The 115,343-nt window shown below is 62.6% G+C and carries 89 protein-coding genes and 3 tRNA genes (2 of these 92 cut by a window edge); 50 read left to right on the plus strand and 42 right to left on the minus strand.

Annotated features, from left to right (window positions below; genetic code table 11):
- The 15 genes from GBB14_RS07070 to GBB14_RS07140 all read left to right on the plus strand — a co-directional run.
- Positions 1-876, plus strand: partial view of a DNA methyltransferase gene (locus tag GBB14_RS07070; protein WP_151529616.1) — the 3' end only. 3,708 nt of this gene lie to the left of the window's left edge; 876 of the gene's 4,584 nt are visible here — the last part of the coding sequence; its start codon lies off the left edge, out of view; its stop codon occupies positions 874-876.
- 6 nt (positions 877-882) lie between these two features.
- Complete coding sequence (locus GBB14_RS07075) at positions 883-7,212, plus strand: DEAD/DEAH box helicase (protein ID WP_151529617.1); 6,330 nt, start codon at positions 883-885, stop codon at positions 7,210-7,212.
- Between the two features lie 638 nt (positions 7,213-7,850).
- Positions 7,851-8,975, plus strand: coding sequence for an ABC transporter ATP-binding protein (locus GBB14_RS07080; protein ID WP_151529618.1), 1,125 nt, complete (start codon positions 7,851-7,853; stop codon positions 8,973-8,975).
- A 487-nt stretch (positions 8,976-9,462) separates the two neighbouring features.
- On the plus strand, positions 9,463-10,107 hold the full coding sequence (locus tag GBB14_RS07085; RefSeq protein WP_151529619.1) for a hypothetical protein: 645 nt from the start codon (positions 9,463-9,465) through the stop codon (positions 10,105-10,107).
- 273 nt (positions 10,108-10,380) lie between these two features.
- Positions 10,381-11,289: a hypothetical protein gene (locus GBB14_RS07090; RefSeq protein WP_342447798.1), complete on the plus strand. Its 909-nt coding sequence runs from the start codon at positions 10,381-10,383 to the stop codon at positions 11,287-11,289.
- Positions 11,290-11,388: 99 nt separating this feature from the next.
- On the plus strand, positions 11,389-12,351 hold the full coding sequence (locus tag GBB14_RS07095) for an ABC transporter ATP-binding protein (protein ID WP_225976700.1): 963 nt from the start codon (positions 11,389-11,391) through the stop codon (positions 12,349-12,351).
- Between the two features lies 1 nt (position 12,352).
- The gene (locus GBB14_RS07100; RefSeq protein WP_151529621.1) at positions 12,353-13,108 is read left to right on the plus strand and encodes an ABC transporter permease; all 756 of its coding nucleotides are present in this window, start codon (positions 12,353-12,355) and stop codon (positions 13,106-13,108) included.
- Between the two features lie 25 nt (positions 13,109-13,133).
- Complete coding sequence (locus GBB14_RS07105) at positions 13,134-14,222, plus strand: sensor histidine kinase (RefSeq protein ID WP_151529622.1); 1,089 nt, start codon at positions 13,134-13,136, stop codon at positions 14,220-14,222.
- Positions 14,219-14,836, plus strand: a complete 618-nt coding sequence (locus GBB14_RS07110; protein WP_151529623.1) for a response regulator transcription factor — start codon at positions 14,219-14,221, stop codon at positions 14,834-14,836. Before GBB14_RS07105 ends, GBB14_RS07110 begins: the two co-directional genes overlap by 4 nt.
- Positions 14,837-14,948: 112 nt before the next feature.
- The gene (locus tag GBB14_RS07115) at positions 14,949-17,264 is read left to right on the plus strand and encodes a 3'-5' exonuclease (RefSeq protein WP_151529624.1); all 2,316 of its coding nucleotides are present in this window, start codon (positions 14,949-14,951) and stop codon (positions 17,262-17,264) included.
- 114 nt (positions 17,265-17,378) lie between these two features.
- Positions 17,379-18,845: an FAD-binding oxidoreductase gene (locus GBB14_RS07120; RefSeq protein WP_151529625.1), complete on the plus strand. Its 1,467-nt coding sequence runs from the start codon at positions 17,379-17,381 to the stop codon at positions 18,843-18,845.
- Between the two features lie 28 nt (positions 18,846-18,873).
- On the plus strand, positions 18,874-19,635 hold the full coding sequence (locus GBB14_RS07125; RefSeq protein ID WP_151529626.1) for a decaprenylphospho-beta-D-erythro-pentofuranosid-2-ulose 2-reductase: 762 nt from the start codon (positions 18,874-18,876) through the stop codon (positions 19,633-19,635).
- A gap of 205 nt (positions 19,636-19,840) precedes the next feature.
- Positions 19,841-22,045 (plus strand): arabinofuranosyltransferase, encoded by a 2,205-nt coding sequence (locus GBB14_RS07130; protein WP_151529627.1) that lies wholly within the window; start codon positions 19,841-19,843, stop codon positions 22,043-22,045.
- A 75-nt stretch (positions 22,046-22,120) separates the two neighbouring features.
- Entirely contained in the window at positions 22,121-25,591 is a 3,471-nt protein-coding gene (locus GBB14_RS07135; RefSeq protein WP_225976632.1) for an arabinosyltransferase domain-containing protein, read from the plus strand.
- 373 nt (positions 25,592-25,964) lie between these two features.
- Entirely contained in the window at positions 25,965-26,990 is a 1,026-nt protein-coding gene (locus tag GBB14_RS07140; protein ID WP_151529628.1) for an NADP-dependent oxidoreductase, read from the plus strand.
- Positions 26,991-27,051: 61 nt separating this feature from the next.
- Here the strand turns inward: GBB14_RS07140 and GBB14_RS07145 are convergent, their stop codons facing one another.
- The 4 genes from GBB14_RS07145 to GBB14_RS10750 all read right to left on the minus strand — a co-directional run bounded on the left by GBB14_RS07145 (position 27,052) and on the right by GBB14_RS10750 (position 30,966).
- A complete protein-coding gene (locus GBB14_RS07145) occupies positions 27,052-28,665 on the minus strand; it encodes a DUF885 domain-containing protein (protein WP_151529629.1) in 1,614 nt (537 codons plus the stop codon).
- A gap of 208 nt (positions 28,666-28,873) precedes the next feature.
- Positions 28,874-29,287, minus strand: a complete 414-nt coding sequence (locus GBB14_RS07150) for a hypothetical protein (protein ID WP_151547675.1) — start codon at positions 29,285-29,287, stop codon at positions 28,874-28,876.
- Between the two features lie 15 nt (positions 29,288-29,302).
- On the minus strand, positions 29,303-30,211 hold the full coding sequence (locus GBB14_RS07155) for a PrsW family intramembrane metalloprotease (protein WP_151529631.1): 909 nt from the start codon (positions 30,209-30,211) through the stop codon (positions 29,303-29,305).
- Complete coding sequence (locus GBB14_RS10750) at positions 30,208-30,966, minus strand: hypothetical protein (RefSeq protein ID WP_255443793.1); 759 nt, start codon at positions 30,964-30,966, stop codon at positions 30,208-30,210. The genes GBB14_RS07155 and GBB14_RS10750 overlap by 4 nt, the downstream gene beginning before the upstream one ends.
- A gap of 51 nt (positions 30,967-31,017) precedes the next feature.
- Between GBB14_RS10750 and GBB14_RS07165 the strand changes: the two genes are divergently transcribed.
- Positions 31,018-32,988 (plus strand): M13 family metallopeptidase, encoded by a 1,971-nt coding sequence (locus GBB14_RS07165; protein WP_151529632.1) that lies wholly within the window; start codon positions 31,018-31,020, stop codon positions 32,986-32,988.
- Positions 32,989-33,066: 78 nt separating this feature from the next.
- Positions 33,067-33,897, plus strand: coding sequence for an alpha/beta hydrolase fold domain-containing protein (locus GBB14_RS07170; RefSeq protein WP_151529633.1), 831 nt, complete (start codon positions 33,067-33,069; stop codon positions 33,895-33,897).
- Positions 33,898-33,928: 31 nt separating this feature from the next.
- Here GBB14_RS07170 and GBB14_RS07175 read toward each other — a convergent pair whose 3' ends face one another.
- The 6 genes from GBB14_RS07175 to GBB14_RS07200 form a co-directional block, all read right to left on the minus strand.
- Positions 33,929-34,771, minus strand: coding sequence for a VOC family protein (locus GBB14_RS07175; RefSeq protein ID WP_151529634.1), 843 nt, complete (start codon positions 34,769-34,771; stop codon positions 33,929-33,931).
- A 3-nt stretch (positions 34,772-34,774) separates the two neighbouring features.
- Positions 34,775-35,074, minus strand: a complete 300-nt coding sequence (locus tag GBB14_RS07180) for an RNA-binding S4 domain-containing protein (RefSeq protein ID WP_151529635.1) — start codon at positions 35,072-35,074, stop codon at positions 34,775-34,777.
- A 69-nt stretch (positions 35,075-35,143) separates the two neighbouring features.
- Positions 35,144-35,815, minus strand: a complete 672-nt coding sequence (locus tag GBB14_RS07185) for a LysE family translocator (RefSeq protein WP_151529636.1) — start codon at positions 35,813-35,815, stop codon at positions 35,144-35,146.
- Between the two features lie 94 nt (positions 35,816-35,909).
- On the minus strand, positions 35,910-36,674 hold the full coding sequence (locus GBB14_RS07190) for an SDR family oxidoreductase (protein WP_151529637.1): 765 nt from the start codon (positions 36,672-36,674) through the stop codon (positions 35,910-35,912).
- A 64-nt stretch (positions 36,675-36,738) separates the two neighbouring features.
- A complete protein-coding gene (locus GBB14_RS07195) occupies positions 36,739-37,503 on the minus strand; it encodes an alpha/beta hydrolase (RefSeq protein ID WP_151529638.1) in 765 nt (254 codons plus the stop codon).
- Positions 37,497-38,123 (minus strand): DNA-3-methyladenine glycosylase I, encoded by a 627-nt coding sequence (locus GBB14_RS07200; RefSeq protein ID WP_151529639.1) that lies wholly within the window; start codon positions 38,121-38,123, stop codon positions 37,497-37,499. Before GBB14_RS07200 ends, GBB14_RS07195 begins: the two co-directional genes overlap by 7 nt.
- Before the next feature lie 198 nt (positions 38,124-38,321).
- On the opposite strand from GBB14_RS07200, the gene GBB14_RS07205 reads away from it, so the two are divergent.
- Both GBB14_RS07205 and hrpB read left to right on the plus strand, forming a co-directional pair.
- A complete protein-coding gene (locus tag GBB14_RS07205) occupies positions 38,322-38,984 on the plus strand; it encodes a sugar O-acetyltransferase (protein WP_151529640.1) in 663 nt (220 codons plus the stop codon).
- Between the two features lie 252 nt (positions 38,985-39,236).
- Positions 39,237-41,651 (plus strand): ATP-dependent helicase HrpB, encoded by a 2,415-nt coding sequence (gene hrpB, locus GBB14_RS07210; protein ID WP_151529641.1) that lies wholly within the window; start codon positions 39,237-39,239, stop codon positions 41,649-41,651.
- A gap of 26 nt (positions 41,652-41,677) precedes the next feature.
- On the opposite strand, the gene GBB14_RS07215 is transcribed toward hrpB, so the two are convergent.
- Both GBB14_RS07215 and GBB14_RS07220 read right to left on the minus strand, forming a co-directional pair.
- A complete protein-coding gene (locus GBB14_RS07215; RefSeq protein WP_151529642.1) occupies positions 41,678-42,832 on the minus strand; it encodes an ATP-binding protein in 1,155 nt (384 codons plus the stop codon).
- A gap of 382 nt (positions 42,833-43,214) precedes the next feature.
- Positions 43,215-43,496 (minus strand): metal-sensitive transcriptional regulator, encoded by a 282-nt coding sequence (locus GBB14_RS07220; protein WP_151529643.1) that lies wholly within the window; start codon positions 43,494-43,496, stop codon positions 43,215-43,217.
- 41 nt (positions 43,497-43,537) lie between these two features.
- Between GBB14_RS07220 and GBB14_RS07225 the strand changes: the two genes are divergently transcribed.
- The 6 genes from GBB14_RS07225 (at position 43,538) to GBB14_RS07250 (ending at position 50,272) form a co-directional block, all read left to right on the plus strand.
- Positions 43,538-44,635 (plus strand): AbrB family transcriptional regulator, encoded by a 1,098-nt coding sequence (locus tag GBB14_RS07225; RefSeq protein ID WP_225976633.1) that lies wholly within the window; start codon positions 43,538-43,540, stop codon positions 44,633-44,635.
- 117 nt (positions 44,636-44,752) lie between these two features.
- Positions 44,753-46,465 (plus strand): carbon starvation protein A, encoded by a 1,713-nt coding sequence (locus tag GBB14_RS07230; RefSeq protein ID WP_151529645.1) that lies wholly within the window; start codon positions 44,753-44,755, stop codon positions 46,463-46,465.
- Between the two features lie 66 nt (positions 46,466-46,531).
- Positions 46,532-46,756 (plus strand): cory-CC-star protein, encoded by a 225-nt coding sequence (locus GBB14_RS07235; protein ID WP_370451582.1) that lies wholly within the window; start codon positions 46,532-46,534, stop codon positions 46,754-46,756.
- Positions 46,747-47,655, plus strand: coding sequence for an ArsA family ATPase (locus tag GBB14_RS07240; RefSeq protein ID WP_151529647.1), 909 nt, complete (start codon positions 46,747-46,749; stop codon positions 47,653-47,655). Before GBB14_RS07235 ends, GBB14_RS07240 begins: the two co-directional genes overlap by 10 nt.
- 19 nt (positions 47,656-47,674) lie before the next feature.
- Entirely contained in the window at positions 47,675-48,448 is a 774-nt protein-coding gene (locus GBB14_RS07245; protein ID WP_151529734.1) for an NAD-dependent deacylase, read from the plus strand.
- Positions 48,449-48,973: 525 nt separating this feature from the next.
- A complete protein-coding gene (locus GBB14_RS07250; RefSeq protein ID WP_151529648.1) occupies positions 48,974-50,272 on the plus strand; it encodes an ROK family protein in 1,299 nt (432 codons plus the stop codon).
- 115 nt (positions 50,273-50,387) lie between these two features.
- Here the strand turns inward: GBB14_RS07250 and GBB14_RS07255 are convergent, their stop codons facing one another.
- Complete coding sequence (locus GBB14_RS07255; RefSeq protein ID WP_151529649.1) at positions 50,388-50,909, minus strand: gamma carbonic anhydrase family protein; 522 nt, start codon at positions 50,907-50,909, stop codon at positions 50,388-50,390.
- A gap of 23 nt (positions 50,910-50,932) precedes the next feature.
- Positions 50,933-51,406 (minus strand): S-ribosylhomocysteine lyase, encoded by a 474-nt coding sequence (locus GBB14_RS07260; RefSeq protein WP_151529650.1) that lies wholly within the window; start codon positions 51,404-51,406, stop codon positions 50,933-50,935.
- 530 nt (positions 51,407-51,936) lie between these two features.
- On the opposite strand from GBB14_RS07260, the gene GBB14_RS07265 reads away from it, so the two are divergent.
- Positions 51,937-54,549, plus strand: coding sequence for an alpha/beta fold hydrolase (locus tag GBB14_RS07265; RefSeq protein WP_151529651.1), 2,613 nt, complete (start codon positions 51,937-51,939; stop codon positions 54,547-54,549).
- 24 nt (positions 54,550-54,573) lie between these two features.
- On the opposite strand, the gene amn is transcribed toward GBB14_RS07265, so the two are convergent.
- Positions 54,574-56,058 (minus strand): AMP nucleosidase, encoded by a 1,485-nt coding sequence (gene amn / locus GBB14_RS07270; protein ID WP_151529652.1) that lies wholly within the window; start codon positions 56,056-56,058, stop codon positions 54,574-54,576.
- 141 nt (positions 56,059-56,199) lie between these two features.
- Between amn and GBB14_RS07275 the strand changes: the two genes are divergently transcribed.
- Positions 56,200-57,813, plus strand: a complete 1,614-nt coding sequence (locus GBB14_RS07275; protein ID WP_151529653.1) for an alpha/beta fold hydrolase — start codon at positions 56,200-56,202, stop codon at positions 57,811-57,813.
- Between the two features lie 9 nt (positions 57,814-57,822).
- Here GBB14_RS07275 and GBB14_RS07280 read toward each other — a convergent pair whose 3' ends face one another.
- The 3 genes from GBB14_RS07280 to GBB14_RS07290 all read right to left on the minus strand — a co-directional run bounded on the left by GBB14_RS07280 (position 57,823) and on the right by GBB14_RS07290 (position 60,711).
- Positions 57,823-58,335 (minus strand): aspartate/tyrosine/aromatic aminotransferase, encoded by a 513-nt coding sequence (locus GBB14_RS07280; RefSeq protein WP_151529654.1) that lies wholly within the window; start codon positions 58,333-58,335, stop codon positions 57,823-57,825.
- Positions 58,336-59,097: 762 nt separating this feature from the next.
- Positions 59,098-60,183, minus strand: coding sequence for a type I restriction enzyme HsdR N-terminal domain-containing protein (locus GBB14_RS07285; protein WP_151529655.1), 1,086 nt, complete (start codon positions 60,181-60,183; stop codon positions 59,098-59,100).
- Between the two features lie 444 nt (positions 60,184-60,627).
- Positions 60,628-60,711, minus strand: a tRNA-Leu gene (locus GBB14_RS07290).
- A 417-nt stretch (positions 60,712-61,128) separates the two neighbouring features.
- On the opposite strand from GBB14_RS07290, the gene GBB14_RS07295 reads away from it, so the two are divergent.
- The 8 genes from GBB14_RS07295 (at position 61,129) to crgA (ending at position 71,341) form a co-directional block, all read left to right on the plus strand.
- Complete coding sequence (locus GBB14_RS07295; RefSeq protein ID WP_151529735.1) at positions 61,129-62,211, plus strand: DUF3662 and FHA domain-containing protein; 1,083 nt, start codon at positions 61,129-61,131, stop codon at positions 62,209-62,211.
- 349 nt (positions 62,212-62,560) lie between these two features.
- Positions 62,561-63,043: an FHA domain-containing protein gene (locus tag GBB14_RS07300; protein WP_151529656.1), complete on the plus strand. Its 483-nt coding sequence runs from the start codon at positions 62,561-62,563 to the stop codon at positions 63,041-63,043.
- Positions 63,043-64,416: a PP2C family serine/threonine-protein phosphatase gene (locus tag GBB14_RS07305; protein ID WP_151529657.1), complete on the plus strand. Its 1,374-nt coding sequence runs from the start codon at positions 63,043-63,045 to the stop codon at positions 64,414-64,416. The genes GBB14_RS07300 and GBB14_RS07305 overlap by 1 nt, the downstream gene beginning before the upstream one ends.
- Before the next feature lie 3 nt (positions 64,417-64,419).
- Entirely contained in the window at positions 64,420-65,868 is a 1,449-nt protein-coding gene (locus tag GBB14_RS07310) for an FtsW/RodA/SpoVE family cell cycle protein (protein ID WP_225976635.1), read from the plus strand.
- A gap of 10 nt (positions 65,869-65,878) precedes the next feature.
- On the plus strand, positions 65,879-67,330 hold the full coding sequence (locus tag GBB14_RS07315; RefSeq protein WP_151529658.1) for a penicillin-binding transpeptidase domain-containing protein: 1,452 nt from the start codon (positions 65,879-65,881) through the stop codon (positions 67,328-67,330).
- A 27-nt stretch (positions 67,331-67,357) separates the two neighbouring features.
- The gene (locus tag GBB14_RS07320) at positions 67,358-68,785 is read left to right on the plus strand and encodes a serine/threonine-protein kinase (RefSeq protein WP_151529659.1); all 1,428 of its coding nucleotides are present in this window, start codon (positions 67,358-67,360) and stop codon (positions 68,783-68,785) included.
- A gap of 2 nt (positions 68,786-68,787) precedes the next feature.
- Entirely contained in the window at positions 68,788-70,872 is a 2,085-nt protein-coding gene (gene pknB / locus GBB14_RS07325) for a Stk1 family PASTA domain-containing Ser/Thr kinase (protein ID WP_151529737.1), read from the plus strand.
- A 202-nt stretch (positions 70,873-71,074) separates the two neighbouring features.
- The gene (gene crgA / locus GBB14_RS07330; RefSeq protein WP_151529660.1) at positions 71,075-71,341 is read left to right on the plus strand and encodes a cell division protein CrgA; all 267 of its coding nucleotides are present in this window, start codon (positions 71,075-71,077) and stop codon (positions 71,339-71,341) included.
- Positions 71,342-71,923: 582 nt separating this feature from the next.
- Here crgA and GBB14_RS07335 read toward each other — a convergent pair.
- Complete coding sequence (locus tag GBB14_RS07335) at positions 71,924-72,607, minus strand: rhomboid family intramembrane serine protease (RefSeq protein ID WP_151529661.1); 684 nt, start codon at positions 72,605-72,607, stop codon at positions 71,924-71,926.
- Positions 72,608-72,760: 153 nt separating this feature from the next.
- Positions 72,761-73,291 (minus strand): peptidylprolyl isomerase, encoded by a 531-nt coding sequence (locus tag GBB14_RS07340; RefSeq protein ID WP_151529738.1) that lies wholly within the window; start codon positions 73,289-73,291, stop codon positions 72,761-72,763.
- A 101-nt stretch (positions 73,292-73,392) separates the two neighbouring features.
- Here GBB14_RS07340 and GBB14_RS07345 point away from each other — a divergent pair, with 101 nt between their 5' ends.
- The 4 genes from GBB14_RS07345 (at position 73,393) to GBB14_RS07360 (ending at position 76,670) form a co-directional block, all read left to right on the plus strand.
- Positions 73,393-74,190: a hypothetical protein gene (locus GBB14_RS07345; protein ID WP_151529662.1), complete on the plus strand. Its 798-nt coding sequence runs from the start codon at positions 73,393-73,395 to the stop codon at positions 74,188-74,190.
- A gap of 362 nt (positions 74,191-74,552) precedes the next feature.
- The gene (locus tag GBB14_RS07350; protein ID WP_151529663.1) at positions 74,553-75,101 is read left to right on the plus strand and encodes an OsmC family protein; all 549 of its coding nucleotides are present in this window, start codon (positions 74,553-74,555) and stop codon (positions 75,099-75,101) included.
- A 4-nt stretch (positions 75,102-75,105) separates the two neighbouring features.
- Entirely contained in the window at positions 75,106-76,194 is a 1,089-nt protein-coding gene (locus tag GBB14_RS07355; protein ID WP_151529664.1) for an acyl-CoA dehydrogenase family protein, read from the plus strand.
- Positions 76,191-76,670: a flavin reductase family protein gene (locus GBB14_RS07360; RefSeq protein ID WP_151529665.1), complete on the plus strand. Its 480-nt coding sequence runs from the start codon at positions 76,191-76,193 to the stop codon at positions 76,668-76,670. Before GBB14_RS07355 ends, GBB14_RS07360 begins: the two co-directional genes overlap by 4 nt.
- Before the next feature lie 3 nt (positions 76,671-76,673).
- Here the strand turns inward: GBB14_RS07360 and GBB14_RS07365 are convergent, their stop codons facing one another.
- From GBB14_RS07365 to gyrA, 6 genes are all read right to left on the minus strand, one after another.
- Positions 76,674-78,305 carry a bifunctional ADP-dependent NAD(P)H-hydrate dehydratase/NAD(P)H-hydrate epimerase gene (locus GBB14_RS07365; protein WP_151529666.1) on the minus strand — a complete coding sequence of 544 codons (1,632 nt, stop codon included), beginning with the start codon at positions 78,303-78,305 and terminating at the stop codon, positions 76,674-76,676.
- 31 nt (positions 78,306-78,336) lie between these two features.
- A complete protein-coding gene (locus GBB14_RS07370) occupies positions 78,337-78,669 on the minus strand; it encodes a PRC-barrel domain-containing protein (RefSeq protein WP_225976636.1) in 333 nt (110 codons plus the stop codon).
- A 209-nt stretch (positions 78,670-78,878) separates the two neighbouring features.
- Positions 78,879-78,951 (minus strand) — tRNA-Ala (locus GBB14_RS07375).
- A gap of 27 nt (positions 78,952-78,978) precedes the next feature.
- A tRNA-Ile gene (locus GBB14_RS07380) sits at positions 78,979-79,052 on the minus strand.
- Between the two features lie 156 nt (positions 79,053-79,208).
- Positions 79,209-79,553, minus strand: coding sequence for a DUF3566 domain-containing protein (locus tag GBB14_RS07385; RefSeq protein WP_151529668.1), 345 nt, complete (start codon positions 79,551-79,553; stop codon positions 79,209-79,211).
- A complete protein-coding gene (gyrA, locus tag GBB14_RS07390; RefSeq protein WP_151529669.1) occupies positions 79,553-82,165 on the minus strand; it encodes a DNA gyrase subunit A in 2,613 nt (870 codons plus the stop codon). The genes GBB14_RS07385 and gyrA overlap by 1 nt, the downstream gene beginning before the upstream one ends.
- Before the next feature lie 411 nt (positions 82,166-82,576).
- Here gyrA and GBB14_RS07395 point away from each other — a divergent pair, with 411 nt between their 5' ends.
- Entirely contained in the window at positions 82,577-83,026 is a 450-nt protein-coding gene (locus GBB14_RS07395; protein ID WP_151529670.1) for a hypothetical protein, read from the plus strand.
- Between the two features lie 101 nt (positions 83,027-83,127).
- On the opposite strand, the gene gyrB is transcribed toward GBB14_RS07395, so the two are convergent.
- The 5 genes from gyrB to dnaA all read right to left on the minus strand — a co-directional run bounded on the left by gyrB (position 83,128) and on the right by dnaA (position 91,005).
- Entirely contained in the window at positions 83,128-85,197 is a 2,070-nt protein-coding gene (gene gyrB, locus GBB14_RS07400; RefSeq protein ID WP_151529671.1) for a DNA topoisomerase (ATP-hydrolyzing) subunit B, read from the minus strand.
- 166 nt (positions 85,198-85,363) lie between these two features.
- Positions 85,364-86,005, minus strand: coding sequence for a DciA family protein (locus GBB14_RS07405; RefSeq protein ID WP_151529672.1), 642 nt, complete (start codon positions 86,003-86,005; stop codon positions 85,364-85,366).
- Positions 86,002-87,246, minus strand: coding sequence for a DNA replication/repair protein RecF (gene recF / locus GBB14_RS07410; RefSeq protein ID WP_151529673.1), 1,245 nt, complete (start codon positions 87,244-87,246; stop codon positions 86,002-86,004). The genes GBB14_RS07405 and recF overlap by 4 nt, the downstream gene beginning before the upstream one ends.
- Positions 87,247-87,256: 10 nt before the next feature.
- On the minus strand, positions 87,257-88,462 hold the full coding sequence (dnaN, locus tag GBB14_RS07415; RefSeq protein ID WP_151529674.1) for a DNA polymerase III subunit beta: 1,206 nt from the start codon (positions 88,460-88,462) through the stop codon (positions 87,257-87,259).
- A gap of 764 nt (positions 88,463-89,226) precedes the next feature.
- The gene (gene dnaA, locus GBB14_RS07420) at positions 89,227-91,005 is read right to left on the minus strand and encodes a chromosomal replication initiator protein DnaA (protein WP_151529675.1); all 1,779 of its coding nucleotides are present in this window, start codon (positions 91,003-91,005) and stop codon (positions 89,227-89,229) included.
- 1,482 nt (positions 91,006-92,487) lie between these two features.
- Here dnaA and rpmH point away from each other — a divergent pair.
- The 8 genes from rpmH (at position 92,488) to GBB14_RS07460 (ending at position 98,275) form a co-directional block, all read left to right on the plus strand.
- Entirely contained in the window at positions 92,488-92,631 is a 144-nt protein-coding gene (gene rpmH / locus GBB14_RS07425) for a 50S ribosomal protein L34 (protein ID WP_083878205.1), read from the plus strand.
- Positions 92,632-92,714: 83 nt separating this feature from the next.
- Positions 92,715-93,101 carry a ribonuclease P protein component gene (rnpA, locus tag GBB14_RS07430; RefSeq protein WP_151529676.1) on the plus strand — a complete coding sequence of 129 codons (387 nt, stop codon included), beginning with the start codon at positions 92,715-92,717 and terminating at the stop codon, positions 93,099-93,101.
- Complete coding sequence (gene yidD / locus GBB14_RS07435; RefSeq protein WP_151529677.1) at positions 93,037-93,348, plus strand: membrane protein insertion efficiency factor YidD; 312 nt, start codon at positions 93,037-93,039, stop codon at positions 93,346-93,348. The genes rnpA and yidD overlap by 65 nt, the downstream gene beginning before the upstream one ends.
- A 156-nt stretch (positions 93,349-93,504) precedes the next feature.
- Complete coding sequence (gene yidC, locus GBB14_RS07440) at positions 93,505-94,461, plus strand: membrane protein insertase YidC (RefSeq protein WP_151529678.1); 957 nt, start codon at positions 93,505-93,507, stop codon at positions 94,459-94,461.
- 234 nt (positions 94,462-94,695) lie between these two features.
- Complete coding sequence (rsmG, locus tag GBB14_RS07445; RefSeq protein ID WP_225976642.1) at positions 94,696-95,331, plus strand: 16S rRNA (guanine(527)-N(7))-methyltransferase RsmG; 636 nt, start codon at positions 94,696-94,698, stop codon at positions 95,329-95,331.
- Between the two features lie 176 nt (positions 95,332-95,507).
- Positions 95,508-96,440 carry a ParA family protein gene (locus GBB14_RS07450; RefSeq protein WP_151529680.1) on the plus strand — a complete coding sequence of 311 codons (933 nt, stop codon included), beginning with the start codon at positions 95,508-95,510 and terminating at the stop codon, positions 96,438-96,440.
- Between the two features lie 115 nt (positions 96,441-96,555).
- Entirely contained in the window at positions 96,556-97,638 is a 1,083-nt protein-coding gene (locus GBB14_RS07455; RefSeq protein ID WP_151529681.1) for a ParB/RepB/Spo0J family partition protein, read from the plus strand.
- Positions 97,639-97,669: 31 nt separating this feature from the next.
- Positions 97,670-98,275 (plus strand): hypothetical protein, encoded by a 606-nt coding sequence (locus GBB14_RS07460; RefSeq protein ID WP_151529682.1) that lies wholly within the window; start codon positions 97,670-97,672, stop codon positions 98,273-98,275.
- 12 nt (positions 98,276-98,287) lie between these two features.
- Here the strand turns inward: GBB14_RS07460 and GBB14_RS07465 are convergent, their stop codons facing one another.
- From GBB14_RS07465 to GBB14_RS07495, 7 genes are all read right to left on the minus strand, one after another.
- Positions 98,288-99,472, minus strand: a complete 1,185-nt coding sequence (locus GBB14_RS07465; RefSeq protein ID WP_151529683.1) for an N-acetylmuramoyl-L-alanine amidase — start codon at positions 99,470-99,472, stop codon at positions 98,288-98,290.
- A gap of 160 nt (positions 99,473-99,632) precedes the next feature.
- Complete coding sequence (gene trxA / locus GBB14_RS07470; RefSeq protein WP_151529684.1) at positions 99,633-99,956, minus strand: thioredoxin; 324 nt, start codon at positions 99,954-99,956, stop codon at positions 99,633-99,635.
- Positions 99,957-99,991: 35 nt separating this feature from the next.
- Positions 99,992-100,933 carry a thioredoxin-disulfide reductase gene (gene trxB / locus GBB14_RS07475; RefSeq protein WP_151529685.1) on the minus strand — a complete coding sequence of 314 codons (942 nt, stop codon included), beginning with the start codon at positions 100,931-100,933 and terminating at the stop codon, positions 99,992-99,994.
- Positions 100,934-101,171: 238 nt separating this feature from the next.
- Positions 101,172-101,807 (minus strand): sigma-70 family RNA polymerase sigma factor, encoded by a 636-nt coding sequence (locus GBB14_RS07480; protein WP_225976637.1) that lies wholly within the window; start codon positions 101,805-101,807, stop codon positions 101,172-101,174.
- Between the two features lie 210 nt (positions 101,808-102,017).
- Positions 102,018-105,527 (minus strand): murein biosynthesis integral membrane protein MurJ, encoded by a 3,510-nt coding sequence (gene murJ, locus GBB14_RS07485; protein ID WP_151529686.1) that lies wholly within the window; start codon positions 105,525-105,527, stop codon positions 102,018-102,020.
- Between the two features lie 21 nt (positions 105,528-105,548).
- On the minus strand, positions 105,549-108,284 hold the full coding sequence (locus GBB14_RS07490) for a hypothetical protein (RefSeq protein WP_151529687.1): 2,736 nt from the start codon (positions 108,282-108,284) through the stop codon (positions 105,549-105,551).
- Positions 108,281-109,327, minus strand: a complete 1,047-nt coding sequence (locus GBB14_RS07495; protein ID WP_151529688.1) for an NUDIX hydrolase — start codon at positions 109,325-109,327, stop codon at positions 108,281-108,283. The genes GBB14_RS07490 and GBB14_RS07495 overlap by 4 nt, the downstream gene beginning before the upstream one ends.
- Positions 109,328-109,449: 122 nt before the next feature.
- Between GBB14_RS07495 and GBB14_RS07500 the strand changes: the two genes are divergently transcribed.
- On the plus strand, positions 109,450-110,868 hold the full coding sequence (locus GBB14_RS07500) for a CCA tRNA nucleotidyltransferase (protein ID WP_151529689.1): 1,419 nt from the start codon (positions 109,450-109,452) through the stop codon (positions 110,866-110,868).
- Between the two features lie 13 nt (positions 110,869-110,881).
- A complete protein-coding gene (locus GBB14_RS07505) occupies positions 110,882-111,487 on the plus strand; it encodes a YqgE/AlgH family protein (RefSeq protein ID WP_151529690.1) in 606 nt (201 codons plus the stop codon).
- Positions 111,488-111,561: 74 nt separating this feature from the next.
- Here GBB14_RS07505 and GBB14_RS07510 read toward each other — a convergent pair whose 3' ends face one another.
- From GBB14_RS07510 to trpB, 4 genes are all read right to left on the minus strand, one after another.
- Positions 111,562-111,939, minus strand: coding sequence for a hypothetical protein (locus GBB14_RS07510; protein ID WP_151529691.1), 378 nt, complete (start codon positions 111,937-111,939; stop codon positions 111,562-111,564).
- A 40-nt stretch (positions 111,940-111,979) separates the two neighbouring features.
- Complete coding sequence (locus GBB14_RS07515) at positions 111,980-112,990, minus strand: bile acid:sodium symporter family protein (protein ID WP_151529692.1); 1,011 nt, start codon at positions 112,988-112,990, stop codon at positions 111,980-111,982.
- 342 nt (positions 112,991-113,332) lie between these two features.
- A complete protein-coding gene (gene trpA, locus GBB14_RS07520; protein WP_151529693.1) occupies positions 113,333-114,178 on the minus strand; it encodes a tryptophan synthase subunit alpha in 846 nt (281 codons plus the stop codon).
- Between the two features lie 2 nt (positions 114,179-114,180).
- Positions 114,181-115,343: the 3' portion of a tryptophan synthase subunit beta gene (gene trpB / locus GBB14_RS07525; protein WP_151529694.1), read on the minus strand. The gene runs 91 nt beyond the window's last position; 1,163 of the gene's 1,254 nt are visible here — the last part of the coding sequence; its start codon lies beyond the right edge, outside the window; the stop codon is at positions 114,181-114,183.

Genomic DNA, 115,343 nt, shown 5'->3' on the forward strand with positions numbered 1-115,343 from the left:
AATCCCACGATGAAGAGTAACAAGGACTGGTCCGAGATCGACCTCGAGGCCGTAGCCGAAGACTTTATTCCTGCGACATCATATGCATTCGATGATTCCTTGGATCAAGCTGCGATAAATGGCTTGTTTGGCACGTGGACCGTAGACGGGAAAAAGGAGTATGCGTCATCATTTTTCCGCGTCGGATGGCGAAACATGGCTGCGACTACCGGTTTTCGAACGCTCTACCCTTCCCTACTGCCCGCAGAGTCCACGCACTTGTACACCATTACTTCTGCTGGGCCGATGGGAGATGTGAGAACGCTTGCCGCAGCGTTCACGGCCAGCTCGTTCCTTGTAGATTTCTATCTGCGATCAACCGGGACGGGGCATATTATGGCGACTGTTTTCGAAGTGCTCCCCCTCGGCACCGAGAACGCACTGTGGCCCATTGCGGCCCGCCGCTATCTGGAGTTGAACTGCCTTACCCGCGCGTATGCGCCCTTGTGGGAGCAGATCACGGGTGAGGAGTGGACGCCGGAGACGCCGCTGCGGAATGCGAAGAAGCGCTGGCATGCGCAGAATGAGATTGATGCCATTGTGGCCCTGTCCTTGGGTATCAGCGCTGATGAGCTGTGCATGATTTATCGCACCCAATTCCCTGTGATGCGTCGCTACGATCGGGAGGATCTTTATGATGCGCATGGCCGTAAGGTGCCGAAGGAGATTGTGAAGCTTCAGGAGAAGCTGAAGCTCGGCGCGGAGCTGTCCGCGGCGGAGCGCACCTGGACGCACCCGCAGTCTGAGGTGTCCTACACCTTCGACTACCCCTTTGCCCCGCTGGATCGTGAAGCCGATCTGCGGGCCGCCTATGAGGCTTTTTCCAAGGAGCTATAACCCACCATGTCCAGTATCATCCCCACGCATGCCTCGAACCACATTATTGGTGGCTTGAGTGAGTACCTGACCACCAGCTTCTCCCTGGCGGAGCAGGCAACGGCGGCGGGGCTGAAGGAGTTTCTCACCAACTCCGAGGAGGGCATGTTCCATGGGCCCTATGTGCGCACCCGTTTGCCCTATGCCCCGGCGGCGGACTGGTCGAACCTTCTGGGCTGGCTGCCGGAGCATTTTCTTCCCTATCGGCACCAGGCGGAGGCGTTCCGCAGGTTGGCGTCGTCACGCGATGGCGAGGAGCGGCGCCCAGAGCCCACGCTGGTAGTCACGGGAACGGGCTCGGGTAAGACGGAGTCTTTTCTCTATCCGATTCTGGATCACTGCCTGCGCACCACGGGGCGGCGGGGAATTAAGGCGCTCATCCTTTATCCGATGAATGCGCTGGCTAATGACCAAGCGGCGCGTCTGGCGGAGCTGATCACCACCGATCCGCGGTTGGGTGGGATTCGTGCCGGTATCTATACCGGTGAAACGGCTGACTCGCACCGTCGGACCGTGAGCGAGGCGGGGCTGATCACCGATCGGGAGACGATGCGGCTGGCGCCGCCGGAGATCCTGCTGACCAACTACAAGATGCTGGATCAGCTCCTGCTGCGCGATGAAGACCAGCAGCTATGGAAGGAATCGGCCACAAGCCTGCAGTATGTGGTGCTCGATGAGTTCCACACCTACGACGGCGCCCAAGGCACCGATGTGGCGCTGCTGCTGCGGCGCATGGGGTTGAAGATCAAGGCCCTCCAGCCCGAGGGCGATTTAAGCGAGGAAGACAAGACCCGCCCGCTGGGGCGGATCACGCCGGTGGCTACCTCCGCAACACTGGGCGATAAGAATTCCGAGCCCACAGAGATGCTGGAGTTCGCGCACACTATCTTCGGTGAACAGCTGCCACCGAGCTCCGTGGTTCGCGAAACCGTGCTCACCATCGAACAGTGGCAGCGCAGCATTGCCGAGTTCACCGGGATCGAGGCCGAGCCCACGCCCGCGCCGACGGCCGCGGCGATGCAGGAGATGAATCGCGCGATCGAACAGGCCACCGAGGCTGAGGAGCATGTGGAGCACGATCGCATCGTGCGCCGGGTGCTCGGCGAAGAGCTACTCGGCGTGGGCGCGGAGACGTCTGTGGAGCACACGATTGCGGCAGCCTCGCGCAATGAGTGGGTTCTTCAGCTGCTGCAGGCAACGAGCCGGCCGGTGGCGATAACGGAATCCTTCGAAAAGGACGAGACTCCGCTGGATGCCCAGCTCTTCCATACCGAAACGCTGCGCCAACTCGACGCAGACGCGGCCACCTTTATTGCCCACACCCTCACCTTGATCGCGCACCTGCGCGCCGAGTTCGGGGCGCTGCATGGCTGGCACGGCAAGAAATTCCCTGGGGTAGAGACCCACCTATGGGTGCGGGAGGTATCGCGCATCGACCGCGCCGTAGAGCTCAACGCCGCTGGGGCAGCAATGTTTCGCTGGTCCGATAACGGCACCACCGAGGGCAACTGGTTGCCGGCCTGCTACTGCCGCAACTGCGGGCGCTCGGGGTGGATGGTCAGCGTCCAGCCCGGCGATGAGCGCATCGAAACCAACCCTAAAACCATCCGCGGCCACAGCGTGCGCAAACGCACCATGATGCGGCCGCTCATCGACGCCTCCAGTGAGCTGCGCTTGGGACACGATCGCCTGGCCGAGGACCACTCCATGCTGGCCTGGCTGGATCTGCCCAATGCGCAGCTGAGCGTGAGCGAGCCCGAAGAGGAACACTTGGACTTCGGCGGCGTGGTGCGGGTTCTCACCTATGGCGGCGAGGACGTAGACGAGCTTGCCCGCCAGAACGTCTGCCCCTCCTGCGGGGAGCGCGACTCCATCCGCTTCCTCGGCTCCTCCGTGGCCACGCTGCTTTCCGTGGCCGTGTCCAATCTCTTCGGCATGGACGATGTGGACGCCGCAGAGAAGAAATCACTGGTGTTCACCGACTCCGTGCAGGATGCCGCGCACCGCGCCGGGTTCATGCAATCCCGCGCCCGCACCTTCGCCTTCCGTGGCCGCACCAATGCGGCCATCGACGAAGCGACCACCCTAGACACTTTGCCTAAGCAGCTCATTGCCTCCGCCGATGCAGATGAGGTCCCGGCGCGCTCTCGCTTTGAGCTCCTGCCGCCCTGGGTGGCGGAGAATAAACGCTTTGCGCCCTTCTGGGATCCCAGCTATTCCTCGCGGCAGCGCGGCGAGGCCACCAAGCGCCTGACCAAGGTGCTGGAGCTGGATGTGGCTCTCGAATTCGGTGATCGCGCCGATCTCCCCCGCTCTTTGGTCTCCACCGGAACCGTCTCCGTGGGCGTGGACGTAGACGATGCGGTGCTGGAGCCCATCGCTAAAGAGGCTCTGCGTAGCGCCTTCGGCGAGACGCAAATGGCGGCGTTTATCTCCCATGACCCCGCCACCGGCGATGCACTCGATGGTGCCGGCAGCGAGCTGGCTTGGGCCCGCGGCCTGCTGGAATACACCCGCCTCAGCGGCGGTATCTACACCGAGCTACTGCGCGCCTTCATCAAAGACGATGGCAATGAGTACATGCTCTACCGCCGCGAAGCCGCCGCCCAAGGCGTGCCCCGCTTCCCCCAAGGCGGCGCCCCGCACTTTCCCCGTGCGGGCGGAAAACTCGCTGGCGCAAAATCGAAGAACTCGGTGCTGCCGCTCTCGGAAGAGCGCGGCTGGTGTGCCCGCTGGAGCGCCACCCACTTAAGCATCGACACCCGCCACGCCGCTTGGGCCGTCACCGCGCTCTTTCGCCTCTTGGCCGCAGAGGGCATCCTCGGCAGCCTGGAGTCCAACACCGGTGCCACCATGTACTATCTCGAGCCCTCGCGCATTCGCGTGGTGCACGAACCCGATCCAGGCATCCTCGAATGCTCGGTGTGCCACCGCCGTTTCGGCGTGGACGCCCACGGCCGCGAACTCTTGGCCCACACCCCCTGCCACTCGCTCGGCTGTGAGGGCCGATTCGAGGTGGTGGCTAATCCGCACAACTACTACCGCAGCCTGTATAGCTCCCGGGACTCCCGCACGGTCATCAGCCGCGAGCACACGAGCTTGCTCGCGACCGCGGATCGCTTAGAGATCGAGGAACAGTTCAAGGCGGCCGTCGATAAGCAACAACCGGATGCGCCGAATGTGCTGGTGGCTACCCCTACCCTCGAGATGGGTATCGATATCGGGGATCTCTCCACGGTGATGCTGGCCTCCCTGCCGGATTCTGTGGCCTCCTATGTGCAGCGTGTGGGCCGTGCTGGGCGTTTGAGCGGCAACTCGCTGGTGATCGCTGTGACCCGCGGGCGCGGGAAAGCGCTGGCTAGGCTGGAACGGCCGCTGAGCACCATCAATGGTGTGGTGCAGCCGCCGGCGGCCTTTTTGTCTGCGCGAGAGATTCTGCACCGGCAGTTCTTGGCCTATGTGATCGACACCATGGACTTTGCCGAGGTGAACGTATCGGCGACGCGCGCGAAGTCCGTCTTCGGCTATGGCCTGCAGGACTTCGAGGGCACGGTGGTGGCCGCGCTCATCGATCGCATCGAGGCGGGGATCGACGCTGAGCTCGATGCCTTCCTGGACAGCCTGGGCGAGTTTGCGCCCCAAGCCGTGAAGGAGGAGCTGCGGGAGTGGGCCAGCACCCAGGCGGTGGCCGTGCTGCGCGATTGCCGCAGCACCTGGCAATCCCACCGCGCAATGCTCCTCGAGCGCAAAAAGGCGGTGCATGCCACGCTCGATGAACTCAACCGCGTCGCCGAGAGCAATAGCGCCGATGAGGAAACCGAGTTGCAGCTGCGCCAAACCCGGGCGGCGGCGAATTTCATCAACAGCCAGCTGACCTCCGAGTTCGAGGAGGAATATTGGATCGCCGTGATGGAGCGCGCGGGGCTTTTGCCGAACTTCACTCTCTTGGATGAGACCGTGGAGTTTCACCTCTCGATCTCGCGCACCGACGCCGATACCGGGGAGATCGAAACGCATGCCCGCGACTATTCGCGCGGTATCTCCTCCGCGCTCTTCGAGCTCGCTCCGGACGCCACCTTCTATGCCCAGGGCATTGCCGCCACGGTGGACTCGGTGGAGCTCGGGCCGGATAACGCCGCTGTGCAACAGTGGCGGCTCTGCCCCAGCTGCTCCTACTCGCGGGTAGAAGCCCCCGACTCTGATACGCTTCCCTGCCCACACTGCGGCGACGCTCGCTTTGCCGACGCCGCGCAGGTGATCAACGTGGTGGAAATGACGCGCGTCTACGCCAGCGTGGACTATTCGCGCTCCGCGATTACCGACGCCAAAGACGATCGCGCCTCGGTGCGCTTCGAACGCGCCCTGTCCATGGTTGTGCCCGAGGGCGGCTATGGCGAGGGATGGTTCTTGCGTGAAACCGGTTTCGGTATCCGCTACCTGCCCTCGGTGAACATGCGCTGGCTGAATCTGGGCCGCGCCCAAGGCGGAATGCGCCAATCCCTGTGCGGCGCCGAAGTAGAAACTCCCATGTTTCGCGTGTGCCGCGAGTGCGGCCACAAGGATTCCGAGGCGGGGTCGAATCACTGGCGCGACCACAAGCCCTGGTGCTCCCTGCGCAATGCCGCCGACGAGGACACCATCGCCTTCGCCCTGGGACGCACCCTCACCACCCAAGGCGTGCTCATGCACCTGCCGCCCAGCATTGCCGCCGCCGATGAGAACGCCACCCCGAGCCTCATCGCCACGATCCGCATGGGCTTCAAACTGGCCCTCGGCGGCAACCCCGACCACCTCGATGTGGCGCCGGTCCACGCCAGCACCCACGGCAAGGTGAGTCCCATGCTGCTGCTGCACGACACGATCCCGGGCGGTACCGGCTATCTCTCGCAATTCACCTCCTCGGCCGATATTCGCCGCTTGTTGCTAAAAGCCTATGAAAAGCTGGAGCACTGCCCCTGCCAGAACGATCAGCGCCAAGCTTGCCCCGAGTGCCTGCTGCCCTTTAGCGCCGGCAGTGATGTGGATAAGACCTCGCGGGAATCAGCGCTGGCGGCGATCACCAAAATCCTGGTGGACGATCTCCACCCAGATAACAGCGTCGATCCGCTGAGCGAGAAGAACCTCTGGGAGGGCCACATCACCGAGGAGGCCCCGGAGCCGGATAGCCGCTCAGCACTCGAGGTGATGTTCCTCGAGCAGCTGCGCGCCGATCTCAAGGCGAAGGGCGCGCGCGTGCAGGAGCAAACAGTGGGCAACTGTGCCCGCTGGACCATCAGCTTCCCGAACTCGCCCCACCAGTGGACCATGCACGAGCAGAAGGATCTGGTAGAAACCAAACCCGACTTCTACTTTGAAACCGATAACGCCACCGTGAGCACCGTGGCCGCCTATCTCGACGGCTATCAGTATCACGCCAGCCAGCTGCACAACCGAGTGGCTGGGGACATCGCCAAGCGATCACAGCTGGCCCGCCGCGGCATGTACCCGTGGTCCATTACCTACAAGGATCTCGAGGCCCGGCGCGCCACGGCCACCACCGGCGCCACCGAGACGCCCCGCTGGTATGTGGGGCAGCTGCGTGGGGTGCTCAATGAGAAGCTGCGGCTCCAGGATTCCTTCCACGAGCTGCTGCTGCGCGATCCCATGACGCAGCTGCTGGAAATTCTGCATCACCCCACCCATCGCTGGGATAAGCTCGGCGAGGCCGCGGCCTTCCACATCTCCTGGGCCGCCCAAGAACAGGGCCCCCAGCTGCTGGGGCCGGCGGTGGATCTGCGCCGCGTGGACAAGGGCGTGCGCATCAGCTTCATTCCAGACCAAGAGGGCTCGGACAAAGACAGCTGGAACCGCTTCTTGCACATCTCGAACTTGGGCTTCCTCAGCAATAACAGCGTGCTTATTGATGTGCGCGATAACAGCGAGTTCTCGGCGGTGGAGGCGGCAGTGCCCGCAGCAGCCGCTGCGACGAGCCCGGCTGCGGCGGATACCTCGGCTGCGTCTCACACTTCCGAGATCAGCGACGCGTGGGCCGAGGTGCTCGAGGAGTGGGAGGACGATGAGGAGGCGGTGGCCGCGCTGCGTGTTCTCGCACGCGCCGGGGTGGCCGCACCCGAGAATATCGGCGATGAGATCCACGGCGTCTCCACCATTGCGGTGTGGGAGCTCGAAGACACAGAGCAGAAGCTGGCGCTGCTCTTCGACGACAATGAGCTCGCCGCGCCGTGGCTGAGTATCACCATCGCTGAGCTCAGCGATGCGGAGAACCTGCCGGAGGTAGTCCAGCGCCTGCGCGATTAGGCGCACGCGCCGAAGGTGGGCGTCGATAAGCGTGCGCAGGGTGTGGCCACCCCATAGCTATCCCCTTTCCTATCCACTAGGGATGAGGGAGGGGATGGGGTGGTCGGCAACGAGGGGCTTAGCCCTTGGCGGCTCCAGCAGAGAGGCCGGACTGCCAGAAGCGCTGCAGGCCGAGGAAGAGAATGATCATCGGCAGCAGGACGTTATCCCACGCCGCCACGAACACACGGTCTGCAGCCCCGCAAGCATGAGCAAGCCGCCCACACAATCACCCCAGAACTCACCATCGGCGCTCCCACTTACGTCATCCGGGCACTATCCTCATCAACGATCTCGGCGATCTGCTGCTCCAAGTTCGAGTCGCCGCTGAAGGGAATGCCGCGCCCTTAAGAACGACATGTATGGCGATCTGTTTCTTCCCCTCTGGAATAACGATCACTAGGAAAACCCCGCCACACAGAGCTCCTTTGTTGTTTTAACGTCTCATCAGTGTTGGACTGTGCCACAATCGACGAGGAGTGCTTTGTATGGCACGAATCGCTCGGCAGAAATAGCCGGCTGCTTCGCGGCCTGCTCATACCCCCTTCACAACGGATCGTCCGGCACGTACCTGCCGGTGAAGAAAGGTGTGCCAAATCATGGCAACTGTGACTTTTGATAAGGCGACGCGCGTCTATCCCGGCGCGACAAAGCCCTCCGTCGACTCGCTCGACCTGCACATTGAGGACGGCGAGTTCCTCGTTCTCGTCGGCCCCTCCGGCTGCGGTAAATCCACCTCGCTGCGCATGCTCGCAGGCTTGGAGGATGTGAATGCCGGCAGGATCTTGATCGGCGGCAAAGATGTGACCGCGATGCAGCCGAAAAACCGCGATATCGCGATGGTGTTCCAGAACTACGCCCTCTATCCGCACATGAGCGTGCGGGACAATATGGGATTCGCCCTGAAGATCGCCGGGGCCGCCAAAGAAGAGATCAACCGGCGGGTGGGCGAAGCTGCGGACATCCTTGACCTCACCCAGTTCCTCGACCGCAAACCCAAGGCCCTCTCCGGCGGCCAGCGCCAGCGCGTAGCAATGGGCCGCGCCATTGTGCGCCAGCCCCAAGTCTTTTTGATGGACGAGCCGCTCTCCAACCTGGACGCCAAGCTCCGCATCCAAACCCGCACCCAGATCGCGGATCTGCAGCGTCGCTTGGCCACCACCACCGTGTACGTCACCCATGATCAGACTGAGGCGCTGACCATGGGCGATCGCATTGCGGTGCTCAAAGACGGCATTCTCCAGCAGGTCGGAACTCCAGAGGAAATGTATGACAAGCCGGCCAATGAATTCGTCGCCGGCTTCATTGGCTCGCCCTCGATGAACTTCGGGACCTTCACCATTCAGGGTGAGCGCGCGGTGCTCGGAGACACGGAGATCCCCGTGCCCCGCGACGCCATCAGCGCCCTGAAGGAGGAGGACCAGGGCACTCTCACCGTGGGCTTCCGCCCCGAATCCCTCGAGCTGGTGTCCTCCGATACCCCCGGCGCCATTCCGCTGCACGTGAACCTCGTGGAGGAGCTGGGATCCGATGCCTATGTCTATGGCTCCTTGGCCGGCGCCGACCCCGAGAAGGCACCGACGTCGGGCTCCATCGATTCCACTCTCATTGTGCGTGTTCCTCCGCGCACCGTAACCAAGGGCGATGGCACGATCTACGTGCGTATTCTTCCCGATAAGCAGCATCTCTTCTCCCCCTCCACGGGAGAGCGCCTGATCGACTAACCACCCCTCGTCGCCTCCGTTTCATCGCCCCCGCCGCACCGCATTAGCTGCGCTGGGGGCGCTGCTGCGATAGGCGCTAAAAACCTCGCATCAGCAAGCCTGTATGCCAGGGAAATTGTCGAATTTGGCGGCACGTTTGCAGCTCAACGACGGAACCTGCAGGCTCGGCAGCTTCTTTCCGACGTAGCTCCCGTGCTATCGCCGTCACCGCGGCGAGTTTGTACACTGTGGCGCCCTCAGCCAACCAGAGCCCCTCAGTAACCCCCCGCTCCACAAGCGAGCCACTAGCCCACATATTGGCGGCGGAAAACCGCCTTTACTGGACGTTGAGTAAGTAAAATTGGAGATCTATGACGCTCCACCGAGGGACCGAGCAGTGTGTGCACTAGCGCGCCATCGGCGCCGGACGGCGCATCAGACCATCCACGTCACCGACGTGGTGGAGAGCTCGCTTCTTTTTCACGCCTATCTAGTGAAGGTGAATTCATTGAGTACCCGCACCACCTACTCGACAGCCACGAAGGCATCGGCACTAGCCCTCGCCGCGGGGCTGTGTATCGCTGGACTGACAGCGTGCAACGACAATGACACCACAGCAGCCCCATCTAGCAGTGAGGCTACGACCACCACCGTCACCGAAACCTCAACAACGACCATCACCCCAGATGAATCGACCGAGAGCAGCGGGCCGCCGTCTCCTAGCTCTGAGAGCAGTAGCCCTGAGAACTCGGCCGGAGCCTCGACATCGGAAGCCGAAGCACTCGCATTAGCCGCGGCAGAAACAACGTTCGGCAGTGGCAGTTGGGTTGTCTCTGATAGCTCGGAGTACGACCCAGATAGTGATATGTCGTACATCCTGCTTGACAATAATGATCTGCGCGTTGACCTACGGGTTGTACTTTTTCACAAGGGTTCGGTCCAAGGATTCGCAGGTGACAATCGTATAGCAATCGCGGGAGCCGCAGCGGATCCCAACGGCGTTCGCGTGTCTTTTGTGGACAGCGCAGCCTTTCGCGCTTCAGGAGAACCACTAGCGAACATGTACGCCTTCACCAAGGAGGTTGTCTACTACTGGAATGGCGACCACGTGTCTTATGAAGGAGAGATGCCGGAACCGCCTGAGCTTCCGTAGAGGCCACGCCGAAGTGTGGCGGCGGGCGAGCATCACCGGCGCCGATGGAGGCGATCCTGGTTGATCGCTGACTACGAGTGAGATCATTAGCCAGAGGCCCGCGCTAGCAGCACGTATCTACCGTGAAAGCGCGGAAGCACCGCCCTAGCCACCTTGGGGCGAGGAGACGCGTGCACGGTAGCCGCATATAACACTGACTTCCAGCACCTAGCCTCGAGTCATATACTGAACACCATGTCTGGATGTCATCGCGCTCCCTCTCGTCTTCCCCGCGTGTCCCGCCGCGTTGTGGCGGCTGTATCGACGGCGGTGATCGCCTCGGCCGCCACCCCGCTACTGGCCACCTCGGCTGCGGCGGCGCCGGTACCACGCACCAACCACAATGGCACCATCGATGCCCCAGCGCGCACGCAAATCTCTTTTGAACACACCCCCACCGGTATCCATGCAGGTACCGCGAACGAGCATGAGTCCCGCCCCGGGCTGTCGATCGTGAAGATGTACATCGCCGACTACGTCTTTAGACACGGCACCGCCGAAGAAAAAGCGCAGGCCACCCAGATGCTGCGCACCTCGGATGATCGCATCGCCTCCCAGCTCTATGCGAAGTATCCGCAGTCCATCAACGCCACTGCCCGCACCTATGGCCTGCATGACACCCACGGTGCCGCCCACTGGGGTAATTCCACTACCTCCACGGCAGATAGCGTGAAATACCTTGAGGCGAAGAAGCGCGAGAACCCCACCGATCCGGTACTCGTAGCCCTCGCTACCGCCTCCCCCGTGGCGGCCGATGGCTATGCCCAAAACTTTGGCACCTCCACACTGCCTGGGGTGATCGGCACCAAGTGGGGCTGGTCGGATGATCGCCGCTCTTTCCACGCCTCCGCCAGCTATGGCCGTGACTTCTCCGTGGCGGCCGCCACCACTGGATCCGCCGCGCAACTCACCCACGATGTGCAGTCTGCTTTCGGCCCCAGCGAGCACATTCCTGCCCCGCCGAGCCTGCCCAACCCCGTGGGCTCTGCCGGTCTCTCCCTCGTGAACTACCCGGCGCGCCAGGTGCTGGATCAGCGGCTCGGCCATATCGCCCCACCAGTGAGCGATCCGGTGCTGGCAGTGGTTCCGGAGTATGTGCCGCTGCCGCAGCCAGTGGCCGCGGCCCTCCCCCAGCCGCGCTAAACACCCGCGCCCACCTGCGTCATGCTCGCTGGGGCCGCCGTGCCATCACCCATGACAATAATCATGGGTGATGGATGACAATCCCCCTACGCTCCTATCATGGCTGCCCGCTTGGATGAGGGCATGACGCACACATCACCCACCGGCTCTCATGTCGGTACCGGCGCCAGCTTCACCCACGTGAGCAAAGTATTCTCGGGCCGAACGCCGGTTCGGGCGCTTCAGGATGTCTCACTGAAGATCAGCTCTGGTGAGATTATTGCCCTGCTCGGGCCCAATGGCGCAGGTAAAAGCACCCTCATCGATCTCCTACTCGGGCTCACCACCCCGAGTTCGGGCGAGGTGAGTATATGCGGCACCACCCCGCGCCAGGCTGTCTCTCGTGGCCAAATAGGAGCGGTCCTACAAACAGGCGGGCTGCTTCCCGATCTCACTGTCGAGTCCACTGTGCGACTAATCGCCAGCACCTATCCCAGTACCCAGCCTGTAGAGGAGGTACTGGAGCGCGCGAATCTCAGCACCATTCGCCGCCGCAGAGTGCAGGCCTGCTCCGGTGGCGAGCAGCAGCGTCTCCGCTTCGCTCTAGCACTGCTGGGCAGCCCCACGTTTCTCATTCTCGATGAGCCCACCGCCGGCATGGACCCCACCGCTCGCCGCAACTTTTGGGCGTCGATGCGCACCCACGCCAGCCACGGCACCACCATCCTCTTTGCTACCCACTATCTCGAGGAGGCACAGAACTTCGCTGAACGCATCGTGGTGCTCAACGAAGGAAGCATCCTCGCCGATGGCAGTGTCTCCGAGATCAGAAATATGAGCAATGCCCACACGATCGAGGCGGAATTCCCCACCACTTTTTCCCCGGAGGAGTTGCTGCACTCGCCCGTCGCGGAGCTGGTGCAGAACATAGACCACTACGGCACCGGCAGCTGGCATCTCACCACCACTGATTCCGACGCTCTCGCCCGCTACCTGCTCAATCACACCGCGGCACGGAATCTGCAGATCTCCATCGCCTCGCTTGATGCAGCCTTCCTCGCTGTAACCTCCAAGGAGAGCTAATATGACCTTTCTTCTGCTCAATCTCCGCCGTGTACTCACGGATAAGGCAGGACTATTCTTCTCCGTGGCGCTGCCCGTGTTCTTCTATATCATCTTCGGAGCCTCCCAGCCTTACGGGGAGCAGCCGCTCAACCATGGCAATGTCAATGCTTACGTCATGATCGGAATGGCCTTCTACGCCGGTGCGGTGGGCGCCGTTGGTGGCGCTGGGACTACGGTACTCGAAGGGGTATCGGGATGGAATCGTCAGCTCGCGCTCACCCCATTGAAACAGCGCACTCTCATCGCGGCTCAAGCTGCGCCGTTGGCGTTGCGAGCCTTGTTGCCCGTGGTGGCGGTGTATATCACGGGCGCGATCGCCGGAGCAGAGATGCCGTTGAAGGCCTGGGTGCTCTCGGGTGTGTTGTGCGTACTCGTCTCCCTTCCTTTCGGCCTCTACGGCACGGCATGGGCCCAGCTGTTGCGTACAAACACTGCGGTGGGAGTTGCGTCCAGCTCCTTGGTGGTGCTGGCTTTCGCCGGCAACGTTTTCACCCCCCTGCCAGAATCTTTCCTGCCATTCGTGCGCTTCACTCCAGCCTATGGTCCCGGCGCGCTGGCCCGCTATCCTTTAACTGAGGGAATCCAGGCCATCGCGGACGAATCGGGCACGATCTCTGATCCTCTGTCTTATGCTCTAATCAGTGTTGTGGCGTGGACGGTCGCGTTCAGCACACTCGTTCTGTTGCTGAACCGCCGCGATAAATCACGCGCCTAGCCCGAGCGAGGAAGCGAGCGCACCCATGGCAGCACCATCCGATTCCTTCACCGGCGCCTTCTCCAAGCCATGGCAGGGTTTCGATCTCTACACCTGCGTCTTCGCGAGCCTGTGGCTTCCCTTCCTCGCTGTTCAAATGGCGCACGCTCTTGCCACCTCCTCCACCGCCGAACGAGTCTGGGCGGCACTCTGCGCTTTGGTGTTCGCGGGCGTCTACAGTTTTTCCTTTGGATCGCACGCCTATTATCCGCGCGGCTGGTCAGCGGATTCGCGCTTTTGGTCGGTAGGTGCTGTATTAATCAGCATTATTGCCTTTTCTAGTGTCGTTCTAGGTAGCTGGATCGTCTGCTTTCTGCCGTTTCTTGTCTCTTTTATTGCGTTTTTAAGGCCGTGGCGTTTCGTTATAGTTGCGGTTCCACTGCTATCTGCTCTGGCATCGATCTTCGCGCTCGCCACGGGAGCAGAGCTGGAAATCTTGGTCCTCACGGTCATGGTTCCTGCAATGATCATGGTGGCTGGGCTGGCTAACGATCGGGAACGCACCTCCCGCCGAATCTGCCAAGAGTTGAAGCAATCCCGCGAGCGGGAGAAACTCGTCACGGATGTGCACGATCTGCTGGGGCATTCCCTCACGGTGATCAACCTCAAAGCTGAGGTCGCTGCCCGCTATGTGGATCACGATGCCGAGCGGGCCAAAGCCGAGATGGAGGCGGTGGCCGAATTGAGCAAACGCAGTCTCGCCGAGGTGCGCGCGGCGGTGAACCATCAGTTGGGCCGTGATCTCGCCACCGAGCTCACCCATGCCCGCGAAGCCTTGGCCACTGCAGGTATCGCTCACACCATTGACCAGGGCGCAGACATGCAGAATTCGCCACTTTTTGCTTGGGTGCTGCGCGAAGCCGTGACCAATATCATCCGTCATGCAGGTGCCACTCACTGCCAGATCACGGTGCAGCCGCAGCTCCTGCGAGTGCAGGATAATGGCTGTGGAATCGGCAACCACGATGGCAATGGCCTGCGCGGCATGCGCCGGCGCGCCGCGGCAGCAGGAGCGCAACTACAGATCGATGGCAACAATGGCACAACCATCACGGTACAGACAGGAGCAGCATGATTCGCGTTCTTCTCGCTGATGACCAAGCGCTCGTCCGTGGCGCTCTGGCGGCTTTATTGGATCTGGAACACGACATCGAGGTCGTAGCTCAGTGTGGCTCCGGCACAGAAGTGGTGGAGCTTATCGATGCTCACTCGGTGGATGTCGCCCTCGTCGATATCGAGATGCCCATGATGGATGGCCTCGCCACCGCCCAAGCGATCACCGAACGCAATCACCATGCAGCCACGCCCTGCGCCTGCCTCATCGTCACCACTTTCGGCCGCGCGGGCTATGTGAAAACAGCGCTGGCCCACGGTGCGCGCGGATTTTTGGTCAAGGACACCCCACCAGAACAGTTGGCCGAGGCTGTGCGCCGAGTGCACCAGGGCCTGACGGTGATCGATCCAAAATTGATGCAGGAAGCGCTTTACAGCATGGAATCCCCACTCACCCCGCGCGAGGTGGAGGTAGCTAGACAGGCGCTCAGCGGGGCTGATACTCGCAGTATCGCCGCCGAGCTACACATGAGCACGGGCACGGTGCGCAATCACGTGTCCAGTATCATCGCGAAAACGAATACCAGCAATCGCTATGAGGCTGCCCGCGTTGCCCGCGATCAGGGCTGGCTATAAAAAAGAAACCCTCAGCGATGGCGCATTCACTAAGCTGTGCTTCATATGTAAACGCTACTGCGGCACGAGTGGGCGTCGATAAGCGATCACAACAGCACATGGAGTGAAGCGAATGAGCAGCACCCTGATGATGGGTAAAAATTTCCATTCCGTTCCAGGTATGGAAAAACAGATTCTGGCCTTTATTGAGAAGATTCAAAAGGACCCAAGCCACCCTTCACTAAGGATCAAGCCGCTAAAAAACACCGCCGATCCACGAGTGCGCACCGGACGGGTGACGGAAAAATACCGTGCGGTACTGGTGGAGCTCGATGGCTCAAACGGGCGGCTGTTCATGCTGCTGCACGTGGATAATCACGATGAGGCCATCGCCTATGCACAGACGGTGACGGTGAAGATCAACTCCACCAATGGCGAGGTAGTCATCGACAATAGCGGCACACCGAGCGCCTCTACGTCTCCGGAACTGGATGCGGAGATCGAATCCCGCGCCAAGCAGCGCGCTGCGGAAATCGCCGCCCAGCAGCTTGCCGACGCCCAAAAGGACCAGCCGGACGCGAGCGTGGGCACCCCCGCCCAGCTACCTCAGACCCCACCGCGCGAGATCCTGCGCGCCGCGAATATCAGCACCGAGGATCTCAGCACCGAACTGGGCCTATCCGCCACCACCATCGCCGCAGTCCAGGCCGCCGAGAACGACACCGTCTTAGACGAGCTGCTCGCAGAGCGCCCGGAGTTCGAGCACGACGCCATCGTGGGACTGCTCGCGGGAATGAGCATCGCCGAGGTGGTTGAGGACCTCGGGCTCGAGCACGTCGACGCAGATGAGGAAACCGTCGGCAGGGATGACACCATCATCAACTCGCTGCAGCGCTCCAGCTACTGGATCGACCCCTCCGAGCTGGACCTCAAAGAAATCCTAGAAGAAGGCAGCTTCGCCGAGTGGCGCACCTTCCTCCATCCCTCCCAGCAGCGCGCCGTGCAGAGCCAGCACCGCGGCAGCGCCCGCATTCTCGGTGGCGCCGGCACCGGCAAAACGGTGGTGCTGCTGCACCGCACCCAGTATCTCTACACCCACGGCGCCCAGGGCGGGCAGGTGCCGCGGATCTTCCTCACCACCTTCACCAAAGATCTCGCGCGGCAGCTGAAAACCCAGATGAATGTGCTGGACCCCTCCTATCCTGAGGCTGGGATGCCCGGGACCCCTGGGGTGTGGATCAACGGTATTGATTCGGCGATCTACAACTTCATCACCAACGCCAATAAGGAGGAGCTCGACGCCGCCCTCCACGCCACTTTAGGAATCAGCAGCTCCTTTGTGCCCCGGCCGCTCGATGACCGCGAGGTGCACAAAAACTGGGAGCTGGCCGCCGAGCTCAATGGTGAGGGACTGCCCCAGGACAAGCGGCATCCCGCGTTCCTCAACGATGAATTCACCGATATCATCCTCGCCCACTCCATCACCGAGATGAAGGACTATCTGCGCATCACCCGCACGGGCCGGCACACCCCCTTGGGCCGCAAGGAACGCAAGATCGTATGGACTATCGTCAAGGCCTTCATCCGGCGCTGCTCCGAGCAGAAACGCCTCACCTATCCGGCGCTCGCGGTGGTGGCCGACCACATTTTGGAAGCCCGCCAGCAGCCCTTCTTTGATCACGTGGTGGTGGACGAGGGCCAAGACTTCCACGCCGGGCACTGGCGCTTCATCCGCGCCTGTGTGGCCCCCGGCCCGAATGACATCTTCCTCGCCGAGGACTCCCACCAGCGGATCTACGGCAATCAGCTGCCGCTGAGTCGCTTCGGCATTGAGACCCGCGGCCGCGCCACCAGTCGGCTGCGCCTGAACTATCGCACCACCGCGGAAAATCTCAGCTATGCCTCCGCCATCCTCGAGGGCGTGCACTGGCTGGACTCCAGCGGCGAGGAGGACACCCTCACCGGCTACCGCTCCGTGCGCACCGGCCCGCTGCCGCGGATCGTGCACGCCGCCACCCCAGAGGAAGAAGACGCCGCCATCGAGCGCGCCATCACCGCGTGGAGCACCAACGCCAGCGCCTCCACGCATATCGGCGTGCTCTGCCGCGATAAACGGCGCGTGGTCATGCGCACCAGCCATTTGGATTCCGCCGGTATCACCACCAGCACCCTGCGTTCCGGGGCCGCCACCCTCGAGGCGCCGGTATCGGTGATGACGATGCACAACGCCAAAGGCATGGAATTTACCCACGTGATCCTCGACGGCATCAATGAGCAGGCCATTCCTCGGCGCGGCGGGCGGATGCCGCTTCCCGACGCCGAGCGCGAAGACGCCCTCCAACGGGAACGAGCCCTGCTCTACGTGGCCGCATCCCGTGCCCGTGACGAGCTGCTCATCACCACTATCGGCGAGCCCTCCTCCCTACTGCCGGAGTGTGGTGAGGGCTAAACCTCAGCCGGGAGGCAGTGGCGCCCCGCGCACATGTTGGATTATTCACAACAACTCAACAAAACGGGCATGGAAACCCACAATCACGGCCCCGCGGAGTAGCCTTGTTTAGCGATGACGAGCACACAAGGTAAGACCAGCACCGCTGCTTCGAACGGTGCCCACGGAACCCTGCACACAGAAGCCACAACCCTCACCGGCTGGGGCCGCACCGCCGCCACCACGGCTCACGTGCTGTCCACCCCCGATGTGGAAGAGATCGTTCGCGCCGTCACCCTCGTGGCGGAGCAGAACGAATCCAAGCCCAACCATCTCAAGCGCGGCATCGTTGCCCGCGGTATGGGCCGCTCCTATGGCGACCCGGCTCAAAACGCCGGTGGCCTCGTGGTGGATATGACCCCGCTGAACCACATCCACTCCATCGATACCGAGACCGCCATCGTGGACGTGGACGGCGGCGTCACCCTCGACCAGCTGATGAAGGCCGCCTTGCCCTATGGGCTGTGGGTGCCGGTCCTGCCCGGAACCCGCCAAGTCACCATCGGTGGCGCTATCGGCCCCGATATCCACGGCAAAAACCACCACTCAGCCGGCTCCTTCGGCGACCACGTGGTGTCTATGGAACTGCTCGTGGCCGATGGCCGCATCCTGCACCTCGAGCCGGAGGGCTCCGCGGATGACCCGCAGGGCGAGCTGTTCTGGGCCACCGTCGGCGGCATGGGCCTCACCGGCATCATCCTACGGGCGCGCATCAAGATGACCCGCACCGAGACCGCCTATTTCATTGCCGATGGCGATCTCACCGCTAACCTGGACGAGACCATCGAGTTCCACTCCGATGGTTCCGAGAAGAATTACACCTATTCTTCCGCTTGGTTTGATGCGATCTCGCCCGAGCCGAAGCTGGGCCGCGCTGCGATCTCCCGCGGCTCTCTGGCCACCCTGGCCCAGCTGGAGGAGCTCAACCCGAAGCTGGCGAAGGACCCGCTGAAGTTCAACGCCCCGCAGCTGGTGACCGTGCCCGATATTTTCCCCAGCTTCACCATGAACAAGATGTCCATGGTGGCCATCGGTGAGCTGTGGTGGCTCAAATCCGGCACCTATAAAAGCCAGGTGCAAAACCTCACCCAGTTCTATCAGCCGCTGGATCTCATCGGCGAGTGGAACCGCGGCTATGGCAAGCGCGGCTTCCTGCAGTACCAGTTTGTGGTGCCGCGCGAGGCCGTGGAGCCCTTCAAGTCCATCGTCAAGGACATCCAGGCCTCCGGACACTACTCCGCACTCAACGTGTTCAAGCTCTTCGGCGAAGGCAATAAGGCCCCGCTGTCCTACCCGATGCCGGGCTGGAATGTGTGCGTGGACTTCCCCATCAAGAAGGGCCTCGGCCAGTTCTTGGATGATCTGGATCGACGCGTGATGGAGTTCGGCGGCCGCCTCTACCTGGCCAAGGAATCCCGCACCACCGCCGAGAACTTCCACCAGATGTACCCCGGCATGGAGGGCTGGCTAAAGACCCGCAACGAGATCGACCCGCACGGTGTCTTCGCCTCCGACATGAGCCGCCGCCTCGAGCTGCGCTAATTTACGCCCGCGCAAGAAAGGAACCCACATGCTGAACGCTGTAGGCCAAGCCCAAAATATTCTCCTGCTCGGCGGCACCTCCGATATCGGACTCGCCATCGTCGAGCGCTTCCTCAAGGAAGGCCCTGCCCGGGTGACCCTCGCCGCCCGTGAGGACTCCCCGCGCGTCGCCGAGGCCACCGCCCGCATGGAAAAAGCCGGCGCCTCCGCCGTGGAAGTGCTGGACTTCGATGCCACCAACACGGACTCCCACGCCGACGTGATTGATCTCGCCTTCGCCGCCGGCGATGTGGATGTGGCCATCGTGGCCTTCGGCATCCTCGGCGATAACGAGGAGCAGTGGCAAAACCAGCAGGAAGCGGTCAAGGCCGCGACTATCAACTTCACCGGCGGCGTGTCCGTGGGCACCCTGCTAGGCCAGAAGTTCAAGAAGCAGGGCCACGGCCACATCGTGGCACTGTCCTCGGTGGCTGGGGTGAAGGTACGCCGCTCCAACTTTGTCTACGGCGCCACCAAGGCCGGCTTCGACGCCTTCTACGAGCAGCTCGGTGAGGCCCTGCGCGATAGCGGCGCCCACGTCCTCGTGGTGCGCCCCGGCCAGGTACGCACCAAGATGACCGAAGATCTCGACGAAGCCCCACTCACCGTCGATCGTGAGGACGTAGCCAACGCCGTGTTCAAGGGCGTGAACAACAATAAGGACGTGATCTGGGTGCACCCGCTCTTCCAGCCGGTGATGATGATCCTGCAGCACGTGCCGAAGCCCCTCTTCCGCAAGCTGCCCTTCTAAAGGCCCGTCCTGGCCCCTGCGACTACTGCAGCCGCCTCATCCGCCCCGCCCGGCTCTCTCCGCAGAGGAGGAGTACCGTCGGCGGGGCGGTTGCGTATGCGGGTGATACGGGGCGTGGAGGGTGGCGTCGATAAGCCCCGCGATGCATTAACTGAGCAGCGTGGATGTTTTCCCTCCCCGCGCGCGGGTGTGTCACACTAAATGCATGAGTACCAGCACCGCCTCAGATGGCTCCCTGCGCGCTCCCCGCACTCCCCGCCCTGCGCGGGACAACCCCGAGCCTGATGGCCTCGCCCCCTACGCCCCCGATGCCTTAACGCCGAAACGGGCGGCCCTGTCGGTGCTCGCGGCGGGCCTGGCCGGCGCCGTCGCCACCTATGTGGCGTGGCTGATACTCAAAACCACCAATCTGCCCGCTTTTGGCACCTCCTATGTATCGCGCGCGGCCTCCACCGCAGTCACCGTGATCCTGCTGCTCACCGTGCTCACCTTCGTGTACCTGTGGCTGCAGGACGAGCACGCCTGGCGGCACGGGGAAACCACGGCGCGCTCGCCACTGCGGCGCTGGCTCACCATCGCGCTGTGCTATCTCAGCCCCGCCGGGCTGGTGGTCTCCTCCCTCGGTATTCCCCTCTCGGCTACCAGCCTGTATCTCGATGGCGCCAGCGTGGACCAGGGCTTTCGCACTCAGTTCCTCACCCGGCTGACCGACACCGCGCGGCTGGTGGATATGAACTACATCAACATGCCTCCCTTCTACCCAGCGGGATGGTTCTGGTTCGGCGGGCGCTTCGCTAACCTGGTGAACCTGCCCGGCTGGGAGGCCTTCCAACCGTGGTCGCTGATCACACTCGCCGCCGCGGGCTGTGTACTCGTGCCGGTGTGGCAGCGCATCACCGGATCGCTGCCCGTGGCTACCGCCATCGCGCTCACTACCACCGCCATCACCCTCGTGGTAGCCGCCCACGAGCCCTATGCCGCCATCATCGCCATGGGTGCTCCCGCCGCGGCAGTGCTGGCCCGGCGCGCCCTCGACGGGGCCCGGATGTCCATGCTGGGTCTGGTGATCTACCTCGGGGCCTCGGCATCCATGTACACCCTCTTCACCGCAGTGATCGCGCTCTCGGTGGTGCTGTTGGCGCTCGTTGCTGCCGTGGTGGGATCCCGCTCCGTGGCGCCGCTGCTGCGACTTGCGGTGATCGGCCTGAGCTCACTCGCCGTGGCCGCAGTGGTGTGGTGGCCCTATCTAGCCGCAGTCCTCAGCGGCCAGGCCACCTCTGAATCCTCCGCCACCCACTACCTGCCGCGCCAAGGCACCGAGATTCCCCTGCCCATGTTCTCCCTATCGCTGGTGGGTGTGTTGTGCATGATCGGTGTGGCCTATCTGGTGATCCGCGCCGCCGACCGCGATATCCGCGCCCTCGGGCTCTCGCTGGTGGTGTATTACGGCTGGTCGGTGGCCTCCATGATCGTCACTCTCGCCGGTAATACCCTGCTGGGCTTCCGCCTGGAAACGCTGATCACGCTGCAGTTGGCCACCGCGGGTGTGCTCGGCATCGCGGAGCTGCGGCTGGTGGGGCTGGATCAGCTCTATCCGCGGATGATCTCGAAGAAGCTCAAGAGTTCCATCACCGCGCTGCTGGTGATCGTGCTGGGAGTGAGTGGTGTGGCCTACGCCCAAGATATCCCCAACAAGCTCTCGCGCGGCTTGGACTTTGCCTATACCGACACCGACGGCAATGGCCAGCGCGGTGATTCCAACCCGCCGAACGCAGCCCGCTACTACGGCGATATCAGCACGTTCATCACCGATGAGCTGGGCAAGCCCGCTGGAAATATCGTGATCGCCACCGACGAGTTCAACCTACTCTCCTACTATCCCTTCCACGGCTTCCAAGGCATGACCGCCCACTACGCCAACCCTCTGGGACTATTCCGACAGCGCAATGAGCAGCTGGAGAGCTGGGCCCAGGCCTCCTTTGACCCGAAGATGACCCCCAGCTCCTTCGCCACGCTCTTGGACGATGCGCCCCTCCATGGGGCCTTCTCTGGCCCAGAAGCCTTCGTTTTCCGCGGCCAGCTCGATGGCTCCCCCGCCGAAGAGGACATCGACGTCACGGCGCCGAGCGCTGGGGCGACAGACACTGCGTCGAGCGGAGACGCGGCGGGCGCCACCGGCGCCACCGGCTCTTCAGGAACGGCCTCTGCCCCCAGCACCAACCAGCCCGTGGACACCCCGGCGGGCGCGTGGAAGCTGGACATCTCCGAGGACATCTACCCGAATAATCCGAATGTGCGTTTCCGTGCGCTCTGGTTTAACCCGGAGATGTTTAACGCGCCGGATGCGCCGTGGACAGTGAAGCAGATCGGCCCCTTCGTGGTGGCTGTGCGCACCACCACATCCAGCTAGCACGCTGGGCTTTCCGCCACGGCCTCGGTCGCGCATGACTGGGGCTGCGGCGGCGAGGAAGTACAATGATCCCTTATGTCCACTCCTGTCCTCGCTTCATCTGACCCTGCAGATTCTCTCGGCAGCAGCGAGCACGCCCACCCCCCACGCACGGGGCTCAAGGCGTTCTCGGTGATCACTGGTCTGCTGGGATTTGTGCTGTTTGTGCTCACCCCGTTGATGCCGATCAACCAGGTGCAGTCCTCCTTCAGCTGGCCGCAGGGTGATCTCCAATCCGTGAACGCCCCGCTCATATCCTATGCTCCCGAGCAGCTGGATGTGCGCATGCCGGTGGATGCGGTGGATGATCTCCGCGAGGGCCAGAATCTGCTGCTCTCCACACTGCCGCAGGATTCCGCCGAGGCGGCCAACCGTGGCCTCATGATCCGCAGCACCGATGGCGATCTGGTGGTGTCCACGCTCAAGGAAATCCTGGTGCGCCTCACCCCAGAGAAGGTGAAGGATCTCCGCGGCGAGGTGCTGGATATCTCCGTCGGAGTGGATGGCGCCCGTGTGAGCGCCAAGGGCACCACCTTGGGAGAGGTGGATACGGATCAACGCCCCCAGGTCAGCGGCATCTACACCGAGCTCGATGACACGGGGGAGAACTATCAGGCGCTGGTGGATCAGGGGCTGAGCGCCCAGGTGGAGATCAACTCCCGCTTCACCTCCTCGCCCACCCCGCTGAAGCTGGCGTGCATGATAGGCGGCGTACTGCTCACCGTGGCCTCTTTGGCCGCGCTCTACCGCCTAGATCGTGCCGATGGCCGTGGCTTTATGGAGATTCCCGCGGAGTGGAAGAAGCTGCGCGTCACGGATCTCGTGGTGCTGGCCGGTATCGCCTTCTGGTACGTCTTTGGCGGCAATACCTCCGATGATGGCTTCATCCTCACCATGGCCCGCGCCAGCGAGCACGCCGACTATATCGCCAACTATTACCGCTGGTATGGCGTGCCGGAGTCGCCCTTCGGATCCCCCTACTATGATCTGCTGGCGGCGATGGCGCAGATCTCTACCGCCTCGATGTGGATGCGTCTGCCGCAGCTGGTGGCCGCCATTCTTACCTGGCTGTTTGTGTCGAAGTCCATGCTGCCGCGTCTCGGCGAGGCCGTTGCTTCTCGACGCATCGCTCGCTGGTCCGCAGCGCTGCTGTTCCTCGCTTTCTGGACTGCCTATAACAACGGCCTGCGCCCCGAGCCGATTATCGCCTTGGGCGTGGTGGTCACTTGGGTGTGCTTCGAGCGTGCCATCGCCACCTCCCGTCTCTTTCCCGCCGCCCTCGGTGTGCTCGCCGCCGCCTTCTCGCTGTCGGCCGGGCCCACTGGTCTGATGGCCGTGGCGGCGCTGCTCGTCAGCCTCGCCGCCCTGGTGAAGATCCTGGTGGCGCGGTTGAAGATCATGGGCTCCGGTCCCACCGCCTTCAATGTTGCGGCGATCATCGCCCCCTTCCTGGCCGCCGGTACCGCCGTGATGGTGGCCGTCTTTGGCGATCAGTCCCTGGCCTCCGCTTTGGAGTCCACCCGGGTGCGCGGACTGGTGGGCCCCTCCCTGGCCTGGTACCAGGAGTACAGCCGCTATGCCGCTCTGCTGCTCGGCAGCGTGGACGGTTCGGTGGCCCGCCGTTTCCCCGTGCTCATGGCGTTTTTCGCCCTCGCCGTGGTGCTCTACGCCAAGGTGCGCTCCACCCATATTCCGGGCACCAATGCCGCCTCCATCACCCGCCTCTTGTTGGTATTCGCCGGCGCCATGTTCTTCATGACGTTCACCCCCACCAAGTGGACCCACCACTTCGGTGTGTGGGCTGGGCTCAGCGCCGCCGTGGCCGCCGTGGCGGCGGTGTCCTTGGCCAATTACGCTCGCCAATCCCGCTCCACCCAGCTCTTCTTGGGCGCGGCGGTGATGGCGGTGGGCGCGGTGAGCCTCGCCGGCATCAATGGCTGGTGGTACGTCTCCAGCTTCGGTGTGCCATGGTGGGATAAGACCCCGCAGATCTTCGGCATCGAGTTCGCCACCGTCGCCCTCGTATTCACTTTGCTGGTGGTCGGTATCGCCGTGGTGTCCTCCTTCCTCGACACACTGCGGCGGCCGCAAAATGTCTCCGCCGCGGAACAAGAGGACAACGCCCGGCAGGCCCGCATGGCCGATGCGCTGTCGAAGAGCCCCACCAAGGACGAGGCCATGGCCGCCGCCCAGCGCGAGAGCGAGCGGGAACAGCAGGCCCAGAAAGCGGCCTCCCATTCCCGGACCGGCCAGCTCTTGGCCGCCCCCATCGCCATTGCCTGCGTGGGCATTTTGATCATCAGCTATGGCTCCTTTGCCAAGAGCTTCCTGCAGCAGTGGCCGCAGTACTCCATTGGCACCGGCAACGTCCGCGAGCTGGGTGGAACCACCGGCCAGCTGGCCAATGACGCCGTGATTGAGACCAATACCAATGACTCCTTCCTCGCCCCTGCCGATGGCAAGGATTTGAAGGATTCGCTGGATAATGGCGAAAACTCCTATGGCTTCGGGCCCAATAATCTGCCGGTGCGCTTGGATGTCTCTGGCTACCGCGCTTGGCCAGAAAGCGCCGCGGAGGCGCTCGACGGCCCCCAAACCAACATCGAGATCCAGGAATCGGTGGTGGGCCAGCCGGTGGGCACCGAGGGCGGCTTCAACACCACAACCGGCATCAACGGCTCCCACGCCAAACTGCCCTTCGGCCTCGACCCAGCAGAGGTGCCGGTGCTGGGCTCCTATCGCCACAATGATCAGATCCCGGCCGCGGTGACCAGTGACTGGTTCTCCCTGCCGGCCGAGCGCAGCGAGGATGCGCCCATCGTAGTGATCACCGCCGCCGGCTCCACCGAGCGCAAAGACGTCAATGGCGATCCCATCGAAGGCGAAACCTTGGTGGTGGAATACGGCCACCGCGACGCCGATGGCTCGGTGAAGATGCTCGGCGAATACGAGCCCATCGACGCCTTCCGCGACGATATCTGGCGCAACCTGCGCGTCCCGCTGACCGATCTCCCCGGTGAGGCCAACGTGATCCGCATCAAGGCCGAGGATGATTCCCTCTACCCGGGCCACTGGCTGGCCTTCACCCCGCCGCGCGTGCCCACCTTGGCCTCCGTGAACACGCTCATTGGCAGCGATACCCCGGGCCTGCTCGACTGGCCGGTAGCCCTGCAGTTCCCGGATCAGCGCAGCTTTGACCACTATGCCGGTGTCACCGAGATTCCGCGCTACAGAATCTCGCCGGATAAGCCCGGTAAGGAATCCCTCTCGGGTTTCCAGGACTTCACCGGCGGTGGCGCCCTCGGTACCGCCGAGGCAGTGAATACCTCCTATGAGGCGCCGGGCTATCTGAAGAATGATTGGAAGCGCGACTGGGGCAGCCTGCAGTACTACGCACTACGCACCAACTCTGAGGGCGAGGCGCCTAAGGAGGCCGCGATCGACACCGAGACCATCACTCGCTCTGGGTTGTGGAAACCCTCTAAGATGCAGACCTTCCGCAACTAAGTTTCATATTCGCACCCACCGCGGCGGTGACAGCGTTCATGCTGTTACCGCCGCCTTGCCTAATTTGGGACTATGTGGGCACCTCTCGAAGTAGAGTGCGTTTACCTTGTCCTGTAGCTGGCCTGAGTGCACCAAGGATCGCCAGATGTAGTTGGTTAGATCTCTAAAGCCTCGAGCGATGCCACGTAGGTCCTCGAACTGGTCATGTGGCCTTGGGGGATTGTCGGGCTATCTGATATGAGTGATTATCCTGATGGCATAAGCCGCACAGATCGGGAAACCGTAAAGACGTTCGCCTCACCCGCCCTACCGCTGAAGTGGTGGTGGAACTGCTCTAGAAATACGTACGGTTACGTATGCGTTGTGCGGGAGTATGAGTACTTCCACAACCACCACCCGTATTGTCCTGGCCTCGCGCCCACATGGCGCGCCCACCCAGGAGAACTTCCGAACCGAAACCGCTGACCTGCCGGAGCTGGCCGATGGCCAGCTGCTGCTACAGACCCTGTATCTGTCTCTCGATCCCTATATGCGCGGCCGGATGAGCGACGCCGAGTCCTATGCCGACCCCATCGGCATAGGCGAGACCATGGTGGGCGCCACCGTTGCCCGCGTGCTTGACTCCCGCGATGAGCGCTTTAGCACCGGTGATGTGGTGCTCAGCTACAGCGGCTGGCAGAGCCACTCCGTGGTACAGGCCGATCACGTGCGCCGGCTGGACACCTCTACGCAGCTGCCACTATCCACGGCCCTGGGCGTGCTGGGCATGCCCGGGTTCACCGCATGGGCCGGTATGAACAATATCGGCCACTCGAAGCAGGGAGAGACCGTGGTGGTGGCTGCCGCCACCGGGCCGGTGGGCAGCATGGTGGGCCAGATCGCACAGCTCCATGGCGCCCGAGCCGTCGGAATCGCCGGCGGGCCGAAGAAGGTGGCCTACCTCAAGGAGCTGGGCTTTGATGCCGCGATCGATCACCGCGCTGATGACTTCGCCGAACAGCTGGCCGCCGCCACCCCCGATGGCATCGATGTGTACTTCGAAAACGTCGGCGGCAAGGTGTGGGATGCGGTGTTACCGCGGCTCAACACCTACGCCCGCGTCCCCGTCTGTGGCCTAGTCTCTGGCTACAACGCCACCGAGCTGGCCGCCGGCCCCGACCGCTCCGGCCAGCTCATGGGCACCGTGCTGAAGAAGTCCCTCACCCTTCGCGGCTTCATCCAGGCCGAATACGCCGATCAGATGGGCGACTTCCTCGCCGAGATGACCCCGCGCGTAGCCGATGGCTCCATCACCTATCGCGAAGATGTGGTGGAGGGCCTCGACAATGCCGTGGAGGCCTTCATCGGTCTGCTCACCGGCGACAACTTCGGCAAGCTCATAGTCAAACTCGCCGACTAGCGGTGCTGCGCAGGCTTATCGACGCCCACCCGCGGGCAGCGTCAACAAGCCTGCTCCATCCCTACACCTGGGCCATGACGACCTCGCGCAACACACCCAGCGGGAGTGTGCCCTCGCGCAGCGCGAGGCGGTGGAACTCCTTCAGCTCGCCGGGGCGGGCAGCCAGGAAGTCATCGCGCAGCTGCTCCCACAGGCGCTGGCCCACCTTGTAGGAGGGAGCTTGCCCCGGCCAGCCCAGGTAGCGATCCACCTCGAAGCGGAGGAAGCCATCGGCCATGGCCACGTTGTTCTTCATGAACTGCCAGGCATAGTCCGCATCCCAGGTGCCACCATCGGGAGTGGTTTTACCCAAGTGCACGCCAATGTCCAGGGCCACGCGGGCCGCGCGGAGACGCTGCCCGTCGAGCATGCCCATGCGGTAGCCGGCATCGGGAAGAAACCCGAGCTCATCCATGAAGCGCTCCGCATAGAGCGCCCAGCCCTCGGCATGGCCGGAGTTGAATCCCATCTGGCGGCGCCAGCTATTGAGGTGCTCGGCCTCATAGACCTGCTGGCCCAGCTGCAGGTGATGGCCGGGCACGCCCTCGTGGTAGACGGTGGTGAGCTCCTGCCAAGTATTGAAGGTGTCCTCGCTCTCCGGCACGGACCACCACATCCGGCCCGGGCGGGAGAAATCGGCCGAGGGCTCGGTGTAGAAGATGCCGCCGGTACCGGCCTTGTCGATGCAGCACTCGATGCGCTGCACCGGCTCGGGGATATCGAAATAGGTGCCGTTCATTTTCGTGATCACATCATCGGCGATCTGCTGCATCCACTGCTGCAGCTCCTCCACGCCGTGCAGTTGATAGGTAGGATCGGCGTTGAGTCGCGCACAAGCCGCGCTGGGGCTGGTGCCCTCCCCGTAGAGCTCGGCGGCGCAGACCTCTTGCTCGGCGATGATCCGCTGCAGCTCCTCCAGACCCCACTCATAGGTATCGTCCAGATCGATGCGGTGACCCACCCACAGGTGGCTGGCCACCTCGTAGCGATCTCGGCCCACCCCATCCGCGGCGGTGGCGTGGGGTGCGATCCGCTCCTCTAAGAAGGTGGCCAGCTCCGCGGCTGCTTGCTTTCCCGCCGCCACCTGCTCGGCGGTGGCCTCGGCCTCCGCGCCATAGACATCCAACAGGGATTTCTCGGCGGCCATGGCCTGCAGCTGCTCGATACCGCGCTGCACCTGCCGCTGCGCGGGCACCAGACCGTGGGAGGCGCCCTCGGCGAGGGTCTGAGCGTATCCGCGATAGGCCTCGCCCATGCGTGCAATACGCGCGGCCACATTGGCCTTGCCCTCCGCAGTGGAGATGTCCATCTGCGCCAAGGTGTCGCGCACACTCTGAATCGGGCAGGCAATGTTATTGAGATCCCTGAAGGCTTCTCCCAGCGCGTGGCGATCCAGGGCCACGCCGAGGCGATCAAGCATCGCCGCCTTCGTCACCGACTCGCCCTCGTCCACCGGCTCGGCCTGCTGCAGCTTCTTCACAGTCTCCCGCGCCAGGTCAGCCTCGGCCTCCACCCCAGCCGGGGAGTAATCGCCCCAGCGGTCTTGATTCTCCTCCAAGCCCAAGGCAGTGGCGAATTCGGGCGAGAGTGCAATACTCGCTTTCACATATTCGTCAGCGATCTGATTAATAGTCATACGCTACAGATTAGGGGAGAAAACACTGCGCGATCACACTTCAGAGGCTGGTCTCGATGCGGGATGCAAGACCGGGGCGCGAGAGCGGCGGGCCGCAGCCGCCCCCGCAGCAGCCACCGACACAGGTCTTACGTCCACGCAGAAAACCCCCATCGAACCGCACTGAGCTGTGCGTCGCTGGGGGTCTGGTGTGGCCGTGGCCGTTGTCTTAGTCGTCTACATCGATTTCATCAACGGTGCCATCCTCGAGCACTTCCACCTCGATGGCACCATCGCGATAGGTCCAGTGATCATCGTCGAAGGTGGCACTGCCACACTGGTCTTGCACCAGCTGGGTTACGCGGGGCTTATCCACCCCAGCACGCACCACGTCATCGTCGAGGAGATCATCCTCGGCGTTATTGGAATAGGCACGGATCTCGCAGGGCGCAGTACCACCCACGGGGGTACGGGTGGCGGGTGCAGCGCTCTCGGTCTCGGTGACAGTTTCTACCTGAGACGTCTCGCCGTTCACGGTGGCGGTTTCGGTGACAGTATCAGTGGTGGTTTCGCCAGAGTCACCACAGGCCGCTAGGCCCACCGCGGCGACGGCAAGGGCAGCGTAGCTCAGCATCTTTTTCATAATTGAAAAATTAATCTATGACGGCACCGAAGTTGTAGACGGGGGTGCCAAGAGTGGCTGGTCGCAGAGTACATAGCCTGTATCGCGCTTAGCTTGTTTCCACAACCGCACCAGAAGAACGATGAACAGCCCGTATATATAGCAGCCTGCCAATACGATGGAGACTCCCATCGCCACCGTGTTTCCCCACTGCAGGTTCCACCAGAAGTGGCCCACGAAGGAGGCCAGCAGCCAGCCGAGAGCGATGAGGATGCGGCGAGACGTAGACAAGCGTGCAACCTTCGACCCGCCGAACAGGGCATAACCCACACCCCAGCCGGCGATCGCGGAGAGCACCACGTGCAGCCCCACGCCTAAGAGGGTACGCAAGCCCCACATGTGCAGCGCGCCCCAGAGATCTGATGCGGGGTGATACACGGCACCGACAGTGCCGTACAGCAGGTTTTCGGCGATCTCAAAGCCGAGCCCTACGAGCGCACCGGTGATAAAGCCATGCCACGGGCGGTTAAGGAAACGGAAGGAGAAGATGATGAGTACCACGCCTAGGACTTTGGAAATTTCCTCCGGATAGGCGCCGCCTAGGGAGGCTTCCACCATGTCCCAACCGAGCTTGGAGGTCAGCGCCATAATCGGCCCACCTGAGAGCATGGTGAGCTCGAAAGAAGCGAATGCGCCCCAGCTCATCGCCGATAACACCCACCACAGCACCTGGCTGCGGCGCAAGCCCGGCGCGGTGCGAGCAGAGGGCCACAGCGGGGTACGACGGAGCAGGGAAATTATCACTACCGCATAGAGCACAGCGCAGGGAATACCCACGACGAAGCCTTGCGGGGAGAGCACAGCGGTACCGCCAATCAACACCAAGCCGATGGGCGCACAGATGGCAATCATCACGATCATCGTGATGCGGAAAATCGAGCTCATGCCACATCCTTTTCTCGGTTCGGAGCCTGCACCGTCTCCTCGGCCGGAGCTTTATCTACACGGGGTGCGGACGGGGCAGCCTCTCCGTCCAGCTGGCGTTGTAACTGCTCAGGATGCACCCGTGGGGCAAGCGGAAACTCGCCTTCGAGAAGGTTCTTGCCGTATGCGACCGTGCCTCTCTCGACCAGTGCCACTGGCTCCTCGCCGGTGAGCGAGGCAAACACAGCGGCCCCAATGTCTGGAGCATTCTCACCAGAGACGAGCGCCACCATCGTTGTCCCTTCGTGCTCACCAACGCCGACGGCAGAGAACGCCACATAGCCGCTATCGCTCGCGATCACATAGGCGTCGCTGACATGCTCGCTGTCCACGTTGAGAGTAAACACCGCCTCATCCGTGGGCAGTCCGGTCACGCGAATGGCTCGCACCATGCGCTGCAGGGCCAGCACTGGGTCATCAGTGCTATCAATGACAGTGGAGGTGATCCGCGCGCCGGGACAATCGAAGGCGGTCACCAGCGGATCGGTTCCATCATGTGGACAGGAAAGCTGCAGCTGCTGCTGTGCTGGGTCCAGATAGACGGGTATCTCCCAAGTGTTATTTGCGCCGGTGAGCACCACCGGCTTTGCGCCTACGCTGAGGCGCTCAGGGATTGCGGCATTGATAGCCAGCGGCAACGCCAGCACAACACTGCCCGCAACCATCAATGACCACCAGCTTTTCATACCGGCGGACGGTTTCAAGGAATTGCGCATAGCCACTAGTGTAAGTGGGAAGCAGGGTGAGTCCTAGCTACGCTGGTACTCATGAGACTTTATGATTTGTTTGATCTTGTCAACGGGGAGTGGATCGATTCCACCACCATCCCAGCCGACCGCGGCATCTACGGCGCCTTCCATGCACTGCGCGATCGCGCCGAGGATGATGTCCGCGCCCTCATCGAGGGCGGCTCCTCGCGCGCCAGTGCCCTCTACTCCTCCTTCATGGACACCGAGGGTATTAACCAAGCCGGTGTTGCGCCCATCGCTCCGCTTATCGACGCCATCTCCCAGGCCATCCAGCCCGCCACCACTGACTCCGACGCCGGGGTGGATAAGACCCGCTTCGCCCGTGCTGCTGGCGCGCTCTACCGCGAGGGTGTGCCCTCGTTGTTGGGCTGCTACATGGCCAAGGATGCTGGCAGCGAAAACGTGGTCGCCTGGGCGGACCAGTCCGGTCTGGGTCTGCCGAACGAAGCCTATTATCGCGAAAAGGCTCACGCCTCGGTGCTTCAGGCCTATGAGCAGCATGTGGCCACCATGCTCGAGCTCGCCGGTGTTGCGGAGGGAGATGCGGCCGCGGATGCCGCGGGGCGCATCGTAGCCTTCGAGATCCGGATCGCCTCCGGCCACCGCGATGTGGTGGCCTCGCGCGATGCGCAAAAGAGCTATAACCCGATCGCAGTCTCCGAGCTGCCCGAGTTTAGCCGCGAGTTCCTGCTGGCCAGCGGGCTTGCACCCGACACCACCGTCATTGTGCGCAACAAGGACTTCCCCGAGTTCATCGATACCCTGCTCGCGGAGGTCGCGCCTGAGGATCTGCGCCTATGGGCCTGCCGCAGCATCATCTCCTCCTTCGCCTCCATGCTGCCCACCGAGCTGGAGCTGGAGAATTTCCGCTTCTACAACGGTGTGCTGCAGGGCTCGACCGAACAGCTGCCCCGATGGCGTCGCGCTGTGTCCTTCGCCGACTCGGCGGTCTCCGAGGAGATCGGCCAGCTCTTCGTGGAGGAGCACTTCCCGCCGGAGTACAAGGCAGAGATGGAGCGCCTCGTGGACTATCTGCTGGGCGCCTATCGCGAGCGCATCAGCCAGCTGGAGTGGATGACGCCCGCCACCCGCGAGCGCGCCCTCGAGAAGCTGGGCACCTTCAAGGCCAAGATCGGCTACCCCGATACCTGGCGCTCCTACGACTTCGAGGTCTCGGCCGCTGGCGCCGATGTGGTAGCTAATGCCCGTGCCGCCTCCGCCTTCGAGCACGACTACCAGGTGACCAAGGTGGGCAAGCCGTCCGACCGCGAGGAATGGTTCTGCCCGCCGCAGATGGTCAACGCTTTCTATTATCCGATGCAAAATGACATCACTTTCCCGGCCGCGATCCTGCGCCCGCCCTTCTACTCCCCGGAGGCGGATGCCGCCACCAACTTCGGCGCTATCGGTGCCGTGATCGGCCACGAGATTGGCCATGGCTTCGATGATCAAGGCTCCCGCTACGACGGCCAGGGCAGCCTCAACGATTGGTGGAGCGCCGAGGATCGCGCCGCCTTCGAGAAATTGACCGCCACCTTAGTGCAGCAATTCGACGGCCAAGTGCCCTCCGTCTTGGCCGAGTCCGAGGAAGACAGCGCCGGGGTTAATGGCGAGTTCACCCTCGGCGAGAATATTGGCGATCTCGGCGGCCTCGGCATCGCCGTGGTGGCCTATCGCCGCTGGCTCGATGATCAGGGCTTGAGCTTCGACACCGATGAGAAGCTGCGCGTGGACACCGAGGGCGCCCGCCCCGAACTGGATGTGGAACTCACCGGCCTGCAGCGGCTCTTCGTCTCCTGGGCCCGGGTGTGGCGCACCAAGATCCGCCCGGAGCTACAAAAGACCTACCTAGCTGTGGACCCGCACTCCCCCGCCGAATTCCGCTGCAACCTCATCGCCGGCAACGTGGCCGAGCTCTATGAGGCCTTCGAGGTCGATGAGAGCTCCCCGATGTATATCCGCCCCGAGGACCGAGTGAGCATCTGGTAACACCCGGCAGCCGCACAGGACATCTCCTTGGCTAGACTCTAGGCACCATGCGCGATTGCTAGTGAAGGGGATGTTCTCGTGTCCGATAGCTCCACCACCGCCGCCGAATCCGCGGAGATGATGCCCGCCGCCGAGCAGCTCGAACAGCTGCTCTGGTACTTCTCGGAGCACTATCCTGCACCGGATTTCACCCCGCCGTGGCAGGGCGGGCGCACCGAACCAGCCGATGCCGAACGCTGGGTCTCCCACATCGTGGACCGCACCACCCATGCCGCGATTCTGCAGCTGGGCACAGCGGTGGATCATCGCATGCCGCAGGTGGCCTGGACCGACCAGGTGGAGCTCGCCCCACTGGGCAGCCACACCCTCATCACCGTCGATGATCCCAGCTCCACGGCGATCCTCAGCGTCCATGGCGGCAGTGGCTTTTTCGGCGGCGGCGCCTTCCGCGATGTCTACTGGCAGCCGCTGGTGGCCGCGCTGGCCCAACGCAGCGGCGCGCGGGTGATAGACGTGCACTATCCCCTGCACCCGGCAGAGCCTGCAGCCGCCCAGGCCGCAGTGCGTGACGCCCTCAGCGCCGCCCGGCAGCTGCAGGGGGTGGATCGGGTCATCGGCTTCGGCGATGGCTATGGCGCCGCCCTCCTCGGCGCTCTCGCCCTCGAGCTCGACGGGCTCATCCTGCGCAACCCGCAGCTCGGCGGCGGCGCAGAGACGGTCGAACTGCCCGACGCTGAGACCTGGCCGAGCACCCTCATCCAGCAGTTCAGCCATTCCAGCTGGGCCGATGAGAACGCGCTCTCCGAGCTCAGCGAAGCGCAGACGGTGCATTACTACGCAGCAGACTATCTCGCCACCCCGCAGCAGGCCCGCCAGCTCATCGAGGACGCCGCGGACTTCTGCCGCTAGGGGGATAGCGGCGAGGTGGCGTCGACAAGCGCTAGTTCTGGATGTCCTTACGCAGCTGCTCCACATCAATATCGTGCAGCGGCGCGGCCTCGTCGAGGAATTCCTCCTCTTGGGGCTCTTCAACCTCCACCAGGGTGACCACCGCGCCGGTGGAATCCGCCACTAGGGCCAGCGCCCCGAAATCGGAGTTCATGGGCGGGCGAATCACCTCGCCGCCGAGATCCTCCACCATCTGCACCGCGAGGCGCAGATCCTCCACACCAAGGAAGGACTGCCAAAAGCTCGGCACCTGGGGCGGGAACTGGCCGGCAGCATCATAGATTCCAGCGAAGGCCGCGCCCTCAGCCAAGGCCATGGTGTAGCCCTGGCCGGCATCGTTCTCCACGGTGTGCAGAGTCCACTCGAAGAGCTCGGCATAAAACTTCAGCGTGTCCTCGTGATTCGTCACGGTGGTCAGCTCATGCCACACACTCGTGCCCGGCTCGCCCGCGGCTACGAAACGCTCCTCGCCGTCTGGCTGGATCACACCGAATAACGCGCCGGAGCTATCGGCGATCACCACCATCTGGCCCTGGCTGGTGGGCAGCGGCTCGGTGAGGCAGCGCCCCCCGAGCTCCGGAACGCGCTCAACCACATGGTTAATGTCCGAGGTGAGGAAATACGTCACCCAACTATCGGGCTGCTGCGAATCCTCCGGCTTGGCCACCAAGCCTGCCACTGGCATCCCGTTTTTCGTGGCGAGCAGATAGCCCGAGGAGAGCTCGGTGTAGTCCCAGCCGCACACCTTGGAGTAGAAATAGCGCGCCTTGCGCAGCTCCGAGGTGGACAGATCGATCCAATAGGGCATCCCGTCCTGGCTCATGAATGCTGGCATGGCTTAGAGATTCCTCCACTTCTCAGGGTCGAAGTCATCATTCGCGGTGGCCTCATCAAAGAAGTCATCCTCGTCATCAGAGGTAGACACCCGTGCCTGCAGTCCTCCGACGCGCACCAGATCACCGGCGTGCAGAATTTTGCCGCGGCGAGTTTCTTGCTCATCGTTGACATACACCTCGCCCTCGGCGATAGCGGTCTTGGCCGCGCCGCCGGTCTCGACGAGGTTGGCGAGCTTCACGAACTGCCCGAGCTTAATGGTCTCGGTTTTAATCGCTACATCAATTACATGTGAATTGTTCATCGTGTCCTCAGTGTAGTCAGCGCCTTAGACACTGTGGCGCACCGCGCTCCGCTGCAGGCGCAGCCGCACCTAGCTGAGCAGCGCCGCCGCCCCCGTGAGGCACATATAGCAACCGAAACCGGCAAAGACGGTGCCGCTGAGAGTATCGATGGCCGCAGCATAGCGGCGCAGCGTGGCGCTGACCGTGCTGACCGCCAGCGCCACCCCAGGAAACCACAACAGCTGGATTATCTCGAGACACAGCACAATGAGTACTTGTTCCCCCAGTGAGCTGTCTGCCGAGATGAACTGGGCAAATACGGCCCCGAAAAACAGGATGGCCTTGGGATTGGAGAGGTTGGTGGCCACCCCAAGCCGCAGCTGTGCCGCCGTGCTGCGGGGCAGGGTGTCAGCCGGTGTTGTTTCCTTCGCGCCCGCAGCACCCCGCGCATGGGGACGCCGCCGCCCAGGCCAATAGGGGCCGAGCGCCGCAGAGAGGGCCCGTATGCCGAGATAGAGCAGGTAGCCGCCGCCGATGAGTTTCAGCAGATTCAATAGCCCTGGGTGGGTGGTGACCAGTGCCGAGAGGCCTGCGAGCGAGGCGAGAATCCACACCGTATTTCCCAGACAGATACCTAGGGCCACGAGCACCCCGGCGCGCCGCTGCCGGGAGGCGATGCGCAGAATTTGAAAGACATCCGGCCCTGGGGATGCGAGGGCCACTATCCACACCGCGCAGAGGCTAGCGAGAGAGCTGAACACGAGGGCCTTTCTTCCGGAAGCGAGGAGGCGGTGGCGAGACAGTGCTGGGCAGCGGTACTGGGCAGCGGTGAACACGCTGCGTACAGGCTGGCCGCTAGATCTGATCCCGAGGCCGCAGCGTGATCTGATCGACGTTCATATGCGCGGGCAGGGCGGCGATCCAGCGCACCGTTTCTGCAATGTCCTCGGCCGAGAGGTTGAGCTTATCGGCATAGACCTTCTCGGCTTGGCTCTGATCGCCGCGGAAACGGTTGAGAGAAAAGTCTGTCTCTACTCGGCCCGGGCATACCTCCACCACGCGAATGGGTTCCTCGCGGGTTTCGATGCGCAGCGCCCGAGTAAGCGCGGCCACCCCGAACTTCGCGGCGTTATAGCCACCGCCGCCGGCGTAGGCGGTGTGTCCGGCGACCGAACTCATGTTGATGATCTGCCCGGCACCCTCGGGGGCCTGGCGTAGCAGCGGCAACAAGGCCTGGGTGAGACGCACCGTGCCGAGCACATTGACCTCATACATCCACTGCCATTCCTCGATACGACCCTCTTCTACTGAGTCCAGACCTTTGGCGCCGCCGGCGTTATTCACCAGCAGATCGCAGCGGGAAATCTGGGAGCAGAAATTCTCCACGGATGCTTCATCGGTGACATCCAGCGGCAGGGCGATACCGCCGATCTCTTTCGCGAGTTCCTCGAGTGGTTGCTGCCGTCGCGCCCCGAGGATCACGGTCCAGCCATCGGCGGCGAGGGCGCGGGCGCAGGCCGCGCCGATACCGGCGGAGGCTCCCGTCACCACGGCGGTGCGGCCCTGCGTGTTCAGGTGCGGATAGTGCTCATGCGCTGTGTTTTCGGCCATAGCGGCCATTATGGCAAAACTCGCCACCGTGGGGACACTATCCACCCGCTGAGACGGGATCTGGCTGGGCGGCTCAGCGCTGCTGTGTGCGGGAATCCGCTGGCGTTGCAGCGTGCTGGGGTAGCCATCTGCCCACGGCCTCCTCGACGGCTGTGCGCGCCGCGTCGGAGACGAACATGTGATCCGTGCACTTTGGCACCACCACGAGCTCGCTGTCCGGCAGCAGCTCGTGCAGTCGCCGACCATGCTCGATTCCTACCACTGGGTCCTCATCGGGGTGCACAATCAACACCGGCACCTGGCAGTCACTGAATTCGGTGGCCGCGGTGGCAGCGACATCCTGCACAAAGGTTTCATCCACCAACCCGGGGTCCAGATCGGGCACATCTGCGGCCGCGGCCTCCACGTGGTGGGCGGTGGCTGGGGCGGACAACGCCACCACACCCTGCAGGTACTCCCCCAGCCCCGTGCTCCGGCTACGCGCTGCGGCGCTGAGCACCGCCAGCCCGCCGAGCGAATGCCCGAGGAGGATCACCCGGGAAAACCGCAGCAGCTCCCCCGCGCTGCTTCCGGCTGCATCTGCGGCTGCGTCGCCAAGCATGACCCGAGAGACGCCCTCGAGTTCCTCGATATAGGTGGAGTAGAGATGCCGGGAGAAGTCCATGCGCACAGAGCCGTAGCCGTGACCGGCGAGGAAGCGGGCTAGTTTGACCAGGATTTTGGTTTCTTTGCTGCAGCCGAAGCAATGTGCCATCACCACGAGAGTCTCGCTGGGCTGGGCGGGCAGCGTGAGCACCCCAGTGACGCCGTTGATCGTGAGCTGTTTCTTCTTCAGCATCGAGATTCTCCCTCCACTCGTGTTTCCACTAGCCCACTAGCCTGCATGAGCGCATAGCAGGTGGTGGGCCCTACAAAACGATACCCAAGGCTTTTGAGTTCGCGGGCTAATTCTGCAGCCTCGGGGCTGGTGGTGGGGATGTGATCCACATGAGCAAAACGGCTGCCGAGGGGCTGCTGGTAGCGAGCAAGCAGCTCCGGCAAGGGCGCACTCTCGCGGGTGCGCAGCAGCACCTGCGCATTGCTGATCGCCGCGGTGATCTTGGCGCGGTTGCGGATAATCGCTGGATTCTCCAGCAGGCGCTGTATGTCTGCCTCGTCGAAGGCTGCGACTTTCTCGGGGTCGAAATGAGCAAAGGCCTGCCGGAAAGCGGGGCGTTTCTGCAGGATCGTTCGCCAGGATAAGCCCGCTTGGAAGCCCTCGAGCACGAGGCGTTCATATATCCCGCGCTCATCGCGCACCGGATGCGCCCATTCGTTGTCATAGTAATCGCGCAACTGGGCGCTCTGGTTGCCCCAAGGAATACGCCAGCGCCCATCCTCACCTTGGGTGAGACCGCGCTGCTCGGGGCTGTACTGCTCGGGGCTGAATACTGCTGTGTGGTCTGCGGTGGTGTTCATGCCCTGCACTTTAGGAAAAGCCTCGGACACTTGCCCCACCCCCTACTGCCAGTGGCACCGACTCCCACCGCTCTGATCTGCGGCGATAGCTCCGCGCCGGCGCGGTAATGCCCTCACCCCCGCAGGCGCTCGCCCAGCCGCGGCGGCGCGGCTCACCCATGCGATGCCACCCATCCTCGCCTCCTAGAATGGGGCATTATGAGCTTTGATGTCGGTACCTATTCCAGCTTCGAGCAGATGGCGAAGGGGGAATGGCATCTACCCATCGACAATGCCACCCTCAACGCGGTGCACCGCCGCTCCCAGAATCTGATGCGTGATTTCAATGAGGAGCGCCACCCCGAGCGGGCCCGCGCCATCGCCGAGGAGTGGCTGGGCGCTGTCGGCGGCGGTTCCACAGTGGTGGCACCGGCCTTTATCGAATACGGGCGCAATACCTTCATCGGCCCCGAGGTATTTATTAACGCCAAGGTCACTATTTTAGATTCCGCGCCCGTGACCATTGAGAAGGGTACACTGATCGGCCCCGATGTCCGGCTGATCACTGTGAATCATCCGGTCTATGACGTGGAGATGCGCCGCCATGGCTGGGAAAAGGCCGCCCCGATCACCATCGAGGAGGATGCATGGATCGGCGCTGGAGTAACGGTTCTGCCTGGGGTGCGGATCGGGGCCCGCTCGGTGATCGGGGCTGGGGCGATCGTCACCACCGATATTCCTGCCGATTCCTTAGCGCTGGGGGTGCCGGCGCGGGTGGTCGATACGCTCGAGGATAGCCAGGAGAAGTGGGAGCGCGACGAGCTTCCGGATGGGGTGCCGGTGCGCGCCATGGATTATCGACGCACCATCACCAAGCGCTAGGCCAGAGCAGCTAGGGGCGAGCCGCTAGGAGAATATCGGGCTGATCACAATAGATATCTAGCCGTGTGACCTCGTGAAATCCCAGCGATATGTCCTCGACAACAACAGGATGTGTGCACGTTATCTGCACATTCATCTGCCCGAGCACGCCATTGCTCACCATGAGGTGCACAACCACAACCTCCACGATTCCCAGTAGCAGCACCCCTAACATCCCACGCTCACCCCGACACTACGGCTAGCCTCTGCACCATGACCTTTCCCTGTGATCTCGGAGCGATTGGCGCTGGGCTGCCCGTGGCCCGCGATATCGCGCTCTTTCAGCAGCGTCTGGCCCAGGGCGGTGCCACTGTGGTGCACGCTCCGCCCGGTACGGGTAAAACCACCTTGATCCCGCCGGCGGTCGCCAATCTGCTGCATGAGCAGTCACATTCCGGGAAGGTACTGGTAACAGCGCCGCGGCGAGTGGCGGTGATCGCCGCCGCCCAGCGCCTGCGCCAGCTGCATCACGGCCCCCGTACAGATATCGGTTTCGCGGTGCGCGGCCAGAGCGAAGCGGGTCGGCTCATCGAGTTTGTGACCCCGGGCGTGCTGGTACGCATGCTGCTCAGCGACCCCGAACTCTCCGGTATCGACGCCGTCATCCTCGACGAGGTACACGAACGCAATCTCGACACCGACCTTGCCCTCGGCATGCTCGCCGAGCTGCGCCTATTGCGCGAAGACCTGCAGCTTGTGGCGATGTCCGCCACCGTGGATGCCCACGCCTTCGCCACGCTTATCGACGCCACCCTGCACCAGGTAGACGCCGCCCTCCATCCGGTAGACATCCGCTATCAACCCGGCCCGGCGCGCCTCGACGAGCGGGGTGTGACCCGCGAGTTTTTATCGTGGACAGCGCGGGTGGCCGATGAGGCGCTAGCCGAGTCCACTGGCTCGGTGCTGGTTTTTTTACCGGGGCGTCGCGAAATAGAGCGCGTGGCCGAGCAGCTGCACGGCCGCCACGCGGTGCTGCATGGCGGCTTGAGTGCGCAAGAACAAGGCACGGTTGTGCGCGGCACTGACCAGCCGCGGATCGTGTTGTCCACCGCCATTGCAGAATCCTCCATTACCGTGCCTGGGGTGCATACCGTGGTGGATGCCGGCCTGGCCCGCGTCCCGCGCCGCGATAATCTGCGCGCCATGACTGGGCTGATCACCATTAGTGCGGCGCGCGCGGCGATGGATCAGCGCGCCGGCCGCGCCGGACGACTCGGACCCGGCACCGCGATTCGGCTGTGTGAGCAGCGTAGTTATGCTGCTGCGCCCGCCTATGCTGCCCCAGAGATCGCCACCTCGGATCTCACGCAGGCGGCACTCACCCTGGCCAGCTGGGGCAGCCCGCGGGGTGAGGGCTTTCCGCTTCTGGACGCTCCCCCGCCGGCCGCGCTGGCCGCTGCGGAGGAGGTACTGCGCGGGATAGGTGCCGTCGATAAGCATGGGGCGATCACTGAGCATGGACGCAGGATCTCCACCATCCCCGCGGACCCGCGCTGTGCCCACGCGCTGCTACAGGCAGGCCCCGCTGCCGCGCCGGTGCTAGCCGAGCTCACCGTGGGCAGCGCCACGGACCTCAGCGCCCCGAGTAGCTCGCCCCAGGTGGCGCGGGAGACCCGCCGTTTCACCCGGATCGCTCTTTCCGCCTCCTCTGAGCAGCCTGCGCATCTGCGGCAACTATCTGCCGGCGGGGTGATCGCGCTGGCCTTGCCGCACATGGTGGCTCGGCTCGTGGATGCCGATCAGCACGTCTATCTCACCACCGCGGGAACGCGGGCGCGGCTGCTCGATACCCAGCTGCGTGGCTCCGAGTGGCTGGCTGTAGCGGAGATGAGCCGCGGCACCAACCAGCAGGCGCTGCCTATTATTCGTCGCGCCGCTGCAGTGAGTGAGGAGCAGATCCTTCAGCTCTATCCGCCCACGAGCAGCACCGCGGTGCGGGTGCGCCAGGGCAAGCTGAGTGCCCGCACGATTCGGAGTATCGCAGCGATTGAGCTGGCGTCCACCCCCACCGCGGTGCCCGTGGTGCAGGTGGAGGAGGCGGTAGCGCGCGCCTTCGAGCGTGATGGCCTGCGCGATATACGCTTCAGCGCCGCCGCCCAGCAGCTGCGCCAGCGCATGGCCTTCTATCACGCCCACGACCCGCAGTGGCCAGATGTGAGCGATGCGGGTCTCATCGCCGCCGCTCCCATCTGGTTGAGCATGCACTATCCGCGACTCGCCGAGGGCATGCCGCTGGCGGAGATCGATATGCACCAGGCGCTGCGCTCTCTATTGCCGTGGCCGGCGGCTCAGGACTTCGACAAGGATGTGCCCGCCAGTATCACCGTGCCCTCGGGGCGATCGATCCCCGTGGACTACAGCGATAAGCAACCCAGCGTGCAGGTCAAACTCCAAGAGTGCTTTGGGCTCGAGGACAGCCCCGAGGTACTCGGCACGCGCATCCGTTTCGAGCTGCTCTCCCCTGCCGGCCGGCCAGTGGCGATCACCGATAATCTCACCCGCTTCTGGGACGGCGCCTATGCAGACGTGCGCGCCGACATGCGCGGGCGCTACCCCAAGCATCCCTGGCCGGAGGATCCCCGAACCGCACCAGCCACCCGAAAAACCACAGCCCAGCTGCTCCGTTAACACAGGGCACCGGATGCGCAGCGGTGTTACTCGCCGAGAACGTCGACCACCGCGTGACCGCGCAGGTAGGAGCGCATGAAGGGCAGCGCGAAGTCCACCAGCCCGTGGCCCACAACGGTGATCATCTCTGCGGCAATAAGCCGCCGCCGATAGGTGCCCACATACTGCGCATCCACTCCCATTCGTGTGGCAATGTCCTTGGTTCTCGACGGGCCATCATCCGTAGCCATCGCCGCGAGGAAGGTGCGATCGACCGGTGAGAGATCCCGCAGTGATGCCTCGTGCACCAGCTGGCCTAGCTTACGCTTGGCCTTTGCCGCACCTTCCTCAACCGAGGCGGCCGTAATGACCTCGCCCTCACGTCGACGGAAACTTTCGTGCCCCACCAGCTGAATCATGAAGGGATACCCGGCGCATGCCTGCACCGCCTTTTCCAATGCATCCGTCCTGAAGCAGCAACCGCTTCCTTCAACCGGCTCCTTAAGGGCTCGCCGCACCTCCTCATCGGGAATAAGTCCAAGGTCCACTCGGTTTGCACGGCGTAGAAATGTCACAGGGTTGTCTCCGCTGTCAGCTGCTAGCAGTGGATTCACAGCCTGCGGTATGCCTGCCATGGCCACGGCAATCTGCCGGTTTTCGCGCACGAGATGTTGAATTGCTGCGCCAAACTCAATGATCTCGTCCTTGCGGTTGTGGTGAAGCTCGTCCACCGTAATTAATAGTCCAACCGGCTCTTGATTCATAGCTAGATCAATGTCTGCTTGGATCTCAAGGTATCGAGTAAGCACATCTCGGAAGGTCGGTTGAGGGGAATAATGCGTGGGAGTTGATAGCTGCACTCCCCCCAGAGGAGCGATACTCAGCCCAGTGATTCTCCTTTTGCCCTGCTCGTACTGATCTGTTGTTAATCGATATATCGTGTCAGTAAGCCGCTGCATGAACCCGCGTGTGGCTGTCTCGGAAATCACGTGCCACGACTGCGCACGCGCTTCATCCTCGTAGGCGTTCAAGAGGACCGTCTTACCAACACCTCGAAGTCCGGTGACCACAGTGACCCGCTCATGCGCCCCAGGTCCTTCTTCGAGTGCATAACGAAAGTCCTTCAGCTCCGAAGCGCGGCCCGCGAGATACGGCGGTGTAGATCCGAGCGTGGCGCGAAATGGGTTGGCTGTGCGTTCCATGGTATCCCGTTTACTATCTCTTACTATCTTTACTATTTTTACTATCTTTAGTATCTCACACCTATCTACTGACACAACCCCCAATTGCGCCGAGCACCATATATCGACACCCACCATGCCGCGGCGCAACGTGTCCTCTGGCGCCACCAAGAACTACAGACACAGCCCCTCGCCACCGAGAAGGTGCCCTCTGTGTGTGATGCAAGCCGGAAAGCGAGGGCCTGTCAGAAAACACCGACCATAAGAGACGCTCCTGCACCACCCACTGGGAGTAGATGCAGTATCGAACATGTTTTACTATCTCTTACTATTTTTACTATCTTTACTATGTCGCGTCCCGTCTCCAGCGCCGCCTGCGAGCACCGCGCCCGAGACGCGGCTGCTACTTCACGAGCCGGGCAATGGCCCGCGACACCTCCGCGATCTTGTCCTCGGCTTCCTGGCCGCCCTGAGCTGCTGCCGTGACCACACAGTGCGAGAGGTGATCGTCGAGAAGCTTCAGCGCCACATTGTCGAGGGCGGCGCGAGCTGCCTGGATTTGGGTGAGCACATCAATGCAATACTCGTCCTCATCCACCATGCGGTGAATGCCACGAATTTGTCCTTCGATGCGTTTGAGGCGCGCGAGGTAGCGTTGCTTGTCGCTGTCGTATCCGTGGCTCATAGGATTGATTCTAAAGCGGTGAGAAGAAAGGGGTGAGGCCAGTGCGCACCCAGTGGGCACGATGGGCCATTGTGGTCCCGCTGTCTGTGGTGCTGGGCGTAGCGTTGAGCGCGCTGGATGTGCCTGCCGCATGGATTCTCGCCGCCATTATCGCCGCGGCCGGCTCGGCTATCCTCCACGGCGAGGAACTCACCGTGGATCCTCGCCTGATCACCGTGGCCAAGTCCTTCATCGCGATCATCGCCTCCTTGCCCTTAGTGCGCACCCCCGCCGGTGAGCTGCTGCGCTATGTGGCACCCGGGCTGCTCTCTGCGGGTTTTACCGTGGTGCTCGCCTTCGGTGGCGGCTGGCTCTTGTGGCGCGGCTCCCTGCGCCAAGCCCAGCGCGCCGGCGCCGATCCACGCGATCCCGCGCACGTGGTCTCCCCGGAAACCGGGGTGTTATCGCTCTTTGCTGGCGGCGCCTCCGTCATGCCGCTGCTGGCCAAGGACCTCGGCGCGGACTTCCGCTATGTCACCCTCACCCAGTATCTCCGGCTCCTCAGCGTCTCCATCATCATGCCGCTGGTGGTGGCCTGGGCTCATCTCAGCGGCAGTAGCAGCCCCAGCGAGCACGAAGCGCAGCCCTTCACCTGGCTCAGCGCTCTCGCCATCCTCGTCATTGTCGTGTTCGGCGGGAAGTTGGGACGGCTTCTCCACCTGCCCGCGGCCAGCGTGCTCGGGCCCATGCTGCTCACCATCATCGTGGCGCTGCTGCTCGATCCCTGGCACTCCCTCGCCCTGCCCGAGGCCGCCCGCGATATCGCCTATGTCTCCATCGGCTGGATGGCCGGCGGCGGACTCTCGGTGGCGGCGCTGCGCTCCTTCTCCCACCAACTTCCCCTGACCCTAGGGTTGATTGCGGTGCTCATTGGCGGCTGCGCTGGGCTGGCCTGGGTGATTGCGCAGTGGATGGGCATGGACTACATCGACGCCTTCCTCGCCACCAATCCCGGCGGCCTCGAAACCGCCCTGGCCCTGGGCTCCGAAACCGGCGCCGTCGAGATCGTCGCCGCCATGCAGATCGTGCGCCTGATCACCGTGCTCTTCCTCGCCGGCTGGCTGCCCTGGGTGCTGCGCTGGCTGCAGCGGGTGCTCTAGGCAGAGGGCGGCGTCGATAAGCCTGCAGAGCTCGGGTATTCTGCTCCCCCACCCCCGCGTGATGTGACACACTAAGATGCACATACTCTTCAGCGATCACACTCTAGGGGTGAAGAAATGAACTCACTGTGGCTCATCCTCATCGGTTTAGCGATGATGGGCGGCGGCTACCTGCTGTACTCCCGCTACTTGGCATCGACGGTGTACCAACTCAAAAAGGAGTACGCCACCCCCGCGCATGAGCTCGAAGACGGCGTGGACTTCGTGCCCACCAATAAGTACGTGCTGTGGGGCCACCACTTCACCTCCGTCGCCGGTGCCGCGCCCATTGTGGGCCCGGCCGTGGCCGTGATCTGGGGCTGGCTGCCCGCCTTCTTGTGGGTGACCATCGGCACCGTATTCATCGCCGGCATGCACGACTTCGGCGTGCTGTGGGCCTCCGCGCGGCACAAAGGCCAATCCATTGGCACCTTATCCGGCAAGTACATTGGCAACCGCGGCCGCAACCTCTTCCTCGTGGTCATCTTCCTGTTGCTGCTCATGGTGGTTGCCGCCTTCGGTGTGGTGATCGCCGGGCTGCTGGTATCCACCCCGAGCGCCGTGATCCCCACCTGGGGCGCGCTGCTGGTGGCGCTGCTCATCGGCCAAGCCATCTACCGGCTGAAGTGGAACCTGCCGCTGGTATCGCTGGTCGGCATCGTGGCGCTCTACGGGCTGATCGTATTGGGCGACCGTGTTCCCGTGAGCTTGCCCGAATCCACCTTCGGGCTCGCCCCGGAGGCCGTGTGGATTCTGCTGCTGTTCATCTACGGCGGCATCGCCTCGCTGCTGCCGGTGTGGGTGCTGCTGCAGCCACGCGACTACATCAACGGCCTGCAGCTGTTCATCGGCCTCGGCATTCTCTACACCTCCGCGCTGCTCACCGCGCCCGCCGTGGTGGCCCCCATGGTCAATACCTCCCTGCCCGAGGGCACCCCGTCGATGGTGCCGCTGCTCTTTGTCACCATCGCCTGCGGCGCGATTTCCGGCTTCCACGGCACCGTGGCCTCCGGCACCAGCTCCAAGCAGATCGACAAAGAAACCGATGAGCGCTTCGTGGGCTACTTCGGCGCGGTCGGCGAGGGCCTGCTCGCCCTCGGCGCGATCGTGGCCACCACCGCAGGTTTTCAGAGCCTGGCGGACTGGAAGGAGATCTACACCGAGTTCAACGCCGGCGGCGTCGGCGCCTTCGTGCAGGGCGGCAGCTCCATCATCAACGAGGGTCTCGGCTTGCCCACCTCGCTGTCTGCCACCGTCCTCGCCACCATGGCGGTGCTCTTCGCCGCTACCACCATGGACTCCGGTATTCGTCTCCAGCGCTTCGTGGTCCAAGAAATCGGCGGCATCATCGGCGCCAAGGTCTCCGCTATCTGGGCCACCATCATCGCCGTCACCGTGGGCTTGGCGCTCACCTTCTCCACCGGCAGCAATGGCTCCGGCGGCGTGCTCATCTGGCCGCTATTCGGCACCACCAACCAGCTCATGGCGGCGCTGTCGATGTCTATCATCGCGGTGATCCTCTCCCGCCTCTCCCGCCCGATCTGGCCGGTGGTAATCCCGCTGCTCTTCGTGCTCGTGATGTCCGTGTGGGCGCTGGTGGTGCAGCTCAAGACCTTCATCGCCGACGCCAACTGGCTGCTCGCCACCCTCGATATCATCATCCTCGCCTGCGCCCTGTGGGTCTCCGTGGAAGCACTCTCCGCCGTGCGCCGCGCCCGCGAGCACAGCGAACCGGATGCGGCCTTCCCCGAGGACTACCCCGAGCTGGCCGCCCCCTCCACCCGGAGCTAGCGGGGCACCACCATGACGGCCTGGCCCGCACAGCTTCTCGACGTCTTCAAGAAGGTGAGCCGCGGCATGGAGGAGTTTTATGTCTCCCCCTACCGCGCCACCTTCGCCCAAGCCCAGCGGGAAGAAGATGACCTCTTCATGATGCTGGTGCTCTCCGAAGCCCTCGGCATTGATAATCCCGCGAGCTTCTACACCATCGAGCTGCTGCCCATCATCTACGAGGACTTTCACGCCTGGCATACCCGCATGGGCTTAGAGCACTCACCCGTGGAGCACATCCAATGCTGCTAAACACCCCCGTGATCTTCTTCGGCGGCAAAGGCGGGGTGGGCAAAACCACCCTCGCCACGGCCACCGCGCTCCGCCTGAGCGAGGCCGCCCCCACCCTGTTGGTCTCCACCGACCCGGCGCACAATATCGGGCACATTTTCGACGCCACCCTCAGCGACTCCCCGACCGCGCTGACGCCCACCCTGTCCGCGATGGAACTCGACCCGCGCGCCACCGCCGAGGCGCATATCGCCAAGGTGGAAGAGACCATGCGCACGATGATGCCGGAGCGCCTCCACGGCGAGGTGCGCAAACACCTCAACCTGGCGCGGACCTCGCCCGGCACCCACGAAGCGGCCCTGCTCGAGCGCATCGCCGATGTGGCGCTGCACCAGCGCGAGGACTTTGACCACATCGTCATCGACACCGCCCCCAGTGGGCACACCTCGCGGCTGCTCGCCTTGCCTGAACTGCTCGGAGCGTGGACCGAGGGGCTGCTGAAACGCCGCGGCCAATCGGAGAAATTCGGCGAGATCGTTCGCGGCTTCTCTGGGGAGAAAGAGCGCAGCCGCGACGCCGAGATCCGCGCTATCCTCACCCGCCGCAAGCACCTTTTCAGCAGTTTCCGTGAGCTCATCCAAGACCCAGAACTCACCTCCTTTGGGCTGGTGACCCTGCCCGAGAAGATGCCGGTGAGTGAATCCATCGAGCTCTACCACACCCTGCAGCACCTCGGGGTGCGGGTGGGCGGGGTGTATATCAACCGCTGCTCGCCCAGCGATCAAGGAGAGTTCTTGGCGCAGCGCGCCGCCCAGGAAGCTCCCTATATCGCCACCCTGGAGCAGGCCCTCGCCGCACCGCAGCAGCGTTTAGCATTGCTGCTCAACGCGGACCCCAGCGAGGTCGCCTCGCTTCTCTAGCATGGACACTATGGACAGCATGGACCACGACAGCATCGCCACCGCCGGGGATCTCGCCCTGCACTCCGAGCGCATCGAGGTATTCAGCGGCGCCGGAATGAGCGCCGACTCTGGCTTGGAGGTGTATCGCTCAGCCGAATCGGGGCTCTGGGATCATGTGGATCCGCAGGCCATGGCCTCCATCGATGCGTGGGCGCGCGACCCCGAACCCATGTGGGCCTGGTATCTCTGGCGGGCCCGCGTGGCCCAGAACGCCTATCCGCATGCCGGGCACCTCGCCATCGGCGAGTGGGAGCGGCTGCAGGATGTGCACGTCACCACCCAAAACATCGATGATCTGCACGAACGCGGCAATTTCCGCAAGCCCACTCACCTCCACGGCTCGCTCTTTGCGTTCCGCTGCTGCATGTGTGGCGCCCCTGCCCGCCGCCCTGAGCTGCCCGAGGAGCCCAGCCCGCGACTGACCCCGCCGACGTGCTCGCGGTGCGGCAACCTCATTCGCCCCGGTGTCGTCTGGTTCGGCGAGCCACTGCCCCAACGAGAATGGCAGCAGGCCGAAGAACGCATGGCCACCGCCGATCTGGTGGTGATCGTGGGCACCTCCGGCATCGTGCAGCCCGCCGCCTCCCTGCCCATTATCGCCAAGCAGATGGGGGCGAAACTGGTGGAAATCTCGCCCCAGACCACCGACCTGACCCCGCAGGTGGATGTCTTCATCCAAGCCACCGCCCAGGACGCACTTCCCGCCCTCGTGGCGCATGTGCGCGAAGGATTGCGCGCCGCCCGCGACTAACTGGGGCGCTGGGCTGGCGGAGGCGCAAGACTAGCGGGGGCGCAAGGCTCCTCGTTCGCCCTGACGACCTCGCGCCCCAGGCTTATGCCCACCAACCGTTCGGTCTGCCCCTGCCTCGAAGCCGTGGCGCACTCCTTACGCTGCGCACCAAAGCCCATGGTGTGGACGTGTCCTTTATTGCCTGTAGGTTGTGCGGACATGAACCGAGCGGTCCATTACAGCAAGCTCTCTAGTGTTAATTCCTAATTTTTAAGCGAGCATCTCATGTGGAAGGCTTCGTTCTCTTTCTCTGCTCCTCTGACATCTGATGCCACCCCCATGTGCGCAGTCCCGAAATTAGCTCAGTTGCGCCCCGAAAACGGGAATATTACACCCCTAGCCGCGCTCGGTAGAGGCGCACTATCACTGCGCCCAGAGAATCCTAAAGATGCAGCACACCACCACAAAATGAGAAGAACCTGAGAACTCTTTAAACGTAGATTGTCGTTTTCGTGCTCTGTCAAGGCTATGCATAGAATGACTCGCATGAAATCCCCCGCAACACATGCACCAGTCAAGGAAGACATCAGCGTCCTCTCGCCCTTGGCAGGTCAAACCTTTGTGTATACGGCGGATACCCCTCTAAGCCGCTGTCTATCCGTCCTCCAGCAGGGCACCCAGATGATCCGCCAAGACCTCATCGAGGCCGCCGAGCTCAGCCAACCAACAATCACTCGCGCAGTCACCACGCTGATTGAATCGCGCTTGGTGCGCGAGCGCCCCGATCTGATTGTTCCCCGTGGCCCGGGCCGTCCGCGCATCCCGATCGAGTTGTCTCCGTCGCCGTGGCTGCATGCCGCCATCGCCATTGATCCCACTGGCTTCCACATGGCGCTGTACGGCACTCGCGCTGATCTGGTGGTGGAGCACTCCACCACCATGGACCCTGCCACCACCAACCCCGCCGACTTCGTGGACGCCATGATCGCCGAACTTCGCACCCTGGTGGCCGAGCACGCCTTGCCGCTCGCCGCTATCGGCATCATGATCCCGGCCCGAGTAATGCGCGGAACCGTCACCAACGCCGAATGGTATTGGCGCGACGTGGACATCCTGCACCCCTTCACCGAGGCCTTCGCTGTGCCGGTGGATGTGGAGGATCTGGCCACGGGCACCGTGCTCGCGCAGTACCTCGACCGTGGCGCCTGTCTGGCACAGACCAAATCCCCACATCAGGTGGCGGTCCTCGCCGCCGGCGATACCGTCGGCGCGGCTTGGACCAGCACCCACGGGGTCTCTGGTGCCACGCGCCTGCCGATTCCCGATTCGGAGCTGCTGGGCTTCGGCGGCTGCGAATCGCCCACCGAGTCGGAGATTCACGTCTGCGACGCGCACGAGGCGCTATCGACCCGCGGCTTCCTCGCCGCAGCAGGCCGCCAAGGCATTAAGGCCGCCACGGTCAGCGGCATGGTGGATCTCACGAACTCTGATGATGAGCGCGCAGAATCCGCCCGCCGCCTGCTCGATGAGCGCGCCCGGCTCCTGGGCTCGATCGCCTCCACCATGGCCTCTGGTCTGGATGTCACCACGGTGATCGTCACCGGTTGCGCCTTCTCCCACGACCCCCGCGCCGTGGAGATCGTCCGCTCCACTCTTCGCGAGGCCGGCCACTCCCACGAGGTGGTGTACTGCGATAACTTGCAGGGCACCTACACGTCGGCAGCACGGGCGATCGCCGTGCGGCCGCTGTTTACCGATCCCACGCTGATCTCCGAGCGGCTCTTCCCGAAGCGACGCATCACCACCACCCGCCGTCGCCCGCGACGCCGCCGCCAGAGCAGCTAGCTTCCAGAGCAACTAGGCGCCAGCCACGGCGCCCCGTCCATCCATCAGTTCAGCCCCCTGCCGTGATGCGGTATCGCATCGCCTAACAGGGGGCTTCAAGCATGGTCGGCCTAGCTTAGCTCTCCAGTGGTTCCTCTTGGAGTTGGGCGGTTTCCACATAGCGGTCGGCGTGAGCGATGAAGTGCTCGCGGTCGCCGTCGTTAAGCTGCCGCCGCACCCGCGCAGGCACGCCAGCGACCAGCGAGGAGGCCGGAATATCTTGACCCTCCAGCACCACAGCTCCGGCGGCCACGAGGCTGCCCGTTCCCACACTGGAGCGCGATAAGAGCGTGGAGTGCATGCCGATCAAGCAGGCATCGGCCACGGTCGTGCCGTGCACCAGGCTCATATGCCCCACCGTCACGTCCGCGCCGAGGGTGCAGGGGGCGTCACGATCCACATGCAGCACCGAGTTGTCTTGGATATTGCTGCGCGCGCCCACACGAATAGCATTGATATCCGCGCGGAGCACGCAGCCATAGAACACGCTGGCGTGCTCGCCAATCACCACATCACCGATGAGGGTGGCATTGGGCGCCACCCAGGCGGTGGGATGGATCTGCGGGGTCTTATCGCCGATGGGGATGATGGTAGCCATGAGTTCATGCTAGCCAGAGCCCGCTATGAGCCCGCTGAGGCGTCCACGGTCTCCCACTCGGAACGGTGCTCAAGAAAGCCGCGCACGGCCTGCTGTGCGTCGCCTAGGGAGTGATTAGCGCCCCACCCGCACTGCACCTCGTTGGCGGCCGGCACCTCGGTGGCATCGAGGATGTCCTGCAAGGTCAGCTCGAGCAGCTGATAAAACTCCTCGGGCTCCACGCCGAGCATGAGGGCATAGAAGCCGGTCTGGCAGCCCATGGGGGAAAAATCGATGAGCTTATCGGTGTGATTGCGCATGTGCTCAGCGGTGAGATGCTCAATCGAGTGGATTGCCGGCATCTCCAAATGGCCCTTATTGGGCTGGCTAAAGCGCACATCATATTTGATCAGCACATCGCCGCCGGGCAGCTCCTTGCGATCAGCGATCCGCACATAGGGCGCGGCCACCTTGGTGTGGTCGAGGTTGAAGGATTCCACGTTCATACGATCAGTCATGCACACCAGCCTACCGTAGACCACCCTGTCTAGTGGCATAGGGCACACGCTTATCGACGCTCACCTGCCCCCGCATCTACACCGGCCACACCTCAGCGCGCCGGCCCTCTCTTTTTGTGTGCTGTCACCCGAGGCAGCCAGAAGAATAATCCTATTTCACTCGCCATTGATGTGCGTCAATAGGAAAAACAAAAAGGATTCGGTACCCGCATTCCCTCAAAACGAGTACCGAATCCCTTTAATTTCATCCGTGGGGCACCCACCCCAATGGACGATATAATCTCCGCCACAACATACGCTGACCTTGAAAAAGGCCTGCCCTGCTGGGCGAGTGACCGTCTACCTCAACGGCTAAAAAAGACTTTGCCAGCTCATTACGTCTCCGTCAATAGAGCAGGACTGAAAACGTTACACAGGGCCCCTTTTCGGGGGTATTGTCGGAGGTCTCACCCCTCTTATTTTGTTTTACTAATTGCTTAATCTCTTTCTTATTTGGGGGCTTTTAATGATGCATATAACCCCATTAATGGGTGTCAATTACGGGCGCCCCGCTCACGCACACCCCGCGTGCAGCCGCCCGGCGCCACTGGGGCAACAGGCGGCGATCGCCGCGCGCACCCAGAACCGCAGACGCCACAATTGAATGCTGTTTAAGATATTCGGTAGATCCATCGCGGATCGCTTCATCCATTCGCGCCCTAGAGCCCCGAACAAGCAGGAGAAACGTGTCTCAGCAACAGGTAGACGTAGCCATCATCGGTGCCGGAATCTCCGGCATCGCCACCGCCTACTATCTCTCCCAGATCCCTGGGTTGAGCTGGGTGATCCTCGATGCCAAGGAGGATCTCGGAGGCACGTGGCACACCTTCTCCTACCCCGGACTGCGCAGTGATTCCGATATCGATAGCTACTGCTTTTCCTTCGAGTCCTGGACTGGCAGCCGGCCTTTGGGTACCGGCGAGGAGATTCTGCACTATCTGCGACACACGGCCCAGCGCCACGGGCTCGCCTCCGGAATGCGCTTCGGCGCCCAGGTGCGCAAGGCGGCCTATGACAGCGCCACCCAGCGCTGGCAGCTGCGCTATGTGGATACCGCCACCGGCGAGGAACACCAGCTCAACGCCCAGTTCCTGCACGCCGCGGTGGGGTATTACGATCACGCCCACTCCCACCAACCCACTCTTCCCGGTGAGGAAAACTTCGCCGGCACCATCGTTGATCCCCAGTTCTGGCCAGAGGGCCTCGACCTCAGCGATGCCGCGGTGGCGATTGTCGGCTCCGGCGCGACAGCCGTCACACTCGCCCCGGAACTCGCCGCGAAGGCACGCCAAGTAACGATGATCCAGCGCACCGTGAATCACGCCGCCGTCATGCCTAACTCCACTCCCCTCCAGCCGCTGCGCTCGGTATTGCCGCAGCGGGGCGTGGATGCCCTCGATCGCTGGCGTGCGATCGGCACCCAAGCGCTCACCCTCAAGGCCTCCCAGTTCGCAGAGGATGCAGTCACGCGCACGCTCGCCTCACACCGCCGCGCCATCATTGGCGAAAAGCTCCACTCCCAGCACTTCGAGGCCTCCTATCCCCTGTGGACCCAGCGGGTATGCCGCGTGCCCGATGGCGATCTCTTCCACGCCATCGCCGCCGGCGATATCACCGTGGTCACCGACACCATCGATACCCTCAGCGCCCACCACATCCACACCAGCGATGGCACGGCCGTGGAGGCCGATGTGCTGATCAAGGCCACCGGCCTGCAGCTGCAGGCCCTAGGCGGTATCGAACTCTCCGTGGACGGTGTGCCGATTCATCCCGGCGAGAAAACCGCCTGGCGCGGCATGTGCCTAGATGGGGTCCCCAACTTCAGCTTCACCCTGGGCTATGTGAATGATTCCTTCACTCTCCGAGCCGAGCTGGTGGGCCGCTATCTGGCCCGCATGATCACCCATCTGCGTCAGCACGGCCTCGGCTCCTTCTGCCCCACGACCCCGCCGGCGGGGCCCCGCAGCCGCATCATTGACCTGCAGAGCAACTATGTGGAGCGCGGGATCGCCCAATTCCCCGCCGTCACCGACACCGCACCGTGGACTCTGCGCAATGACTATCTGCGGGAGGTGCGCGATTTCCGCCGCACTGATCCCACCACGGATATGGACTTTGCCCCCGCCATTGCCTCCCCGGGCGCTGCCGCCGCAGCCGATCCTGCCGCAACACCCGATGAGTCCACGGACCCAGCGCAGCAGCCACCGGCATCGGCGCTGCCCGCACCACAGATGCTGCACACCTCCCATGGTCCGCTGCGCTATCGCCACATCCCTGCCACAGCCGAGAGCCTGCCGGTGGTGTGTATCCACGGCATTGGCCGGGGCCTCGAGGACTTCGACACCCTCACCCGCGAGCTGCAGCGCATCCGCCCGCAGGACGTAAGCGCGCCGGACCTCGAGATCCTCAGCCTAGATATTCCCGGCTTCGGTGCCACCCCTGCCCTGCGCTCGGAGAACACCCTGCCGCTCATGGTGGAGACACTCTGGGAGGCAGTGGATGAGCTGCTCGGCAGCGCGCGGCCAGTGGTGCTCGTGGGCCATTCCTTGGGTGGGGCGCTGGTGCAGCGCATGCTCACCGACCGCCCGGCGCGCTGTGCTGGGCTGCTGCTGCTCGCACCCTCGGGCTTTTCCACGGAGATCACCCCAGTAGTCAAGGCCGCGGCCGTGCCGGTGCTGGGTCAGCGCCTCATGGCGATAGCGCATCCACGGGTGGTAGCCGCCGCAGATAATGTGGCCGTGCACGATCCAGCAAGCATCACCGAGGAGCAGCGGGCGCTGTCTCTGCGCTGGGCGCAGCATGAAGACCGAGCGGAGACCTTCGCCAATATTTCCCAGGCGCTGGTGGGTACTCCAGCGCCGCAGCGCATGGCAGTGGCGCGGCAGTGTGCCCGCATCTGCCGCACGCATGCTATCCCCGTGGGTGTCGTCTGGGGCAGTGAGGATGCGGTGCTCGGGATCGGGCAGCTGGATAACCTTCGCACGCTGCACGCCGATCCGCAGGTGACGGTACTGCCCGGTTGTGGACACATGGTGATGAATGAGCAACCGGCGGCCACTGCCGCCGCGCTGCGTGCCCTCACCCAGCAACTCGCTACCCCGTAGCACTTTTCTGGGCTGGCTGCGCTGCTAGCGGAAGGGCACCTCGCCGATAGTGCGGCGCAGCTTTCGGGTGCGGAGCCGGCTTTTATCCCGCGCGAGGGATTCCACGGCCCGCACCGCACACATCACGTGCGCCTCCTTCGAGGAGGAGTAGAAGGCCTGCGCCCCGCTGGGCAACTTGGGCACCGCATGCAGCGGCAGGTCCGAGACCGAGAGCAGCGTGCCATAGGGGATGCGATAGCGGTAGCCATTGGTGGCCAGCGCCGAGGATTCCATATCCACCGCCACCGCAGTGGAGCCGCGGAACATCTCCCACAGGGTGGTGGGGGTATGCCACTCCCAGTTGCGATCATCGGTGGAGAGCACCGTGCCGGTGCGCATCATGTTTTTGTCCTCGCCATAGATATCGCGCACCGCGCGTTCCAGCGCCCGCTGCACCTCGGGCACGGCGGGAATCGGCGTGGACAGCGGGATACGATCATCCAGAATATGGTCGCGACGCTCATAGGCATTGCCCAAAATGAGATCGCCGATGCGCATGCGCCCATCGAGCCCCGCGCAATGGCCGATCATCACCCACATCTCGGGGCGCAACACCGCCAAACAATCCGTGGCCGTTTTTGCGTTCGACGGCCCCACCCCGATATTGACCATCGTCAATCCATCGTCGTTGGGCGCAATGAGGTCATAGCGCGGCATCTGATAGTGGCTCTCTAAGGAGAGATCCTCGATGCTTATCGACGCCGCCTCCTCGCGAGATACCCGCGTGCCATCGGGTAGCCACAGCTCGGTATAACGCGACTCCTCCCGCGCCAGCTCATACAGGGCATAAGCCACGAACTCTCGGGTATGCATGGCGTAGTTACTGAAGAGAATAAAGTTTTGCACCCCTTCGATAGGGATGCCGGTGTAGTGCTCGATGCGCTTAATGGCGATATCGAAGCGCTGCGGAGAGAAGTGAAACAGGGGGCGCTCATCATTTCCCTGCTGGTGGAAGACATCCCACTTGGCGTCGATAATGCCATCATCCACAAAGTCCAAGCTGGGGCGCGGCAGCCGCACCCCAAGTTGGAGCGCCTGCTGCAGTTTCTCCGAACGATCCAGCCCATCGATATACTCCGGTGGAATCTGCTCGCGGGAATATCCCACGTGAATAGTGCAGGGATAATTACTGACCAAGCGTTCAATCATCTCGGTGAAGTAGCAACCCATCACCTGTGGACGAGACACACTCGCGCAGTAGCGGCCGGCTGCATCCACATAGCCAAAGGGCTGGGCGCGATCGATGGGGCGCCAGCTATGGACGTCGATCACCAACCGCGGGTAGCGCACATTCTCATACTCTGCCCACTGGGCTGAATCGATCACCCGCGCAGCGAGCCGCGTAGAGGCGTCATACAACTCACACAAGCGCTGCACTGCCTCCTCGGCGGAGGCACACACCCGATAGCCGCCAATTCCCTCTGCCTCTGACTCTGAAGGGGTGATGGTCTCGCCATCGGTGTTGGCCATATTGCGCGCTCCTTAACTTCAGACTCCTATAAGCTAGGGCCCACACTACCGTGTACACATATTTCTGCAGGACTTGCGGATTAGAGCTGCGATTCCCTGCGAATCGCGTGATGACCAGTAAGAAAGGGCAAGACGGTTTTCATGAAAATGCTTCCAACCGCACTGAGCGCGTGCCTCGGCGCCTCCCTCCTGCTTGGCGGGGCCACCATCCCCACAGCGCAGGCTGATGAGGGGCTCGAATGGGGCCCCTGCCCCACCGGCAGCGGTGCCGCAGAGCGAGCTGTGTGTGCCACGTTCTCCGTACCGAAGGACTACTCCGACCCGAGCTCCGGCAGCATTGAACTGACCATGAGCAAGCTGCCCGCCACAGGCGAGCGCAAAGGCGTGATCGCCGGTAACCCAGGCGGCCCCGGCGGCGATGCCCTCGGCATGTTCGCCGATACCACCCCCAAGGACGGCGTGAGCCAGAAGGTGCAGCTGCCCGACGATGTCCGCGCCGCCTATGACCTCATCGCTGTGGAGCCGCGCGGACTCAGCTACGGCACCCCGCTGACCTGTAGCAGCGAGAATATCCCGCCGATCGCACTGCCCGGCACCACCTTCCAGATGTGCGAGCAGACCCAACCCGGCTATACCCGCACCATCACTACCGATAACACCGCCCGGGACCTCGAACGCGCCCGCCTCGCCCTCGGCGAGGAGCAGCTTAACCTCTACGGCGTGTCCTACGGCGGGTCTTTGATGAGCACCTACGCCACCATGTACCCGGAGCGAGTCAATAAGTTCCTGCTGGACTCCAGCGTTGCCCCGCAGGATCGCTGGTTCGCCCTCGGCGCCAACCGCAAGGCCGTCCGCCAAGAAGCCATCTCCGCCTTCTTCAACTGGACCGCAGACCATGATGACACCTATCACCTGGGCACGACCTCCCGCGAGGTGTACCAGAACTTCAGCCGCGTGATCCGCGATAACCTCGGCGTGACCCCCGCCCTGAAACCCCGCGAGGCCGAGGCAGCGGATCTCGGTGCCAGCGGCTCGACGGCTCTCGACGCCCTGGCCTCCGCCGCCGCCGGCAACGAGCAGATAGAAGACGTGGCCCTGCTGCTGCTCAACCTGTATGACTGGACGCAATGGCGCGGCGAAACCTTCGCCGATGCCATCACCAACACTGGGGATATCAACGCCGCAATGAAGATCGCTCAATCGGTGGGGCCGATCAACCTCGCCATGTACTCCGAGCAGGCGTGGCCGCAGCTCGCCGAGGCACTCTCCCACTCCGCCGCACACACCCCCGCCGCACCGCTAGAGCTCGACCTCGGCGAAGCCACCGCACAGCCCACCCCAGAAGAGCAGGAGGCGATGCAGTTGCAGGCGATCACCATGCAAAACGTGGACCGCGCCATCGTCTGTAATGAGAACACCACGGCCCCCGACCCGAGCCTGATTGCACCCTTCTGGGAGACCGCCTTCACCGGCGGTGACTTCATCGACCTCAATGGTGATCTCCTGGGCAGCGGCCAGCACTGCCTCGGCTGGCCCGAGCCCGTGGCCCCCGCCCGCCCGCTCAACGGCGAGAAGCTAAAAACCGCGCCACTGAATCTGGGCTACTCCAAAGACTCCGCGGTAGGCCCGCACGGCGCGCCCAGCATGAAGGAAGCCATGGGCGGTGAGCTGATCACCCTCAGCGGCTATAGCCACGGCGTGCTCATCAACCACGCCGCCCACGTAGCTCCGGCGGTCTCAGCGTACTTCCGCTAAGCCGACGCGCTAGACCCGGCTACCCAGAATGCGCGCTGCATAGTGCGCCTGCGCGAAGTGCTGGATGGCGTCGTCGATAAGCGATACGATCCGCACCCCGCGGGTGACCGGCGGAGTGAAACTGGTATCAATCACCTCGTCGAAATCCGGCCCCGACAGCGCATAACACTGCACATCATCAAGACAGGCGTGCACATAACTCATCAGCCCGCGCACGTCCTCTGCCCGATGCACCTGGATGGCACAGGCTTCATCATCGCTATGTCCATAGCCCATACCATCGCCGAGCTCACCGAGACTCAGCTGCCGCCGCAGCTCTAGGGTGTGCCACAGCTGGGGCTGGCCGCTGAGCTCGGATAGCTGAATATCCAGCATCCGGCCGGTGTGCCACAACAGCCACGCCAGCGAGTTGGGGTGCCCGCCCGGCGAACGGGAGGCGGTGGCGGCATCGACCTCGCCGAGGGACTCGAGGCTCTCGTGGGCGCGGGTGATGAACTCGATCAGGATTTCGTCTCGTGTCATAACCCCACCGTATCGGCGGCGGGGACAGCATGGGGATTCGCGGGGTCGATTCGATATGAAGAAAGATCGCTTTTTATTCGTCACTTCTTTTCTCGCTCGCGAAGCTGATCTCGGCGAGAAACACGCGCACTAGACACCACGCACACCTCGCAGCCTGCAGCGCACACTTTTATCTCGGCATCCGCAGGCGGCGGCAGACCTTAGAGATAACTGAGCAGCGGGGCTAGACCGCACGAGATAGTGGGATTCATCCCCGCGGGCGCGGGGAAAACTACCGATAGGGAGTCATGGGATCCAGCATGACAGGCTCATCCCCGCGGGGCAGGGAAAACACTTACTGATCTAGGGAAATATTATCGCTTAGCTCGGTATCGCTACAACTTGTAGCGGTAGGATTCCACCTTGATCTGTTAGTGCGGCGTTGGCGTCGAGCAGCTCGGAGTGAACCGCCTGCCATGATGCTTCGTATCCGTCGAAAACTATCCCCACGGTTGTTCTTTCCTCCCGACCGGAGGAGATTCCGTGGTGCGCATCCACAACATCAGAGAGCCGCCGCGCCATAGAAGGTCGAAACACAAAAATAGTTACGTCGCTACCAAGAGCTGCAAAATGTATCTAGTCAGTGTGTAACTGGTGTACCTGCTGGGCTAGAGCTTCGCTCCCTTCGACAACCACCACACCCAACTTGGCAGACTCTAAATTCACTACGCTCCTCGACCGAGAGCACTCTCTTTCAGTTCGCAAGGCTGAAAGCCGCCACTACTACTCATCTCGAAGTGCGATGCAGCGCCTACGGAGGAGCTCGGAATGCTCGTAAATGTCATCCACCCCGCCAAGATCAAACGAATGCCTATTACGAAGCTCATCAAAGATCATAATACGAGGAATGCGGCGATCAAAGTACAAGCGCGCGATCGGTTTCCTATTGTTATCTTGATAAAGGATGGCACAGTATGTCTTCGCATCACGCAGATTAATGTCCGATACTGGCACCTCACTGCAGCAGATAGCCCGGATGATCCCGAAAGCCTGCAGCTCTTCTTCGGTCGTAACAATGTCGGGATCTTCAACATCGGTTGGATCCTCACTAACGGTGTTATTCTCTAGCGCCGGCGTGGCCTTTTCGATCTCGTCAAAATCCTGAGCTGAGCGGAGACGACGGTTTGCCTCATCCTTGAGGAACTGCGACTGGGCCGTCGAAACAAGCTTCGTAAACACCTCAAGGTTTTGCGCAGTCATACGGCGTGATGTCACACGGGAAGCAATGAGCTTAACCCAGTCCGCATCCGGCTCTTTGAATTGCGCCGAAAGCACCTTTCGGATTTCTGAAATATACTTCAATTGTTCGGCACTCGCAGCGATTGTCTCTGAATCGAAACGGGTTTTAGTGCACATCTCAAGATGCGGGAAAACACGAGCATCGATATTGGCGAGGTCGATTGTCATGAATGGCTTCTCGTCCATACGGTTGGCAGCGTCGAGCTGAGCATAAAACTCATAGACTTCTCCGTTGGTGAGAATCGCGAACTCTGTATCGGTCACGTTGAAGTAACGAACTAGTTGATTAGCATGATCGAGGCGTAGCGGCTCGCCAATCTTCTTGCACTCTATGAGGAAACGGAAATCATCGCCTGATTTAATGGCGAAGTCCACTTTCTCACCCTTTTTGACCCCGACATCTGCCGTATATTCAGGGATAACCTCCCGAGGATCGGTAACATCATATCCAAGAACAGTGCTGATGAAGGGAATGATGAATGCTGTTTTGGTTGCTTCCTCGGTCTCAATGATCGGCTTGAGCTCGCGAACCTTGGCGGCGAGACTCTGGATTGACTGATCGATGCTCACGTTTAATCCTTTCGTGACCTGTTCAATGCCCTGCCTCCCTACATTACTCAGTCAGGCCACCCTTGCTCCAGATTTTGAGGCACCTCATCGTCCAGAGAGACACAATGCAACTTTGACGACTGCTGCAGGAGTAGCTCCCCTCATAGTTTGGCATCCTCGCAGTGTGCACTACCCCGCTAACTCCTAGTTGAGGCAGATCGCCCTTTGGGCTGGCCGCTCGACAGCTCGCTACCACTGCAGGATGAACCCACTCGAATCCACGTTTATCCCAACAAGGTCCAAGGGCACTAGGTTAGCTTCCCACTAAGACATGGACTATTGGGGCGCTCCTACGCTCCATCAATCTGAACTCCGATAAGGCAATACTCAATCGCCTCAGCGTCAGCAGATCAAAAAATGCCCCGCACCATAGTGAGAAACCATGGTGCGGGGCACTAATTAGTGTGGGCGAAGGGGGACTTGAACCCCCACGTCCGTAAAGGACACTGGCACCTGAAGCCAGCGCGTCTGCCATTCCGCCACTCGCCCGAGTTGACGTCTAACCAGCAGTGCTGTGCAAGACTTAACCTAGGTTACACAGATTGTTACACTATCCCAAATCCGCAGGTGGATACCTGTTTCATGGTGGGCTCGCGCGGCGGGCGTGGCGTTTTTGCGCTGGTAGAAGTTCATTGTGGCAGGCGTGGCCTCTATACTGGGGCCACACTTCGGCTCAAGTGTGGCCATGCCGCTTATATCTTTATGGGGCATGAGAACTGCCTGCAGGCTCGCCCGGTGAGAGCGGTGACGGGCGGAGGCGTTGAGCGTTGTGGCCACCATGGCTATGACGTGCACATTCTGAGCCTTGATAGGGTCCTAGTGGCCATGCCAGATATTTCGGCCAAAACTGATGAGCCGCTGAGTACTCTCGCCGAAGAAAAGAAGGAAGGTGACACTGCATCCGCTATGTCTGTGTGGTCGAGATTCGCAAAGATGGACAGCGCCTTGCAGCGCGGCCTCGATAACAGCTTCGCCTTCGTCTTTGGCGGCAAGATTGTGGCCGCCGAAGTCGAGGAGGCGCTTAAACAGTGTGCCGAGGACGAGGCTGTCACCACCTACGAGGGCTATGTGGAGGTCCCCAACCAGTTCGAGGTGATGGTGGGCAAGAAGGATTTCTCCAATCTGCAGGAAACCTCGCCCGAGCTGCCCTGGGATTTCGCGGATCGTCTGACTCGCTATTTCCGCAATCAGAATTGGTCGCCGGCTGGGCCAGTCGTCGTCAAGCTTGTGCAGGCTAAGGGGCTGCGCACCGGCCAGTTGAAGTCCCACTGCATCCGCGCCCAGCACCCGGAGGATGAGAGTGGTTTCTACGGTATGCCGGAGGATGCGGATGCCGTAGAGTCTGAGGATTCAGCCTCTTTCGAGGATCACGACCAGCAGGATCATCACTCCAGCTCCACTCCGCACCGCAATGAGCCGGCGGACCACCAGCCAGCAGAGACGAATGGATATATGAACAGCGATCACCACAACTCCTCCGGCGCAGCCACCGCAGCAGGTGCCGCCGCGGGCGCAGCAGCCGGTTATGCCGCGGCAATACCGACGAGCGCTGCTCATCATACGGATCTACCCAAGGCAGCAGCACTCCCAGCGGAGGATTCAGCTGACTACTCCTCGGAGACCACCACCTTCGACTCCCCTACCGAAACACCGGCCGCAAATGTGCCGGAGGAGGCACGAACCCCCGCGGCAAAGCAACCAACCGTATCCTTGCTGCTGCAGGATGGATCCTCACGCACCTACTTGGTTCACAATGGATCAAATATCATCGGCCGCTCGAATGACGCAGACTTCCGCCTGCCCGATACTGGGGTCTCCCGCCAGCACGCCGAGGTCACGTGGAATGGCCATGATGCTGTCATTACAGACTTGCAGTCTACGAACGGAACCACCGTCAACGATGTTCCGGTGGATAATTGGCTGCTCGCAGACGGTGACGTGATCACCGTGGGACACTCCTACATTGAAGTGCGGATCACTAATAACTAGGCCTACGCGTACTAAAATGTGTGGGTAACCTGCTTGGCCCCCACGCTGGGCGGGGGTGTCTTCCGCTCTCGGGCGGGAATAACCCCTACCAGCAGCATGGTTGGTGCTGGTAGGGGATGCATCTGTGTGGTGCGGCCGAAGACTGGATCGTTTGTCCTTGTATATATGGGGAAGCGACTGGGAGGCGGCACCGCAGGGCTCGCGTCCCCGTGGCACCAGCAGCTACTGGTTGTGCCCCGTGGCCCAATCAGCCGGACATGCGCACCCGGCGCATGGACGTGCGGGGCGGATATGAGTGCCCGCCCAGAGCACACCGACATTGCCTTTAAAGGAGGCCTGAAGAACAACAATGAGCGCCGTCATCTTACTTGTGTTCCGTATCGGCCTGCTTGTGCTGCTCTGGCTGTGTATCTTCTTTGCGCTGCGCGCCATGCGGCGCGATACCAACCGGCTCGCGGGCACGCAGTCCTCGGGCCGTTTCTGGTCCAAGCGTTCCCCGGCGACCGCCCCGGCGGGTGCGCCGCGCAAGCGGCCCCAGCCACCGGCGCAGCTGGTGGTGGTCGATGGCGCGATGCGTGGCTCCCGCATGGATCTGCTTGGTGTACAAGAGATCACGATCGGCCGCTCCCAGGAGTGCACCTTTGTGATCCAGGACGACTTCGCCTCCTCCCGCCATGCGCGCCTGTTCCGCCGCGGCGATGATTGGTTTGTGGAGGATCTCGATTCCCGCAATGGCACCCACGTAGGCGGCTACCGTATCGACCAGCCCGAAAAAATCACCACCGAGAGTGAAGTGACGATCGGGCGCACGACCGTGAGGCTGATGTCCTGATGCTGAGACTCCATTTTGCGGCCGCCTCTGATCGCGGCCACGTGCGAAAAAACAACGAGGACTCTGCCTATGCCGGCCCCAACCTGCTGGCCTTGGCCGATGGCATGGGTGGCCACGCTGCGGGCGAGATCGCGTCGCAGCTGATGATCACTCATCTGCAGAAGCTCGACGCCGACCCCGGCGACAACGACATGTTCGCGCTGCTCGGAGGGGTCGCCGATGATGGTAACCGCTCCATCGCCGCAGAAGAGCGCGCCAATCCCCAAACTGAGGGCATGGGCACCACACTGACGGCGCTAATGTTCGACGGCACCGAGTTCGCCATGCTGCATGTGGGCGACTCCCGCGGCTATCGTCTTCGCGATGACCGCCTCGAGCAGATCACCGTAGACGATACCTTCGTCCAATCTCTGGTGGACGAGGGCAAGCTCGCCCCCGAGGATGTCTCCACGCACCCGCAGCGCTCGTTGATCCTCAAGGCGTATACCGGTCATCCGGTGGAACCCTCTTTTCGGCTTATCGACGCCAAGCCCCAGGACCGCCTCCTGCTGTGTTCGGATGGCCTCTCTGATCCGGTGTCCTTTGACACCATCGAGGAGACCCTCCGCCACGGCTCCCCCGCCGAGGCGGCCCGCACCCTCGTTGATCTCGCGCTGCGCGGCGGCGGCCCCGATAACGTCACCGTGGTGGTGGCCGATGTGGTAGAGGATGAAGAATCCGAGGCCTCTCAGCTGGCCGTGACTCCCATGGTGGCAGGCGCGCTCAATAGCGCCACTGCCGAGGCGCCGCGCGGAAATACCTCTGCAGCCCGTGCCTCTCTGCTCGATCAGGATGAGGCGCCGTCCGCCGCGCGCGAGTCGCGCCCCCGCCCAGAGGCATCCGAAGATGATGTCGAGTCGGAAGCGCCGGAGGTACACGAGGAAGGTTCTTCTTCGCGGTTTCGCTGGATCCCCATCAGCATCGCCCTTGTTCTGATCCTCGCGGCGATTCTGGGCGGCTGGGCGTTTATGCGCAGTGTGGACTCGCAGTACTACCTCACCACTGGAGAGAATGATCGCCTCGAGATCCAACACGGCGTGAATCTCGATGTTTTTGGCGCCTCCTTCCACGAGCCGCACCAGGCGGCCTGCTTGGATAAGTCCGGCAATCTGATGCTCACTGATCCAGTGAAGCCGTCCAAGAACTGCTCCTTGTTCACCTTGGACTCCCTCCCCGAGGCCACCCGCAACTCTGTGGAAGGCTTGCCCTCGGGCAGCTATGACGAGGTGGTGCAGCAGCTGCAGCGTCTCGCCCACGACGCCCTGCCGGTGTGCCTCAAGGGCGAGGCCGGCGACCTCACCAAGCCCGGAACCAATTGCCGGGAGGTGAAATAGCCCATGAGAGTGTGGCAAAGAATCACCATCCGAAGAAATGAGATGTGGCTGCTCATCTTGTCGGCGGCCATCGTCATGGCCGCGGTGGTGAGCCTCGAGATTTCGCTGGGCAATGAGCTCGGCAGTCAGCTGCTCTGGGTGGGCGGCGGCTTCATCGGCGTATTCATGATCGCCCATTTCGCCCTCGTGTGGAAGGCCCCGCACGCGGACCAGATTTTGCTGCCCGTGGCGGCGACCCTCAATGGCCTCGGCCTAGTGATGATCTCGCGTCTCGACGCGGCGAAGGACACCTCCATGGCTACCCGCCAAGTGATGTGGTCCCTGGTGGCTGTAGTGCTCATGACCATCGTGCTGGTGATCATGGAGGACTACATGGTACTCACCCGCTACTCCTATATTTTGGGCGTGGTCGGCATCATCCTGCTGGCCCTGCCCATGGTGTGGCCGCAGGGCTCCGGCATCCAATCCGATGCCCGCATCTGGATCTCCGTGGGTCCCTTCACCCTGCAGCCGGGGGAGTTTTCCAAGATCTTGCTGCTGCTTTTCTTCGCCAAGCTCTTGGCGGATAAGCGGGCACTATTCAATGTCGCCGGCTATCGTGTGCTGGGTCTTGAGCTGCCCCGCCTGCGCGATCTCGGCCCCATCTTCTTCGTGTGGGCACTCGCACTGGTGATCATGGCCGGAGAGAACGACTTTGGCCCGGCGCTGCTGCTCTTCTCCACCGTGCTGATCATGATGTATCTCGCCAGCGGCCGTATTTCCTGGCTGCTTATCGGCGTGATCTTGGTGGCTATCGGCGGTGTGGGTATCTATCAGATCTCGGACAAGATCCAGTCCCGCGTGGCTAACTTCATGGACCCACTGTCGAACTATGACACCACCGGTTTCCAGCTCTCCCAAGCGCTGTTCGGCATGTCCTGGGGCGGCATCACGGGCACCGGGCTTGGCGAGGGCTACCCCCAGGCCGTGCCAGTGGCGGAATCGGACTTCATCTTGGCCGGAATCGGCGAGGAGCTCGGTTTCATCGGTCTCGCGGCCGTGCTCGTGCTTTTCACCCTGTTCGTGGTGCGCGGCATGCACACCGCCATGCTGGCGAAGTCCTCCTATGGGAAATTGGTGGCCTCGGGCTTGTCCATGACCATCCTGATCCAGCTGTTCGTGGTAGTCGGCGGTATCTCCGCCATGCTGCCCATGACCGGTTTGACCACTCCCTTCATGTCCCAGGGTGGCTCCTCTCTGATGGCGAACTACATCCTGCTGGCCATCCTGCTGCGCATCTCTCACCAGGCGCGGGTACCAGAAGATCACACCAGTGCCGCACCGCCGCAGCGCGGCGGCGGCCACGCGGAGCCCTCCAGTATCGAGCAGACCTCGCACTTTTCCGCCGTCAGCAGTGACCACTCCCCTGGAATGTCCCCGCCCAACCACTCAGCACAGAAGAATCGGAGGTAGGTGAGAGACCATGAATAAGGCTATTCGCTCGTCCACCATGATCGCTCTGCTGATGGTTCTGGTGCTGCTGATCAACCTCACCGTGGTGCAGGGCTTCCGCGAAGAAACCTATGCGCAAAACCCGCTGAATAAGCGCCAGTTTTATGAAATGAAGAGCACCCCCCGCGGCCAGATTTCGACCGGCGGCGTGGTGCTGGCCAAGTCCAGCAAGGCCGCGGACGACTTCTACTACCGCTCCTATCCCTCCACCAATCCACAGGCCTATGCCCCCGTCAGCGGCTATCTCTCCGATATCTACGGTGCCGCCGGACTGGAGCAGGGATTCAACGAGGTGCTCAATGGCACGGATCCCTCCATGCTGGTGTCCAACACCTGGGACACGCTCACCGGCAAGGAGCACGATGGGGCTTCACTGAAGCTGACCCTGCTTCCCGAGGCCCAAGAGGTGGCCTATCAGCAGCTGGTGAACAATAACTATGAGGGCGCCGTGGTGGCCCTCAAACCCTCCACCGGCGAGGTGCTGGCCATGGCCCAGACCCCGAGCTTTGATCCCAACACTGTGGTGGATAATGATTCCGCCGAGCAGGCGTGGGAGCGGCTCACCTCGGATCCGGCGTCACCGCTGCTCAACCACGCCACTCAGGAGACACTGCCGCCTGGCTCGATCTTTAAGATCATCACCTCCACCGCGGGGCTGCGCAATGGCTACGAGCCAGGCTCCCAGCTCACCGGCGAGGCCAAGATCACTCTGCCGAACTCCACCTCGACGCTGGAAAACTACGGTGGCCGGCCTTGCGCTGGTGGCGGCGAGGTATCGCTGACCACGGCGTTCTCCCTCTCCTGCAATACTGCCTTCGTGCAGATGGGCGTGGATGTGGGCGAGGATGCCCTCTACGATGCCGCGAAATCCTTTGGCATCGGCGACACCTATGATCTTGGGCTGCCGGAGACCCCGAGCTCGGTCGGCGATCTCAGCGATCCTGCCCGGCGCGGCGTGTCCTCTATCGGCCAGGCGGATGTGGCCATGACGGTGCTCGATGCCGCCGTCATGGCCGCCACCGTGGCCAATAACGGCAAGCGCATGAAGCCCTACGTGGTGGATGAGGTGCTGCGCCCGGATCTGTCTACGCTGTCCTCCCATAAGCCTCAGCAGGCCAAGGATGGCCTGGATGAAGATGTGGCGGCCAAGCTTCAGGAGCTGATGCGGCAATCGGAGCGGAATACCTCCGGCGGGCGCGGAGATATCGCCTCCAAGACCGGCACGGCTGAGCATGGCGAGGATTCGCGCTCCAGCTTCCCGCACACTTGGTATGTGGCCTTCGCCCCAGATAAAGACGCCGATGTAGCGGTGGCTGTGGTGGTGAAAAACGGCGGTAACCAGGGTGCTGGTGCTACCGGCGGTTCGGTGTCTGCCCCTATTGGTCGTGCCGTGATCGATGCCGTTTTGAGGACGCAGGCCTAGCCGCGGATCGGAAGTGAGAAAGCAACTATGAGTAATGACTCCACCGGATTAGACCGCGTGCAGGCCCTCATCGGCGATGACTATCAGCTGCAGTTCATCATTGGACACGGCGGTATGTCCACGGTGTGGCTGGCGAAGGAGAGCCAGAGCAGCCGCGAAGTGGCCATTAAGGTGCTGCGTCCGGAGTTTTCGGACAATGAGGAATTCCTCACCCGCTTCCGCAATGAGGCGGAGGCTGCGGAGAATATCAATTCCGAGAATGTCGTGGGCACCTACGACTACCGCGAGGCGGATGATCCTGCGGGCAATGTGTTCTGCTTCATCGTCATGGAGTACGTCCGCGGCGAGTCCTTGGCGGATATGCTGCGCCGCCGCGGCAAGCTCGAGCAGGAGCAGGCCCTCGATGTGTTGGAGCAGGCCGCCCACGGGCTGGCCGTGATCCACCGCATGGGTTTGGTACACCGCGATATTAAGCCCGGCAATATCCTCATCACCGAGTCCGGGCAGGTAAAGATCACCGATTTTGGTATCGCCAAGGCGGCGGAGGCCGTGCCGCTGACCCGCACCGGCATGGTGGTGGGTACCGCCCAGTATGTCTCCCCGGAACAAGCCCAGGGCCACCCGGTGACCGCCTGTTCGGATGTTTATTCTCTCGGTGTGGTGGGCTATGAGATTCTCGCCGGCCACCGTCCCTTCAGTGGGGATTCGACGGTCTCGGTGGCCATTGCGCATATTAATGAGGCCCCGCCGGTGCTGCCGCGGGAGATCGCCCCGCAGATCCGAGAGCTCGTTGGGATCTGTTTGCGTAAGGATCCGCAGCGTCGCTACGCCGATGGCAATGAGCTCTCCCACGCTATTTCCGCGGTGCGTTTTCAGAAGCGCCCGCCGCAACCGCGCTCAGCGGCGGTGGCTGGTCAGGCACCGCAGCACCACCCTGGGTCCTCCACCACTGCGCTCGGCAATGCCACAGTGCCGACCACGGTGAATCCGGCGGTCACCCCGCCACGGCCGCAGATGCTGCCCGCGGCACCCCGCGCGGCTCAGCAGCCGACCGGGCAGCGGCCCGCGAAAAAGAAAAGCATCGGGCCGTGGCTGTTTGTGCTGCTGCTGCTAGTAGGAGGCATGGGCGTGCTGCTGTACTATCTCACTAGCCAACCGACGTGGCAGCCCGCGCCGACGGAGACGAGCAGCACCAACGAGGAGACGTCTACAAGCGAATTGCCCCCGGTGACGGAGACCGTGATCGAAACGATCACCCCCGAGCGCCCCGAAAGCCCAACGCTAAGCTCTGAAGAAGAAACATCCGAGCCGAGCGTGACCACGTCGCAGGAGCCGACGGAGGAGCCGGCACCTCCACTTCCCACGCAGCCCACCCAACCCGCGCAACCGGCGCAGCCCACCCAACCGGCTCCGCCGGCTGACACCCCCGAGAACGACGAAGGAGGCGAACAATAATGATGCACACCAGTTTCGGTGGCCGCTATGATCCCCAAGAAAATATTGGGCACGGCGGCATGTCCGATGTGTATTCCGCCACTGATACGCTCTTGGGACGCCAGGTGGCACTGAAGGTGCTGCGTATGGAGCTGGCGCGGGATGAGAATTTCCGCGAGCGTTTCCGCCGCGAAGCCCAAAACTCTTCCCGGTTGAACCACCCTAATATCGTGGCGGTCTATGACACGGGAGAGCAGCTCATCGATGGCGTATCGGTGCCCTATATCGTGATGGAGCTGGTGCACGGCACAACCCTGCGCGGCATCGTTCACGACCGTGGCCCCTACTCGCCATCCGACGCCGCCCAGGTGATGATCCCGGTGTGTTCGGCCCTGCAGGCCTCGCACGACGCCGGCATCATTCACCGCGATATCAAACCCGCCAACATCATGGTCACGAATACCGGCCAGGTGAAGGTGATGGATTTCGGTATTGCGCGAGCGCTTGACGACGCCACCTCGGCAATGACCCAAACCTCTGCCGTGATCGGCACCGCCCAGTATCTCTCGCCTGAGCAGGCGCGCGGCCGCAATGCTGACGCCCGCTCAGATGTGTATGCCTTGGGCTGTGTGCTCTATGAGGCCATCACGGGCCGGCCGCCCTTTGAGGGCGAGTCGCCTTTTGATGTCGCCTATCAGCACGTGCACGAAACCCCCACTCCGCCCTCGGAGTACGCCAGCGACCTCACCCCCACCATGGCCACCAATATTGATGCGGTAATTCTCACCGCCATGGCCAAGCACCCGGGTGATCGCTACCAATCGGCGGCGGAGTTTTCCTCCGATCTCGAGCTGGTGATGCGCAACGCCGTCTCCCATGCCGCGAAGATGCACCTCTCCGGCCCGGTGGGGGCCAAGCTGGAAAACACCCATCGCCAGGGCGAGGGTCCAGCGCATACTGCCATCATTGGTGATTCCGGCGAGATCTCTGCCGCGGCCGCCAATGCCGCCGGTGCGGCAGGCACCGCCGGTGTCGCGAGCGCCGGCGCCCAGCACTACGGCTCGCAGAACGAGTACCCAGCCAGCAACGACTACGCCGCCGCCCCGCAGGCCCCAGTACAGCAGAGCTCCCAGAGTGGGCATCGCAAGCAGAAGTCCTCCCGTTGGGGCGTGTGGCTTACCTCCATCCTAGCTGTCGTGGTGGTGGGTATTGGTGCCGCTTTCGCCGTGGATTACTTTGGTAACCGCGAGGATCGCGTGGCCGAAAGCTCTGTCTCGGTCCCGACTATCGCTGGGCTAGAGGAACAGGCCGCTACCCAGCGGCTACGCTCGGCTGGATTTGAGGTGATCCGCTCCGAAGAACCCAGCCCTGATGTAGCACGTGGTCTAGCACTGGGCACTAATCCTTCCGCCGACTCCTCCCTGCCGAAGGGCTCTACGGTGACGCTGATCGTCTCCTCGGGCAAGGAGATCGTGGAAGTGCCGCAGATCACCGGCCGCACCACCGAGGCTGCCAATAAGGAACTCGAGAGGGCCGGGCTGAAGCTCAACTCCACTCCGCGTGAGCAACCCTCGGACACCGCCCCTGTCGGCGAGATCATTGAGCAGTCGCCGCCCGCCGGTACTGCCGTGTCCAAGGGCTCCGAGGTGAGCATCACTATCTCCACCGGTGTGGAAAATGTGCGCATCCCCTCGCTCACCGGCATGAAGTACGAGCAGGCCGTGGGCAACCTCGAGTCTGCCGGCTTTATTCCACAACCCGAATATGTGGAATCCGATAAGCCGGAGGGCACTGTGCTCGCTATTGCTGGCGAGGGCACCACAGCGCCCAAGGGCTCTACGGTGATTGTGCGCGTGTCCAATGGCAAGAAACAGATCACCGTCCCGGATCTCCGCGGCAAGAACGTGAATCAGGCCGTCGCCGCCCTGCGGGCCGCCGGTTGGAAGGGTACCCAAGCCCAGGTACGCCAAGAAGAAGAGCCCACCAATGATCTGACGAAGCAGAACACCGTGGCCTCCCAAGTTCCCGCCGCTGGAGAGAGCATCGGGGATGAGGATGATGTGGTCCTGCGGATCTATCGCTTCTCCTTGCTTGAGCTCGCACCCTAGCCGCAGTTATTGCTGCTGCTATTGCAGCACACACCCGCCCCCGCGTCAGCGCGTGAGGGCGGGTGTGTGCTGTGCCCTGTCTACAGTCGAACGAACAAGCCCCCGCGTGCGGTATTCAGAAACTCTATCGACGCTGGTAGTGTGTGCATAAGACGTCCACGGGCGCACATGCCCGAGAACTGTGAAAAAAGAAAGGCTAGATATGCCGAAGGCAAAGGTTACTCAGAGCTCGACCACGGTGTCGACGTCGACGGCTAGCCGCACCCCTGTGAAGATCAACTCCTCCGGTACTCCGCTGTGGTACAAGGTCTTGATGTTTGGGCTGATCTTGCTCGGCTTGGCCTGGCTGGTGGTGAACTATCTGGCCGGCCCCCAGATCGCGCTCATGCGTGAACTTGGTCCGATTAACTTCGCGATCGGCTTTGGGCTGCTCATCATTGGCTTGCTGATGACGATGGGCTGGCGCTAGCCGCACACAGATAAAAACCCGACTCCTACGCGGAGTCGGGTTTTTTATGTCCACACACCCAACCCGAGCCGCTACTACACAGCGGCGAAACCTATGAAGTTGGGGCATTCGTGGTTGAATCGCACTCAAAAAGACACCACACAGCGGTGCACACCACCCCCGTGTGAGAGAGCAGTTATGCACAATTCCACAAGGTTATGCACAACCCTCGCTGTGCATAGCGCATGTGTGTAGAAAACGACAGAGTTATGCACAGACTGTGGATAACTCTGTGCATTCTGCTTACATTCTTGTAATTCAATGCCTATCCACAGCCTGTGCATAACTTTGTGCACTAACTCAACACGCTGTGCACACACCTAAATAATGTTCTAACTATCTGCCCAAACGCAGGTCAGGACCAGGTGTTTCGAAAGAGCGTGCGTTCGAGTCCGGCTAAATTACATGCAGAAGATTATGCACAGCCTCCACAGCGGGTGTGCACAGCCCTTGTCCCTTTGCCTACAAAACACTTATCCCCACCGACTGGGCATAACCTGCCTATCGATGGGGATAGCGTTCGGGTGCGTACCTTGTAGCCTGTCACAAACTGCCTGTGAATATCGTGGCGAAGCCAGCCAGCAGAGCACACACGCTAGCCCCACATAAAAGACCAACAATGGGGGTGCGTTGCTGCCGGGTGCCATACACCAGCGGCCAGGCGAGCAGGGCGCCCATGATGATGCCGCCGATATGGCCCCATACCGATACATTGACTGCAATGAATGTGTAGACGATATTCACCGCCAAGAGCACAGCGGGACCGCGTACATCGCGGCCGGTGCGATGGCACAGCACCATAAAGACCACCATCAGCGCGTAGACCGCACCCGAGGCGCCCGCGGTAGAGGCCAGCGGGCTGGCCCACGTGATGCACGCAGCCGTGCCCACTATGGAGCAGAAATAGGCAGCAATCATCATGCGTCCGCCCACATAGTGTTCTATCTCGCGGCCAATGAGAAAGAGCAGAAACATGTTCATCAATAGATGCGCGAGGCCAACATGCATAAAGGCGTAGCCCACGGACGGCAGGAGACCGGCGAAGCCGAGATACGCCGCCCGCGGCGGGAAGAATACTAAGTATTCGGCCAGCACGGAGCGTGCGAGGTTGTGCTGCAGCGAGAGCGACTCGATCGCGGTAATCAGATAGAACACGCAGTTGAGCGCAACCAGCACCACGGTCACGGGCGCTTCGCGATACCAGCGGGCAATAGTGGAGAAATTCATGACACTCTTTCTCTAGACACGCAAAGACCCATCGCCACATACGGCCACAGGCCGGCGATGGGTCACAGGGTGAGAGGGGGGCGTCGCGGGGGTGGGGCGTGCAGCGCGCTTATCGACGTTCACTGCCCGCGCCCCGCCGCGATGATTACCCTCCTACTGGATGTCGATGGACTCGATAACCACCGGGTCATTCGGACGATCTTGGATGGAGGTCTGCACCGTGGCGATGGAGTCCACGACAGCCTTGGAGTCCTCGTCCACAACCTCACCGAAGATGGTGTGGTGGTTGTTCAGGTGCGGGGTGGGCGCCACCGTGATGAAGAACTGGGAGCCATTGGTGCCGGGGCCGGCATTGGCCATGGCCAAGAGGTAGGGGCGATCGAACTGCAGCTCGGGGTGGAACTCGTCCTCGAAGGTGTAGCCGGGGCCACCGCGGCCGGTGCCGGTGGGGTCGCCGCCCTGGATCATGAAGCCATTGATCACACGGTGGAAGATGGCGCCATCGTAGAAGGGGCCTTCGGTGGTGCCGTTGGCGTTGTTGGCACGGTAGTCCTTGGTGCCCTGGGCCAGACCGACGAAGTTCTCGACGGTGACGGGCGCGTGGTTGCCAAAGAGTTCAATGACGATATCACCGTAATTGGTGTGCATCGTGGCAGTTGCGGTCTTCTGAGTCATAGCCCTCATCGTAGAGAAAAAACGTGGCATGTGCACCGTCACTGCACCTAGGATGGGACTATCTATTAAAGAAACTAAAGATTGGAAGGTGGAACACCACAATGAATCCCATGTTGCTCGTCCAGGGCGCACAAACCGCTAAAAAGGGCCTTATTGCATTGAATGAGTATCGCGCGAAGAAGGCTGATGAGGCCTATGAGGCCCTGCAAGAGGCCGCCCATGCGGCCGTAGATAAGGGCCAAGAATTCTATGATTCGGCAGCTGAGGCCGTGGATAATGCGGACGTCGATAAGCGTGTAGCCGATCTGAACAAGCGCGGCTCCGCCATTAGCGCCCAGGCCGCCAAGCGCCTCGAGAAGGCGAAGGCGCAGACCGGTTCCTTCCGCGAAGAGGCCGAGAAGAACGCCAAGAAGTCCGGCAAGCAACTGCGCAAGCTGGCCAAGCAGCGGGAAAAGGATGCCAAGAAGGCAGCCGCACAGGCCAAGAAGAAGTTTAAGAAGGACAAGGGCTGCGCGAAGGGAAAGACCTTCGGCACGATCGCCGCGGTTCTGGCGCTGCTGAGCGCTGTAGCCGCCGCCGTGTACTACTTCTTCTTCCGCGAGGAGGAAAAGGTTCAGACCGTCCCGCCGCGCGTGGAGGACTTCGATACCGCCACACCGGATGAGGAGCCGAAGCTGGTCTACTCCACCGAGACCCCCGCCGATGCCGAGGTGGCCACCCCGGAGAAGCCCTTCGATGAAGAGGTTGCAGACTCCCTCGATCCTGCCGTGCCCAACACCGGTGTGGGTGAGCTCGATAACGACGCCGAGGTAGAGAGCTGGACCGATGAGCGCTCCAGCTCCGCCCAGGCGCATGAGATCCTCTCCGCCGAGGTAGACGCCAAGTACGGCGACGACCAGAAGAACTAAATAGTCCTTCCCGCTGCGCAGAGCCGTGGCGAGTAGAACCGCCTTCCCTTCGGGGCAGGCGGTTTTCTTCTGCCCCCAGTTTCTGGCCCGCACTGTGATAGACCATTCTGTCTATGCAGCGCCGCTTCAACGGCCCGCTATCTTCTCTGCAGGGGCGCCTATAATCACGAAGATGGCGTCGACAAGCGCCCGAAGAACAACTTTATAGCGTCGTGAACAGTGGATATGGCGATTGGTAGACTACTCTGTACGGAGTTATAGACTTCTTTGTCTATTTTTTGCTACGGTGGGGATCGCACCGCAGCGATAGCCGCGCCCTGTGGCCATCGCTGCCCCCTAGCTAAGAAAGAAACGAGGCCCTGATGTCCGATCCCACCCCGAAGCACAACGCTGGCGAGCCGCTTGAGCCGATCAATAAGGAGAAGCTCGCGGCTTTAGCCCAGAAGAACATCGAGAACCCCGAGGGCGGCCGCAAGGTAATCCGCACCCACACCGAGGCCGATGGGCAATTCCGCAATTACACCCAAGTCCGCGACCTCGAGCCGGTGCTGGTGGCGGAACCGCCGCAGCTGCTCGGCGATAATTCCGCCCCCAACCCCACCGAGGTCGCCCAGGCCGCGCTCGCCGCCTGCATCTCCGTGGGGATCCAGGCGATTGCCACCCACCGTGGTGTCACCCTGAGCAAAATCGCTATCGATATAGAGAGCGATATCGACATCTCCCCCACCTGGGGCGTCGGCGATCTCTCCCAGGACAAGCGCCCCGGGGTCTCCGAGGTACGGGTGAAGGTAGATCTCGAGGGCGATGCCGACCGCGACACCCTCGATCAGATCCAGAAGGACGCCATCACCTGGTCGCCCGTGGTCAATACCTACACCCGTCCCGCCACACTCACCTCGGAGTTGATCTAGCACCATGAGCATCCCTCTCGCCCCCACCGCCACCACCGCCGTGTCTGAGCAACTGCTGGATCAGATCAGCAGCACCGCCCACTCCGTGGACACCGGCGCCACCCAGGCGCGCTATGCGCTGCCGCTGCTGGCCGCCGAGGGAGCGCTCGACCTGGGCCTGGCCACCAACGCCGATGGACAGTTCGGCGAGCAGGTCCGCGTGATTCGCGCGCTTGCTGAACGCGATTTATCCGTGGCCTTCGCCAGCTGGGCGCACCGCATGGCCGCCGAGTACCTCTCGGTCGCCGAGACGCCCACGTCCTATCTCGAGGAGCTGGCCGCCACCCTGCGCAGCGGCAGCGCCCCTGGGGTGACGGGCATGGCGAGCGTGATGAAAACCGCAGCCGGCTGTGGTCATGTGGATCTGAGCGCCACCGCGGTCGAGGGCGGCTATCGCGTCTCCGGCCGTATCCCTTGGGCCTCCAATTTGGCCGACGATTCCATCATCGTCACCGGCGCTGCGCTTGCCGACGCCGCCCTCATCTTCGCTGTGCGCGCCAGTGATGAAGGCGTGGAACTGGCCGCACCCTTCGAGCTCCTCGGGCTGAATTCCACGGCCTCTGCAGGACTGACCCTCAACGAGGTGTTCATCCCCACCGAGGCAGTGATCTCGACGGATCTCGCTGGCTTCGCTCGCCGGATCCGCCCCACCTTCGCGCTCTTGCAAATCTCGGAATGCCTCGGCCTCGCCCAGGCCTCCATCACCGCGGCAACCTCGCGGCTTCACGGGGTGCACGCCACCTTTGAATCCGAGCAGGAGGAAACAGCCCACCGTATCGAGCAGCTCATCGCTACTCAAGACGAGCTCGCCGCGCGGGTGGGCCGGAGCCCGATCGCCCCCAGTGAGCTGCTACAGCTGCGACTCGACGCCGCCGAGGTGGCCACCGCTGCCGCCGGCATTGAGGTCCGCGTCGCTGGTGGAGCTGGCTATGGCAAGAATTCGCCGGTCTCCCGCCGCTTCCGCGAGGCCGCGTTCATTCCCGTCCAGAGCCCCTCTGAGGCGCAGCTGCGCTGGGAGCTCGCCAGGGCCCACGAGAAAGAAAGAGCAGCATGAGCGTGGACACTGGGGTTTCTATCGCAGCCTTCAAAGACACCGTGGGCAGTTTCCCCTCTGGGGTGACAGTATTAAGCACTCATGACAACGGCGCGGACTATGCCATTACCATTTCCGCCTTCTGTTCGCTCTCGGTGGATCCGCCCATGGTGCTGGTGTGCATCGACACCAGCTCCCAGACGCTCGAGCATATGGCCCCAGGCGCGCGGGTCGGTGTGTCTGTTCTGGCCCAGAAGCAGAGCGCTCTGGCCTTGCACTTCGCCCACTATGGTGCCGATCGCTTCGAGACCGTCCCCCACCGGCGCATCGATGACATCCCGGTTGTGGCCGATGCCGCCTCCTATCTCTTGGGCGCCGTGGAGGCCTGGCTCGATGGCGGCGATCACCGCATCCTCACCATCCGCGTTGAGGACTGCACGACCAACCTCGGTATCACGCCCCTGCACTATGAGCGCGGCGTTCTCGAAGGTCTCTAGCGCCTAGGCATTTTTTCGGTGCGCGATGAGCGCGGCCGTCGCGGCGGGAATACTCTCGGCGATGGCGCTGGCGCTCGTCGGTGCCGACCCATAGAGGGTGTGCGCCGCGAGTTCTGCGGCCACAGAGTGCACCAGCACCGCCGAAACCACCGACTCCATAGTGTCGATGTGGCCGGTGGCCTCCGCCCAAGCGAGATGGGCGCCGAGAATCCCCGCCAATACATCACCCGAGCCGGCCGTCGCCGCCCAGGACATACCCGTATGAACGATGGTGCTCTGCTGCGGATCAGCGATGATCGTCGCATGCCCTTTGAGCAAGACCGTGACACCCAGGAGGGCGGCCAGCTTCTCGCAGGCCTCCACGCGGTGTTCACTCAGCCCCGGCAGCTCATCGTCGAGGACGGCGGCCAGGCGCTCGAACTCTCCAGCATGGGGGGTGAGCACGGTGGGCGCCTGCCGAGCGGCTAATGCGGCGCGCAGCTTCGGTAGTTCAGCCAGCAGGGTGATCGCATCGGCGTCCACCACCACCGGAACATCCATGGACAGCGCGGTCAGTAATTCCTCGCGCGCCCTCTCATCTGTGCCGCGACCTGGCCCCACAACCACGCACTGCACCTGGCCGCATTCGCCAAGGCTGGGATGAGAGACCACCTCCGGGAGGCGTTCCACGACTCTCGCCCGCAGCGCCCCCACATAGCGCACCATGGAGCTGCTAGCCCGCACTGCGGCGGTCGCACACAGTACCCCGGCACCGATATAGTTCTCAGATCCGGCGAGAATTCCCACCACTCCGCCGCTGTATTTATCATCCTCCGGCCCCGGAGATAGATCCGCGATGCCGTGGTGGCCCCCCATGCACGCAAAGCCCTCAAGCTGTAGCTGACTTCTGCCATAGACCGCGCGCAGGCCAGTGCGGGCGCGCCGCCGCGCAATTTGCTGGGCAATCAGCTCGGATAGCGGCGGCATCGTAGCGCTGTCGAGGGCGATATCGGCTATGAGCACCGTGCCGCAGGCTGGGGAGAGCACATGGGCCAGGCGCGGCGCCCCGAAACTCACCGTCACATCCGCATTAATGTGCTGCGCCCCCGTCGCGCCACTATCGGCGGCCACTCCCGAGGGGATATCTACGGCCAGCACCTGGGCCACATCAAGCCCCTGCAGCACCGCGGCGGCTTCTGGTCGTAGCCCGGGCCGCGCTCCGATGCCCGTGATGGCATCAATGAGCAGATCCACCCGGCCCATGGTGGCGGGATCGTTCACCACCGCTCCCCCCGCGTCGAGGAAACGCTGCCACGCTGGGGCGTGTACCGAGCTGCTCACCCGATAGGCGCTCACCTGTGTCCAGCCCTGCTCGCGCAGCATGGCGGCCGCATACAGCCCATCCCCGCCATTGCCGCCGGCTCCTGCGAGAACCAGGATGTGGGGCTGGGAGGGGGCGTCGATAAGCCTCTGAGCATCGCCCAGCATGGCGGTGGCGACCCGCGCCACCGCGCTGGCGGCACTACGCATCAGCTCATCGACGCTGCCTTGAGCATCGAGGAGAGGCTGTTCGGCGGCGCGAATCTCGGCGACGGTGGCTGGGCTGCTCAGCGTGCGGGTGGGACTACCAAGAAGATCGCATACGGAAAGGCTCATACCCACCAAGGATAATCCCGCCGGGCGAAGGCTAGGAGTAGCTCTCGCTATCCTCGGCGTCCGCAATGCCATAGTGGCGGTAGAGGCGTTCTTCCTGCTCGGGGCTGATATGGGCGCCATCGAAATTGGGGGCGCCATTGATGCGCCCTAAGGGAAAAGCCAGGTGCAGCTGCTCCTCCTTGAGGCGGTGGCCGAGCAGCGGCACCACGCTCGACTTCATACCGAAGAGGCCATGAGAGACCTCCACGAACTTGGGCTGGCCGGTGGCATCGTTGATGAATACCTCCTCCACGGCGCCCAGTTTCTCGCCGTCGCTATCGTATGCGGTGGCATCATTCAGCGCGGAAATCTCATGCTGAGACACGGGAGAACCTCTTTTCTTGGGTGAGTATTCCACGGCGGCTGCGGCACAACCACGGCGGGTGGGCTGTTCTATCGCCGTAAGTCTCATTCTTCTCACCGCGATGGATCCAGATTACCCAGCGCAACGCAGTGACGGCCACTGATTTTCCCGCAAGCAGTCTAGACACAACAAAACCCCTAGTGGATAACCACTAGGGGAAATGTGAGTTGTGGAGCATAGGAGAATCGAACTCCTGACCTCCTGCTTGCAAAGCAGGTGCTCTACCAATTGAGCTAATGCCCCAAGCAACGAAACCTGAGGGCTTCGCAGTGGGCCTAGCAAGAATCGAACTTGCGACCTCATCGTTATCAGCGATGCGCTCTAACCGACTGAGCTATAGGCCCTTGGAACGTGTAAGAACTTTACCCAGAAAGGGCAACAACACCAAATCAGCTGTTCACACCGTATTTTTAGGCGTCTTTATCGGTATATGCCAGCGGCCCCAACCACAGGTGATTCCATGCTGGGGCCGCTGGCGCTACCGCCGACAAAGCGGCGTTTTAATCCTCGGCGTCACCGATGGTGATCACGACGCCTCCGAAGAGATCAACCACGGCGTTGTAAATGATCGCCACGAGGGGCGCGAGGAAGGTGGCAATCAGGGCGAAGATCGCCCCCACCAGCGTCGCGAGCGAGACCGTGATGCCGAAGTTCAGCACCTGCTCGCCGCCGACGCCTGCAATCACTTCATTGGCCTTATCCCACACCCCTGCGGCATCGAGGCCCATATAGAGCACGATCACGCAGATGATCCAGGCAGCTAGTCCCGTGAGCGATAGGGCCAGCGCTGTCTTGAATGCAGACAGCGGAGAAATATGCCGCACGGCGACTCTCTGGCTACTCATTAGTCCTCCTCGGACTCATCGTTGTCGCTGAGACCTTCCACTCCGGGAATTGGGTCCGCGGTGGCGTCATCTTCACCGGTCTTGCGGGCCCGGGCAGCGGTCGGGGACTCGGCCTGGCCGGTGGCCACGGCGGTGGCATTTTCCTCGCCCTCGTCCTCGACGTTGCGGTCGATAGCCAAGACCTCGACATCCTTCGCCAAGTCCACCAGACGCACGCCCATGGTCGAGCGGGAGCTCGGGCGGATCTGGTTCACCTCGGTGCGGATCACACCGCCAGCGGAGGTAATAGCGAAGATTTGATCGTCCTCATCCACAGCCAAGGCGCTGATCAGCTTGCCGCGCTTCGGAGTGTGCTTGAGCGTGACCACGCCAATACCGCCACGGTTTTGGGTGGGGTATTCCTCCATCGGGGTTCGCTTGCCATAGCCGCCGGAGGTGGCCACCAAGAGGAACTCCCCATTGTCCACGCGGGTCATGGAGAGCAACTGGTCATCGTCGCGGAAACGCATGCCCTTCACACCGGCGGTGGCACGACCCATCGGGCGCAGCGCATCATCATCGGCGGTGAAGCGAATGGACTGGCCCTTTTCAGAGACCAACAGGATGTCATCATCGCCATTGGAGAGCGTGGCTCCGATGAGCTTGTCGTTGTCGTTGAGGTTGATGGCGATCAACCCGCCGGAACGGTTGGACTCATAATCGTGCAGCTTGGACTTCTTCACCCGCCCCTGCTGAGTGGCCAAGACGAGGTACTCGGCATCGTCATAGGTCTGGATCTGAATGATCTGCGCGATAGTCTCTTCCGGCTGGAACTCCAGCAGATTCGCCACGTGCTGGCCGCGCGCGGTCCGCGATGCCTCGGGCAGCTCATAGGCCTTCAAGCGATAGACCCGGCCAAAGTTGGTGAAGAAGAGAATCCAGTCGTGCGTAGAGCAGACGAAGAAGTGGCGCACAATGTCTTCTTGCTTCAACTCGGCGCCGCGCACGCCCTTGCCGCCGCGTCGCTGCGACTTATAGGCATCCACCTTGGTGCGCTTGGCATAGCCGGTGGAGGTGATGGTGACCACCACGTTCTCGCGGGCGATGAGGTCTTCTTCGGTGACATCGCCGGAAGCAGCCACGATCTGGGTACGACGCTCGTCGCCGTACTTGCGCACAATCTCCTCGAGCTCCTCGCGCACGATGGTGCGCTGGCGCTCTGGGGAGGCGAGAATGCTCTGCAGATCCTCGATGAGGGCCTGCAGTTCGGCCAGCTCGTCCACGATCTTCTGCCGCTCCAGGGCGGCGAGGCGACGCAGCTGCATGGCCAAAATAGCGTCGGCCTGGATCTCGTCGACATCCAGCAGCGTCATCAAACCGGTACGGGCATCATCCACGGTAGGCGAACGACGGATAAGGGCGATCACCTCATCCAGCATGTCCAGTGCCTTGACCAGACCACGCAAGATATGGGCGCGCTTCTCGGCCTCGTCGAGGCGGTACTGGGTACGGCGCACGATCACATCGATCTGGTGCTTCACGTACTGCTTGAGGATCTGATCCAAGCGGAGGGTACGCGGCACACCATCCACAATGGAGAGCATGTTCGCACCGAAGCTGGTTTGCAGTTGGGAGTGCTTGAATAGGTTATTCAGCACCACGCGCGGCACCGCGTCGCGCTTGAGGGTCACCACGATGCGCAAGCCAACGCGATCGGAGGACTCATCGTCCACACTGGAGATACCCGCCAGCTTACCGTGCTTGACCTGCTCCGCGATCGAGGAGACCAAGTTATCGGGATTAACCATGTAGGGCAGCTCGGTGATCACGATGATCTGCCGGTTACCCAGTTCCTCGATGCTGGTGACACCGCGCATACGAATCGAACCGCGGCCCGTGGTGTAGGCATCCTTGATGCCCTCATCGCCCACAATCAACCCTGCGGTCGGGAAATCGGGGCCCTTTACGCGCTCCATGCATGCCTCGAGCGCCGACTTCTCATCCGCCTCGGGGTGGGCGAGAATCCAATAAATGGCCTCAGCCAGTTCGTTGAGGTTATGCGGCGGGATGTTGGTGGCCATACCCACGGCGATACCGCCGGAGCCATTCATCAACAGGTTGGGCACGCGGGAGGGAAGAATGTCCGGCTCGAGAGTCTTGCCGTCATAGTTCGGGGAGAAATCCACGGTGTTCTCGCGAATATCGCGCACCATCTCCATGGCCAGCGGCGTGAGACGGCACTCGGTATAACGCATGGCGGCTGGGCCGTCATTACCGCGGGAACCGAAGTTACCCTGGCCATCCACCAGCGGATAGCGCATGGACCACGGCTGGGCCATGCGGACCAGGGTGTCATAAATCGCGGAGTCACCGTGCGGGTGATAGTGACCCATGGTGTCGGCCACCGGGCGTGCCGACTTCACATAGCCGCGCTCCGGGCGATAGCCGGAGTCAAACATCGAGTACAAAATGCGGCGGTGCACCGGCTTGAGACCGTCGCGCACCTCCGGCAGCGCTCGACCAACAATGACAGACATGGCGTAGTCGATATAACTCGACTGCATCTCCTCATTGATATCGATGGGTTCGATGCGGTCGAATAAGCTCTCGCCGCCCTGATTGTCATCGCTCACGCGCGTCACCTCTTATGGTTTGGGTTTCTAAGAATCCAATCTCCGCTATTCTACTCCCCTTTTCGCCGCAGAGTGGCACTGAGCGCGATTTAGAAGCATTTTTTCGCTTATCGACGCCACTATGATCGAATTCACACCACCCTTCCGGCCCGCATAGAGGCTCTCAGGCGCGCACAGAGAGAAAAGGATTCCCTATTCTCTTGGCGACACCCCTATGCTCATGTAAGCTATGTTGCAGTTGTGATTGCAGTGAAAGCATGTGACTACTGTGGTGGTCGGCTGAGCTGTGGCGGAAGAGTCACAACACGCGAATACGATCCTTGTAGTTCCACATTTCTCAGGTGCGCCGAAAAATGTGGAACTACAAGGATGTTGCGTTATCTGCAGTTCAGAGCCCGTACCATGAGGGTCATGCAACATTTACGCGAACTGCTCACCAAGGACGATGACACCACCAGCGCAGTCGTTTCCGACTTCAGCGCCCTGGTGGAGAAGAAGGTGCAGGAGCAAAGCGGTATCTCCGGCAAGCTCATCACAGGTGCCCTCGCCGCCGCCAAGAAGGTGGATTCGGACATCGTGAATAAGGCTTCCCGCCGCCTGCTCCCCGAAATGGCCGATGAGTTGGACCCCTACTGGCAGAAGTTCCAAGAGCCGGGGGCTGGTCACAGCTTCGGCACCTACCTCGAGGAGAACTCCACCGAGGTGGTCAACTCCATCATGACCGTGGCCGACCGCAACGCCGATAAGATCTCGGCCGCGCCGCTGAAGAAGGTCTACTCCTCTGTCCGCGGCAAGAGCGAGAAGCTCATCACCGACTCCCTCTTCGAAACCGGAGAGATCATCCACAAGCACGCTAGTTAAACGACCCCGTCGTCACCGCGATACACCACCACCCGCCTCCTGCTGTGTAGGAGGCGGGTGGTGTCCATTATGCAGGCTGCGTAGAGACGCAGCGAGCGATCCTAGATATCGAGGAAGCGCACATCCTTGGCATTACGGGTAATGAAGCTGCGGCGCGCGCGCACATCGTCGCCCATGAGGACGGAGAAGAGCTCATCAGCGGCTTGGGCATCGCCCACATCCACGCGGCGCAGAATACGGCTCTCGGGATCCATGGTGGTCTCCCATAGCTCCTTGGCGCTCATCTCGCCCAAGCCCTTATAGCGCTGGATGCCATCATCCTTGTTGATCTTGCGGCCCTCGGCCAAACCCGCGGCCAGCTGCTCATCACGCTCGCCATCGGAGAAGGCAAAACCAGGCCGACCCTTGCCCCACTTCAACTTGTACAGCGGCGGCTGGGCCAAGAACACATGGCCTTCCTCAATCAGCTGCGGCATGAAGCGGTAGAGCAGCGTCAGCAGCAGGGTCGCGATGTGCTGGCCGTCCACATCGGCGTCGGCCATCAGCACGATCTTGTGATAGCGCAGCTTGTTGATGTCGAACTCATCATGAATACCCGTGCCGAGAGCAGTGATGATGGCCTGCACCTCATTAGACTTCAGCACGCGATCCAAACGGGCCTTCTCCACGTTCAGGATCTTGCCGCGCAGCGGCAAAATGGCTTGGAACATCGAATCACGGCCGGACTTCGCGGAGCCACCTGCGGAGTCACCCTCCACGATGTAGAGCTCGGAACGCACCGGATCCTTCGAGCGGCAATCGGCCAACTTACCGGGCAGGCCACCAAGATCGGTGGCGGATTTGCGCCGCACCAGATCACGAGCACGGCGGGCCGCCTGGCGGGCGTGCGCAGACGCTAGCGCCTTACTGATGATCACCTTCGCCTCGGCCGGGTTAGCCTCCAACCAATCCGAGATGTGCTCATTCACCATCTTCTGCACGAAGGAACGCACCTCGGTATTACCGAGCTTGGTCTTGGTCTGGCCCTCGAACTGAGGATCAGCCACGCGCACGGAAATCACCGCAGCCAAGCCCTCACGGCAGTCCTCGCCGGTGAGCTTGCCGTCCTTCTCCTTGAGCAGCTTGTGGGATTGCGCATAGCGGTTCATCAAACCAGTCAGAGCCGCGCGGAAACCCTCCTCGTGAGTGCCGCCTTCGATGGTGTTGATGGTGTTAGCGAAGGTGTGCACGGACTGCTTGAAGCCCTTATTCCACTGCATCGCGATCTCCACCTCGTGCTCATCAGTCTTGGCATCGAAGCCGATGATGGTGGGGTGAATAGGGGTCTTCGTATCGTTGAGATACTCGACGTAGTTGATCAGGCCCTCAGGGTAGAAGAACTCACGGACCTTGTCCTTCTTCTTCGCGGGCTTATCCTCGGTGCCGTCACCGACCACCTCACGGTTTTCTTCCTGCTCATCGATATCATCCAGGGAAGGAGTATCAATGGCGGCGGCGTCCTCGCCGGCCTCGGCGAGAGCATCGAGCTCGGCCTCGGCATCGGAGACGCGCTTATCGATCAACTCGATCTTCAAACCCTTGTTCAGGAAGGCCATTTCCTGCAAGCGGCGGGCGATGGTGTCGAACTTAAACTCTGTGGTTTCGAAGATCTCCGGATCCGGCCAGAAACGCACCGTGGTGCCGCTGCCACGGGCATTGCCGCCCTCCACCAGCTCCTCCGGAATCGCGTTCCTGAAGTTCTGCAACCAGTGCTTGCCATCGCGCTTGATATCCGCCTCAACACGCGTCGAGAGCGCATTGACCACCGAGATACCCACACCGTGAAGACCACCGGAGACCGCATAGGACTCCGAGTCGAACTTGCCGCCGGCGTGCAGCTGCGTCATAACCACCTGTACGGTCGGCGCGCCCGAGGGGTGCATTTCCACGGGAATACCACGGCCATCGTCGACGACTTCCACACCGCCATCCTCCAAGAGAGTGACTTTCACCTTGGTGGCATAGCCGGCCATGGCCTCATCGACGGAGTTATCCACGACCTCCCACACCAGGTGGTGGAGGCCGCGCTCACCGGTAGAACCGATGTACATGCCGGGGCGCTTACGCACTGCCTCAAGACCTTCGAGGATGGTAATTGAGGAGGCATCATAAATGTGTTCGGTGCTAGCCACTGTAATTACTCAAACTCCTTGAAACAGATTAATTAGACCCCTCCATATTACACCCCTACAGGCCCAATCACCGCCTTCACTCCCCGATGAGCTATCCCCCTACTTGCCTAACGCCTCATTCGCTCTCAGGCAGAAACAGAGCGGGCTAGACGCACCGGACCGTTGCCTATCCGTAGGTATCGCGGGGCCCGCGGCCCTTCACGTGCAGCGGGCCATGACGCCAGCTGGGTGCCTCGGGGCCGTGAATCTTCAAGGTAGTAACCACATTGGGGCCCACCTTTTCTGCGATTTTGGCCAGGATCATGCGCTGCATGGCGCGCAGATTCGTCGCCTGCGGGGTGGTGGCACAGCGTACGTAGACGGTGGTTCCCTTTACCCTTTCCACCACGGCATAGCCGGCGATCGTCGGCCCCACCAGCTCCGGCCAGTGGGTCTGCACCCAGCCATTGGCTAAGTCCTTGCCCCAGCCCCGGGCCGTGATTTCCTCCGAGAGCACCTCCCCCACCGAGGAGAAGGTGCGGGCTCGGCGCAGCGCCCGCCCATCCGGGCCGGTGGCGCGCAGCACGGTATTCGAGCCGCGCCGCAACCGCCACGAGCGCGGCGCCGAGGAGGACTTATCCAAGCCCATACGCTGCAACATCGCCGAGGAATCGGCGCGATCAGAATCCAGGCGGCGAGTGGTATCGCGGCGCTGCCGCGATAAATCCGGCACATAGCCCCGCCGCTTTTTCGCCTCGGCGCGCACCGCCTGAAAAGAGCGGCTAATCAGATCCGCCGGGCGGGCTGGTGGCTGCTGCTTGTCGCTCACGACGACGCCCCCTCCTCGGGCTCAGCCCCGGCAGGAGGATCGAGGGGCATGGGAGTGAGCGTCGATAAGCGAGCGTGCTCCTTGCCCTCTGGATCGGCGACGGCCTCCACAAAGTAGCGGGCAGCAATGTGCTCATCCAGATTATCGGGCAGGTCATCGCCCACGGCTGCGGTGATAAGCACCTGCTCGGCGTCCTGGGCCAGGCCTACGAGCTGGGCGCGGCGGCGCGCATCCAGCTCGGCAAAAACATCGTCCAGGATGAGCACCGGATCGGTGCCATCGCCGCGGTGCAGATGAAACTCCGCGAGCCGCAGGGCCAAGGCCATGGACCAGGTCTCGCCATGGGAGGCAAAGCCCTTGGCCGGCTGGCCGCCCAACATGAGCTGAATATCATCCCGATGCGGCCCGGCCAGGGTGATACCGCGTTCGATCTCATTCGTGCGCACCGCCGCCAAGCGCGCCATCAATGCCGCCTCGAGCACTCCCCGATCGGGTCGGCCTTCCACCTCTGCCAAGGTGTCATTGAGCGAGGAATCATAGGCGATCGACGCCGGCCGGGATTCTGGGGCCAGCCCACTATAGGCGCCGGTCACCAACGGCTGCAGCTGCTCAATGGTGCGCAGACGCTCCTCGAGGACGATCGCGCCGCAGCTGGCCAGCTGCGTATCCCAGGAATCGAGGGTGGCCAAGGTGGCGGCGCCATCATCGGCGGAATAGCCGCGGCGCAGCGCGGCATAATTCGACTTCAATAGCGCATTGCGCTGGCGCACGATCTTGTCATAATCCGCCTTGACCCCCGCGATCCGCGGTTTGCGCGAGGCGATAATCGCATCCAGATAGTGGCGGCGCTCGGCGGGTTCGCCGCGCACCAAGCTGAGATCCTCGGGGCCAAACATCACGGTTTTGAGCACGCCGAGCAGCTCGCGGGTGCTTTTGAGCTTGGTGCGATTAATGCCGGCCTGATTGCCGCCGCGGGCCTTAATCAATACATGCCCTGCGAGTTCGCGGCCATCGTTGACCACCGTGGCCGATGCCCGCGCCGCCTGCGCGCCCTCGCGCACCAGCGGCGCATCGGTAGAGACCCGGTGGGAGCCGAGATGCGCCACATAGCCGGCCGCCTCCACAATGTTTGTTTTGCCGTGCCCATTGCGGCCGGTAAACACCGTGATCCCGGGGGTCAGATCGATCTCGAGGCTCGGCCACGAGCGGAAATCGCGCAGGCTGAGATGCCGAATGTACACCGCGGAAGAATTAGCCCGGCAGGCGAACCGGCATCAGCAGATAGGTGAATTCCGACCCCGGGGTGGGGAACTCACCGGCGGAATTAGCCTCGATGGCTTCGTCCGGCTCGGGGATGATGATCGCCGGGCGGGATGGAGCGGTGAAACCAAAGACCACGCGCTGTCCCGGCATGGCGTTGAGGCCCTCCTTGAGATAGGAGGGGTTGAAGGCGATGAGCAGAGAATCCTGGCCCTCGGCGCCCTCGCCCACCTGATAATCACAGGGCAGCGACTCCTCGGCGTGGCCGGAATCGGTGGCACCGGCGGCGAGCACTACCTGGCCCTCGGAGAAGTGCATGCGGATCTGCGCATTGCGCTCGGCCACGAGGGAGACGCGCTTGATGGCGTCGAGAAGCGGGCCGATAGCCACAGTTGCCAGGGAGGTGTGCACCTTCGGCAGGAGCGGATCGTAGTTCGGGAACTCCGCATCCAGCATGCGGGTGGTGGTCTGGCGGTTGCGGGTATGCACGCCGAAGAGACCATCGGCGCCCACCTTCTCGCCGGTACCAGCGGCGATCTCCACGTTCTCGTTGAGCGAGGGATCGATGGAGCGGGCGTTTTCCTGCAGGGTTTTCGCCGGGATGAGCAGGGCGGCCTCGACGTCATCGGCCACCGGCTCCCACTCGAAGCGCCGCACCGCGAGGCGGAAACGGTCGGTGGCGGCCATGACCACGTTCTTTCCCTGCACCTTCATGTGCACGCCGGTGAGCATCGGCAACGTGTCGTCTTTACCAGCGGCGATGGCCACCTGAGACACGGCCTCGTTGAAGAGGCTCGGGTTCACTCGGCCGGTCACCTCCGGCAGCGTGGGCAGCGCAGGATAATCATCCAGGGGGATCAGCGGGAGCTCAAAGCTGGAGGAACCGCAGCGGAAAAATGCCTTCGACTCGTCGGTGCGCACCTCGATGGGCTTATTCGGCAGCGAACTCACAATATCCGAGACCAGCTTGCCGGGAACGGCGATGCGACCCGGCTCATCGATCTCCGCCGAGATGCTGACCTTGGTGGATACTTCATAGTCGAAGCCGGCCAGGGTGAGGCCGTCATCGTCGGCGCTAATCACCATGCCGCGAAGTACCGGCTGGGTGGGCTTGGTGGGCAAACTACGAGCGACCCAGCCCACGGCTGCGGAAAAGTCATCTTTCGACACTCGGAAAGACATAGGCTGCGATTCCATGCTTAGCTGAGGCTCCTTTAAGCACAAGCAGCCGCTGAGCAGCCAAGAAACCTGCTATCAGGTCCTCGGCGATACGGCCAATATGGCCCAGTATCGACTCATCGGCGGCAAAACAATTGTTCTTCCCTCCCAGCCTACAAGAATCACACTCCGCTATAAACCGGGATCCGCGCGGGAGGGGATATGTGATTCCGCCTCTGCGCACCTCGTGGCGTGCCGTCGTGGCGGGTGTGGTGAATGACAGGACTCGGCGCCGCGTCCACACCCCCTATTTCTTCTTAGATCAATCCATAACTTTCTTTGGTAGTAGCAGTAGGTGCTGTGCAATCTGTGTAATTCCACGATCCGCGCAGCTCACCCTAGCGTTGCGGCATGTGTTTCAAGCTGTGCATAACGGGTGCATAACTAGAGGGGATTGTGCGCAACTTTCGACCCCTGCTCGTTGTGCACAATCCATGCACCGTCGAGGCGGCTGCGAACAACAGGAAATCGCCACTTATGCACAGGCGGCGACCTGCGGTTTCTCCGAACGAACAGTAAATGACAATTCTGTAATTACACAACTGTGAATAACTCTGTGGATAACGCCCCCAGCGCGCATATCGACGCCACCTCTGCGGCGCCTTCACCCAGGACAGATACGACACAGCGCCCGTGTCACACACTGTGCACACGGGCGCTGGGGGCCGCGGCGGGCAGAAGGTGCTCCTGCCCTACCCCGCGGGGGTGAAAGTCTGGCTAAAACGCCTAGCTCGTAGGCCTCGCTAAGCGGAGCCATTCTTGATCAGCTGGGTGAGCTCCTGGATCTGATCGTAGGTTTCGCGGTTTTCTTGCATCTCGTTTTTGATCTTGCGCACCGCATACATCACGGTGGTGTGGTTCTTACCACCGAATTTCTCGGCGATCTGGGGCAAGGAGAGATCCGTGAGCTCGCGGCAGAGGTACATGGCCAGCTGACGGGCATGGACGACCGCGTGGGTTTTACTCGTGCCGGTGATGGTGTCCACCGACATATCGAAGTAATTGGACGTGGCAGTGATGATGGTCTGCCCGGTGATCTCGACGTGCTTGTTCTCCGGCATGATATCGCGCAGCGCCACCTCGGCGTGCTCGATGGTGATCGGCTGATTGGTCAGCGAAGAAAACGCGGCCACCCGAATCAGCGCCCCCTCGAGTTCACGAATAGAGGACTCGAAGCGGCTGGCGATCAGCTCCAGCACATCCCGGGGCACCTGGGTGCCATCGTCTTGGGCCTTCTTCATCAAAATGGCGATGCGGGTTTCCAGGTCCGGGGGCTGAATATCGGTGATCAGCCCCGCGGCAAAACGGGTGCGCAGACGATCCTCGAGGGTGGTCAGCTCCTTCGGCGGCCGGTCCGAGGACAAAATGATCTGCTTATCCGCTTGGTGGAGGGCGTTGAAGGTGTGGAAGAACTCTTCCTGCGTACCCTCTTTGCCCTCGAGGAATTGGATGTCATCCACCATGAGGATGTCGAGGTTGCGGTAGCGCCGCTTGAAGGCTTCCTGGCGGTCATCGCGCACTGAGTTGATGTAGTCGTTAGTGAATTCCTCACTGGAGACATACTTCACGCGCAGGCCCGGTTGCAGCACCTGCGAGTAGAGGCCCGCAGCGTGCAAAAGGTGGGTTTTCCCCAGTCCTGAGCCGCCCCAGATGAATAGCGGGTTGAAGGCTTTCGCTGGGGTTTCCGCCACCGCGACCGCCGCGGCGTGGGCGAAACGATTGGAGGATCCGATAACGAAGGAATCGAAGGTGTACTTCGGATTCAGCGATCCTTCCGAGGATGCCTTGGGGGCCGGCTGTTCGCGGGTATAGCGCTGCGGTGTCGCCTGCGGATTGGCTACTGGGTGGCCGAAACCCACCGAGGCGTCGTGGCCGCGCTGCGCCAGCGAATCATGGTGCTGTGCCCCATGCTGTCCGGGCTGCGGGTGCTGGGTCTGCTGGCCGTGCTCGGAGTACTGCGGTTGTTCGGAATAGTTGGCGTGGCTTTCCTGCCAATTCTTCTCCTGCCAGCCCTGATCCGCCCACTGCTGCTGCGGGCTGTCGCCCTCGGAGTGCGCGGTAGGTTGGGAGAGCGGCTGCGCGCTGCTCGGCGGCGGGACGACCGCCGCGTTGTCGTTATTGAGCATCTCCGTGGCCGCGCTGCTGGCCGCTCCGTGGGGATCTGGGTGCTGCTCGGCGTGCTCGGAATAGTCCGCGGGCTGCTCGGGGGCGGCGGCGGTCTCCGGCATGATTGCTTCCGGATTGACGCTGACGGCCAGCCCCGTCGGGCGGCCCATATGGGTGGTGAGAACAGAGGTCAGCGCAGGTCCCAAGTCCTGCTCAATGACGGTTTTCGCCATCGCATGAGGCGCGGCGAGCACCGCATAGCCCGGTACCAAGGCCACTGGGGTGACGAGGCTGAGAAAACCGCGCTGGCGGGCGCTAATTGGTCCGATTCCAGAGGAGGGTTGCTCAGACAGCGCCAACAGATCGTTAATCACGCTCTGCCATGTCTGGGCGAGAGAACCAGAATGCTCTGTCACAGGGAAAGCCCCTTACTACACGGGTGGACGGACAATCACGGGCACAGCACCACCACCGGGTGATGGCACGCGGAAACGACACATCCGCACCATCCCTGCCGCACAGGCACGATACGTTTTCCCAGCGAGGAGGTCGTTTCCGAATAACGGTGTCCTCGAAAGGAGCTGCAGCCACCAGCCATGGGCACCCCTAGCTCACCGCTATCGCGGCGAAGCGAGGAAACACCAAAGCCTTAAGGCGCACGCGCGCTTAAAGCCGGTCTCCCCTCTCCCCAACGACCTTTCCGAGCCTGTTCATAACCCCAGAAAGAGCGAGTTATCTCAGCCGGAAAGAACGCTTCGCTGTGGATGCACGGTTGTGTGATTACACCGCCGTGTGCACAGAGCCGACAAAGCCGAACTCCATGGTGATGCGGAGTTTTCCACAACGTTATCCACAGCTGTGGATAACTGGACTGCACAAGCGCTATCCACAGCCTAGTCGAGAGCCTGTGCATAACTAAATCGCCGAAAAAATGGGTTCTGAGCTGCACCAAAGCACTGGCTTCAGGGAAGTCTCAACTTCAGCTTTAGAGTTATCCACAGCCACGGGGTGTTCACAGCTGTGTTTAATTCACGGTTTCCATTGTTACCCGCCGGTGGTGGATACAGTCCAACAATCGCAGCGAATATCAATACTGTAATTATCTTTATCGCCGTACCCTCGGCCGGAAAGCCGATAATCCCAGATTGCGATGACATGCTCTTTTTCTGTTGCGCATCGGCATTGCCGCAGGAGCGGGAGCGGAAGGTGCCGGGGTGGTGAGCCGAAAATTACATCGGCGGTATTTCAGGGGTGAAAAACGCCTATTCTCCCCCCGCTGCCGCGCCGTGGCTCTGCGCCGGTGGCTGCGTGGGAGGGGTGTGAGTGGCATCGCCGAGTGGGCCTTACACTCCGCGGGGAAGGTAGGTGTGAAATCACCTAAATACCAGTACACTCGTACTATTTGTGCTGCGCTCCGGGCCGTACACTGCGGCCGATAACAGCGCCCAGGTTGCAGCACAGCTACAGCAGGAAAAGCACAGGGATGTAAGTTAGCCCAGCTAGTGACACGAATCTTATTCGCGTGGCAACTTGTTATTCATGACGGCCATACCGTATTCTGTCTAGGTCTATTGCGGTCACGCAGCTGCATCGCGGGTTCAACCTGAGGTTGAGCCTTGCAGATGGGGTGGGCAGGGCCGCGTGTGGACGATACTTCGGCGGTACAGTGCGCTGATCCGAGCGCCGGCTCGGAGGTGGGTGACCACCTCGTTGCGGAAGCTGAAGTATCGATCTGCATCCTGTTTCGCTTCGGCGGAAGAGGGGAAGAAGAGAATTCATCTCATGAGTTCCTTAGGCGTCGCGCAGCGCCAGCGTCTCAGGCCGCTTTCGTGGTCTGAGCCTCTAGTGCTGAGCAGCGCGGAGCTTATGACAGCAAACTTTCAAGGAGTGTTTGACCTATGGCTAAGGGCAAGCGGACTTTCCAGCCCAATAACCGTCGTCGTGCCCGCGTCCACGGTTTCCGTACTCGTATGCGCACCCGTTCCGGTCGCGCTATCGTCGCTGCACGTCGCCGCAAGGGCCGTGCTCGCCTCACCGCGTAGTTTTCTTTTCCCGTGAGGCGGCGGTGCCACGCACTCTGTGGCCCGCAGCCTCGCCATCGAAAAATTACTCGAGGGGCGCACTGATGCTTCCGAAGAACCTCAAAATTGGTTCCTCTGCGGAGTTTTCGCAGGCTGTCTCCGGTGCAAGCCGGGCCGGAACCAAGCGCGTGGTTGCCTATTATTCGCGCGCCTGTGAGGAGCGGGAGCCTCAGGTGAGCTTTGGTGGGCCGCATTTCGGACTCATCGTGTCTAAAGCCGTCGGGAATGCTGTGATTCGTCACCGCGTCGCCCGGCGGCTGCGGCATATCTGCGCCGAGCTCGCCGACGAGCTCGATTGCACGGACCGAGTGGTCATTCGGGCGCTGCCTGCCAGCGCCGATGCCCCCTCAGAGAAATTAGAGGACGATGTTAGACGAGCACTCGCACGCAGTCGACGACGCTTCGCCGAGCGCACCGCACAGCCCGATTAGGCCCGCTCGGCGTGGCCCGCTGACCGCGGTGTTAGTAGCCGGGGTGCGGCTGTACCAGAAGTATTTTTCTGGGCTCAAAAGCGGCCCCACCTGCCGTTTCGAGCCGAGCTGTAGTGCCTATGCGCTGGGTAGTTTGCAGCGCTTTGGGGCCGTGCGTGGGGTGCTCCTCACCGTGATTCGTCTGAGTAAGTGTGGTCCCTGGCATCCGGGCGGCTATGACCCCGTGCCGCCGGTGCAGAGAAAATGATGAAATATACTCGCATATGTGCCGCCAGTGGCGGCGCGAGCGAACACCCATGTGGCTGTGTTTTTCTGCGGCACGACGCAGGCGCCGAGCGGCGCGCTGCTGAACCCCTGAACGATGATCACACCACGTAGCAGCTAAAGGAGCATTCAGAACGCCGTGCTGGATCCTATTTATTACGCAATTTCTGCCATCTTGTGGTTTTGGCACAAGGTGGTCAGTTATGTCCTCGACCCCGACTCGGGTGTGTCCTGGGTGCTCGCCATCGTTCTTCTGACGGTGACCATCCGTGCCTTCCTCGTCAGGCCCATGCTCAAGCAGATGCGCTCGACGCTGAAGATGCAAGAGATGCAGCCGAAGATGCAGGCCATCCGCGAGAAGTACAAGAACGACCAGGCCAAAATGATGGAGGAGTCGCGCAAGCTGCAGAAGGAGATGGGCGTCAACCCCATCGCCGGCTGTATCCCGCTGCTCGTGCAGATGCCGGTGTTCATCGGCCTGTTCCACGTGCTGCGTTCCTTCAACCGCACCGGTACCGGCGGCACCCAGCTGGGCCTGTCCATTGAGGTCAACCGCAATACCCCGAACTACATCTTCGGCGTCGATGAGGTGCAGTCCTTCCTCGATGCTCGTATCTTCGGAGTGCCGCTGTCCTCCTATATCTCCATGCCCAATGAGATGTTCGGCGCCTTCGGCACCGTGGACTTCACCCGCGCCAAGATCATCGCCGTCGCCGCACCGCTGATCCTCATCGTGGTCTTCGCAACCCACATGAACGCCCGCCTGTCGGTCTCCCGCCAGGAGGAGCGCCGCCGCTCCGGCAAGACCAAGGCCCCGCAGAATGACATGATGGCCACCCAGATGCAGATGATGAACAAGATGATGCTCTGGTTCATGCCCGGCATCATCCTCTTCACCGGTGTCTTCTGGCACATCGGTCTGCTCTTCTACATGGCGTCGAACAACGTGTGGACCTTCTTCCAGCAGCGCTGGATCTTTGCCAAGGTCGACGCCGAGGAGGAAGAAGAGCTCGCCCGCAAGCGCGAAGCGAAGCGCACCACCGCTCCTCGCCCCGGCCAGAAGCCGAAAAACCCGAAGAAGGGCACCAACTCTTAAACGCGCCCTAGCGCCCGAGAGTCCTAGCGCCCTAGCAAGCCCCCGCGGCCCAGCATCCTCCTCGCAGTGATGCTGGGCCGCGACTCTTATTCCCCCTTGGGAGAGCCCGCATAGGGCAACGTATAGTGATGAAGACAGTGCAGGCTGGCTGGGCAGGAGATATAGCCAGCGCCGAGGATGAGGAAAGGGATGTTTCACGTGAAACCAGAGTCGGAGGGCGAGCTGAATACTGAGATGGCTCCGCCGCCTGCGAGCGCTGCCGCCGTCTTTGGCGAGCGCCTCGACCTCGCTGTGCGCTATCACGCCTCGCTCGCCACCACCGGCACTCAGCGCGGCTTCATCGGCCCCCGCGAGATCCCCCGGCTCTGGGAGCGGCATATCCTCAACTGCGCGGTGGTCACCGAAGCCATTCCGGCCGAGGCGCGCCGCGTGGCCGATATCGGCTCCGGTGCGGGCCTGCCCGGTATCCCGGTGGCTATTGCCCGCCCTGATCTCTCCATCACCCTCATCGAGCCACTGCTCAAGCGCTCCACCTATCTGCGGGAAGTGGTCGAGGAGCTGGAATTGGAGAATGTCACGGTGGTGCGCGGCCGCGCCGAAGAAAAGGCCGTGCGCGCTGAGGTCGGCCGCTTTGATGTGGTGACCTCGCGGGCGGTGGCCCCCTTGGGCAAGCTCGCCCGCTGGTGTATGCCGCTGGTGCGCCCGAATGGGAAAATGATTGCCCTCAAAGGCTCGAGTGTGCACGAGGAATGGGAACGCGATCACGCCACCATCGCCAAGGCCGGCGGCGGATTGGGCACAATCATGACCGTCGGTGAGGGTGTGCTGGAGCAGCCCACCACGGTGATCAGTATCCCGCGCCGCCGCTAGAAGTTGGTGTGGGTGCGTCGGCCTCTTACCCCATTGGTTGGTGACACAGTGAGGCACTAGGCTAGAGGCCTAGGTGTGTGCGCCAGAGGGTGGCGTCGATAAGCATGAGCGCCATGCTCCGGGCAGCGCACGCGGTAGTCTCATAGGCCAGCCATAGAGGGGATAGATCAGCGAGCATGCATGAAACTACGTGGGACGACACACCCATTGCCGCTGCGGCACAGCGGGCGGCGCAGGTGCGCACCCCGAATGCGCTGAAGCTGCCTCGACCCGAGCGGCCGCGCATCGTGACGATTGCGAATCAAAAGGGCGGGGTGGGTAAGACCACCAGTTCCGTCAATCTGGCCGCGGGTCTGGCGATTTGCGGGCTGCGGGTGCTGGTGATTGACCTCGACCCGCAGGGCAATGCCTCCACCGCGCTCGGCGTGGAGCATCGCGCCGGCACCATCTCCAGCTATGAGCTGCTCCTCGGCGAAACCACCGCCGAGGAGGCGATGCAGAGCTGTGAGTTCTCGGAGAATCTCTTCTGCATTCCCGCCACGATTGATCTGGCGGGCTCGGAGATCGAGCTGGTGTCCATGGTGCGCCGCGAATATCGCTTGGCAGACGCCATTAATGAGGACTTCCTCGCCGAGCACGATCTGGACTATGTGCTCATCGACTGTCCTCCCTCGCTGGGCTTGCTCACGATTAACGCCATGACCGCCGTCAACGAGGTGATCATTCCGATTCAGTGCGAGTATTACGCGCTGGAGGGCGTGGGCCAGCTGCTCAATAACATCTCCATGATCAGCACCCACCTCAACCCCGATCTGCATATCTCCGCCATCCTGCTCACCATGTATGACGGCCGCACCAAGCTGGCCGAGCAGGTCAGCAGCGAGGTGCGCAACCACTTCGGCGAGGTCGTGCTCAATACGGTGATCCCGCGCAGCGTGAAGGTCTCCGAGGCGCCCGGCTATGGCCAGACGGTGCTGGAATATGATCCCGGCTCGCGCGGCGCCATGGCCTATCTGGATGCGGCGCGGGAGCTGAATAATCGGGGCGACTACCCCGCCAGCGAGGAGTCCTCCCCTATTGGCCAGGCCCCGTCCGGCGATGAGGATTGACGGAAACATGCTCGGGAAAGATACTGGGGGCGAGCGGGGCGATCGTCTCGATCGCAGGCGCTTAAGCGCCCCTGCAGCGCCCACGCGGAACGCAAACGAAGGATGTTGAGCAACCATGGCGAATGAAACTCGTAAAGGCGGTCTCGGCCGCGGTCTCGCGGCCCTGATCCCCGATGGCTCCGCCAAGCCGCGGCTGGGCAATAACGCCGCCAGCATCGTTCTGGGCGAATCCTCTCGCGAGCGCGGCGCAGCCGGCAACCAAGGCGCCCGCGGCAACCAGGGCGGTTCACAGAGCCATTCCCAGGGCACGGCGCAGGGCGGCACCGGTCAGGGCCGCCAGCGCAGCGAGAAAGGCGTGCAGCGCAGCCGCCCCGAGAATATCCACGAGGACTACTCCACCCCGATGGGTGCGACGTACCGGGAGATCCCCATTGGGCTGATCGAGCCCAATGAGAAGCAGCCTCGCGAGGTCTTTGATGAGCAGGCCATGGCCGAACTCACCCACTCCATCAAGGAGTTTGGCCTCATGCAGCCCATCGTGGTGCGTGAGGTGGCTGATGGCTATGAGCTCATCATGGGCGAGCGCCGCTGGCGCGCGGCCACCAAGGCCGGCATGCAGGAAATCCCCGCGATCGTCCGTGAGACCGAGGATTCCACGATGCTGCGCGACGCGCTGCTGGAGAATATCCACCGCGTGCAGCTCAACCCGCTGGAAGAAGCCGCCGCCTATCAGCAGCTGCTGGAGGAGTTCGGCGTCACTCAGGCGGAACTGGCCGATAAGCTGGGCCGCTCTCGGCCGGTGATTACCAATATGATCCGGCTGCTCGCCCTGCCGGTGTCGGTGCAGCGCACGGTGGCTGCCGGGGTGCTGAGCGCCGGTCATGCCCGCGCTCTGCTGGGCGTGAAGGTGGGCGAAGAGGCCCAAGAAAAGCTCGCCAAGCGGATCGTGGCCGAGGGCTTGAGTGTGCGCGCTACCGAAGAGGCCGTCACCCTGCTGAACCGCGGTGGGAATGCGGATAAGCCCGCGCCCCGCGAGCAGGCCCCGCAGCCGGAATACCTCACTCACGCGGCCGAATCCCTAGCCGATAGCTTGGACACCAAGGTGACCGTGCAGGCCGGGAAGAAGAAGGGCAAGATCATCGTGGAGTTCGCGGGCCGCGAGGATTTCGAGCGTATCGTCGAGCTCCTCGAGCGCTAATCCAGGTGCACGCTACCGGCTGGGGATCACAATGGGCACCGATCACATCAAGCTGCTGCGGCTCGATCCGCGCGGCCTGAAGCATGTGCATCCGCAGGCGCGCCGCAGCATCTTCTGGGAAGTTGCGGCCACCGATGAGGCCCTCATCCGCGATAGCGCCCTAGAAAAAGAGGCGTGGATCGTTCATGCCGCCACCACCCTCGGGGTGTGCGGCTTCAACCTCATCACCCCCACAGAGACTCTCGGCACCATCCTCTTCTGCCCGCCCGCGCTCGCCGGCGGCGTCTCCCGCCTCCCCAGCGGCCCGGTCCCCCGCCGCGCCATGCTGCTCAGCTCCTTATTTCGTACCCCACATCTGGGCACTGCGCCGGTGCTTATCGACGCCGCCCTCATGCACCTCAGCCGCCGCGGCATAGAGACAGTGCAGGCCTTCGGCTGGCGCGCCAGCGGCCGGGAGGAACTGGACTGGGTGCCCGAGCGTATCGGTTTGATGAGCGAAGAAGAGCTGTGGGCCGCGGGCTTTGAGGTGGTGCGCGAGCACCCCGTGGTGCCCCGGCTAGAAATAACATTGCCGCCAGACACCTCAGTGCTGGCGGCGGCGGCCATGGACAACCTCAGCGCGGAGTTGCGCTGCTAGGAGGGTATCGGCTTAGCAGTTTTCCTGCTCGAGCAGTTCCGCGAAATTGTAGGTGCCGGTGGGCTGATCATCGGCATCCATGAGGTAGAGGCGCTTAACGGCCACCACGATGGCCTCGGCGATATCATCGCGCACCATCGGGTCGGTCAGCTTCGCCACGTCCGCATCGTTGGTGAGATAGCCGGTGACGACCTCCACGGTGGGCATCTGGGTCAGGCGCAGCAGCTCCCAGGTGCGGCCATGATTGCCGCAGTTGATCATCTGGGTGCGGGCAACGATCTCTCGCTGAATGAAGCCGGAGAGCTTCTCTCCTGTCAGTGAGGAGGAGCCGAGGGCAGAGCCGAAGTAGAACGTGGCCACGCCGGAGGCTTTGTCATTCTTGTAGCGGTCGGCCTGGAGGCAGATCATGAGATCCGCACCAAAGGCATTGGCCACATCGGCACGGGACTCCGCGGAGGAGTTATCCCCGCGCGGGCGGGACAGAATGGTCTCCATACCGGCGGCGATCATGCGGCCTTCGAGGCGGGTGGCGATATCCCAGAGGATTTCTTCCTCTGTGATGGCGCCATAGGTGCCCACGACCGTCATGCCTTGGTCCTTGCCGCCGAGGCCCGGGTCGATCACGACCCGCTTGCCGGCGAGACGTGGCCCTGCGCGGCGAATCTGCTCATCCTCGCGGATCGCCTGCGGGCAGCCACCCGTGATGCGTAGTCCCAATCGGCTGAGGGCCTTGATGGTCTTGGGCCCGCAGATGCCATCGGTCTCCAGACCGTAGTTGAGCTGGTAGTTTTTCACCGCATCAAAGGAGTTGGGTCCATAGCGGCCGTCGATGCGGTCGGTGTAGAAGCCGAGTTCCTGCAGCTGGGTTTGCAGCTGCACCACGTCATCTCCCACCAAGGTGTTATTCGGCTGGTACTGCAGCACGCGGGCACCCAAGGTATAGGAGGCCTCGCGGAGGGCACGGAGCGTGATTTCGCCGATATGGCCATCGGCGATGATGCCGCGGGATTGCTGGAAGCCGCGAACGACCTCAGCAAGTGCGGTATCGAATAGCGTGTCGGTTGCTGCATAGCTATCGAAGTCATCGGAAGATCCGTCCGCGGATTCGTCGACGGAAAGCAGTCCGAGACGAGCAAGGCTCTTCCGTACTTCCGCTACGCGCGGGCTACGGTCACCAACCCGCAACACGTCCACCACCGAGGTCCCTTCTACATAGATTGCAGCCGCGCTGCGCGGCCTTTTTCGTGCGCAGCACGACGACTGATATCTCAGCGTGTCACTATTCTAGGCGCGGGCAGCCCGCTAAACGAAAGTTGCTGAGAAAGGCACTTTCACGCTGTCGTTTTAACCTTACCAGTTACGCAAGTGACGCAAGTTTTTCTACGTATTCGCGCTTCGGCCGCACGCCCACGTATTCCGCGACCTTCTCTCCGCCTTGGAAGATTAAGACGGTGGGAATGGACATGATCTGAAACATCGCGCCCAAGCTGCGCTCTGCATCCACATCAACCTTGGCCACTACCGCAGTATTGCCGACCTCCTCGGCAACTTGCTCGATCACCGGCGCGAGCTTCTTGCATGGGCCGCACCATTCGGCCCAGAAATCCACCAAGACCGGCTTCTCGGACTCGATCACGGTGGACTTAAACGTATCGCTAGTGAGATTGATGATCTCAGACATGGGGGTCTCCTTGGAGAGTGAATGAAGGGCGGGGTTTAGTGCAGCGTGTCTTCCAGCTCGCCCAGATAGTGCTGGGCGTCGATGGCGGCGCGGCAGCCGGTGCCGGCGGCGGTGATGGCCTGCTGATAGTGATTATCCACGAGGTCGCCGACGGCGAAGACCCCGGGCACGCTGGTGCGGGTGGAGGGCTCCTGAACGCGCACGTGTTTGGTGTCGGTGAGCTCCACCTGCTCGGCGGCAATATCCGAGCGCGGATCGGCGCCAATAGCCACGAACATCGCGGCCACCGGCAGTTCGGAGGTCTCCCCGGTGACGGTATCGCGCAGCAGCAGCGAGGACACCTTGGACTCGCCGCGCACCTCCTCGACCACCTTGTTCACCATGAACTCGATCTTCTCGTTGTTCTTGGCGCGCTCCAGCATGATCTTGGAGGCGCGGAACTCCTCGCGGCGGTGGATGATGGTGACCTTGGAGGCGAAGGTGGTGAGGAAGGTGGCCTCCTCCATGGCGGAGTCGCCGCCGCCGATCACGGCGATCTCGGCGTCCTTGAAGAAGAACCCATCGCAGGTGGCGCAGGCGGAGACCCCGCGCCCCAGCAGCTCCTTCTCTCCGGGCGCGCCTACATAGCGCGGAGCGGAACCCATCGCCAAAATCACGCTGCGGGCCCGGAACTCCTCTTCGCCGACGCGCACGATCTTCACCTCGCCGCTGAGATCTGCCGAGTCCACCATCTCCATGCGCAGATCGGCGCCGAAGCGCTCTGCCTGGGAGCGCATCTGCTCCATCAGCTCAGGCCCCATGATGCCCTCGGCGAAGCCGGGGAAATTCTCTACCTCGGTGGTGGTCATCAACGAACCGCCGTACTCATAGCCCTCAAAGACCAGTGGTTTGAGCTCGGCGCGGGCGGCGTAGATGGCGGCGGTATAGCCTGCCGGGCCGGAACCGATGATGATGACGTCGTGGATCGTGTCGCTCACTGTGAGATGCGTCCTTTACTGTGTGATTCTGCGGCTAAAGTCTGCGGCAGCGGTGGCCGCCGATCGAGCGGCCCTAGCTGCGCGTCAGTGTCTACCTCTGCCACCCTACCCAACCGGAGGGAAAGGCTTCAGTACGCGGGGCGCCCCGCCCGTACCTTGGTATAACACCGCGCCGGTGTTGAGTATTCCCGCGCGCCGGTGTGGCGGCGAGGTGGCGTAGATACGCGCCCCGCGGCGGCTAGTTCGCCCCTGCGAGCAGATCTGCGATCTCTGCCGGGTCGCTGTAAAGCTGCTGCAGCTTGGTGCGGGCCCGTGCCCGCCGCGACTTCACCGTGCCCACGGCTACGCCCTGGTACTCGGCCACCCACTCCACGGTGTAGCCGGCGATATCGATGAGATAGAGCGCCTCCCGCTGTTCTGGGGAGAGCGTCCGCATGATCGCCTGCAGCGCCAGCCGCGAGAGCTCGCTGATGAAGGGATCGTGGCTGTGCCGGTAGGCAATGGCACGGGAATGGGTGTCATCGTCCATCACCGCCAACTCGTGGCGCTGGTGTGGGCGCCGGTGGGTGAAGTCATAGCCGGTATTCGACACCAGCTTGTGCAGCCAGGTGGACAGGGTGGCCTCGGCGCGAAAGGTGTGCATTCGCTGCGAGGCCTTGAGTAAGGCTTCTTGGACGATATCCCAGGCGTCGTGCTCGGTGCGGCTATAGCGGCGGGCGGTGAGAAAGAGCGTGGTGTGGTGCTGTCGCACGATGTGGCGAAAAGCCTTCTCATCCCCGGCTAGATGCTGGCTCACCAGCTCTACGTCGGCGCGGCCGGTCTCCCCCCGTGTTAGTTGTGTGGACTGAATATCGGTTGGCATCGGTGTGTTCATGATCTTCTCCCCCAGATGAACGATGAACAGTAGAAGCGGTTAGATTCTTAGCGCGCGGTGCTGCGCGCAGATGTAGTGTGCGAAAAATAGATAGCTAAGCAAAAGGTCCGGTGCACACCGTGATGTGCACCGGACCTATATAGGGGGATTGAGCTGAGCTAGAGGGTCATATCTTGGGCTAAGGGTAGCCTCTACCGGGGCGTGACGACGCTACTCTGCATTTTTCTCCTTCACGGTATCCACGATCCCCTTGACGCGGATTTCCTGGATATCTGCGGGCTTCGGAGACTCCGCGCTGCCCGAGGGCATCGGTAGACGCTCGATCCACACCACCATGCCGCGATAATAGGTGGGATCCTCGCCCGTTTTTAGCTTCGGCAGCGTCACTACGGTGGAGCCTGTGCGCAGCACCGCGCGGCCGAGTTCGGTGAGCTGATCGCGGGAGTCCACCTCATCAGAATCCACGGTGAATCCCAGGATGCTCACAGTGGTGCCACCCGTATCGGCGAGGAACTCCACCTCCGCTGGGGAGGCCGGCTGGATGAAGTCGATCTTCAGGCCCACCCCATTTTTGATCTCCTCGCGCTCGCCAAACTGGGCGCGATAATCATCGGTGTGCCAGCTGGTGGATACATCGCCGTCGATCACCAGCTCCGCCAGCTGCGGATTATCCGGCCACTCGGCGGGGCGGGTCGCGGGATCACCCGGCTCCCATTCCTCGGCGCGGGTGAGCTTCACCTTGGTGGCTTTGAGCACCTTCTCCGGCGCGCCAGAAATGGAATCCGAGTTCACTGGGCTATCGGCGCGGTTGCCGCCGACAATGCCGAGCAGATAGACGCTGGAGGCCGCCACCAGCATCACTAGGCCCACCGTGGCGATAGAGACCAGGGTGAGGCCGGCGCGGGTATATCCCTTGGAGCCGAAGCCCGGCGAGGAGGTGGGATCGGGCGCTGCATCCGCGGCCACCTCGAGGTAGTGCTCGGGATGATCCGAGCCCATACCGAACTCGTAGAGATCAGCGGCCATCACCCGCGGGTTCACCGTGTCGGAATCATAGAGCTGAGAGGTGAGATACTTCAGATCCTGGCCGGCGCCTTCATCCTCCACGAGCTGCTCCACGGCCTTGGCAATATAGCGCAGATCTTGGCCATAATCGTTGCTCTCCAACACCGCTGGGAAGGCGAGCACGGCTCGGCCATCGGTGTTCACACGGATGCGATCAAAGTGGTCGAAGCCAAGCGAGATGCCGGTCTCCTCGGCCGTGGCGGCGGCGTCGAGAAGCGAACTCATGGCATAGGCCACCGCGCGCGGATTGGCGCCGGTGAAACGCTGGCGCTGAGAGCCGGAATGAGCGCCGATGGTGAGCGAGTTCAAGGCGGTGCCCTCCACCCAGTCCGCCACCACGAGGCAGCCCGCGCGATAGGGCAGCACGTGGATATTATCGGCGATCGCCGGATGGTTGAGCTCCGCGAGGGCACGGGTGGTGCGGGTGACCTCAGCGGCGCGCTGGGCGGCCGTGGCGGGGCTGACAGGAGCCGCGGGGATCTGCATGCCCTGGGTGTCCACGAACACGAGCGCCACTTGCTGGCCGGTGCGTTGATCGCGGGCGTGCCAGAAGCGAGCGCCTGGGACGCGACCATAATCCTGCAAGAGGCGGTAGCGGCCATTGGCCACAGCGGCACCTGGGACCAGGCGCGGGATGCGCACCTCGCCGGCCGACATCGGCGGCGGCACCGGGGAGGCAGTAAAGGGCTCCACGGTGACCAGCTGGGTGGACAGCTCGGCGGTGGTGGCGGCGGGCAGCCCCTCGTTCGCCGAGTCCTCCTCGTTCGCCTGCGGGGCGCGGAGCATGCGGTTGAGCACCGGCACCCGGCTGAGCTGGCGGGCAAAGGCACTGACCTCGGGCAGTCCCGAGCGGGAGAGCGCGATCGCGGTGACGATGAGGAATACGGTGCCGGTGATCGCGGTGCGCAGCATGATCACCACCGAGGAGGCCGAGCCGAAGAAAGTCAGCTGCAGCAGCCAGTCCACGATCAGGCCCACGCCGGCGCCCACCAGTGAAGCACCAATCACCCACAGGGTGGAGGTCATGATTTCCTTGCCACGCAGCGATCCCAGTTTGCGGCGTAGGAGGAACACACCGATTACCGCGCCGCTGACAAAACCAAAACCATTGGCGGCGCCGAGCAGGATCACGACGCGTGAGGAGGAGGTAGCCACAAAGGGGGCGGCCGCCGAGAGCAGGATCTTCACCGTGGTGATACCGGCGATGATGAAGGTGGGTGTCCACGCTTCCTCGCGGGCATAGAACACGCGCAGGTGCAGCAGCACCAAGGCGTAGGGAATGAGGGTAAAGGCTGAGAAGCTCAGGGTCCAGCCCAAGATATCGGCCTCGGAGGGGGTGAATTGGCCATAAGCGAAGAGCGCATTGGCGATGTTGGTGCCAAAGGCCATGAAGAACACGATCACCGGGATCAAGGCGGCGAAGGTGAGCTTGGAGGCCCACGTGAGATCCCGCACCACGGCCTGATCATCGCCCTCGGCGGCGTTGCGCGACAGCCGCGGCATGATGGCGGTCAAGAGGGTGACACCGATGACGCCATAGGGCACCTGCAGCAGCAGCCAAGCTTGCTGATAAATCAGCGGGGCGCGGGCATCGGCATTGGAGGCGATACGGGTGGTCACGATGTAGCCCAGCTGCGAAATGGCCACATAGATAACGATGGCGATGGCCATCCCAGCGAACTCTTTGAGCCGATCATCGATGCCCCAGAGCGGGCGCAGATCGATGCCTTTTTTCCGCAGCGGCGGTACCAGCAGTAGCGCCTGCACCACCACGCCCATGGTGGTGCCCAGACCCAGCAGCAGCACGTGCGGGTCCGTCACCGAGGCCTGTTCGGCGGGATCCAGCGCCCCCGGCACCATCCAGTAGAGGGCGAAGGTGGCCAAGCACACCACGTTGTTCCACACCGGCGCCCACGCCCCTGGGCGGAACACGCCCTTGGTGTTGAGCACCGCCATGAACAGCGAGAAGATGCCGTAGAAGAGAATCTGCGGCAGCACCAAATAGGCGAAGGAGGTGGCCTGAATGATATTGACCTTGCCCTCATCGTCAATGGTGAGTCGCGTCAGCAAGGGCGCGGTGAGCACCGCGAGCGTGGTGACGACGATGAGCAGCGTCAGCGCCAGGGTGAACAGCCGCCGAATGAAGGCCGCTCCCCTATCCGGATCTTCCTTCTCGGCGCGCACCAGCACCGGCACCACCAAGGAGGTGAGCACGGCCCCGAGCACAATCTCGGTAACGAGATTGGGCAGCGTATTGGCCACGGTGAAAGCCGAGCCCACCGCCGAGCCGAGGGTGGCGCCGATGGCGAGGTTGCGGAGAAAGCCGGTGATACGGCTAATCAGGGTGGCAATGGCCATGGAGCCACCGGCGCGCACCACATCAGAGTCGCTGGTGGTTCCCTGCTCCTCCTCCGTGGTGGCCACCGGGGAGGAGGTTCCAGCCGCGGTGACGGGCTCCTGCTGCGCCTCATAGAGCGCCTGGGCCGGTTCGGCGGCCAGCTGCGAGTGATCGCTGTGCTGGCTCTCCAGCCGCTGCTTCCGCTTTTCCTGAACGCTAGGTCTGGATTCGGGGAGCGGCGCGGGCGGCGCCGGCGGCACGATGCGGCCGCGTAAGCCGGGCCGCTGGTCCGCTGCTGGTGTGTGCTTGTCTGTCACTTCTCAACCACGTTTCGTCTTCTAGCTGTCCCTCGATCGGCGCGAGGAGCGGCTCCCATCCCCCGGTGTTCTCGGCGGCGGGGTTCGTCTCGGTCTGCGTTGTCTGCTGCGGGATGGCCCAGGCGGGTCATCCCCGGGGCTCGGCCCTGGGTGGTGGTGAGCATGACGACGTGGCATATGCTGGGCGCGTCGCGACGCCTCCTGGTGGCCCCGCCTATCCGCGTCCCTGCGGTGGTGGCGCTGCTGGTTGTCGGTGCTGGCGGCCTCAGCGCGGGCCATGGCCCGCGCCGCTGCGGTGCGCGGCTGGCGCGCCGATCGGGCGCGGCGACGCTTATTCGTGCGCAGCGCTATCAGCCCCACGAGCATCACCAAGAGCACCCCAGCGAGCCAGCGGTTGGTGGTGGTGCCGCGGGTCTGCACCGAGATATCCACGGGATTACTGATTAAGGTGTCAGTGGGGGTGAGCAAGAAGAGTTCGAGATCCGTGCGCTGATCATCGTCGGGGATCATGGCCGTCAGCTCCGTGGTGATGGAGCCCTTGGCGGGAATGCGCAGCTGCGTGGGCAGCTCCAATTTCACATTGTCTGGAGCGGAATAGCCGATATGGGAATCCACCGGCAGCGGCAGGCCATTGCGGGCCACGATCAACAGCGGCGAGGAGCTACTGGTGCGGGTGTAGACGTTGCCCGGCGGTAGCAGGGCCACGGCATCGCGGAGTTCCATGAGCATCGCCCGGTTGCCCGTGATGCCGCGATTGGCGCGCTCGGTGGCGGCGGTATGGCGGCGCAGAGTATCGCGTTCGGTGCGGCTCAAGGCGCGCAGAATCCCTTGGCGCAGCGGCGCAGAAAAACCATAGGGGGTGAGCGCGATATTGGGATCGCGCACCATGAGGCGAGTGACCTCGTCGGTATAGCGCAGCTGCTGGCTGGTGGTGATGATCTCGCGGTCGCTCATTGCCGCAGGATCCACCACCTCCCGTGTCCCGGCCGGGGCGGCGGCGGTAGCCAGATAGTCCGTGATAGCCATGGGCGTACTGATCCGCGCATTGAGCACAAACTGGGCGCTATCCAAGAGGCTATTGGCATCATTGCTACTCAACTGCGCCGGCGGGAGCACCAGCAGCGGCTCGCCCGCCTGATAGGCGTTCATCGCGGCGAGCTCGAGGGCGGCCGCGGCGCTCTGGCGGCGGGCTGGGGTGGAGTCCAGGGTGTAATCGAAGCGGTAGCGCGGATCCGAATAGGCCGTGGTCACCGGCGCATTGCCCATACGCGCCACGAGCGTGGCCAGGCCAGAGTTATAGCCCACCGGATGGATCCGCTCCCCCGCGGGCGCCGCGGTGGAATCTGCGAGCAGCACCTCCGCACGCCCCAGAGTGGGATCGGGGATCTGCTCTTCCTGCGGAGCCTCATCCTGGGTGAGCACATCCGGGGCTTCGTCATAGACATTCTGCTGGCTGCCCTGCCGCCGCTGCCGCACCCACGCCTCGTCGGGAGTGAGCCCCGAGGAGGCGGTGTGGATCACGCTTTCGGCGCGATCCGTCATATAGCCGGCAGTGGGAATCACCACCGAGCTAGTCACAGGCCGGTCCAGAATCTCCTCCACCGTCAGCCGGCCGCGGGTGACGGCCTCGCGAGCCAGCCACTGATTACCGGTGGACGCCACCGCATTGAGGTCGGCATTCGCCCAGGGCAGCGCCACCACGCAGTGATTCTCGGCGGCGCGGTGGAGCTTCGCGATCCACTCCCCCGCCACCACGGGGCTCGAACCCGCTGCAGACAGGCTCTCCTCGGAGGGGGTATCCCAACGGTCCCGCAGCCGCGCCGCCGGCGCGACCGGGGAGGGCCTGTTAACGGAGACGCGATACCCATTGCTCATGCGATCCACCGCGGCGAGCAGCTGCGGGTCCACCGCCAGACAGGTGGCATCCTGCAGCGCCGCATTGTTCGAGGTGCGCTCGATATAGGTGTCCAAAAGCTGATCGAGGCGCCCACCCGAGACGATCGTGGAGGCCAGCTCATCATCACGCAGATACAGGGTCGGCTGGGTAGGAGCCTCCCCAGTTTCGCCCGGGGTGATATCCGTGGAGGCGGTAATCGGCAGCAGCATGGTCAGGCCACTCGGCGGGGCCGACTCCTCTGCATCAGGAGGAGACTGTTCCTGCGGGGCGGCGTCGATAAGCGCCGAGGCAGGGCTGAGCGGATCGGTGGGCACAAGAAAACGTTCCGTGGTGGAACTCGCCCCCGCTGGCCCCGTAGCCCCCACCCAGATCAGGAAGGGATAGACGCCGGGGCGGATCCGATCCGCGCTGGCGCCCGGGGTGACGGTGAGCGTGAGCTCGCGCTTCTCGCCGGCGTCGATGCGCACATCCTCCTCCCCAGTGAGGGAATAAGGATAGGCCTCGAGCCCCACCGTCATCATGGTGGCGGCGTGCTCGGGGTCAGTCGTGGCGTCCCCTCGATAGAGCGTGAGCGAGACGTCCGAAATCGGGGTATCCGCGGTATTAGTGATGCCCACCCGCACCCGAAAAGGGCGCGTAGGATCCCAATGCGACTGCTCCAGCGGGGAGATCTCCACCCGCAGCGGCGAGGCCTTATCCTCCGCGCGAATATAGGGATTGACCCATTGTTGCGCTACCTGGGGATCGCTCGGGTCGAGCACCACCGGAAAAGCCGCAGCTTGCGGGGCAAGGGCGGGCGGCGTCGTGGCGGCCACCGCTGCTACCACCACAGACGCGGCTAGACGACGCGTACGACTCACCGTGGTGTTGTCCTTCCCTCGGCGTGCACGCGCACCGCGCATTCCCGCATCAGAGAATGGGCCGTGCGCGCCAACTTGCGCTCATCGGCATAGGCCAAGCGTTCGATCAGAGAATTCGCTGGTACCCACGATACCTCGGTGACCTCGGGGTCATCATCGTTTAAATCCCCATCCACATAGGCCAAAAGATGATGGTGCACCGTCTTATGAATGCGCGTGCCATCGGAGACAAACCAATAATCAATCACCCCTAGCTCGCCCACGACCTCGCCCTTGATGCCGGTTTCCTCCCACACCTCGCGTTCCGCAGTGGCGGTATGGGCCTCGCCATTTTCCACATGGCCCTTCGGCATCGACCACAACAGACGGCCGCGGCGATCCACGCGGCCAATCAACGCCACATAGATACGGGACAGATCCACTGCGCCGTTCTCATCCACGGCCTCCGCCAGACCGGAGGCCACCAAGCCGCCCGCCGAGGTTTCAATAGAGGTGGGCATGGAGTGCTGTCCGCCCCGGCCCTTATCGCCGCGACGCGGGCGGTGCGCATTCTGCGAGCGCTGGTTTTTGCCCCGCTTCTGCTTCTTCTGGCCCTGCGCGCCACCGCGTTGCGCGCCGCCACCGCGCCCCCCGCGCTTGGCGGACGTGCCGCGCCGTCGCCGCGAGGAGCCCTCGCCGGACTGGGTGGATGCCTCGCCCTCGTTCTCCGAGGTGTGGGGGCGGGAGCTGCGATGGGCATTCTGCCGTCCCCCACGGCCGCCGCGGCGGCGCCGACGTCGCCGACTGCCCTCCGAGCCGGAGCGCGCAGAATTCGAACGCGAGGAACCGGAAGCCTCGGAGTTAGCCTCGCTACCTGCATCGGCAGGGGGCGGGGTGTGCGCTGGGGTGTGGGTGCGGCGTCGCGACCGACGGGTGGAGGCACCACGAGACCGGCCCCTCGTCGTGCTGGGGCTCGTGTTTCCGCTGGAACCGGAGCCTGCAGTGCTGCTAGACTCGCTTGTTCGCTGCGCCGAATTTTCGGCGTTGCTGCTCGTGGTACTCATTCCCTTGATCGTATCGTGACCAGCCGCCGGTTGGTACTTCGACATCACGAGTAGACTCATTACACATATACGGTGACGCCAGGAGGGGGTCGCCGCAGTGTGCAAGGAATCGGAGGAGATTCATGTCCGATGCACTGCCGGGATTTAACCGGCTGCGCGAAATTGGCCACAGATTCGCAGATCTTGCAGCGCTTTTCGACGCTCACCAGCACCCGCTCTACCTCGTAGGCGGCAGTGTTCGTGACGCTTTTCTCGACCGCGGTGGCATGGACTATGACTTCACCACCTCGGCGCGCCCGGAGCTGATCATGCAGATACTGCAGTCCTATGCCCCGGCGGTATGGGACACCGGTATCGAATTCGGCACCGTGTCTGCTGAGAAAGACGACGCGCAGATCGAGATCACTACCTTCCGTAGTGATACCTACGATGGCAGCTCCCGCAACCCGGAGGTGCGCTTCGGCGATAGCCTCGAGGGCGATCTGGTGCGCCGCGACTTTAAGGTCAATGCCATGGCCGTGCGCATCACCCCCGAGGGGGACGTGGAGCTGCACGACCCCATGGAGGGGTTGAGCGACCTCCAGGCGGGGCTGCTCGATACCCCAGCCACCCCGGAGCAGTCCTTCCACGATGATCCGCTGCGTATGCTGCGTGCCGCCCGTTTCGTCTCCCAGCTGGAGTGCACCGTGGCGTCGCGAGTACAGCGGGCGATGGCGGAGATGAGCGGCGAAATTACGCGGATCACCGCCGAGCGGGTACAGATGGAGATGAGCAAACTCATGCTTGGCCGCGCCCCGTGGGCCGGTATCGACGTGATGGTCGAGAGCGGACTGGCCGATCATGTGCTCCCCGAGGTTCCCGCGCTGCGGCTTACCCAGGACGAGCACAAACAGCACAAGGACGTCTACGTCCACTCGAAGCGGGTACTGCGCAATGCCACAGAGCACGAGGGCGAGGACGGCCCCGACCTGGTGCTGCGCTGGGCGGCGCTCATGCACGATATCGGCAAGCCCACGACTCGTGAGTTCCACGAGGGCGGCGCCGTGAGCTTCCACCAGCACGAGGTCGTGGGAGCAAAGATGGTGCGCCAGCGCCTGCGCGCCCTGAAGTACCCCAAGCAGGTGGTCAAGGACGTATCGCAGCTGGTGTTTTTGCACATGCGCTTCTATGGCTACAGCGATGCGCCCTGGTCCGACTCCGGAGTGCGCCGCTATGCCAATGATGCCGGGGAGCTGCTGCCGCAGCTGAATAAGCTGGTGCGCTCGGATTGCACCACCCGCAATAAGCGCAAGTCCCAGCGGCTCAAGCGGGCCTATGATGAGCTGGAACAGCGCATCGCTGATCTGGCCGAGAAGGAAAACCTGGCGGCCGTCCGCCCGGATCTCAACGGCAATGACATCATGGAGATTCTCGAGCTCCCGCCCGGACCCGAGGTGGGCCGCGCGTGGTCATACTTGAAGGAGCTCCGATTGGATCAGGGCCCCATGGAGCGCGACGACGCCATCGCGGCACTACGCTCGTGGTGGCAGGAACAGAACTAAAGGACACACCGCCATGGAACAGTATTTCGGAGATAATCTCTTCAGCGCTATGGAACGCAATCCCATCGAGGTGGGCGCCGTGCTGGTGCAAGATCACGAATCTGAGTTCGGGCCGCACAAGCGCGATGCTCTGCTCGTGATCGAACACTCCGAACAACGCACCATGGCGCTGAGCTTGACAATGCCCTCCGAGATGGCGGTGGCTAATGTGCTGCCGGATTGGTCCGATCTGCTCTGCACTCCCCCAGTGTTTTATGTCGGCGGCGCAACTAGCCCAGAAGGGGCCCTGGCCGTGGCCGTGCTCCGGCCTGGCGTGAAGGCCGAGAAGGGCGATTTCTGGGATGTGCTCAGCAATCGCATCGTGGTGCTCAATCTGCAGCATCCGCCGGAGGCCTTTGAACCCTATGTGGAAAGCGTGCGCTTTGTCGCCGGGCACAAGGTGTGGGAACCCGGTGAACTCGAGAAGGAGGTCCAGCTCGGTCATTGGTTTGTCGCTCCTGCACTCCCCTCCGATATCACCGCGGGACGCATGGTGGATGTCTGGGGCGATATCCTCAAGCGCCAGGACTTCCCGATGTCGGTATTTAGCACCTTCACCTCGGAGTACGAAGAGAATTAAAAAAGGCCCGGATGTTTCACGTGAAACATCCGGGTTTTTCTTGTCCCGGGGTGGCTGCTCCGCGGCTACGGGGATCAGCGCTGCGACCAGTACTCCTCGAACTCTGCGGCAGTGAGCGGGCTGGCGATGATGTCTTCGAAGTTCCCATAGAGATTCGGGTGCGGTACCACCGGGTTCGGCGGAGCGTCCATGCCTTCAAGGGCGAAGCTGCCTTCGGCGGTGAGGACGGCGGAGCCGGTGATCTCGTGGGTGCGATGCGAGCTATCCGCCGGGCCCTTGAACTCGAGGACGCGCAGCATGCGGCACTGCTGGGCGTCGATCTCCTCCAGTTCCGCGACATGGGTGATCGCATGGGCCTCGATGGCCATGCTGATGCGCACGTAAAGCGTCTGCTCGTCGCTGCCGCTCGGCTGCGGGCTGTGGGGGCTCTGCGAGCTCTGCGGATGGGACATGGGTAGAAACCTCCTCGATACGGGTGTGCGGACGGGGTTCTTAGCTGCTCTCGCTGCTCGCGGCGGTCTCGCCGCTCTTGCCGCTGGCGGCCTCCTGCGAGCGGGCATAGCGGGCGGCCAGCCAGGAGCACATCATGAGCTGCACCTGATGGAAGATCATGAGCGGAACGATGAGCAAGCTTACTTCCACGGGGCCAAAGATCACAGCACCCATGGGTAGGCCCGTGGCAAGCGACTTCTTGGTGCCGCAGAACTGAATGGCCTTTTGGTCCTGGGAGTCAAAACCGAGGCGCGCAGCGACCCAGCGAGTGAGCCACAGCATGAAGGCCACCAGCACGATGGAGAAGCCGATGAGGAAGACGATCTCCCCTACGTTCACGGTGTCCCAGATGCCGGAGACCATGCCCGCGGAGAAGGCCGAGTACACCACCATGGTGATGGAGCCGCGGTCGACGATCTTGGTGCCTGTTGCGGCGGCCCAGCGGCCGGTCCAGCGCCGCGTGAGCTGTCCCGCCACGAAGGGTAGGAGGAGCTGCACGGCGATCTTGATGAATACCTCTGGCCCCACGGTGATACCTGTCCCCTGGGCCATGATGAGCATGACCAAAAGCGGGGTGAGGACCACGCCCAGCAGATTGGAGAGCGAGGCGCTGACGATTGCGCCAGCGACGTTGCCGCGGGCAATAGAGGTAAAGGCCACTGAGGACTGCACCGTGGAGGGTGTGAGCGTGAGATAGACGATGCCCAGGTAGAGCCCGGTCGACAGTATCGTCTTGAGCGGGGTGAGGGCGATTCCGATGAGCGGAAAGACCACGAAGGTAAAGGCGAGGATCGTCAGGTGCAGCCGCCAGTGCTTCAACCCAGCGAGGGCCTCTCGCGGTGATAGTCGCGCACCATAGAGGTAGAAGAGCAGGGCGATGGCGAGCTGAGTGGCCACGGAAAAGGCGTCGGCAAACCAGCCGCGGGCGGGTAGGACGATCGCCACAATGACTGCGCACAGAATGAGTACGATCAAAGGGTCTGGTGGTCGCAGAGTGAATCTCGAGCGCATGCCCCTCAGCTTAGTGCTGCCACCTCAGTCGTGGGGGCCGCTGCGCGGGGCGCTGGGCGAGAAGATGTAGTGGGGAGCGCCAAGAAAATAAAATCCCTGTACACATCGGCTTGGTGTGGCCAGCTTTTGGGAGTGCCTACTATTGGTTGCCCTGATAGATGAAGGATTGGACCTTTGGAATTGCCCGCCCTTGAGGCTTTCCTGTGACATGTGCAGGGCCGCAGAGTTTTGTCACGTTATGAATAGTGGCCCCGTGCGTAGTATGCCCCAATTGTAGCCCCTCGGGGCCGAAAAGAGCTAGAGGGGAGCGCCGTAGCACTCCCCTCCCCTAGCGTGAACTGCTTAAAAATTCTTGGCGGTGGCCGCCTTCATGCGGGAGACAAACTTGCCGAGTTCCTTCTTCAGTGCCTCGAGATCCGTGATGCGGCGCGGCTGGGGGTGCTCGCCCTCGCAGTACTTCTCGATGATGGCAGCAATGGCGGAGCCGGTGATCGCCCCGGCGGCGCCGGCGGTAATGGCGTCCGAGACGTGCTCGGGTGTGGAGATGCCGAAACCCAAGAGCGAAGGAGCGCCGCCGAAGCGCTGAATATTCTTCACGATCTCCGGCAGGCCCCTAGTTTGAGATTCGGACTCGGCACCCGTCACGCCGAGGCGAGAGACGGTGTAGATATAGCCCTTGGACACGGCGGCGACGCGTTCGAGGGTCTCCTCATTCACATTCGGCGGTGCGATGAACACCGGATCCACCTGATGCTGCTCGGCGGCGGCGAGGAAGGGGGCGGATTCGCGCACCGGGATATCCGGAATAAGCACGGAATCGGCTCCCGCCTCGTGGATCTGGGAGTAGAAATTATCCAGACCAAGAGAAAACGCCACGTTGCCATAGCAGAGCAGGCCCATGGGGATCTCGGGGTAGCGGGCGCGGATGCGGCGGATGATATCGAGCGAGGCGGCGAAGTCCATGCCGGCGTCGAAAGCGCGGATATCGGCGGCCTGGATGGTGGGGCCATCGGCCACCGGATCGGAGAAGGGCACGCCCAGCTCGAGGGCATCGGCGCCATTCTCGATGAGGGTGGTGATCAGCTCCACGTTGGTATCGGGGTCAGGATCGCCAAGCATGATGAAGGGGACGAAGGCACCCTCGCGCCGTTCATCCAAGCTGGCGAAGAGATCGTCATAGCGGGACATGCTTAGTTCTCCTTCAGGGTGTATTCGGGGTGCTCGGCCAGGGTGCGGCGCACATAGTCAATATCCTTATCGCCGCGGCCGGAGAGGGATACCAGAATGGTGATCTCCTGGTTGTTCTCGGCGGCGAGGGCGGCGCGCTTCAGGGCATAGGCCAAGGCGTGGGAGGACTCCAGCGCCGGCAGAATACCCTCATAGCGGGTCAGCATCTGGAAGGCCTCGAGCGCCTCGGCGTCAGTGATGCCCACATAGGTGGCACGGCCGGAATGAGACAGGTGGGCGTGCTGAGGGCCGACGCCCGGATAGTCCAAGCCGGCAGAGATGGAATAGGACTCCTCCACCTGGCCCTCAGCGGTGCGCATGAGATAGGACTTCGCGCCGTGGAGAATACCGATGCGACCAGCGTTGATAGGAGCGCCACTCTTGCCAGAATCCAGACCGAAGCCGGCGGGCTCGGTGCCCACGAGCTCCACCGAGTCCTCCTCGATGAAGTCGGCGAAGATACCAATGGCATTGGACCCGCCGCCCACGCAGGCCGTCACCACATCCGGCAGACCGCCGATGCGTTCCTGCATCTGCTTCTTGGCCTCGGTGGAGATGACGCGGTGAAATTCGCGGACGATCGTTGGGAAGGGATGGGGGCCGGCGGCGGTGCCGAGCAGATAGTGGGTGTCCTCGAAGGATTCCGTCCAATCGCGGAGCGCCTCGTTCACGGCGTCCTTCAGGGTGCCGGAACCAGAGTTCACACTCACCACCTTGGCGCCCATCATTTCCATGCGGTAGACGTTCGGCTGCTGGCGCTCGACGTCCTTGGAGCCCATATAGATCACGCACTCGAGATCCAGTAGGGCGCAGGCGAGAGCAGTGGCGGTGCCGTGCTGGCCGGCGCCGGTCTCTGCGATCACGCGGTGCTTGCCCATGCGCTTGGCCAGCAGGGCCTGCCCGATCACCTGGTTGGTTTTATGAGCGCCGCCGTGCACCAAATCCTCACGCTTGAGGAAGATGCGCGCATGGCCCTTGCCCTGTCCCTCGAGGGGCAGGTTGCAGCATTCGGTAATCGGTGTCGGCCGGCCGAGATAATCGCGGAAATAGGTCGCTAACTCCTCCATGAACGCCGGATCCTCCATGGCGTCCACGAAGGCCCGCTCGAGCTGATCCAGGGCGGGAA

It is taken from the genome of Corynebacterium sp. 51B (assembly GCF_008930785.1).
GTDB lineage: Bacteria > Actinomycetota > Actinomycetes > Mycobacteriales > Mycobacteriaceae > Corynebacterium > Corynebacterium megadyptis.

Excerpts from the sequence above, each read along its gene's own strand:
- GBB14_RS07295 (WP_151529735.1), top strand. The coding sequence starts at position 61,129 with ATGTCTGTGTGGTCGAGATTCGCAAAGATGGACAGCGCCTTGCAGCGC.
- GBB14_RS07335 (WP_151529661.1), bottom strand. The coding sequence starts at position 72,607 with ATGAATTTCTCCACTATTGCCCGCTGGTATCGCGAAGCGCCCGTGACC.
- GBB14_RS07200 (WP_151529639.1), bottom strand. The coding sequence starts at position 38,123 with ATGAACACCACCGCAGACCACACAGCAGTATTCAGCCCCGAGCAGTAC.
- GBB14_RS07100 (WP_151529621.1), top strand. The coding sequence starts at position 12,353 with ATGACCTTTCTTCTGCTCAATCTCCGCCGTGTACTCACGGATAAGGCA.
- GBB14_RS07365 (WP_151529666.1), bottom strand. The coding sequence starts at position 78,305 with ATGAGCCTTTCCGTATGCGATCTTCTTGGTAGTCCCACCCGCACGCTG.
- GBB14_RS07510 (WP_151529691.1), bottom strand. The coding sequence starts at position 111,939 with ATGTCCCATCCGCAGAGCTCGCAGAGCCCCCACAGCCCGCAGCCGAGC.
- GBB14_RS07115 (WP_151529624.1), top strand. The coding sequence starts at position 14,949 with ATGAGCAGCACCCTGATGATGGGTAAAAATTTCCATTCCGTTCCAGGT.
- GBB14_RS07205 (WP_151529640.1), top strand. The coding sequence starts at position 38,322 with ATGAGCTTTGATGTCGGTACCTATTCCAGCTTCGAGCAGATGGCGAAG.
- GBB14_RS07255 (WP_151529649.1), bottom strand. The coding sequence starts at position 50,909 with ATGGCTACCATCATCCCCATCGGCGATAAGACCCCGCAGATCCATCCC.
- GBB14_RS07155 (WP_151529631.1), bottom strand. The coding sequence starts at position 30,211 with ATGAGCTCGATTTTCCGCATCACGATGATCGTGATGATTGCCATCTGT.
- GBB14_RS10750 (WP_255443793.1), bottom strand. The coding sequence starts at position 30,966 with ATGCGCAATTCCTTGAAACCGTCCGCCGGTATGAAAAGCTGGTGGTCA.
- GBB14_RS07130 (WP_151529627.1), top strand. The coding sequence starts at position 19,841 with ATGAGTACCAGCACCGCCTCAGATGGCTCCCTGCGCGCTCCCCGCACT.
- GBB14_RS07150 (WP_151547675.1), bottom strand. The coding sequence starts at position 29,287 with ATGAAAAAGATGCTGAGCTACGCTGCCCTTGCCGTCGCCGCGGTGGGC.
- GBB14_RS07215 (WP_151529642.1), bottom strand. The coding sequence starts at position 42,832 with ATGGAACGCACAGCCAACCCATTTCGCGCCACGCTCGGATCTACACCG.
- GBB14_RS07190 (WP_151529637.1), bottom strand. The coding sequence starts at position 36,674 with ATGGCCGCTATGGCCGAAAACACAGCGCATGAGCACTATCCGCACCTG.
- GBB14_RS07235 (WP_370451582.1), top strand. The coding sequence starts at position 46,532 with ATGGAGGAGTTTTATGTCTCCCCCTACCGCGCCACCTTCGCCCAAGCC.
- GBB14_RS07495 (WP_151529688.1), bottom strand. The coding sequence starts at position 109,327 with ATGAGTACCACGAGCAGCAACGCCGAAAATTCGGCGCAGCGAACAAGC.
- crgA (WP_151529660.1), top strand. The coding sequence starts at position 71,075 with ATGCCGAAGGCAAAGGTTACTCAGAGCTCGACCACGGTGTCGACGTCG.
- GBB14_RS07310 (WP_225976635.1), top strand. The coding sequence starts at position 64,420 with ATGAGAGTGTGGCAAAGAATCACCATCCGAAGAAATGAGATGTGGCTG.
- GBB14_RS07110 (WP_151529623.1), top strand. The coding sequence starts at position 14,219 with ATGATTCGCGTTCTTCTCGCTGATGACCAAGCGCTCGTCCGTGGCGCT.
- rsmG (WP_225976642.1), top strand. The coding sequence starts at position 94,696 with ATGGCTCCGCCGCCTGCGAGCGCTGCCGCCGTCTTTGGCGAGCGCCTC.
- GBB14_RS07480 (WP_225976637.1), bottom strand. The coding sequence starts at position 101,807 with ATGAACACACCGATGCCAACCGATATTCAGTCCACACAACTAACACGG.
- GBB14_RS07175 (WP_151529634.1), bottom strand. The coding sequence starts at position 34,771 with ATGCCAGCATTCATGAGCCAGGACGGGATGCCCTATTGGATCGATCTG.
- GBB14_RS07075 (WP_151529617.1), top strand. The coding sequence starts at position 883 with ATGTCCAGTATCATCCCCACGCATGCCTCGAACCACATTATTGGTGGC.
- GBB14_RS07280 (WP_151529654.1), bottom strand. The coding sequence starts at position 58,335 with ATGACACGAGACGAAATCCTGATCGAGTTCATCACCCGCGCCCACGAG.
- GBB14_RS07245 (WP_151529734.1), top strand. The coding sequence starts at position 47,675 with ATGGACCACGACAGCATCGCCACCGCCGGGGATCTCGCCCTGCACTCC.
- GBB14_RS07305 (WP_151529657.1), top strand. The coding sequence starts at position 63,043 with ATGCTGAGACTCCATTTTGCGGCCGCCTCTGATCGCGGCCACGTGCGA.
- GBB14_RS07320 (WP_151529659.1), top strand. The coding sequence starts at position 67,358 with ATGAGTAATGACTCCACCGGATTAGACCGCGTGCAGGCCCTCATCGGC.
- GBB14_RS07315 (WP_151529658.1), top strand. The coding sequence starts at position 65,879 with ATGAATAAGGCTATTCGCTCGTCCACCATGATCGCTCTGCTGATGGTT.
- GBB14_RS07350 (WP_151529663.1), top strand. The coding sequence starts at position 74,553 with ATGTCCGATCCCACCCCGAAGCACAACGCTGGCGAGCCGCTTGAGCCG.
- GBB14_RS07395 (WP_151529670.1), top strand. The coding sequence starts at position 82,577 with ATGCAACATTTACGCGAACTGCTCACCAAGGACGATGACACCACCAGC.
- GBB14_RS07505 (WP_151529690.1), top strand. The coding sequence starts at position 110,882 with ATGGAACAGTATTTCGGAGATAATCTCTTCAGCGCTATGGAACGCAAT.
- trxA (WP_151529684.1), bottom strand. The coding sequence starts at position 99,956 with ATGTCTGAGATCATCAATCTCACTAGCGATACGTTTAAGTCCACCGTG.
- GBB14_RS07145 (WP_151529629.1), bottom strand. The coding sequence starts at position 28,665 with ATGACTATTAATCAGATCGCTGACGAATATGTGAAAGCGAGTATTGCA.
- GBB14_RS07300 (WP_151529656.1), top strand. The coding sequence starts at position 62,561 with ATGAGCGCCGTCATCTTACTTGTGTTCCGTATCGGCCTGCTTGTGCTG.
- GBB14_RS07355 (WP_151529664.1), top strand. The coding sequence starts at position 75,106 with ATGAGCATCCCTCTCGCCCCCACCGCCACCACCGCCGTGTCTGAGCAA.
- GBB14_RS07250 (WP_151529648.1), top strand. The coding sequence starts at position 48,974 with ATGAAATCCCCCGCAACACATGCACCAGTCAAGGAAGACATCAGCGTC.
- GBB14_RS07500 (WP_151529689.1), top strand. The coding sequence starts at position 109,450 with ATGTCCGATGCACTGCCGGGATTTAACCGGCTGCGCGAAATTGGCCAC.
- GBB14_RS07345 (WP_151529662.1), top strand. The coding sequence starts at position 73,393 with ATGTTGCTCGTCCAGGGCGCACAAACCGCTAAAAAGGGCCTTATTGCA.
- GBB14_RS07455 (WP_151529681.1), top strand. The coding sequence starts at position 96,556 with ATGGCGAATGAAACTCGTAAAGGCGGTCTCGGCCGCGGTCTCGCGGCC.
- GBB14_RS07095 (WP_225976700.1), top strand. The coding sequence starts at position 11,389 with ATGGCTGCCCGCTTGGATGAGGGCATGACGCACACATCACCCACCGGC.
- GBB14_RS07515 (WP_151529692.1), bottom strand. The coding sequence starts at position 112,990 with ATGCGCTCGAGATTCACTCTGCGACCACCAGACCCTTTGATCGTACTC.
- GBB14_RS07340 (WP_151529738.1), bottom strand. The coding sequence starts at position 73,291 with ATGAGGGCTATGACTCAGAAGACCGCAACTGCCACGATGCACACCAAT.
- GBB14_RS07275 (WP_151529653.1), top strand. The coding sequence starts at position 56,200 with ATGAAAATGCTTCCAACCGCACTGAGCGCGTGCCTCGGCGCCTCCCTC.
- rpmH (WP_083878205.1), top strand. The coding sequence starts at position 92,488 with ATGGCTAAGGGCAAGCGGACTTTCCAGCCCAATAACCGTCGTCGTGCC.
- GBB14_RS07240 (WP_151529647.1), top strand. The coding sequence starts at position 46,747 with ATGCTGCTAAACACCCCCGTGATCTTCTTCGGCGGCAAAGGCGGGGTG.
- GBB14_RS07135 (WP_225976632.1), top strand. The coding sequence starts at position 22,121 with ATGTCCACTCCTGTCCTCGCTTCATCTGACCCTGCAGATTCTCTCGGC.
- yidD (WP_151529677.1), top strand. The coding sequence starts at position 93,037 with ATGTTAGACGAGCACTCGCACGCAGTCGACGACGCTTCGCCGAGCGCA.
- GBB14_RS07360 (WP_151529665.1), top strand. The coding sequence starts at position 76,191 with ATGAGCGTGGACACTGGGGTTTCTATCGCAGCCTTCAAAGACACCGTG.
- GBB14_RS07230 (WP_151529645.1), top strand. The coding sequence starts at position 44,753 with ATGAACTCACTGTGGCTCATCCTCATCGGTTTAGCGATGATGGGCGGC.
- GBB14_RS07120 (WP_151529625.1), top strand. The coding sequence starts at position 17,379 with ATGACGAGCACACAAGGTAAGACCAGCACCGCTGCTTCGAACGGTGCC.
- GBB14_RS07460 (WP_151529682.1), top strand. The coding sequence starts at position 97,670 with ATGGGCACCGATCACATCAAGCTGCTGCGGCTCGATCCGCGCGGCCTG.
- GBB14_RS07180 (WP_151529635.1), bottom strand. The coding sequence starts at position 35,074 with ATGAACAATTCACATGTAATTGATGTAGCGATTAAAACCGAGACCATT.
- dnaN (WP_151529674.1), bottom strand. The coding sequence starts at position 88,462 with ATGGAATCGCAGCCTATGTCTTTCCGAGTGTCGAAAGATGACTTTTCC.
- GBB14_RS07165 (WP_151529632.1), top strand. The coding sequence starts at position 31,018 with ATGAGACTTTATGATTTGTTTGATCTTGTCAACGGGGAGTGGATCGAT.
- GBB14_RS07125 (WP_151529626.1), top strand. The coding sequence starts at position 18,874 with ATGCTGAACGCTGTAGGCCAAGCCCAAAATATTCTCCTGCTCGGCGGC.
- GBB14_RS07385 (WP_151529668.1), bottom strand. The coding sequence starts at position 79,553 with ATGAGTAGCCAGAGAGTCGCCGTGCGGCATATTTCTCCGCTGTCTGCA.
- GBB14_RS07140 (WP_151529628.1), top strand. The coding sequence starts at position 25,965 with ATGAGTACTTCCACAACCACCACCCGTATTGTCCTGGCCTCGCGCCCA.
- GBB14_RS07260 (WP_151529650.1), bottom strand. The coding sequence starts at position 51,406 with ATGACTGATCGTATGAACGTGGAATCCTTCAACCTCGACCACACCAAG.
- trpA (WP_151529693.1), bottom strand. The coding sequence starts at position 114,178 with ATGTCCCGCTATGACGATCTCTTCGCCAGCTTGGATGAACGGCGCGAG.
- GBB14_RS07105 (WP_151529622.1), top strand. The coding sequence starts at position 13,134 with ATGGCAGCACCATCCGATTCCTTCACCGGCGCCTTCTCCAAGCCATGG.
- GBB14_RS07080 (WP_151529618.1), top strand. The coding sequence starts at position 7,851 with ATGGCAACTGTGACTTTTGATAAGGCGACGCGCGTCTATCCCGGCGCG.
- rnpA (WP_151529676.1), top strand. The coding sequence starts at position 92,715 with ATGCTTCCGAAGAACCTCAAAATTGGTTCCTCTGCGGAGTTTTCGCAG.
- amn (WP_151529652.1), bottom strand. The coding sequence starts at position 56,058 with ATGGCCAACACCGATGGCGAGACCATCACCCCTTCAGAGTCAGAGGCA.
- pknB (WP_151529737.1), top strand. The coding sequence starts at position 68,788 with ATGCACACCAGTTTCGGTGGCCGCTATGATCCCCAAGAAAATATTGGG.
- GBB14_RS07450 (WP_151529680.1), top strand. The coding sequence starts at position 95,508 with ATGCATGAAACTACGTGGGACGACACACCCATTGCCGCTGCGGCACAG.
- GBB14_RS07220 (WP_151529643.1), bottom strand. The coding sequence starts at position 43,496 with ATGAGCCACGGATACGACAGCGACAAGCAACGCTACCTCGCGCGCCTC.
- hrpB (WP_151529641.1), top strand. The coding sequence starts at position 39,237 with ATGACCTTTCCCTGTGATCTCGGAGCGATTGGCGCTGGGCTGCCCGTG.
- GBB14_RS07195 (WP_151529638.1), bottom strand. The coding sequence starts at position 37,503 with ATGCTGAAGAAGAAACAGCTCACGATCAACGGCGTCACTGGGGTGCTC.